This is a genomic window from Psychrobacillus sp. FSL K6-1415, from assembly GCF_038003185.1.
Classification (GTDB): domain Bacteria; phylum Bacillota; class Bacilli; order Bacillales_A; family Planococcaceae; genus Psychrobacillus; species Psychrobacillus psychrodurans.
The window spans coordinates 3,357,843-3,473,185 of the sequence record NZ_JBBOOQ010000001.1 but is presented as its reverse complement, the minus strand read 5'-3'; the positions used below and the strand labels follow the sequence as shown (position 1 = coordinate 3,473,185).

The 115,343-nt window shown below is 37.1% G+C and carries 97 protein-coding genes, 3 rRNA genes, 2 pseudogenes and 4 riboswitches (2 of these 106 cut by a window edge); of the genes and pseudogenes, 82 read left to right on the top strand and 20 right to left on the bottom strand.

Annotated elements, in window-relative coordinates; all coding sequences use genetic code 11:
* The 6 genes from MKY60_RS16830 to guaA all read left to right on the top strand — a co-directional run.
* A protein-coding gene (locus MKY60_RS16830; protein ID WP_093496736.1) for a nicotinate phosphoribosyltransferase crosses the window boundary here: on the top strand, positions 1–1,292 show its 3' portion. It extends 193 nt beyond the left edge of the window; only the last 1,292 of its 1,485 coding nucleotides appear in the window; the start codon falls outside the window, past its left edge; it ends in the stop codon at positions 1,290–1,292.
* Positions 1,292–2,119: an ammonia-dependent NAD(+) synthetase gene (gene nadE, locus MKY60_RS16825; RefSeq protein WP_340930678.1), complete on the top strand. Its 828-nt coding sequence runs from the start codon at positions 1,292–1,294 to the stop codon at positions 2,117–2,119. Before MKY60_RS16830 ends, nadE begins: the two co-directional genes overlap by 1 nt.
* Positions 2,120–2,282: 163 nt before the next feature.
* Positions 2,283–3,233 (top strand): AAA family ATPase, encoded by a 951-nt coding sequence (locus MKY60_RS16820; RefSeq protein WP_093496737.1) that lies wholly within the window; start codon positions 2,283–2,285, stop codon positions 3,231–3,233.
* The gene (locus MKY60_RS16815) at positions 3,230–4,435 is read left to right on the top strand and encodes a DUF58 domain-containing protein (RefSeq protein WP_093496738.1); all 1,206 of its coding nucleotides are present in this window, start codon (positions 3,230–3,232) and stop codon (positions 4,433–4,435) included. Before MKY60_RS16820 ends, MKY60_RS16815 begins: the two co-directional genes overlap by 4 nt.
* Positions 4,432–6,636: a transglutaminase domain-containing protein gene (locus MKY60_RS16810; protein ID WP_340930676.1), complete on the top strand. Its 2,205-nt coding sequence runs from the start codon at positions 4,432–4,434 to the stop codon at positions 6,634–6,636. The genes MKY60_RS16815 and MKY60_RS16810 overlap by 4 nt, the downstream gene beginning before the upstream one ends.
* Positions 6,637–6,670: 34 nt before the next feature.
* A riboswitch (purine riboswitch) is annotated at positions 6,671–6,772 on the top strand.
* Between the two features lie 140 nt (positions 6,773–6,912).
* Positions 6,913–8,466, top strand: a complete 1,554-nt coding sequence (gene guaA, locus MKY60_RS16805; RefSeq protein WP_090569118.1) for a glutamine-hydrolyzing GMP synthase — start codon at positions 6,913–6,915, stop codon at positions 8,464–8,466.
* 496 nt (positions 8,467–8,962) lie between these two features.
* Here the strand turns inward: guaA and MKY60_RS16800 are convergent, their stop codons facing one another.
* The 5 genes from MKY60_RS16800 to MKY60_RS16780 all read right to left on the bottom strand — a co-directional run bounded on the left by MKY60_RS16800 (position 8,963) and on the right by MKY60_RS16780 (position 13,464).
* Positions 8,963–9,835 (bottom strand): CPBP family intramembrane glutamic endopeptidase, encoded by an 873-nt coding sequence (locus tag MKY60_RS16800; protein ID WP_340930674.1) that lies wholly within the window; start codon positions 9,833–9,835, stop codon positions 8,963–8,965.
* Positions 9,836–9,980: 145 nt separating this feature from the next.
* Positions 9,981–10,625 carry a response regulator transcription factor gene (locus MKY60_RS16795; protein WP_340930672.1) on the bottom strand — a complete coding sequence of 215 codons (645 nt, stop codon included), beginning with the start codon at positions 10,623–10,625 and terminating at the stop codon, positions 9,981–9,983.
* On the bottom strand, positions 10,612–11,847 hold the full coding sequence (locus MKY60_RS16790) for a sensor histidine kinase (RefSeq protein ID WP_340930670.1): 1,236 nt from the start codon (positions 11,845–11,847) through the stop codon (positions 10,612–10,614). Before MKY60_RS16790 ends, MKY60_RS16795 begins: the two co-directional genes overlap by 14 nt.
* Before the next feature lie 278 nt (positions 11,848–12,125).
* Positions 12,126–12,509 carry a GyrI-like domain-containing protein gene (locus MKY60_RS16785; RefSeq protein WP_093496742.1) on the bottom strand — a complete coding sequence of 128 codons (384 nt, stop codon included), beginning with the start codon at positions 12,507–12,509 and terminating at the stop codon, positions 12,126–12,128.
* 31 nt (positions 12,510–12,540) lie between these two features.
* Complete coding sequence (locus MKY60_RS16780) at positions 12,541–13,464, bottom strand: helix-turn-helix transcriptional regulator (RefSeq protein ID WP_340930668.1); 924 nt, start codon at positions 13,462–13,464, stop codon at positions 12,541–12,543.
* Between the two features lie 189 nt (positions 13,465–13,653).
* Positions 13,654–13,755, top strand: a riboswitch (purine riboswitch).
* A 91-nt stretch (positions 13,756–13,846) separates the two neighbouring features.
* Here MKY60_RS16780 and MKY60_RS16775 point away from each other — a divergent pair.
* From MKY60_RS16775 to rrf, 4 genes are all read left to right on the top strand, one after another.
* Positions 13,847–15,178, top strand: a complete 1,332-nt coding sequence (locus tag MKY60_RS16775) for an NCS2 family permease (RefSeq protein WP_241600174.1) — start codon at positions 13,847–13,849, stop codon at positions 15,176–15,178.
* A gap of 662 nt (positions 15,179–15,840) precedes the next feature.
* Positions 15,841–17,395: ribosomal RNA gene (locus tag MKY60_RS16770) — 16S ribosomal RNA — on the top strand.
* A gap of 234 nt (positions 17,396–17,629) precedes the next feature.
* Positions 17,630–20,558 (top strand): 23S ribosomal RNA (locus MKY60_RS16765).
* Positions 20,559–20,746: 188 nt separating this feature from the next.
* Positions 20,747–20,862: ribosomal RNA gene (rrf, locus tag MKY60_RS16760) — 5S ribosomal RNA — on the top strand.
* The 16S, 23S and 5S rRNA genes sit together here, the layout of an rRNA operon.
* A gap of 802 nt (positions 20,863–21,664) precedes the next feature.
* On the opposite strand, the gene MKY60_RS16755 is transcribed toward rrf, so the two are convergent.
* Positions 21,665–21,991 carry a transposase gene (locus tag MKY60_RS16755; RefSeq protein WP_090567962.1) on the bottom strand — a complete coding sequence of 109 codons (327 nt, stop codon included), beginning with the start codon at positions 21,989–21,991 and terminating at the stop codon, positions 21,665–21,667.
* A 286-nt stretch (positions 21,992–22,277) separates the two neighbouring features.
* Here MKY60_RS16755 and MKY60_RS16750 point away from each other — a divergent pair, with 286 nt between their 5' ends.
* The 34 genes from MKY60_RS16750 (at position 22,278) to MKY60_RS16590 (ending at position 60,499) form a co-directional block, all read left to right on the top strand.
* Positions 22,278–22,799 carry a DUF2179 domain-containing protein gene (locus tag MKY60_RS16750; protein ID WP_445678011.1) on the top strand — a complete coding sequence of 174 codons (522 nt, stop codon included), beginning with the start codon at positions 22,278–22,280 and terminating at the stop codon, positions 22,797–22,799.
* Positions 22,796–22,981, top strand: coding sequence for an NETI motif-containing protein (locus MKY60_RS16745; protein WP_093495231.1), 186 nt, complete (start codon positions 22,796–22,798; stop codon positions 22,979–22,981). Before MKY60_RS16750 ends, MKY60_RS16745 begins: the two co-directional genes overlap by 4 nt.
* Before the next feature lie 101 nt (positions 22,982–23,082).
* A riboswitch (purine riboswitch) is annotated at positions 23,083–23,182 on the top strand.
* A gap of 221 nt (positions 23,183–23,403) precedes the next feature.
* Positions 23,404–23,892 (top strand): 5-(carboxyamino)imidazole ribonucleotide mutase, encoded by a 489-nt coding sequence (purE, locus tag MKY60_RS16740; RefSeq protein WP_090567971.1) that lies wholly within the window; start codon positions 23,404–23,406, stop codon positions 23,890–23,892.
* Positions 23,889–25,010: a 5-(carboxyamino)imidazole ribonucleotide synthase gene (gene purK, locus MKY60_RS16735; RefSeq protein WP_093495230.1), complete on the top strand. Its 1,122-nt coding sequence runs from the start codon at positions 23,889–23,891 to the stop codon at positions 25,008–25,010. The genes purE and purK overlap by 4 nt, the downstream gene beginning before the upstream one ends.
* A 16-nt stretch (positions 25,011–25,026) precedes the next feature.
* Entirely contained in the window at positions 25,027–26,322 is a 1,296-nt protein-coding gene (gene purB / locus MKY60_RS16730) for an adenylosuccinate lyase (protein WP_241598270.1), read from the top strand.
* Between the two features lie 28 nt (positions 26,323–26,350).
* The gene (gene purC / locus MKY60_RS16725) at positions 26,351–27,067 is read left to right on the top strand and encodes a phosphoribosylaminoimidazolesuccinocarboxamide synthase (RefSeq protein WP_093495228.1); all 717 of its coding nucleotides are present in this window, start codon (positions 26,351–26,353) and stop codon (positions 27,065–27,067) included.
* Positions 27,064–27,318, top strand: a complete 255-nt coding sequence (gene purS, locus MKY60_RS16720) for a phosphoribosylformylglycinamidine synthase subunit PurS (protein WP_090567985.1) — start codon at positions 27,064–27,066, stop codon at positions 27,316–27,318. The genes purC and purS overlap by 4 nt, the downstream gene beginning before the upstream one ends.
* Positions 27,315–28,001 carry a phosphoribosylformylglycinamidine synthase subunit PurQ gene (gene purQ, locus MKY60_RS16715; RefSeq protein ID WP_340930660.1) on the top strand — a complete coding sequence of 229 codons (687 nt, stop codon included), beginning with the start codon at positions 27,315–27,317 and terminating at the stop codon, positions 27,999–28,001. Before purS ends, purQ begins: the two co-directional genes overlap by 4 nt.
* The gene (gene purL, locus MKY60_RS16710) at positions 27,985–30,216 is read left to right on the top strand and encodes a phosphoribosylformylglycinamidine synthase subunit PurL (RefSeq protein ID WP_241598272.1); all 2,232 of its coding nucleotides are present in this window, start codon (positions 27,985–27,987) and stop codon (positions 30,214–30,216) included. Before purQ ends, purL begins: the two co-directional genes overlap by 17 nt.
* Positions 30,192–31,613, top strand: a complete 1,422-nt coding sequence (gene purF / locus MKY60_RS16705; protein WP_093495225.1) for an amidophosphoribosyltransferase — start codon at positions 30,192–30,194, stop codon at positions 31,611–31,613. The genes purL and purF overlap by 25 nt, the downstream gene beginning before the upstream one ends.
* Before the next feature lie 11 nt (positions 31,614–31,624).
* On the top strand, positions 31,625–32,680 hold the full coding sequence (purM, locus tag MKY60_RS16700; protein ID WP_340930657.1) for a phosphoribosylformylglycinamidine cyclo-ligase: 1,056 nt from the start codon (positions 31,625–31,627) through the stop codon (positions 32,678–32,680).
* Positions 32,680–33,255, top strand: a complete 576-nt coding sequence (purN, locus tag MKY60_RS16695; RefSeq protein WP_340930655.1) for a phosphoribosylglycinamide formyltransferase — start codon at positions 32,680–32,682, stop codon at positions 33,253–33,255. The genes purM and purN overlap by 1 nt, the downstream gene beginning before the upstream one ends.
* Positions 33,256–34,065: 810 nt before the next feature.
* The gene (gene purH / locus MKY60_RS16690; protein WP_340931115.1) at positions 34,066–35,601 is read left to right on the top strand and encodes a bifunctional phosphoribosylaminoimidazolecarboxamide formyltransferase/IMP cyclohydrolase; all 1,536 of its coding nucleotides are present in this window, start codon (positions 34,066–34,068) and stop codon (positions 35,599–35,601) included.
* Positions 35,602–35,615: 14 nt separating this feature from the next.
* Positions 35,616–36,875: a phosphoribosylamine--glycine ligase gene (purD, locus tag MKY60_RS16685; RefSeq protein ID WP_340930653.1), complete on the top strand. Its 1,260-nt coding sequence runs from the start codon at positions 35,616–35,618 to the stop codon at positions 36,873–36,875.
* Positions 36,876–37,328: 453 nt separating this feature from the next.
* On the top strand, positions 37,329–39,059 hold the full coding sequence (locus tag MKY60_RS16680; RefSeq protein WP_090568007.1) for an adenine deaminase C-terminal domain-containing protein: 1,731 nt from the start codon (positions 37,329–37,331) through the stop codon (positions 39,057–39,059).
* Positions 39,060–39,072: 13 nt separating this feature from the next.
* The gene (locus MKY60_RS16675) at positions 39,073–40,119 is read left to right on the top strand and encodes a DUF3048 domain-containing protein (protein ID WP_340930649.1); all 1,047 of its coding nucleotides are present in this window, start codon (positions 39,073–39,075) and stop codon (positions 40,117–40,119) included.
* Between the two features lie 81 nt (positions 40,120–40,200).
* Positions 40,201–40,521 carry a YerC/YecD family TrpR-related protein gene (locus MKY60_RS16670; RefSeq protein WP_090568010.1) on the top strand — a complete coding sequence of 107 codons (321 nt, stop codon included), beginning with the start codon at positions 40,201–40,203 and terminating at the stop codon, positions 40,519–40,521.
* A gap of 113 nt (positions 40,522–40,634) precedes the next feature.
* Positions 40,635–41,330, top strand: a complete 696-nt coding sequence (locus MKY60_RS16665) for a heptaprenylglyceryl phosphate synthase (RefSeq protein WP_340930648.1) — start codon at positions 40,635–40,637, stop codon at positions 41,328–41,330.
* A 47-nt stretch (positions 41,331–41,377) separates the two neighbouring features.
* On the top strand, positions 41,378–43,606 hold the full coding sequence (gene pcrA, locus MKY60_RS16660; RefSeq protein WP_241598281.1) for a DNA helicase PcrA: 2,229 nt from the start codon (positions 41,378–41,380) through the stop codon (positions 43,604–43,606).
* A 21-nt stretch (positions 43,607–43,627) separates the two neighbouring features.
* Positions 43,628–45,631, top strand: a complete 2,004-nt coding sequence (gene ligA, locus MKY60_RS16655) for an NAD-dependent DNA ligase LigA (protein WP_241598283.1) — start codon at positions 43,628–43,630, stop codon at positions 45,629–45,631.
* A 14-nt stretch (positions 45,632–45,645) separates the two neighbouring features.
* On the top strand, positions 45,646–46,779 hold the full coding sequence (locus MKY60_RS16650; RefSeq protein WP_340930646.1) for a CamS family sex pheromone protein: 1,134 nt from the start codon (positions 45,646–45,648) through the stop codon (positions 46,777–46,779).
* Between the two features lie 84 nt (positions 46,780–46,863).
* A complete protein-coding gene (gene gatC / locus MKY60_RS16645; RefSeq protein ID WP_090568021.1) occupies positions 46,864–47,154 on the top strand; it encodes an Asp-tRNA(Asn)/Glu-tRNA(Gln) amidotransferase subunit GatC in 291 nt (96 codons plus the stop codon).
* A gap of 21 nt (positions 47,155–47,175) precedes the next feature.
* Complete coding sequence (gatA, locus tag MKY60_RS16640; protein WP_241598286.1) at positions 47,176–48,639, top strand: Asp-tRNA(Asn)/Glu-tRNA(Gln) amidotransferase subunit GatA; 1,464 nt, start codon at positions 47,176–47,178, stop codon at positions 48,637–48,639.
* Position 48,640: 1 nt separating this feature from the next.
* On the top strand, positions 48,641–50,068 hold the full coding sequence (gene gatB / locus MKY60_RS16635; protein WP_090568027.1) for an Asp-tRNA(Asn)/Glu-tRNA(Gln) amidotransferase subunit GatB: 1,428 nt from the start codon (positions 48,641–48,643) through the stop codon (positions 50,066–50,068).
* Between the two features lie 1,477 nt (positions 50,069–51,545).
* Positions 51,546–52,175: a Type 1 glutamine amidotransferase-like domain-containing protein gene (locus tag MKY60_RS16630; protein WP_340930643.1), complete on the top strand. Its 630-nt coding sequence runs from the start codon at positions 51,546–51,548 to the stop codon at positions 52,173–52,175.
* A 78-nt stretch (positions 52,176–52,253) separates the two neighbouring features.
* Positions 52,254–52,817, top strand: coding sequence for a thioredoxin family protein (locus MKY60_RS16625; protein WP_241598292.1), 564 nt, complete (start codon positions 52,254–52,256; stop codon positions 52,815–52,817).
* A 127-nt stretch (positions 52,818–52,944) separates the two neighbouring features.
* Positions 52,945–53,856, top strand: coding sequence for a diacylglycerol kinase (locus MKY60_RS16620; protein ID WP_241598293.1), 912 nt, complete (start codon positions 52,945–52,947; stop codon positions 53,854–53,856).
* A gap of 271 nt (positions 53,857–54,127) precedes the next feature.
* On the top strand, positions 54,128–55,474 hold the full coding sequence (locus tag MKY60_RS16615) for a cytochrome ubiquinol oxidase subunit I (RefSeq protein ID WP_340930638.1): 1,347 nt from the start codon (positions 54,128–54,130) through the stop codon (positions 55,472–55,474).
* Complete coding sequence (locus MKY60_RS16610; protein WP_093495211.1) at positions 55,471–56,499, top strand: cytochrome d ubiquinol oxidase subunit II; 1,029 nt, start codon at positions 55,471–55,473, stop codon at positions 56,497–56,499. The genes MKY60_RS16615 and MKY60_RS16610 overlap by 4 nt, the downstream gene beginning before the upstream one ends.
* A 14-nt stretch (positions 56,500–56,513) precedes the next feature.
* The gene (gene cydS / locus MKY60_RS21205) at positions 56,514–56,618 is read left to right on the top strand and encodes a cytochrome bd oxidase small subunit CydS (RefSeq protein ID WP_416235963.1); all 105 of its coding nucleotides are present in this window, start codon (positions 56,514–56,516) and stop codon (positions 56,616–56,618) included.
* Between the two features lie 298 nt (positions 56,619–56,916).
* Positions 56,917–57,624, top strand: coding sequence for a YjjG family noncanonical pyrimidine nucleotidase (locus MKY60_RS16605; protein ID WP_340930635.1), 708 nt, complete (start codon positions 56,917–56,919; stop codon positions 57,622–57,624).
* A 128-nt stretch (positions 57,625–57,752) separates the two neighbouring features.
* The gene (locus MKY60_RS16600) at positions 57,753–58,079 is read left to right on the top strand and encodes a YckD family protein (RefSeq protein WP_241598297.1); all 327 of its coding nucleotides are present in this window, start codon (positions 57,753–57,755) and stop codon (positions 58,077–58,079) included.
* Positions 58,080–58,345: 266 nt separating this feature from the next.
* Positions 58,346–59,707 carry a 23S rRNA (uracil(1939)-C(5))-methyltransferase RlmD gene (gene rlmD / locus MKY60_RS16595; RefSeq protein WP_340930633.1) on the top strand — a complete coding sequence of 454 codons (1,362 nt, stop codon included), beginning with the start codon at positions 58,346–58,348 and terminating at the stop codon, positions 59,705–59,707.
* A 282-nt stretch (positions 59,708–59,989) separates the two neighbouring features.
* Positions 59,990–60,499, top strand: a complete 510-nt coding sequence (locus tag MKY60_RS16590) for a zinc ribbon domain-containing protein (protein WP_269915747.1) — start codon at positions 59,990–59,992, stop codon at positions 60,497–60,499.
* Between the two features lie 40 nt (positions 60,500–60,539).
* Here the strand turns inward: MKY60_RS16590 and MKY60_RS16585 are convergent, their stop codons facing one another.
* Entirely contained in the window at positions 60,540–60,911 is a 372-nt protein-coding gene (locus MKY60_RS16585) for a hypothetical protein (protein ID WP_340930631.1), read from the bottom strand.
* A gap of 152 nt (positions 60,912–61,063) precedes the next feature.
* Between MKY60_RS16585 and MKY60_RS16580 the strand changes: the two genes are divergently transcribed.
* From MKY60_RS16580 to MKY60_RS16480, 21 genes are all read left to right on the top strand, one after another.
* Entirely contained in the window at positions 61,064–61,468 is a 405-nt protein-coding gene (locus MKY60_RS16580) for a hypothetical protein (protein WP_093495206.1), read from the top strand.
* 3 nt (positions 61,469–61,471) lie between these two features.
* Positions 61,472–61,681 (top strand): hypothetical protein, encoded by a 210-nt coding sequence (locus MKY60_RS16575; protein ID WP_093495205.1) that lies wholly within the window; start codon positions 61,472–61,474, stop codon positions 61,679–61,681.
* 85 nt (positions 61,682–61,766) lie between these two features.
* Entirely contained in the window at positions 61,767–64,316 is a 2,550-nt protein-coding gene (locus tag MKY60_RS16570; protein WP_093495204.1) for a DUF4268 domain-containing protein, read from the top strand.
* A 201-nt stretch (positions 64,317–64,517) separates the two neighbouring features.
* Positions 64,518–65,702: a hypothetical protein gene (locus tag MKY60_RS16565; protein ID WP_093495203.1), complete on the top strand. Its 1,185-nt coding sequence runs from the start codon at positions 64,518–64,520 to the stop codon at positions 65,700–65,702.
* 48 nt (positions 65,703–65,750) lie between these two features.
* A complete protein-coding gene (locus tag MKY60_RS16560; RefSeq protein ID WP_093495202.1) occupies positions 65,751–66,608 on the top strand; it encodes a hypothetical protein in 858 nt (285 codons plus the stop codon).
* 68 nt (positions 66,609–66,676) lie between these two features.
* The gene (locus tag MKY60_RS16555) at positions 66,677–67,192 is read left to right on the top strand and encodes a hypothetical protein (RefSeq protein ID WP_340930630.1); all 516 of its coding nucleotides are present in this window, start codon (positions 66,677–66,679) and stop codon (positions 67,190–67,192) included.
* A 348-nt stretch (positions 67,193–67,540) separates the two neighbouring features.
* Complete coding sequence (locus MKY60_RS16550) at positions 67,541–69,016, top strand: BCCT family transporter (protein ID WP_340930629.1); 1,476 nt, start codon at positions 67,541–67,543, stop codon at positions 69,014–69,016.
* 40 nt (positions 69,017–69,056) lie between these two features.
* Positions 69,057–69,719 carry a hypothetical protein gene (locus tag MKY60_RS16545; RefSeq protein ID WP_241598352.1) on the top strand — a complete coding sequence of 221 codons (663 nt, stop codon included), beginning with the start codon at positions 69,057–69,059 and terminating at the stop codon, positions 69,717–69,719.
* 536 nt (positions 69,720–70,255) lie between these two features.
* Positions 70,256–71,107: a DegV family protein gene (locus MKY60_RS16540; protein ID WP_241598353.1), complete on the top strand. Its 852-nt coding sequence runs from the start codon at positions 70,256–70,258 to the stop codon at positions 71,105–71,107.
* 154 nt (positions 71,108–71,261) lie between these two features.
* Positions 71,262–71,771 (top strand): YfiT family bacillithiol transferase, encoded by a 510-nt coding sequence (locus MKY60_RS16535; RefSeq protein ID WP_241598357.1) that lies wholly within the window; start codon positions 71,262–71,264, stop codon positions 71,769–71,771.
* Positions 71,772–72,223: 452 nt separating this feature from the next.
* Complete coding sequence (locus MKY60_RS16530) at positions 72,224–73,186, top strand: tRNA dihydrouridine synthase (RefSeq protein ID WP_090568563.1); 963 nt, start codon at positions 72,224–72,226, stop codon at positions 73,184–73,186.
* A gap of 385 nt (positions 73,187–73,571) precedes the next feature.
* Positions 73,572–74,261, top strand: coding sequence for a response regulator transcription factor (locus MKY60_RS16525; protein WP_241598359.1), 690 nt, complete (start codon positions 73,572–73,574; stop codon positions 74,259–74,261).
* Positions 74,258–75,523 (top strand): HAMP domain-containing sensor histidine kinase, encoded by a 1,266-nt coding sequence (locus tag MKY60_RS16520; protein ID WP_340880399.1) that lies wholly within the window; start codon positions 74,258–74,260, stop codon positions 75,521–75,523. The genes MKY60_RS16525 and MKY60_RS16520 overlap by 4 nt, the downstream gene beginning before the upstream one ends.
* A gap of 140 nt (positions 75,524–75,663) precedes the next feature.
* Positions 75,664–76,425, top strand: a complete 762-nt coding sequence (locus MKY60_RS16515) for an ABC transporter ATP-binding protein (protein WP_093495194.1) — start codon at positions 75,664–75,666, stop codon at positions 76,423–76,425.
* A gap of 1 nt (position 76,426) precedes the next feature.
* Positions 76,427–78,769 (top strand): ABC transporter permease, encoded by a 2,343-nt coding sequence (locus MKY60_RS16510; RefSeq protein WP_340930628.1) that lies wholly within the window; start codon positions 76,427–76,429, stop codon positions 78,767–78,769.
* A gap of 273 nt (positions 78,770–79,042) precedes the next feature.
* Positions 79,043–79,609, top strand: coding sequence for a DUF4256 domain-containing protein (locus MKY60_RS16505; RefSeq protein WP_093495193.1), 567 nt, complete (start codon positions 79,043–79,045; stop codon positions 79,607–79,609).
* A 305-nt stretch (positions 79,610–79,914) separates the two neighbouring features.
* Entirely contained in the window at positions 79,915–80,568 is a 654-nt protein-coding gene (locus tag MKY60_RS16500; protein ID WP_340930627.1) for a M48 family metallopeptidase, read from the top strand.
* Between the two features lie 271 nt (positions 80,569–80,839).
* Positions 80,840–81,028, top strand: coding sequence for a hypothetical protein (locus MKY60_RS16495; protein WP_269922260.1), 189 nt, complete (start codon positions 80,840–80,842; stop codon positions 81,026–81,028).
* Between the two features lie 372 nt (positions 81,029–81,400).
* The gene (locus MKY60_RS16490; protein ID WP_340931114.1) at positions 81,401–81,820 is read left to right on the top strand and encodes an SRPBCC family protein; all 420 of its coding nucleotides are present in this window, start codon (positions 81,401–81,403) and stop codon (positions 81,818–81,820) included.
* 239 nt (positions 81,821–82,059) lie between these two features.
* Positions 82,060–83,760, top strand: coding sequence for a methyl-accepting chemotaxis protein (locus MKY60_RS16485; RefSeq protein WP_340930626.1), 1,701 nt, complete (start codon positions 82,060–82,062; stop codon positions 83,758–83,760).
* A gap of 168 nt (positions 83,761–83,928) precedes the next feature.
* Entirely contained in the window at positions 83,929–84,444 is a 516-nt protein-coding gene (locus tag MKY60_RS16480) for a YehS family protein (RefSeq protein ID WP_340930625.1), read from the top strand.
* 63 nt (positions 84,445–84,507) lie between these two features.
* Here MKY60_RS16480 and dapA read toward each other — a convergent pair whose 3' ends face one another.
* A complete protein-coding gene (gene dapA, locus MKY60_RS16475) occupies positions 84,508–85,395 on the bottom strand; it encodes a 4-hydroxy-tetrahydrodipicolinate synthase (protein ID WP_340930624.1) in 888 nt (295 codons plus the stop codon).
* A 226-nt stretch (positions 85,396–85,621) separates the two neighbouring features.
* Positions 85,622–85,801: riboswitch (Lysine riboswitch) on the bottom strand.
* 162 nt (positions 85,802–85,963) lie between these two features.
* Here dapA and MKY60_RS16470 point away from each other — a divergent pair.
* The 3 genes from MKY60_RS16470 (at position 85,964) to MKY60_RS16460 (ending at position 91,533) form a co-directional block, all read left to right on the top strand.
* The gene (locus tag MKY60_RS16470; protein WP_340930623.1) at positions 85,964–87,151 is read left to right on the top strand and encodes a DHH family phosphoesterase; all 1,188 of its coding nucleotides are present in this window, start codon (positions 85,964–85,966) and stop codon (positions 87,149–87,151) included.
* Between the two features lie 283 nt (positions 87,152–87,434).
* Positions 87,435–88,493 (top strand): LLM class flavin-dependent oxidoreductase, encoded by a 1,059-nt coding sequence (locus MKY60_RS16465; protein WP_340930622.1) that lies wholly within the window; start codon positions 87,435–87,437, stop codon positions 88,491–88,493.
* Positions 88,494–89,163: 670 nt separating this feature from the next.
* On the top strand, positions 89,164–91,533 hold the full coding sequence (locus tag MKY60_RS16460; RefSeq protein WP_340930621.1) for a polyprenyl synthetase family protein: 2,370 nt from the start codon (positions 89,164–89,166) through the stop codon (positions 91,531–91,533).
* Between the two features lie 218 nt (positions 91,534–91,751).
* On the opposite strand, the gene MKY60_RS16455 is transcribed toward MKY60_RS16460, so the two are convergent.
* On the bottom strand, positions 91,752–92,246 hold the full coding sequence (locus MKY60_RS16455) for a L,D-transpeptidase family protein (protein ID WP_241598370.1): 495 nt from the start codon (positions 92,244–92,246) through the stop codon (positions 91,752–91,754).
* A 180-nt stretch (positions 92,247–92,426) separates the two neighbouring features.
* On the opposite strand from MKY60_RS16455, the gene MKY60_RS16450 reads away from it, so the two are divergent.
* Positions 92,427–93,113, top strand: a complete 687-nt coding sequence (locus MKY60_RS16450) for a hypothetical protein (protein ID WP_340930620.1) — start codon at positions 92,427–92,429, stop codon at positions 93,111–93,113.
* 201 nt (positions 93,114–93,314) lie between these two features.
* On the opposite strand, the pseudogene MKY60_RS16445 reads toward MKY60_RS16450, so the two are convergent.
* A pseudogene (locus MKY60_RS16445) lies at positions 93,315–93,569 on the bottom strand (transposase); the annotation flags it as partial.
* Positions 93,570–93,908: 339 nt separating this feature from the next.
* Between MKY60_RS16445 and MKY60_RS16440 the strand changes: the two are divergent.
* On the top strand, positions 93,909–96,032 hold the full coding sequence (locus tag MKY60_RS16440; RefSeq protein ID WP_340930619.1) for a FapA family protein: 2,124 nt from the start codon (positions 93,909–93,911) through the stop codon (positions 96,030–96,032).
* Positions 96,033–96,060: 28 nt separating this feature from the next.
* On the top strand, positions 96,061–98,055 hold the full coding sequence (locus MKY60_RS16435) for a sensor domain-containing protein (protein WP_340930618.1): 1,995 nt from the start codon (positions 96,061–96,063) through the stop codon (positions 98,053–98,055).
* 78 nt (positions 98,056–98,133) lie between these two features.
* Here MKY60_RS16435 and MKY60_RS16430 read toward each other — a convergent pair whose 3' ends face one another.
* The 5 genes from MKY60_RS16430 to MKY60_RS16410 form a co-directional block, all read right to left on the bottom strand.
* Positions 98,134–98,892, bottom strand: a complete 759-nt coding sequence (locus MKY60_RS16430) for a sigma-70 family RNA polymerase sigma factor (protein WP_340931113.1) — start codon at positions 98,890–98,892, stop codon at positions 98,134–98,136.
* Between the two features lie 27 nt (positions 98,893–98,919).
* Complete coding sequence (locus MKY60_RS16425; protein WP_340930617.1) at positions 98,920–99,033, bottom strand: sigma factor; 114 nt, start codon at positions 99,031–99,033, stop codon at positions 98,920–98,922.
* 4 nt (positions 99,034–99,037) lie between these two features.
* Positions 99,038–100,315, bottom strand: coding sequence for a phytoene desaturase family protein (locus tag MKY60_RS16420; protein WP_340930616.1), 1,278 nt, complete (start codon positions 100,313–100,315; stop codon positions 99,038–99,040).
* 126 nt (positions 100,316–100,441) lie between these two features.
* Positions 100,442–102,250: a sulfatase-like hydrolase/transferase gene (locus tag MKY60_RS16415; RefSeq protein WP_340930615.1), complete on the bottom strand. Its 1,809-nt coding sequence runs from the start codon at positions 102,248–102,250 to the stop codon at positions 100,442–100,444.
* 110 nt (positions 102,251–102,360) lie between these two features.
* Complete coding sequence (locus tag MKY60_RS16410; protein ID WP_241598391.1) at positions 102,361–102,891, bottom strand: TetR/AcrR family transcriptional regulator; 531 nt, start codon at positions 102,889–102,891, stop codon at positions 102,361–102,363.
* Between the two features lie 222 nt (positions 102,892–103,113).
* Here MKY60_RS16410 and MKY60_RS16405 point away from each other — a divergent pair, with 222 nt between their 5' ends.
* A complete protein-coding gene (locus tag MKY60_RS16405; protein WP_340930614.1) occupies positions 103,114–105,291 on the top strand; it encodes an MMPL family transporter in 2,178 nt (725 codons plus the stop codon).
* Between the two features lie 316 nt (positions 105,292–105,607).
* On the opposite strand, the gene MKY60_RS16400 is transcribed toward MKY60_RS16405, so the two are convergent.
* Positions 105,608–106,351 (bottom strand): GTP pyrophosphokinase, encoded by a 744-nt coding sequence (locus tag MKY60_RS16400; RefSeq protein WP_093495173.1) that lies wholly within the window; start codon positions 106,349–106,351, stop codon positions 105,608–105,610.
* A 139-nt stretch (positions 106,352–106,490) separates the two neighbouring features.
* Entirely contained in the window at positions 106,491–106,745 is a 255-nt protein-coding gene (locus tag MKY60_RS16395) for a phospholipase (RefSeq protein ID WP_336285559.1), read from the bottom strand.
* 150 nt (positions 106,746–106,895) lie between these two features.
* Between MKY60_RS16395 and MKY60_RS16390 the strand changes: the two are divergent.
* Positions 106,896–107,573, top strand: a pseudogene (locus MKY60_RS16390) (substrate-binding domain-containing protein); the annotation flags it as partial.
* A 128-nt stretch (positions 107,574–107,701) separates the two neighbouring features.
* Here MKY60_RS16390 and MKY60_RS16385 read toward each other — a convergent pair.
* The 3 genes from MKY60_RS16385 to MKY60_RS16375 form a co-directional block, all read right to left on the bottom strand.
* Entirely contained in the window at positions 107,702–108,148 is a 447-nt protein-coding gene (locus MKY60_RS16385; RefSeq protein ID WP_340930613.1) for a DUF523 domain-containing protein, read from the bottom strand.
* A gap of 98 nt (positions 108,149–108,246) precedes the next feature.
* Positions 108,247–108,645: a GNAT family N-acetyltransferase gene (locus MKY60_RS16380; RefSeq protein WP_340931112.1), complete on the bottom strand. Its 399-nt coding sequence runs from the start codon at positions 108,643–108,645 to the stop codon at positions 108,247–108,249.
* Between the two features lie 147 nt (positions 108,646–108,792).
* The gene (locus MKY60_RS16375) at positions 108,793–109,236 is read right to left on the bottom strand and encodes a hypothetical protein (protein ID WP_340930612.1); all 444 of its coding nucleotides are present in this window, start codon (positions 109,234–109,236) and stop codon (positions 108,793–108,795) included.
* A gap of 370 nt (positions 109,237–109,606) precedes the next feature.
* Here MKY60_RS16375 and MKY60_RS16370 point away from each other — a divergent pair, with 370 nt between their 5' ends.
* From MKY60_RS16370 to MKY60_RS16330, 9 genes are all read left to right on the top strand, one after another.
* Complete coding sequence (locus MKY60_RS16370; protein ID WP_340930611.1) at positions 109,607–109,951, top strand: PadR family transcriptional regulator; 345 nt, start codon at positions 109,607–109,609, stop codon at positions 109,949–109,951.
* The gene (locus tag MKY60_RS16365) at positions 109,920–110,402 is read left to right on the top strand and encodes a DUF2812 domain-containing protein (RefSeq protein WP_340930610.1); all 483 of its coding nucleotides are present in this window, start codon (positions 109,920–109,922) and stop codon (positions 110,400–110,402) included. The genes MKY60_RS16370 and MKY60_RS16365 overlap by 32 nt, the downstream gene beginning before the upstream one ends.
* Positions 110,403–110,509: 107 nt before the next feature.
* A complete protein-coding gene (locus MKY60_RS16360; protein WP_340930607.1) occupies positions 110,510–111,109 on the top strand; it encodes a hypothetical protein in 600 nt (199 codons plus the stop codon).
* Between the two features lie 186 nt (positions 111,110–111,295).
* On the top strand, positions 111,296–111,877 hold the full coding sequence (locus MKY60_RS16355) for a GGDEF domain-containing protein (protein WP_340930605.1): 582 nt from the start codon (positions 111,296–111,298) through the stop codon (positions 111,875–111,877).
* Between the two features lie 209 nt (positions 111,878–112,086).
* Positions 112,087–112,524 (top strand): GNAT family N-acetyltransferase, encoded by a 438-nt coding sequence (locus MKY60_RS16350; RefSeq protein WP_340930603.1) that lies wholly within the window; start codon positions 112,087–112,089, stop codon positions 112,522–112,524.
* A gap of 156 nt (positions 112,525–112,680) precedes the next feature.
* A complete protein-coding gene (locus tag MKY60_RS16345; RefSeq protein WP_340930602.1) occupies positions 112,681–113,391 on the top strand; it encodes a YwaF family protein in 711 nt (236 codons plus the stop codon).
* Positions 113,381–114,157, top strand: coding sequence for a class I SAM-dependent methyltransferase (locus MKY60_RS16340; RefSeq protein ID WP_340930601.1), 777 nt, complete (start codon positions 113,381–113,383; stop codon positions 114,155–114,157). Before MKY60_RS16345 ends, MKY60_RS16340 begins: the two co-directional genes overlap by 11 nt.
* A gap of 71 nt (positions 114,158–114,228) precedes the next feature.
* Positions 114,229–115,014 carry an SDR family oxidoreductase gene (locus MKY60_RS16335; RefSeq protein ID WP_340930600.1) on the top strand — a complete coding sequence of 262 codons (786 nt, stop codon included), beginning with the start codon at positions 114,229–114,231 and terminating at the stop codon, positions 115,012–115,014.
* A 127-nt stretch (positions 115,015–115,141) separates the two neighbouring features.
* On the top strand, positions 115,142–115,343 hold the 5' portion of the coding sequence (locus MKY60_RS16330) for a hypothetical protein (RefSeq protein WP_340930598.1). Its footprint extends 260 nt past the window's final position; 202 of the gene's 462 nt are visible here — the first part of the coding sequence; it begins with the start codon at positions 115,142–115,144; its stop codon lies off the right edge, out of view.

Genomic DNA, 115,343 nt, shown 5'->3' with positions numbered 1-115,343 from the left:
ACTTTCATTTTACCGATAGTGATTTAGCTTACTTACAAGATGAGCTTGGATATAGAGAAGACTTTATAGCTTATTTACGTACTGTTCGTTTCACTGGAAATGTGTATTCAATGGTAGAAGGGGAGCTTGTATTCCCAAATGAACCGATTATTAGAATTGAGTCAACGCTTGCGGAAGCACAACTTGTGGAAACAGCTTTACTTAATATCGTCAATTACCAAACGTTGATAGCGACAAAAGGATCTCGAATTAAACAGGTGATAAAAGATGAAGTTGCAATGGAGTTTGGTTCAAGGCGTGCGCAAGAAATGGATGCGGCTATTTGGGGTACTAGAGCTGCATACATAGGCGGAATAGATGGAACTAGTAATGTTCGTGCTGGGAAAATGTTTGGAATTCCTGTTACTGGCACGCATGCTCATTCGCTAGTACAAGCATATAAAAATGAGTATGAAGCTTTTCATTCCTATGCGAAGCGACATAAAGATTGCGTATTTTTAGTGGATACATATAATACGTTGAAAACGGGAGTGCCAACAGCTATAAAAGTGGCAAAAGAGCTTGGCGATAAGATTAACTTCATCGGTATTCGACTAGATTCAGGTGATATTTCCTTTTTATCGAAGGAAGCAAGAAAAATGTTAGATCAAGCCGGATTCCATGATGCAAAAATTGTTGTTTCCAATGATTTGGATGAATATACAATTCTAAACCTAAAAGCACAGGGAGCTAAGGTTGATAGCTGGGGTATTGGTACGAAGCTAATAACTGGATATGATCAGCCAGCACTTGGAGCTGTTTATAAAATTGTTTCGATAGAAAACGAAGCTGGGGTAATGGAAGATACGATTAAAATTTCTTCTACTACTGAAAAGGTTACAACTCCAGGTCAGAAAAAACTATATCGAATTATAGATAAAGAAAATGGGAAAGCGGAAGGCGACTATATTACGATGCACGACGAGGATCCTACGCATGAGGAACGTTTAAAGATGTTCCATCCAGTGCATACATTTGTCTCTAAATTTGTGACGAATTTTGAAGCAAGGGATTTACATGTAAAAGTGATCGAAAATGGTCAAATAATCTATGATATACCTGAGTTATCCAAGGTTCGAGAATACGCTCATGATAACCTTGATTTATTATGGGAAGAGTATAAACGTTCACTAAATCCCGAGGAGTATCCAGTGGATTTAAGTCAAAAATGTTGGGATAATAAAATGCGTAATATTCAAGAGATCAAGGAGATGGAACACAATTTTATTGATCAAAATGGAGGTAGGTATTAATGTCAGCTAAACAACAAGAGATTATAGCAGCGTTAAAAGTGAACCCGACCATTGATGTACAAAAAGAAATACGTATTAGTATCGATTTTATGAAGGACTATTTAAAAAAACACCCATTTTTAACTAGTATGGTTTTAGGTATTTCTGGTGGTCAGGATTCTACATTAGTTGGTAAACTTGCACAGCTCACGATAGACGAATTAAATAAAGAGCTTGGTGAGGATAAATATTCATTTATAGCAGTAAGCTTGCCATATGGTGTTCAATTTGATGAACCAGATCGTCAGGATGCACTCGATTTTATAAGACCAAGTAAACGAGTGACGATCAATATAAAAGAAGCAGTAGATGCTAGCGATAAAGCTTTAGAAGATGCCGGTATCATCCTATCCGATTTCGCTAAAGGGAACGAAAAAGCTCGCGAGCGTATGAAAGCTCAATACTCTATTGCAGCTATGCATAATGGGGTAGTTCTTGGTACCGATCATGCTGCAGAGGCGGTAACTGGTTTCTATACAAAATACGGGGATGGTGGAGTAGATATCACCCCAATCTTTCGCCTAAACAAGCGTCAAGGTAAGCATTTATTAAAGGAATTAGGTTGTCCTGAGCATCTTTATACGAAAGTCCCAACAGCTGATTTGGAAGAAAACAGGCCTGCTCTACCAGATGAAGTTGCACTTGGAGTAACGTATGAAGTAATTGATGATTATTTAGAAGGTAAAACGGTACCTGAGGAAGCTCAAGAAAAAATTGAAGGTTTCTATAATCGTTCTATGCATAAGCGTCATTTACCAATCACCGTTTTTGATGACTTTTGGAAATAAGATAGAGCAGAAATAATATATAACAAAAAGTCGAACTGTCATTAAAAAGACAGCTCGACTTTTTGCTTTGTATTGTACTTAAGGCAAATTTTGGGTATGCTTATAGCATATTGTATAAATTTTCACGCAAGTCAATATATAGGGGACCTGAGGGGGAGAATGAATGAAAGAACGAGCACAGATAGAAGCAATTATTGAAAATATAGAAAAAGTAATGATTGGTAAAAAAAATATTGCCGAACTTGCTGTAGTAGCATTATTGGCGCAAGGCCATGTGTTATTAGAGGATGTACCAGGTGTAGGGAAAACGATGATGGTGCGTGCACTTGCTAAGTCGATCGGAGCAGATTTTAAAAGAATTCAATTCACACCGGATTTATTACCTTCAGATGTATTAGGTGTATCTATTTACAATCCAAAGGAAATGGAGTTTGAATTTAGACCAGGTCCGATTTTAGGAAATATCGTTCTTGCTGATGAAATCAATCGTACATCTCCGAAAACACAATCTGCGCTGCTAGAAGGAATGGAGGAGGCTTCCGTTACTATTGATGGAGTAACAATGCCAATTCCAAAGCCGTTTTTTGTTATGGCAACGCAAAACCCGATTGAACATGAAGGAACATATCCACTACCGGAGGCACAATTAGACAGGTTCTTATTAAAGTTAAAGATGGGCTACCCACATCCGAGCGAAGAAATTGAAGTATTAAATAGGTTAGAGCATGCATCACCGATTGATACATTAGTACCCGTCATCTCTCTTGAGGAATTAATCGAGCTTCAAAAACAAGTGAAGCAAGTAAAAGTAGATGAAACGATGAAGAACTATATTGTTGACCTGTCTAATCGTACAAGACAGGATACATATATTTATCTAGGCGTTAGTCCACGTGCATCTATTGCACTAATGCGTGCTTCACAAGGCCTTGCTCTACTTAATGGTAGAGAGTATGTTACTCCAGATGATATTCAGTATTTGATGCCTTATGTATTTGGACATCGTGTCATCTTACGCCCGGAAGCACGATATGATGGAATTTCTTCTGAAGAAGTGCTTGCTCGAATTGTGAAGCGAACTCCGGTCCCTATTAAGAGGAAAGTAAGTCAATGAAGCAATTGCTTAATCGGTGGAAGAAGATTCGAGGAGTAATAGGCATACTGTTTCTACTAGTAATCGCATTCATATATGCAATGTTTCAAGGTGGATTTGTGAGTTGGTTTTTGTTTTATTTAATTATCCCTATTTCTTTCTATTCGTTGCTGTTATATATGAAGTCGTTAACCGATATCGTTGTTGAGAGAATTATTGAAACGCGCAAAGTTCAAAGTGGTGGGCGGTTCTCAGCAACAATTCGTGTGACTAGGAAAAGTCGTTTTCCTCTTATGTACGTTCAAATGGAGGAGAAAGTCAGTCCTTCTCTTGCAACAGAAGCTTCTTGGAAGCAACTTACCTTTTGGGGTATGAAAAAAGAATTTACATGGACCTATGAAATAGAACATATTCCTCGTGGTGAGCATGTTTTAGAGGGGACGAGTATTCAAGTAAGCGATCTATTCGGGTGGGTAAAAAAAGAAGTATTTATAACTAATCCTAAAACCATTCTAGTATTTCCTAATTTGACTGAGATGGTCTACATACCAATAGAAACGAGGTACGATCAAGGTGCTGCAGCTTCAAGAATTCAGGCAATGAAAGATACATCGATGGCAACTGGGGTTAGATCTTACCAACCTGGTGATAGGGTATCATGGATTCACTGGAAATCCTTTGCGAGAACACAAACATTAAAAACAAAAGAATTTGAAGATCGTCAATCTCAGGATATGTTTGTAGTAGTTGATCGAACTCCTTCACCTCTGTTTGAGGAAGTGGTCGATTTAACTGCTTCTATTATGCAAGCAATCGTAAGACACCAGGCATCCTCTGCGTTTCTGTCTGTTGGAGAGGATCGAATGTTTTTACCTGAAGTTCAGACGGAACAACATCTACAACGAGTACTATACCATTTAACAAAAGTAAAAGATGATTTAACGAAGCCACTAGAGCAAGTAATTTTACATGATCAGTCGTTATCCAATGCGACAACGCTTTTATATGTTACTAGTAACCTAACTTATGAATGGATGGATAGTGTTCAAAAAAATGCAACGAATCTACGAGCTTGTACTTGTTTTGTCATAAAAACCAAAACTGAAAAAAATACCAGTGAAGAGAATGCAATGTACAAGTATGCAGCTAGCAGAGGTTTTCAGGTACAGCCAATTACGAAGGATCGATTTGCCCAAGCCTTCATGGAGGTGAAACGTTCGTGAGTAAAAAAACACAGCAAACTATAATATCTGTATTTGTTTATTCATTTGTTTTAATCCTCATGATGGAATGGTTAAAGCCAGTAATTGAGCTAACAGATACGGGTCATTTAAACTTATTTGGTTGGTATTTAGTTATTTCATTTGTATTCTATTTATTAAAATTGAAATGGGTATATGTATTTCCGATTAAGTTAGTATATATTTGTTGGGTAATTGTAAATATCTATACAGATTTATCTATCTTATCAGTAGAATCTTTTAAGTTAATTTTGGAAATGTTCAAAGAAAATATTGCATCTCTTATAAGTCAAGACTGGGTACAGGTTACAGATCCCTTTCGAACATTTTTGTTTTTTATTTTATTATGGATGACTACTTATTTACTAAACTACTGGATAAGAGTACGTAAAAATTTAATGTTATTCTTTCTATTTACTGTTCTTTTTATAACAATTCTAGATACGTTTAGTCCATATAGTGGCGAAAAGAGTATCGTTATTGTATTAACTTCTGGATTTATCATTTTAGGTTTGTTATATGCACAAAAAATGATTCATGAGCAAGAAGGGAAACTTCATGGTGCATTTTTAATAGCTGGAATTGGAAGTTTAATAGGTATAGTGGTAATTAGTAGCTCACTTGCCTACGCACTACCAAAAGCTGGTCCAAGCTGGCCGGATCCAGTGCCTTTTCTATTATCAACGAGCCCAAATGCTGCGAACGGTGACGATGGTAAAGGCGTGAGAGGAGCTACACAAAAGGTTGGATATGGGGAAAATGATGAACGCTTAGGCGGAGCTTTCGCAAGCGATGATACTCCAGTATTTTATGCAACTACTCCAACTAAGCAATATTGGAAGATTGAAACGAAGGATACGTATACTTCAAAAGGATGGATAAATTCAGCACCGGAGACTCCAGTTCTTAGGGGGTATGAGTTGGGAGAGACGATTGAATCGGATATAGCACCTGGAACAGAAGATGAATCATTAAAGGCTAGTATTTATATGTCCCAGGCTTATTCTTTTATTATGCAGCCTTATGGAATCGAGCAAGTTGATTCAATGGAGCCAATTTATTTATCGATGAATGAAAGAAATCAAAAACTATATACTTTTAATGGAGGCAATGAAACACCTGTTGGAACCTATGATGTAACTTACAATGAGCCGTTGTATAGCTTAAAAGCACTTAGGGAAACAGTGCCTGCAGATTTAGAAGGATTACCTAGTGAATTAGATCGTTATTTGCAGCTTCCCGAAACATTACCAACAAGAGTAAAAGATTTAGCAACCTCTATTACTTCTGACAGTGATAGTTTATACGATAAAGCAAAAGCAATTGAACGGTATTTCCGTTTGAATGGTTTCAGCTATAATCAGGATAGGGCTGCGGTACCAGAAGGTGATACCGATTATGTGGATCAGTTTTTATTTGATACAAAGATAGGATATTGTGATAACTTCTCGACATCGATGGTTGTTTTGCTACGTTCTAAAGGAATTCCTGCACGTTGGGTAAAGGGTTTTGCATCAGGAGAAGTAGTCGAACGTGAAAATGGTCTTCCAGTATACGAAGTGACAAATAATAATGCTCACTCATGGGTAGAGGCTTACTTCCCAGGTATAGGATGGATGACGTTCGAGCCAACTATTGGATTTACGAATTCTGTCAATTTAAATTATGATATAGATACTGAAAAAGATCAGTTGGAAACACCTGAAAGTACTCCTGAGAAAGCTACTGAAAAACCAAAAGGAGAGAAAGAAGATAAGGAAGTTTCTATAGGATTCAGTGAAATTATGAGCAATATTGCTAAATGGGTAAATAATAATAAAGCGTCTATTTTTTGGACAATACTCGGTTTGGCATTACTATCTATGTTTGCATATCACCATCGAAGAAAGTGGTTAGCGAAAGTATTAATACCAGTTAATCGCATGCGAAAAAATGATTGGGATACGTTTGAAAAGATGTATCATCAATTGTTAAAACAATTAGATGGATATGGAATGGCAAGAGAGCAAGGACAGACGTTATCTGCATATGCAAAATATGTAGATGCAGGCTTTGGAGAAACACATATGCGCAAATTAACAGCTGCATATGAAAAAGGTCTATATGGTAATAATCGAGAGGGTATAGATTATGTATCGATGAGAGAAAGTTGGGAAAATTTAATCAATCAGCTTAGCGGTTGATTTTGAGAGCAACAACCTGTAAACTGAAGTCAAATAAAATGACCGATGTTGCCCTCGTATATGTCCGATGATATGGTTCGGATGTTTCTACCAAGTTGCCATTAACAACTTGACTATGAAGGTGGATGCAGTCATGTCTTTTTCAGACATATGCATTCACCTTTTTGATGTAGAAAACATAAACGCGTAGAAAGAGGTATGCTTTCTAACGCGTTTTTTTATCATTCAATGAGACAGAGGGTATAATTGGATTACTTATAAGAAGAGGTGGAGCTAATGTCTTTAACACCATTGTTAAAAGAACAAGAAAAGATTGTCGTTCTAGATTTCGGAAGTCAATATAACCAACTTATTACACGTCGTATTCGTGAATTTGGCGTATACAGCGAACTACTTCCACATACAGTTACAGCTGAGGAATTGAAGAAAATAAATGCAACGGGAATTATCTTCTCAGGTGGTCCTAATTCAGTTTATGATGAAAATGCATTCCATATCGACTCTGCAATTTATGACTTAGGTGTGCCAATTTTAGGTATTTGCTACGGTATGCAGTTAATGTCTCAGCATTTTGGTGGGAAAGTAGAAAAAGCTTCTCATCGAGAATATGGTAAAGCAGAGATCAATGTGAAAAACGCAACACCTTTATTTGGACAACTTCCGGAAAACCAAGTCGTTTGGATGAGCCATGGAGATCATGTAACAGTTGCTCCTGAAGGCTTTGAAGTTATTGCAACAAGTCCATCTTGTTCAGTAGCTGCAATGGCAAATGAAGCTAAAAATTTCTATGCTGTACAATTCCATCCTGAAGTTAGACATTCTATCTACGGGATTGAGTTAATCCGTCAATTCGTATTTGATGTTTGTCATGCAAAAGGTGACTGGTCGATGGAAAGCTTTGTTGAAATGCAGCTTCATAACATTCGCCAAGAAGTTGGAGATAAAAAAGTTCTTTGTGCATTAAGTGGCGGTGTAGATTCTTCAGTAGTTGCGGTATTAATCCATAAAGCAATTGGTGACCAACTAACTTGTATGTTTGTCGATCATAACTTAAACCGTAAAGGTGAAGTAGAACAAGTTATGAAGACTTTCACAGAAGGCTTTAACATGAACGTCATAAAAATTGATGCTCGTGAACGCTTCATGAATAAATTAGCTGGTGTTTCAGATCCAGAGAAAAAACGTAAAATTATTGGTAACGAATTTATTTATGTATTCGATGAAGAAGCTTCTAAATTAGATGGTATGGACTTCTTAGCACAGGGTACTCTTTACACAGATATTATTGAGTCTGGAACTGCAACTGCTCAAACGATTAAATCTCACCATAATGTTGGTGGACTTCCTGAAGATATGCAGTTTAAACTAATCGAGCCGCTAAAAACTCTGTTTAAAGATGAAGTGCGTGCTTTAGGTTTGGAACTTGGTTTAGATGAAAAAATTGTTTGGCGTCAACCTTTCCCAGGTCCTGGTTTAGGAATTCGTGTGCTAGGTGAAATAACAGAAGAAAAATTAGAAATAGTTCGTGAATCTGATTTCATCCTTCGTGAAGAAATTGCAAAAGCTGGACTTGACCGTGATATTTGGCAGTACTTCACAGTGCTTCCTGATATCCGCAGCGTTGGAGTAATGGGCGATGCACGTACGTACGATTACGCAATCGGTATCCGTGCAGTAACCTCTATCGACGGAATGACTTCTGACTGGGCACGTATCCCATGGGATGTTCTAGAAAAAGTAAGTGTTCGTCTAGTCAATGAAGTACCTCACATTAACCGCGTAGTGTATGACATTACGAGTAAGCCACCAGCAACTATTGAGTGGGAATAGGACTGTATTTTATTAGTAATTAAAGTGTCTTGAAAACCTTATATACCAACGCTTGTTTAGGGTTTCGTATAAGGTAATAATTACTTACCTGCAACTATCGGTTTCATAAATTACTCTCTTTTATTTGTGTTATTTCACAAGTAGAAGAGAGTTTTTTTCATGACTAAAATTAGATGTCTTTCGATTAAAACAGAAAATAGGAGGGAGGAATCAAGGTTAACTGAACCACTTTTAAAAACTAAAAAAAAAATCCAAACTGCTAGATTTGGATAATTGAAACAGTAATAACTTATCGTGGGGGAGTTTGTACAGAACATTAAAATGAAAAAGAAAAACCAGTGTAACACTTTATTTTCGTGTTTATGAATGGTTTTTCTTTTTTGGGTGACATTAGTGAACAATTATTTTGTAAATGAACTAAATGCTGATTTTAAAAAAAGTATATACCCAAGTACTTGGACGATTCTATCCCTCTTTTTTAGCATATTTTTTAGTTTCAAAGCTTCCCTAATGATGCCCGATGCCGTACATAGCCAATCAGCATGGGAGTGGCTATCAGAAGGCTGATCATAACCGGGACAATAGAGCCCTCGAGTCCAAAATCCCCTCCCGTGAGAAGTTCAGCACCGTTTACTTTCACAGTAAACAGACCGACTGAAGAGTGTCCAGAAACCGGAATACCAAGTAAACCCTCACATGCATTCCAGGCAAAATGCAGTCCCATGGCAAACCACAAATTCCGTCGCCACATGAATGCTGCTCCGAGCAGAAGACCTGCTTCTATAGAAATGGCGAACGAGCTCCATAGTGTTGCCCCTGTATTTCCAAGATGCGCAACTCCAAAGAATAGTGAGGTCACAGCAAGTGCGAGCCAGTTTCCTGCTAATTTACTGATGGCTTGGAACATAAGCCCACGAAAGATGAGTTCCTCAATAATGGCTGCGCCTAAAGCTGCTTCAATGGAGGATATAAGAACAGAACCCATATCCGCACTCGCCCATTGAAAGGAGTAACCTCCCATAGCAACTATTATAAAAGTGGATACTATGATAAAGATTGCCCCAGTTAGTAATCCCATGCCAGCTTCAATTCCTATGCGGTGTGTTGATATCTCTGGAATTGACCGACTTGCCAGGTATTTCATCGTAAGCTTATAGACCATAATGGCAACAAAACCCGCTGTTAATGTTAAAAGAAGGGAAAAAATTCCCTCTACTTGTTCTGCTAGAGCACGAAATAGTGAATCCACGAGAATAATACCGATTGACCCTGCAATCATCCAGATGATTGGAAAGCGCCAAAATCGACTCCATGTACTAAATTTTCCACCAATCTGCTGCTTCACTTTGTGTGCAGACGTTTTCTTCATTCTTGCTTCAGCTCCTCTATTGCTTGATAGTTATGAGTATAGGCTGAAAAAGTCATAAAGAGAAAGTGAGCTTTTGTCATTATTTAAACATGACCAAAAAAGCCAGCAACAATAATAAGTTGCTAGCTTCTTAGATATCAGTTTCTTAATGATCCATGATTCCGGAATCTCGGGCTTTACGGGCGGCCTCACGCCTTCCACTCACATTAAGTTTCGAATAAATGGTTGAGATGTAATTTTTAATAGTTCCTTCACTAAGAAATAGTGCCTCAGCAATGTCTTGATTGCGCAAGCCTAAAGCCAGCTTATGCAGCACTTCAATTTCACGGGTACTGAGTCCGTATTCATTACTTTTTGTGGAGGAGTTATTGTTCATACTTTTAATCATTTTACTCGCCATCTCCTGAGTGATTAAAGTCCCTCCCGCATGAACTACCCGTATGCCTGCAGCCAGATCCCTAGGATGAATAGCTTTCAGCAGATAACCTTCTGCTCCATGGCTTAATGTTGCCAATACATACTCTACTTCTCGATAGGAGGTCAGCATAATAACTTTGATTGCAGGTATCCGTTCTTTTATCATGGCAGTTGCGGCAACGCCGTCCATGACCGGCATATTGATATCCATCAGCACAATATCTGGCTGATACTGCTCACAGCCTTTAATTGCTTCTTCGCCATTCTTGGCTAACCCGACAATTTCTAAATCTTCTTCCATGGAGAGTACTATGTGCAGACTCTCCAGAATTAATTCCTGATCATCGGCAAGCAACACTTTAATTTTCGCCATGCAGCATCAATCCTTTCAGCGGAATTTCACAACTGACTTCGGTGATTGCTGCATTTCCCACTTTAGGTGACACAAACAGTCTACCTCCCAATCGCTCAACTCGATGTTTCATAGTAGTCAAGCCAAAGCCATATTCCAAATTGTTTTCAATAGGTTTTCCATTATTTTGAATTAACAATTGCAAATTGGACTTGGAAAATCGAAGCTCCAAATGCAGTTGAGACGCTTTTCCATGTTTTAGTGCGTTTGTAAAAGACTCCTGAATGACTCGAAGGATAGTTTGTCGCACTTCAAAACGCATCGGCTGCTCTGTTCCAAACAGACTCAAAGTGAGGACTGTTCCAGTGTACTCCCGGAAACTGACCGCAAGCGCCTCAACTTGTCGTGTAAGATTCGACTCCTCTTCTTCTCCCATCTCGTGGACAATGTTTCTCATTTCGTCCAGGTTTTGTTCAGCTAATGCTCTTAAACGAATTAACCGACCTTTTACCTCGGTAGGTTTGCGATCCAAAAGGGCAATGGAAGCATCAAGACTCATAATGAGTGAGATAAAGGAGTGCCCCAGTGTATCATGAAGTTCCTTGGACATGCGGTTGCGCTCTTCAAGTAAAGTCATCTTCTCAATCTCATCTGCATAGTGGGTTAACAGCTTATTTTGTTGCTCCACTTCAGCTACCAGTTCATCTTTCTGATAATACGCTTTGGCTATTAAGCTTACCCATAAGCCGATGAAGCAGAATAACAGATTGTCTGCTCCGATACTTAGGGTTTGTTCCCAAGGTAATCTTAAGAAAGACTGAAAGGTAAAAGGAATCAAAGTAACCGCAGGAATGATCCAAAACGTCTGCTTAGTCAATAAGTATCCCATTGTAAGACTCGGTAACAAGTAGTCTGCTTTTGATGTCAAATCCGGATCGAAGACGGAATTCACATAATAAGAACCGCCTAGCAATAGCTCCAGTATGCAGAACCAGACTTTGTTCATCCTTCGTTGAGGAAACCAAAATATCATAGGGATGATAAGTGCCATCATCAACCAGATGAAGTTTAACAATGTTCTGTTCGAAAGCTCACTTTCTGTGAAAAACTGCGACAATAGCAAAATATAATGGTATAAACGCAGGGCAAATATGCCCCAATCCATGAAAGATAATATTTTTTTTATATCGCCATCCCCACTTTTCCAATAAAGTAAATAACACCAATGAATCAAGTGTATCATTAAAGTTTTCTTCCAACAATTTACTTTTTCTTATAATGAGAAATCTTTTTGCAACTATTCCATCCTCGATTGCTTCGTTCATGACTTAGGGAGTACTACGCTCTACCTGCAATATATGTAACCTGAAACTCCGCAAGTATTGTTTCGATTTAATGTAGTATCACCTCACACTAACCTCGTAGTGTATGACATTTAGTGTAAGCCCCAGCTACTATTAATGGGAATAGTTAATTAATAATAGCCTTGTGTCCATATTGCAAAAGGACACAAGGCTTTTTTTAAGACTTAGGTAAAACAGATAAATAAATGGCTATACTTCCGTTAGTTTTATAAATTTCAAAATCCGTTTTATAAGCTCTCGGTATATCACTTTCCCAAATTTCTTTCCATGCCATCCCAACGCCATTAAGATCTTTAGATTCTACTTCCCAAACGTAATATTCTCCATTATCAATAGTGATGCTATCTTCTCCAGCCATTTCTTCCGTTCCAATCATAAAGTCAAAGTCACCGGTAAAATCACTTTCATAGTTACTATAGACTGCATAAATATCGCTATTTACTTTATTCTGTAAAAATTCCTCCCACTTCTTCGAGAATATACTACTATCATTATTGTTTGTTCTAACCTTATTTCCATAGATTACTTTAGTATCCTTCACTTAAAATCTCCACCCTTCTAAAAGGAATATATCATGGTATATATGACAACTGATTGTCATCATTTATTTTTTTGTGGATTTTATTCAATTCATTGTAATATTCTTGTTTCAATGTTTGTGGGTTAATCACATCAACAGTACTACCGAACATTAATAAAAAAGGAATCAGATTTCTATTGCTATCATATTTGAAATTGACCTTTATATAATTATTTTGTATTTCAATTTCTTCATCCAAAAAAAAATCATATAATTTCCCTAATTGATTTCTATGGAAAATTAACTCAACCTGCTCGTAAATAGTTGTTAAGTCAATTTCTTTTCCTTCACTTTGGATAGATTTTTCATCTATTAAGAGGTGCTCTCTAATTCGAGTAAGTTTGAACATTCTTCTATCTTTTCTTTTTTCACAATACGCTTCCAAATACCAACTACCATTTGTTAGAACTATGTTACTAGGAGAAATAACGCGGCTAGTAATATCTCCATTTAAAGAAATGTACTTTATTTTTAACTTTTTTTTCTGTGATATGGCACCTCTTAAAGTAGTTAGCTTTTCTTTGGTCTCTTGTTCTATTTCTGTTCTATGGATGGTAGGAGAGTAGAAGGAAAGGTTACTAAAAGATTCATCACCCTTTAAATTCTCTAGCTTTTCAATGAGAACTTGGTTATCCTCTTGTAATATATTATGTTGCATTCTTAAAGATTCTATAATTTTTAGTTTCTCCTTATCTGAAAACAAATATTTATCCATCTTGTAGGATGGCATCAGTCCAACACCTCCATTTCGACCATGAATGGTTATGACTGGGAGGCCAGATAATCCTAATGATACAATATCTCTATAAATCGTTCTTTTACTTACTTCTAGTTTTTTGGCTAGTTCATCGGCTGAAACTACTTCTTTATTTAACAAGGCAACTAGTATAGACAATAGTCGTTCGATTTTTATCATTATTCACACTCCCTCTATACGAAATTGAGATTATCGGTCAGATTCATTTATTATACTATGGCTGAAATATACGTCAGTGTTTTGTTTTTTGAACTCTTAGAATTAACATATTAACGAACTATTTTGTTGTTTATTTGAATAATGTTCGGATTCTGTATTGATTTTCTAAAATAATGATGTTATATTACTAACATAATTTAATTATGTCGTCGTATAACGTTGGGAATAAGGCCCAAAAGTCTCTACCGAATCACCGTAAATGATTCGACTACGATTAAGTGGAAGAAGAATAATTTTTCCCTTACTAGAGATACTAAAGCAGACGACTGATTCACTAGTCGTCTGCTTTTTTCTGTTATACGGACAATAACTGGAGGAAATTATGAAAAAGTATTTTCAGTTTGAAGAATTAGGAACTAACTATCGCAGTGAAATTATTGGTGGTTTAACAACTTTCCTAGCAATGGCGTATATTCTTGTAGTTAACCCAATGATACTATCACTTGAGTCGGTTGAAGGATTACCTGATTTTATGCATATGGATAAAGGAGCTGTGTTTACAGCTACTGCACTAGCGGCAGGTCTTGGTTCTATATTAATGGGCGTACTAGCAAAATACCCAATCGCACTTGCGCCAGGAATGGGATTAAATGCATTTTTTGCTTTTACAGTTGTTTTGGATTTTGGGATATCGTGGCAAATCGCTTTAACCGGAGTTTTTGTAGCAGGTATTATCTTTATTCTTCTTTCTTTAACCGGTATTCGTGAAACAATTATCAATGCAATTCCAACGGAGCTAAAATTTGCAGTTGGCGCTGGAATTGGTTTATTCATAACCTTCGTAGGTTTGCAAAACTCTAAGATTATCATTAGTGATCCTTCTGTAATCGTAGGTCTAGGAGACTTAACAGATCCTAATATATTATTAACAATTTTTGGTCTTGTAATTACTGTAATTATGATGGTAAAAGGCGTTAAGGGCGGAATTTTTTACGGAATGCTAATTACTGCAATCGTTGGGATGATTTTCAGCCTAGTACCATTACCAACTGGAATCGTTAGTAGTATTCCAGATGTCAGCCCAACATTTGGGGCTGCACTTGATCCAATTTTTAACGATCCAACTTCTTTATTAACAACGCAATTCTTAGTTGTAGTACTCACTTTCTTGTTTGTAAACTTCTTTGATACAGCTGGAACATTAATATCTGTAGCAAACCAAGCTGGATTGATGAAAAATAACAAATTACCGCGTGCGGGTAAAGCGCTACTAGCAGATGCAATCGCTACAACAGCTGGAGCGGTAGCAGGAACTTCTACTACTACTAGTTATGTAGAATCGACTGCGGGTGTAGCAGCTGGTGCTCGTTCAGGATTTGCAGCAGTAGTGACAGGAGTATTAATGTTATTGGCATTATTCTTCTATCCAATATTAAGCGTAGTTACTTCTTATGTTACTGCACCGGCATTAATAATAGTTGGTGTGCTAATGGTATCTTCCTTAGGGAATATAGATTGGAAGAAATTCGAAGTTGCAGTGCCTGCATTCTTCGTAATTATTGCAATGCCATTAACATATTCTATTGCAACAGGTATCGCAATTGGATTCTTATTTTACCCAATTACAATGATCGTTGCTGGACGTATTAAAGAAATACATCCAATTATGTATGGACTATGGGTAATATTCCTTTGTTACTTTATTTTCCTATAAAATGTTTCAACAAAGAGGGGGCATCTTGCCTCTCTTTTTTTGTTTCTTCTATAAAGAGAGTTATTAATTAGGGAATGGTTGTCATGTAAAAGAATTGGGTGGCTTAAACGTATTTAAGTTTATGATGAAATACAAATAAGAAGATATAATATACTGAGTTAAACTAAACTCATAAAGTTTAATACTAAAAAAATAGACTAATTTAAGTTTATAGTAGTGCTATGAAGCTAGTGTTCTAAAGGGTTGTAATCAAATCTAACTTATTGTTGCATTTGTCAGAATAAAGTGTTATCATAATATTTTACACAACTTCTTTACTAAAAGGTGTTGACGAAGTTGTTAAAAGGGTGTTAAGATACAAAGGTCGCTGAAACAAGACGACAACTTACAACAACATGAACATTGAAAACTGAACATGCAAAACGTTAAGACATACAGCTTATCAGCTAACTTTGTTAGTCTGATAGCAAAACAATTTTGACATCATTTAATGATGATGCCAGCAAAACAAAATGAGCTTTTAAACTAGTTCTATTCGCTGGATGACGAGACGTAGTGCAGTGCGAGGAAGCGATCGAGAGAGGGAAGGAACGTACTAGTGTACGTGACTGACCGAACGAGTGAAGCTGACAAAGCAATGTGCTGCGTAACGTCATCCAGATCTTATGGAGAGTTTGATCCTGGCTCAGGACGAACGCTGGCGGCATGCCTAATACATGCAAGTCGAGCGAATGACGAAGAAGCTTGCTTCTTCTGATTTAGCGGCGGACGGGTGAGTAACACGTGGGCAACCTGCCCTGTAGATTGGGATAACTCCGGGAAACCGGGGCTAATACCGAATAATCCATTTCCTCACATGGGGAGATGTTAAAAGACGGCATCTCGCTGTCACTACAGGATGGGCCCGCGGCGCATTAGCTAGTTGGTGAGGTAACGGCTCACCAAGGCGACGATGCGTAGCCGACCTGAGAGGGTGATCGGCCACACTGGGACTGAGACACGGCCCAGACTCCTACGGGAGGCAGCAGTAGGGAATCTTCCACAATGGACGAAAGTCTGATGGAGCAATGCCGCGTGAGTGAAGAAGGTTTTCGGATCGTAAAACTCTGTTGTGAGGGAAGAACAAGTACGAGAGTAACTGCTCGTACCTTGACGGTACCTCATTAGAAAGCCACGGCTAACTACGTGCCAGCAGCCGCGGTAATACGTAGGTGGCAAGCGTTGTCCGGAATTATTGGGCGTAAAGCGCGCGCAGGCGGTCCTTTAAGTCTGATGTGAAATCCCACGGCTCAACCGTGGAAGGTCATTGGAAACTGGGGGACTTGAGTACAGAAGAGGAAAGCGGAATTCCAAGTGTAGCGGTGAAATGCGTAGAGATTTGGAGGAACACCAGTGGCGAAGGCGGCTTTCTGGTCTGTAACTGACGCTGAGGCGCGAAAGCGTGGGGAGCAAACAGGATTAGATACCCTGGTAGTCCACGCCGTAAACGATGAGTGCTAAGTGTTAGGGGGTTTCCGCCCCTTAGTGCTGCAGCTAACGCATTAAGCACTCCGCCTGGGGAGTACGGTCGCAAGACTGAAACTCAAAGGAATTGACGGGGGCCCGCACAAGCGGTGGAGCATGTGGTTTAATTCGAAGCAACGCGAAGAACCTTACCAGGTCTTGACATCCCGCTGACCGGCCTAGAGATAGGCTTTTCCCTTCGGGGACAGCGGTGACAGGTGGTGCATGGTTGTCGTCAGCTCGTGTCGTGAGATGTTGGGTTAAGTCCCGCAACGAGCGCAACCCTTGATCTTAGTTGCCAGCATTCAGTTGGGCACTCTAAGGTGACTGCCGGTGATAAACCGGAGGAAGGTGGGGATGACGTCAAATCATCATGCCCCTTATGACCTGGGCTACACACGTGCTACAATGGACGGTACAGAGGGTCGCAACCCCGCGAGGGTGAGCAAATCCCATAAAACCGTTCTCAGTTCGGATTGTAGGCTGCAACTCGCCTACATGAAGCCGGAATCGCTAGTAATCGTGGATCAGCATGCCACGGTGAATACGTTCCCGGGCCTTGTACACACCGCCCGTCACACCACGAGAGTTTGTAACACCCGAAGTCGGTGGGGTAACCCTTACGGGAGCCAGCCGCCGAAGGTGGGACAGATGATTGGGGTGAAGTCGTAACAAGGTAGCCGTATCGGAAGGTGCGGCTGGATCACCTCCTTTCTAAGGATAATATCGGAATACGAATCTTTATTCGTATCTTAACGTTTTGCAGTTCAGTTTTGAATGTTCATTTTTATATGAAGATTCATCTCTTGCTCCTGCGATTACTCGTCGCAAAGTGAGCAAACCTTTGTTCTTTGAAAACTGGATAAAACGACATTGAAACAATAAACAACAAGAAATTCTGTTGTGATTATTTACGTAATCACAACGTGTAAGACTTTTTAACTTTTAGGTTAAGTTAATAAGGGCGCACGGTGAATGCCTTGGCACTAGGAGTCGACGAAGGACGGCACTAACACCGATATGCTTCGGGGAGCTGTAAGTGAGCTTTGATCCGGAGATTTCCGAATGGGGAAACCCACTGTTCGTAATGGAGCAGTACATTTGCGTGAATACATAGCGCATCTGAGACACACCCAGGGAACTGAAACATCTAAGTACCTGGAGGAAGAGAAAGAAAAATCGATTCCCTGAGTAGCGGCGAGCGAAACGGGAATAGCCCAAACCAAGAGGCTTGCCTCTTGGGGTTGTAGGACACTCTACATAGAGTTACAAAGGAATGAGTTAGACGAAGCGATCTGGAAAGGTCCGCAGGATAGGGTAAAAGCCCCGTAGTCCAAAATTCATTCTCTCTTGAGTGTATCCTGAGTACGGCGGAACACGTGAAATTCCGTCGGAATCCGGGAGGACCATCTCCCAAGGCTAAATACTACCTAGTGACCGATAGTGAACCAGTACCGTGAGGGAAAGGTGAAAAGCACCCCGGAAGGGGAGTGAAATAGATCCTGAAACCGTGTGCCTACAAGTAGTTAGAGCCCGTTAATGGGTGATAGCGTGCCTTTTGTAGAATGAACCGGCGAGTTACGATTACATGCAAGGTTAAGTTGAGAAGACGGAGCCGCAGCGAAAGCGAGTCTGAATAGGGCGAATGAGTATGTGGTCGTAGACCCGAAACCAGGTGATCTACCCATGTCCAGGATGAAGGTAAGGTAACACTTACTGGAGGTCCGAACCCACGCACGTTGAAAAGTGCGGGGATGAGGTGTGGGTAGCGGAGAAATTCCAATCGAACCTGGAGATAGCTGGTTCTCTCCGAAATAGCTTTAGGGCTAGCCTCAAACGTTAGAATCTTGGAGGTAGAGCACTGTTTGGACTAGGGGCCCATCCCGGGTTACCGAATTCAGACAAACTCCGAATGCCAATGATTTATGTTTGGGAGTCAGACTGCGAGTGATAAGATCCGTAGTCAAGAGGGAAACAGCCCAGACCACCAGCTAAGGTCCCAAAGTATTTGTTAAGTGGAAAAGGATGTGGCGTTGCTTAGACAACCAGGATGTTGGCTTAGAAGCAGCCATCATTTAAAGAGTGCGTAATAGCTCACTGGTCGAGTGACGCTGCGCCGAAAATGTATCGGGGCTAAACAAATCACCGAAGCTGTGGATTGATACCTTTGGTATCAGTGGTAGGAGAGCGTTCTAAGGGCGTTGAAGTCAGACCGGAAGGACTGGTGGAGCGCTTAGAAGTGAGAATGCCGGTATGAGTAGCGAAAGACGGGTGAGAATCCCGTCCACCGTATGACTAAGGTTTCCTGAGGAAGGCTCGTCCGCTCAGGGTTAGTCGGGACCTAAGCCGAGGCCGATAGGCGTAGGCGATGGATAACAGGTTGATATTCCTGTACCACCAAACCACCGTTTGAGTAATGGGGGGACGCAGAAGGATAGGGTAAGCATGCTGTTGGTTATGCATGTCCAAGCAGTAAGGTGTGAATGTAGGCAAATCCGCATTCTATAACATTGAGCTGTGATGGCGAGGACGTATGTCCGGAGTTCCTGATTTCACACTGCCAAGAAAAGCCTCTAGCGAGGTGATAGGTGCCCGTACCGCAAACCGACACAGGTAGTCGAGGAGAGAATCCTAAGGTGAGCGAGAGAACTCTCGTTAAGGAACTCGGCAAAATGACCCCGTAACTTCGGGAGAAGGGGTGCTCTTTTGGGTGCATAGCCTAGAAGAGCCGCAGTGAATAGGCCCAGGCGACTGTTTAGCAAAAACACAGGTCTCTGCAAAACCGTAAGGTGAAGTATAGGGGCTGACGCCTGCCCGGTGCTGGAAGGTTAAGAGGAGTGCTTAGCGCAAGCGAAGGTGCGAATTGAAGCCCCAGTAAACGGCGGCCGTAACTATAACGGTCCTAAGGTAGCGAAATTCCTTGTCGGGTAAGTTCCGACCCGCACGAAAGGCGTAACGATCTGGGCACTGTCTCAACGAGAGACTCGGTGAAATTATAGTACCTGTGAAGATGCAGGTTACCCGCGACAGGACGGAAAGACCCCGTGGAGCTTTACTATAGCTTGATATTGAATTTTGGTGCAACTTGTACAGGATAGGCAGGAGCCTTAGAGCCCGGAGCGCCAGCTTCGGAGGAGGCGTCGGTGGGATACTGCCCTGGTTGTATTGAAATTCTAACCCATACCCGTAACCCGGGTAGGAGACAGTGTCAGGCGGGTAGTTTGACTGGGGCGGTCGCCTCCTAAAGTGTAACGGAGGCGCCCAAAGGTTCCCTCAGAATGGTTGGAAATCATTCGAAGAGTGTAAAGGCAGAAGGGAGCTTGACTGCGAGACCTACAAGTCGAGCAGGGTCGAAAGACGGGCTTAGTGATCCGGTGGTTCCGCATGGAAGGGCCATCGCTCAACGGATAAAAGCTACCCCGGGGATAACAGGCTTATCTCCCCCAAGAGTCCACATCGACGGGGAGGTTTGGCACCTCGATGTCGGCTCATCGCATCCTGGGGCTGTAGTCGGTCCCAAGGGTTGGGCTGTTCGCCCATTAAAGCGGTACGCGAGCTGGGTTCAGAACGTCGTGAGACAGTTCGGTCCCTATCCGTCGTGGGCGTAGGAAATTTGAGAGGAGCTGTCCTTAGTACGAGAGGACCGGGATGGACACACCGCTGGTGTACCAGTTGTTCTGCCAAGAGCATCGCTGGGTAGCTATGTGTGGACGGGATAAGTGCTGAAAGCATCTAAGCACGAAGCCCCCCTCAAGATGAGATTTCCCATTACGCAAGTAAGTAAGATCCCTCAAAGACGATGAGGTAGATAGGTTCGGGGTGGAAGCGTGGCGACACGTGCAGCTGACGAATACTAATCGATCGAGGACTTAACCAAATTTGTTTAACGTAACAATGTCGTTTATCCAGTTTTGAGTGAACAAACACTCTATTTATTATGAGGGTTTCAAGACACGAGTAATTCGAGGAAACAATTGAGAGAGGAAAGGAACATACTAAAGTATGTGACTGACCGAACGAATGAAGTTGACGAAGAAGTACGATGTGTATTGAAAGCCGAATCTGTCTAGTGATGATGGCGAAGAGGTCACACCCGTTCCCATACCGAACACGGAAGTTAAGCTCTTCAGCGCCGATGGTAGTTGGGGGTCTCCCCCTGTGAGAGTAGGACGTCGCTGGGCACAAAAGAGAAAGTCGTTACCGAATTATCGGTAACGGCTTTTTTGTATTTAGAAATAAGCCGTATATGCCGTAGGCAGTCTATCTCTATAAGAAAGTATGCGAGAAAGTAGAGGGGCAAAGAGTTCGAGGAAGCAAACGAGAGAGACTCGGAGCGTATAACATACGCGAGAATTGAACGAGTGCGGCTGACGAAGAAATCTGCCGTCCATCTGCTTTCGCAGCCCTGGACACGGAAGTAAAGCTCTTGCGCCGATGGTAGTTGGGGGTCTCCCCCTGTGAGAGTAGGACGTCGCTGGGCACAAAAGAGAAAGTCGTTACCGAATTATCGGTAACGACTTTTTTGTATTTAGAAATAAGCCGTATATGCCGTAGGCACTCTATCTATATAAGAAAGTATGCGAGAAAGTAGAGGGGCAAAGAGTTCAAGGAAGCAAATGAGAGAGACTCGGAGCGTATAACATACGCGAGAATTGAACGAGTGCGGCTGGCGAAGAAATCTGCCGTCCATCTGCTTTCGCAGCCTTGGACACGGAAGTAAAGCTCTTGCGCCGATGGTAGTTGGGGGTCTCCCCCTATGAGAGAGTAAGAGCCGCTGGCACTAAAGAAAAAGTAGGTACCGAGTTATCGGTACCTACTTTTTTGTAAGTTGATATAAGAGAGTAAAAATTTCCGAGCTTAATTTCATTCTAGAGCACTATAGTCACTTTTAAGAAAGAGTTTCTTCAATTTGCTACATGCTCACTCTATTCAGAATAGTAAAAGGTTTTAATATAGTAGTTGCTAAGAATAAGAAAATATCTTTCAAAGCTTCTTTACCATTTTAGGATATGGAAGCTTTTTCAAGTGTATATAAATGGGAAGCTTTTTAAGCAACTCCAGTGCCTTCTGTTCATTGTATTTTTTTTCTATCTCTTTAAGTCGCATTATTTCTTCTTGTGAGTAGGAGGAGAAACCATTCTCTCCAGCTTCTTTAAATTTTCTTATCCATGTAGTGATTGAATTGACGCTTACATTCAATTCTAATGCTAGCTCTTTACGCCCTCGTCCATTTTTTAGAACTTCTAGAACTGCATACATCTTTTGTTCCTGAGTTGTTTGTGTATATCTTTTCCTAAATTGTCCATGCATTGTCTGATCCCCCTATTTTGAAATTGGTGACACTTTTACTAATCTTCATGAAATAAGAGTACAACTATTCTTCATTTTAACACTTCACTCAATTAGTGTATTGTACTATCTATTATATAATTTGTCATCAGAATATTTAAAATTTATTAGAAGTATAGTCAAAATTACTGTGTAAAACACTCGTTATAGCTTGAATTCCTTGAAATTGTGACTCTATATGCGATAATGAAGAACAATATAAAAACAAATAGTAGGAGTTGGTTGGGTGGATTCATCAGCAATTTTGATGGTAGTTATAATTTTTGTTATCAATATTGTCTACGTGACATTCTTTACTTTGCGAATGATTCTTACACTGAAGGGTTACCGCTATATTGCTGCTTTTATAAGTATGGTAGAAGTGGTTATATATATAGTAGGGCTGGGTTTAGTTTTAGATAATTTAAATGAAGTTCAAAACTTGATTGCTTATGCGGTAGGATATGGAACAGGAGTTATCATTGGTACTAAAATTGAAGAGAAAATGGCACTTGGTTATATTATGGTTAATGCGATCTCCACAGAAATGGAATTAAAATTACCAGAAATTTTAAGAGCAGAAGGCTATGGTGTGACAGATTGGCAAGCAAATGGGCGTGAAGGGAATAGACAAGCTCTTCAAATCTTAACTCCTCGTAAATACGAGTTAAAGCTATATATGAGACTTAAAGAACTTGATCCGAAAATATTTATCATCGCATATGAAGCTAAAACGATTCACGGTGGATTTTGGGTAAAATCAGTGAAGAAAGGAAAATTATTTAAATGAAGAAAGAGACAAAATGGTTTGAAGTGGGAGAGAATGAAAGCATTACTGAGTGTATAGAAAGAATGACTAGAGATGGTTTCCAGATCGCTGGACGGAGAGAGGAACCGCTTTTTGCAGAGGTTGATGGTCAACCTATTCCGGTAAGACAATTAATAATGTTAAAAGGAATTAAAGAAATATAAAAGCGATAATTAGACCTAAAACCGAACATTAAAGTTATCTGAAAATTAATCGTTCGTATTTAAGCGTTGACGTCTTCCATTTAACTTGTTAAAATATGAATAGAAATAGACGATTATATCCCCATATATGCTAAAGGATTGGCTTTAGCGTCTCTACCAAGTCACCGTAATGACTGGACTATGAGGGAAAGCGACTTATGGATACTGCAAAAGGATGTGTTTGTTTATGTTTTTTCCGACACAAACTGGGCATTTATGTTCCCTAAGTAAACTGCTTTTCTTTCATAGAGAGAAAGTAGTTTATTTGGGGAATTTTTTATGCTTACAACATTTATGCCTTAGGTTAATCCATTAAGCTCGATGTAATCGCCTGAGTTTTAGTTTCGATGCCGAGGTGAATTTGACAGAAGGGACGATAAATTTTGAATACAAAAATTGGTGTGATAATGGGTAGTTCTAGTGACTGGGAGACAATGAAATATAGCTGCGAGATTCTTGAAGAGCTTCATATACCTTATGAAAAACGAGTAGTATCTGCACATCGAACACCAGATTTAATGTTTGAATATGCAGAGGAAGCAAGATCACGCGGAATACAGGTCATTATTGCAGGAGCTGGAGGCGCAGCGCATTTACCAGGTATGGTTGCGGCTAAGACAACACTTCCGGTTATCGGGGTGCCAGTTCAATCTAAAGCACTAAACGGATTAGATTCATTATTATCGATTGTTCAAATGCCAGGTGGAGTGCCGGTGGCAACCGTTGCAATTGGAAAGGCTGGAGCTACAAATGCAGGATTACTTGCCGCTCAAATCCTTTCTATTCTAGATCATGAGTTAGCAGAACGTCTGGAAAAGCGAAGAGAAGATACGAAAAACAAAGTATTTGAAAGCAATGGTGAGCTCCAATGACAAAAGTTATTTATCCGGGACAGACGATAGGAATAATTGGTGGAGGGCAGCTTGGTAGAATGATGGCATTAGCTGCAAAGGAAGCTGGATTTAAGGTAGCAGTTTTAGATCCTATGATAGATTCACCTTGCGGACAGGTTTCCGATATACAGATTGTTGCGTCATACAATGACGAGGCTGCGTTAGAGGAGTTAGCAGAGGTAAGTGATGTCATAACTTATGAGTTTGAGAATATAGATTATGCTGGATTAAAAAGACTATCAGAGATTGCTTATGTTCCTCAAGGAGCGGAATTAGTGAGAATTACACAAGATCGTATTCTTGAAAAAACAGAAATTCAGGCAGCTGGCGTGCCAGTTGCGAAATTTGTCGAAGCTAGTACGTATGAAGAGCTAGAACAAAGAATCGATAAAGTCGGCTTTCCATGCGTAGTCAAAACCTCTCGTGGAGGATATGACGGCAAAGGGCAGCAAACAATTCAATCGAAGGAACAACTAACCTTAGCTAAAAATTTGTTTGCTCATTCTGCATGTATCGCAGAGGCATTTGTACCATTTACTAAAGAAATTTCGGTCATTGTACAGCGCAATGGAAATGGTGAAACATACTGCTTACCAATTGGTGAAAATATTCATGTAAATCATATTTTGCACGAAACGATTGTTCCAGCGCGTATTGATGAATCACTTGCTTCAATGGCAATAGAGGCTGCTGAAAAAATTGCTAACCATCTAAATTTAATAGGCACACTTGCGGTTGAAATGTTCGTTTTAGAGAATAATAAATTATTAATAAACGAATTGGCACCAAGACCACATAACTCTGGCCATTACTCGATTGAAACATGCAATATTTCTCAATTCCATCAGCATGTAAGAGCAATCTGCGGATGGCCACTAAGAGAACCAAAACTTTGGACAGGAACAGTTATGGTGAACATATTGGGACAGCATGTGATTCCAGTGACGAATAATCTTTCCAAATACCCCAACTGGTCAATTCATTTATATGGCAAAAACGAAGCGAAAGAGAATAGAAAGATGGGACATGTCACCATCCTATCATCAGATATTGAACAGACATTAATGGAGATAGAACAATCTAAAATTTGGTTATAGCCTAGGAGGAAGTTAAATGATAGAACGTTATACACGCCCGGAAATGGGAGCAATTTGGACAGAACAAAATAAATATAATGCATGGTTAGAAGTAGAAATTCTTGCCTGTGAAGCTTGGGCTGAAATTGGAGATATTCCTAAAGAAGACACAGTTCTTCTTCGTAAAAATGCTTCTTTCGACGTAGACCGTATTTTAGAAATTGAAAAAGAAACTAGACATGACGTAGTAGCGTTCACTCGTGCCGTATCAGAAACTTTAGGAGAAGAGCGCAAGTGGGTACATTACGGTCTGACTTCTACTGACGTAGTAGATACAGCTCTTTCTTATATTATTAAACAAGCAAATGTTATTTTACGTAAAGATATTGAAAACTTTATCGAAATCTTAGAAAACAAAGCAAAAGAGCATAAATACACAGTAATGATGGGACGTACGCATGGAGTTCATGCAGAGCCAACTACTTTCGGACTAAAGCTAGCTCTATGGACTGAGGAAATGAAACGTAACCTAGAACGATTTGAAGCTGCTGCAAAAGTAATTGAAACAGGTAAAATGTCCGGTGCTGTTGGAACATATGCAAATATTGATCCGTTTGTAGAGCAATATGTATGTGAAAAATTAGGTTTAGCCGCATCACCAATTTCTACTCAAACATTACAACGTGATCGTCATGCACAATACTTAAGTGTTATCGCATTAGTTGCTACATCAATCGAGAAATTTGCTACAGAAATTCGTGGTCTTCAAAAATCAGAAACACGTGAAGTAGAGGAATTCTTCTCAAAAGGTCAAAAAGGTTCTTCTGCAATGCCACATAAGCGTAATCCTATTGGGTCTGAAAACATGGTTGGGTTATCAAGACTTATCCGAGGCTACATGATGACGGCATATGAAAATGTTGCTTTATGGCATGAAAGAGATATTTCTCATTCGTCTGCAGAACGAGTAATCTTACCTGATGCAACAATTGCACTTAACTATATGTTAAACCGCTTTGGTAATATTGTGAAAAACTTAACTGTGTTCCCAGAAAACATGAAACGCAATATGGATTCAACTTTAGGTCTAATATACTCTCAACGAGTTTTGTTAGCATTAATTGATAAAGGGCTAGCTCGTGAAACGGCATATGATACTGTACAACCACTTGCGATGCAAGCGTGGGAGTCTCAAACTGCTTTCCGTACTTTTGTAGATGCGAATGAGCAAGTTACTTCATTGTTATCAAAAGAAGAGCTAGATGATTGCTTTGACTATAACTATCACATTCAACATGTAGATATGATTTTTGAACGTTTAGGACTTAACTAAGCTTTAAATTGATTAGGGGGAATTGAAAGTGGAAAAAGGTCGCCTATTATACGAAGGTAAAGCAAAACAATTATTCGAAACAGAGGATGAAAATATCCTCTTTGTATCATATAAGGACAGTGCTACAGCATTTAACGGTGAGAAAAAGGAAAACATCGATGGAAAAGGTATTTTAAACAATAAAATCACTACTATCCTTTTTGAGCAGTTAAAAAGTCAAGGAATTGAATCCCACTTTGTAGAACAAATCTCAGACAATGAGCAACTTGTTCGCAAAGTGGATATCATTCCACTTGAAGTAGTAGTCCGTAATATTGCAGCTGGTAGTCTATCAAAGAGATTAGGAATTAAAGAGGGAACACCTTTAAAGCACACTATCGTGGAATTTTATTACAAGGATGATGAACTCGGAGATCCTTTATTAACAAATGCTCATCTAGAATTACTAGCACTTGCTACACCAGAGGAAATAGATACCCTTCAATCAAAAGCATTAGAAATCAATCAAGTGCTGATGCCCATTTTCAAGGAAATAGGAGTTACCCTAATCGATTTTAAACTAGAGTTTGGAAAAACAGCAAACGGAGAAATCCTACTTGCGGATGAAATTTCTCCCGACACTTGTAGATTGTGGGACGACAAAACAAATAACAAACTAGACAAAGATGTGTTTAGACGTAATTTAGGAAGCTTAACAGAAGTTTATGAAATAATACTTTCCCGCCTAGGAGGATTATCAAAATGAAAAAAGTTAAAGTATATGTGACATTACGTGAAAGTGTTTTAGATCCACAAGGTTCTGCAGTTATGGGAGCTCTTCACTCGATGGACTATAAAGAAGTGAAGGACGTTCGTATAGGGAAATTTTTAGAGCTTCAAATTGAAGAGGGAACACGTGACATAGATTCAGTAATAAAGGAAATGTGTGAAAAGCTTTTAGCTAATACAGTAATCGAAGACTATCGTTATGAAGTTGAGGAGGCTGTAAGCAAATGAAGTTTGCGATAATCGTATTTCCTGGATCGAACTGTGATTTAGATATGTATCACGCGATCAAAGACGAGCTTGGGGAAGAAGTAGAATATGTTTGGCATGATGCAAAAGATTTAAGCAGTTTTGATGGTATTTTATTGCCAGGCGGATTCTCATACGGCGATTATTTACGCTGTGGAGCTATGGCTAACCAATCAAATGTTATGTCAGAAGTCGTTAAAGCAGCTGAGGCTGGTAAACCTGTTCTAGGTATTTGTAATGGATTCCAAGTGCTAACAGAAGCCGGATTACTACCTGGAGCCCTTCTACGCAATAAAAACCTAAAATTCATGTGTCGTACAGTTGACTTAAAAGTCGTGAACAATGAAACTCAGTTTACAACTGTATATGAAAAAGACGAAATAATTCAAATTCCAATTGCACATGGTGAAGGAAACTATTATTGCGACGAAGAAACACTTGCTAGATTAAAAGCTAACAATCAAATTGTTTTTAAATACGCATCAGAGGGTCCTAATGGAAGCATCGAAGATATCGCAGGTATTGTCAATGAAAAGGGAAATGTCCTTGGTATGATGCCACATCCAGAACGCGCTGTAAATGAACTAATAGGTGGATCAGATGGATTAGCATTATTCAAATCAATAGTGAAACAGTGGAGGGAAACTCATGTCAGTCATGCTTGAACCAAATCCAACGCAAATTAAAGAACAAAAAATATATGCTCAAATGGGTATGTCAGATTCAGAATTTGAAATGGTTGAGAAAATTCTTGGTCGTCTACCGAACTATACTGAAACTGGGTTATTTTCAGTTATGTGGTCGGAACATTGTTCGTATAAAAACTCTAAACCTGTTTTAAGTAAGTTCCCTACAAAAGGGAAACATGTTTTACAAGGACCGGGTGAAGGTGCTGGAATTGTTGATATTGGCGATGGTCAAGCAGTCGTATTCAAAATGGAGTCTCATAATCATCCATCTGCGATTGAACCTTATCAAGGTGCAGCAACAGGCGTAGGCGGTATTATCCGTGATGTTTTTTCAATGGGAGCACGTCCAATTGCAATGCTTAATTCACTTCGTTTTGGAGAGTTAAAGACTCCGCGTGTGAAATACTTGTTTGAAGAGGTAGTAGCTGGTATCGCTGGCTATGGTAACTGTATCGGAATTCCAACAGTAGGCGGAGAAATTCAATTTGACGACTGTTACGAAGGAAATCCACTTGTTAATGCAATGTGTGTAGGACTGATCAATCATGAGGATATTCAAAAAGGGATTGCAGCTGGTGAAGGTAACACAGTAATGTACGCTGGTGCAAAAACTGGACGTGACGGTATTCATGGAGCGACATTCGCATCGGAAGAGTTAACTGAAGCTTCTGAAGAAAAACGTCCAGCCGTTCAAGTAGGAGATCCTTTCATGGAGAAACTTCTATTAGAGGCTTGTTTAGAAGTGATTAAATCGGATGCATTAATTGGTATTCAAGATATGGGAGCAGCAGGATTAACTTCCTCGTCTGCAGAAATGGCTTCTAAAGCTGGCTTCGGTGTAGAAATGAACTTAGATTTCGTACCACAACGTGAAACTGGGATGACAGCCTATGAAATGATGCTTTCTGAATCACAGGAACGTATGCTAATCGTTGTGAAAAAAGGCCGTGAAGATGAGATTGTTAAAATCTTTGAAAAATATGACCTAGATTGTGTAGCGGTTGGTAAAGTTACAAGTGATAAAATGCTTCGTTTAATTCATAACGGAGAAATAGTAGCAAATGTACCTGCAGATGCACTTGCAGAAGAAGCACCAGTTTACTATAAACCCTCATCAGTACCTGCTTACTATACAGAATTCCAAGCGTTGGAAAATGTAGAGCCAGCAGTGTCAGATTATAAAGAGACTTTACTAAATCTACTTCAACAACCTACAATTGCTTCTAAAGAATGGGTTTACGATCAATACGATTATCAAGTACGCACAAGTACAGTTGTAACACCTGGTTCAGATGCTGCGGTAGTTCGAGTTCGTGGGACTAATAAAGGACTTGCTATGACAACAGATTGTAATTCACGTTATATCTATTTAGACCCAGTTGTTGGCGGTAAGATTGCGGTAGCTGAAGCTGCTCGAAATGTTGTTTGTTCAGGTGCAAAACCGCTTGCTATTACGGACTGTTTAAACTTTGGTAACCCAGAGAATCCAGAAATCTTCTGGCAAATTGAGAAATCAGCAGACGGTATTTCTGAGGCATGTATCGCATTAGAATCACCAGTAATCGGTGGGAATGTATCTTTATATAACGAACGTAGTGGGACTGCGGTTTATCCAACACCAACAATTGGCATGGTTGGACTTGTAGAAGACCTTGCACATGTAACGACCCAATCGGTGAAACAAATTGGAGATATTGTATACGTAATTGGTGAAACAAAAACAGAATTTGGTGGATCAGAGCTTCAAAAATTAGTAGAAAAACGTATTTTTGGACAAGCACCATCAATCGATTTAGAAGTAGAAGTAGCACGTCAAAAAGCTCTTTTAAACGCAATCAAATCTGAGGTTGTACAGTCTGCACATGATATCTCGGAGGGTGGATTTGCAGTAGCTTTAGCTGAAAAAGCTTTCGGTGCTACTGGTCTTGGAGTAGAAGTAACTATTACTGGATCGGCTACAAGTGCGTTATTCAGTGAATCTCAATCACGCTTTATCGTAACGGTAAAACCTGAACATGCTAAGAAGTTTGAAGAAATCGTAGCAGATGCAGTACAAATTGGTACAGTAACTGATTCTAATAATATAGTAATCTCACATGAAGACGGAACTACTTGGATTAGCGGTTCTGTTGATGAATTCCGTTCCGCTTGGAAAGGAGCAATATCATGCTTGCTGAACTCAGAGGCTTAAACGAAGAATGTGGTGTATTCGGGATATGGGGACATCCAAATCCTGCAGCCATGACTTATTATGGATTACACGCACTTCAACACAGGGGGCAAGAAGGTGCTGGAATTATCGTGACGGATGGCAAGTACCTACGTGCAGTAAAAGGGGAAGGTCTAGTAAACGATGTATTTAATAACGGCAAACTAGAGAAATTAGAGGGGCATGCTGCAATAGGCCATGTTCGCTATGCTACCTCTGGTGGCTCTGGCATTGAAAATGTTCAGCCTTTGTTATTTAATTCAACAACTGGAGGCCTTGCGATTGCACACAACGGGAATATCGTAAATGCAACTCGTTTAAAACGTAACTTAGAGCAGCAGGGTAGTATTTTCCAAACAACATCTGATACAGAAGTTCTTGCGCATTTGTTGAAGAAGAGTAATCTTGCTTCATTTGAAGATCGTGCAAAACAAGCATTACGCTTATTAGATGGAGCTTTTGCTGTTATTATCATGACCGAGCATGCGATGTATGTGGCGCAGGATCCACAGGGCATGCGACCTCTTTCTTTAGGAATGTTAGACGGTGCATGGGTAGTTGCATCTGAAACAAGTGCATTCGATTTAATTGGTGCAGAGTTGGTCCGTTCGATTGACCCAGGTGAATTATTAGTAATAAATGAAGAAGGTTGTCGTTCAGAGCGTTATGTAGAAAAAAAAGACCGTGCTATTTGTACGATGGAGTATGTCTACTTTTCTCGTCCTGATTCAGATATTGATGGTATTAATATTCATATGGCTAGAAAACGTCTTGGTAAGCAGCTTGCAAAAGAATTATCTATTGATGCAGACGTAGTAACAGGTGTACCAGATTCAAGTATTTCTGCTGCCATTGGTTTTTCAGAGGCTACAGGTATTCCTTATGAGCTTGGTCTTATTAAAAACCGTTATGTTGGCAGAACATTTATTCAGCCATCACAAGACCTGCGTGAGCGTGGTGTCAAGATGAAGCTGTCACCAGTACGTCAGGTTGTGAATGGCAAACGGGTAGTTATGGTAGATGATTCAATTGTTCGTGGAACTACTTCTCGTCGCATTGTGAAAATGTTGAAGGAAGCTGGAGCAACAGAAGTTCATGTTGTTATTAGCTCTCCTCCTTTGAAGAATCCTTGTTTTTATGGCATTGATATTAGTTCGGATTCTGAACTGATTGCTGCTAATAATACAATTGATGAGATGTGTGAATTGATCGGAGCGGATTCGTTAACATTCTTATCGGTTGAAGGAATGGTAGAGGCAATTGGTAGATCAGATGCTGAAAAAAACTGTGGGCAATGCTTAGCATGCTTCACTGGAGAATATCCGACAAGTATTTACGCGGATACGAAATTACCACATGAAAAAGAGCTTGTTCGATAGGAGGATTTTACATGTCAAAAGCATATGAAAAAGCAGGCGTTAATATTGAAGCTGGATATGAAGCCGTGCAAAGAATGAAATCACATGTCGAGCGTACAGCTAGAAAAGGAATCATGGGCACTTTCGGTGGTTTCGGTGGGATGTTCGATTTATCTTCATTGAATTATAAGGAACCTGTTTTGATCTCTGGAACAGATGGTGTTGGAACAAAATTGAAGCTTGCATTTATGACAGATTCACACGATACAATCGGTGTAGACTGTGTAGCAATGTGTGTTAATGATATCGTAGCACAAGGGGCCGAGCCCTTATTTTTCTTAGATTACGTAGCAGTTGGTAAAGCTGTTCCTGAAAGAATTGAACAAATTGTTAAAGGGGTAGCAGACGGCTGTGTACAATCCGGAGCAGCATTAATCGGTGGAGAAACAGCGGAAATGCCTGGTCTTTACGAGGAAGATGAGTATGATCTTGCTGGATTTGCAGTAGGAGCTTGTGAAAAATCAAAAATCGTAACAGGTGAGAATATTGCAGAAGGCGATGTGTTAGTAGGTATTGCCTCAAGCGGTGTTCATTCAAATGGATATTCACTTGTACGCAAAATTGTATTTGAAGAGCGAGGCTACTCTCCGAGTGATGTTGTGGAAGGATTTGAGGCGTTAGGTGAAATTGGTAAAGCCCTTTTAACCCCTACGAAAATTTATGCAAAGCCTGTAATGGAAATGCATCAAGAGCTTTTTATTCATGGGATGGCACATGTGACTGGCGGAGGGTTTTACGAAAATTTACCACGGATGATGCCTGATGGTCTTGCTGTTGAAGTTGAACTGGGTTCATGGGAAGTGCTGCCTGTATTTGATTTCTTAAAAGAAAAGGGCGAGCTAGCGGACCGTGATTTATATAATGTGTTTAATATGGGGATAGGCTTTGTACTTGCACTTTCTACAGAAGAAGCGGAAAAAGCAATTTCTATTGCTGAAGCTCATGGAGAAAAGGCATTTACAATTGGTCGTGTTGTGAAAGGTGAAGGGGTAATCTTCAACGGAACACATGACGGGAGCTTAGTTTAATGACTGAAGTAGTAACGAAATTTGCTGTATTTGCATCAGGAAGTGGTACAAACTTTCAGGCTATTTATGATGCAGTGCAAGAAGGAAAACTCACTGGTGAAGCAGTGCTAGTAGTGACAGATAAGCCAGATGCTTTTATAGTAGAACGTGCCGAGAAAGCGGGCATAGCTACGTTGGCTATTAAGCCTTCAAGTTTTTCTTCTAAGTCAGCTTATGAACAAGCAATTTTAGAAAAACTAACCGAACTAAACGTGGAATGGATTGTCCTTGCAGGATATATGCGGCTGATTGGAGATGTTTTATTAGAAGCATTTCCAAATCGAATTATCAATATCCATCCTTCCTTACTACCCGCATTTCCGGGAAAAGATGCCATCGGACAAGCTATGGAGCACGGAGTAAAGGTAACTGGAGTCACGGTTCACTATGTGGACGCAGGCATGGATACTGGCACTATCATAGCACAGCAAGCAGTAGAGGTAGTGGAAGGCGATAGAGTACAAACCGAAAAACGAATCCATGAAGTAGAGCATGCATTATATACGAAAGCTTTACAGCAGTTGTTTGGGAAGTAATTACTACTTAGGATGTGCGCCCTACATGCCGCAAGAGCACGAAGAATGAGACTTCAAAAAGGATGTAGGGGCAGAAGCCGACTCATCCTTGAAAGCGAAGTGTGCGGCAGTGCATAGTCGTAAAAATAGTCATTTAAATGCAAGTAGTTGCTTTACTTGCTTTGGCATGTTAGTTACTTGCTTTTAGCATAGCAATACTTGCTTAACTTTATAAGATACTTGCGCTTATGATACGGTTACTTGCTCTCTGGAATGATTTACTTGCGTAGCGGTAAAAATATCCATTTAATCGCTTTACAGCAGCGCATAGCCGTAAAAATAGTCATCAAAAGGCAAATATTTTTTTTACTTGCTTTGGCACGCTAGTTACTTGCGTTTAGCATAGCAATACTTGCTTAACTTTATAAGATACTTGCGCTTATGATACGGTTACTTGCTCTCTGGAATGATTTACTTGCGTAGAGGTAAAAATATCCATTTAATCGGTGTATAGCAGCGCATAGCCGTAAAAAGTCATCAAAAGGCAAATATTTTTTTTACTTGCTTTGGCACGCTAGTTACTTGCGTTTAGCATAATAATACTTGCTTAACTAGATAAGTTACTTGCGCTTATGATACGGTTACTTGCTCTTAGTTATGATTTACTTGCGTAGTGGTAAAAATATCCATTTACTAACTTTATTGCAACTCTTGTTTGCGGATGCGGCAGCGCACATCCAGCTTAGTGGCAATGATTAAGTTCTAATCTCAGCGGTAATATTCCAATAGCAATGAACACAAATAGAACTACCAATTTAAGGAGGAATTATGGTGTCAAAACGTGCGTTAATTAGTCTTTCAGATAAATCAGGAATTCTCGAGTTTGCAAAAGAGTTGGAACTACTTGGCTATGAAATTTTATCAACTGGTGGAACGAAATCATTTTTAGAACAAAATGGTGTGGCAATTACATCAGTAGACCAAGTTACGAACTTTCCAGAAATTTTGGATGGTCGAGTAAAAACATTGAACCCAATGATACATGGTGGTTTATTGGCAAAGCATGACGACCCTTCACACCAAGCACAGCTAGAAGAGCATCAAATAACTCCTATTCAAGTAGTTTGTGTAAATTTATATCCTTTCCGTGAAACGATTTCCAAACAAGATGTGACATTTGAAGATGCTATTGAAAATATTGATATCGGCGGACCATCAATGCTTCGTTCAGCAGCGAAAAATCATCAGTACGTAACAGTTATAACAGATGCATCTGACTATGCTGAAGTACTTGCACAGTTAAAAGAGAGTGGTGAGACGACACTTGAAACAAGACGCAAACTTGCTGCAAAAGTGTTCCGTCACACTGCTGCATACGATGCATTGATTGCTGGCTATATGACCGATTTAGCTGGTGAAGAATTCCCAGAATTGTTGACACTTACATATGAACGAAAGCAATCTTTACGTTATGGTGAAAATCCTCATCAACAAGCAGCATTTTACAAACGACCACTTGGTTCTGATTTTTCGATTGCTTCTGCAACACAACTGCATGGTAAAGAGCTATCCTATAATAATATCCAGGATGCTAATGCAGCTATTCAAATCGTAAAAGAGTTTAAACTTCCAGCTGCAGTAGCGGTGAAACACATGAATCCGTGTGGTGTTGGGACAGGCGAAACAATTTCGGATGCTTTCAATAAAGCCTATGAAGCAGATTCAACGTCTATCTTTGGTGGGATTGTTGCATTAAATCGAGAAGTAGATGCAGCAACTGCAAAAGTATTAGCAGGTATTTTCTTAGAAATTATTATAGCTCCTTCATTTTCAGATGAGGCAATTGCTATGCTTACAGCGAAAAAGAACATTCGCCTTTTGACTATTTCTTATGAGCAAACGAAAAAGGATGCGTGGAATACAGTATCTGTGGAGGGGGGATTACTTGTTCAATCCCCTGATACATTCGGGTTAAAGGATGCAGATGTAAAAGTAGTAACCGATCGGGAGCCAACTGCCGATGAATGGAAAGCATTAGAGCTTGGTTGGAGCGTAGTTAAACACGTTAAATCTAATGCAATCGTAGTAGCAACCGAAGATATGACCATTGGTGTTGGTGCAGGCCAGATGAACCGTGTAGGCTCAGCTAAAATTGCTTTAGAGCAAGCGGGACAACGTGCAATAGGAGCAGGTCTTGCTTCAGATGCATTTTTCCCAATGAACGATACAGTGGAGATTGCTGCTAAAGCAGGTATTACAGCTATTATTCAAACAGGTGGGTCAGTGAAAGACCAAGATTCTATCGACAAAGCGAATGAATATGGTATTGCGATGGTATTCACTGGCGTTCGTCATTTCAAACACTAAGGAGGAATATCTAGATGAATATTCTCGTAATTGGTAGTGGTGGCCGTGAGCATGCAATAGCCAAACAATTCATGGATTCACCTTCAGTTGAAAATGTATTTGTAGCTCCGGGTAATGACGGCATAGCAAGGGATGTTCAGATTGTTCCCATTGATGTGCTGGCTTTTGAAGAACTGGCAACCTTCGCAAAGGATAATAACATTGACTTAACATTTGTAGGACCGGAGCAACCACTGGCAGCTGGCATCGTAGATTATTTTGAAGCAGAAGGTTTACGAATATTTGGTCCCACAAAAGCAGCAGCTCAAATTGAAGGAAGTAAGGCGTTCGCAAAAGAAGTTATGGATAAATACAATATTCCTACAGCTGCGTATGAAACTTTCACAGAGGTAGCTAGTGCGAAGGCATATATTGAAAAGCTAGGAGCTCCAATTGTTGTAAAAGCAGATGGACTTGCAGCTGGTAAAGGTGTCGTAGTTGCCATGACAGTGGAAGAGGCAAACCAAGCTGTGGAAGACATGATTGGTAATCAGTTATACGGAGAGTCCTCATCACGAGTAGTTATTGAAGAGTTTTTAGCCGGAGAAGAATTCTCTTTTATGTCATTCGTCCATAAAGGACAAATTTATCCAATGGTCATCGCACAGGATCATAAGCGTGCTTATGATGGCGATAAAGGACCGAATACAGGGGGAATGGGTGCTTATTCACCAGTTCCACAAATCTCATCGGACATAGTTGACAGAGCGTACGAAACTGTCATAGTTCCAACTGTGAAAGCAATGACAGCAGAAGGAATCACTTTTACAGGTATTCTTTATGCAGGATTGATTTTGACGAATGAAGGACCAAAAGTAATCGAGTTCAACGCGCGTTTCGGAGACCCGGAGACGCAAGTAGTATTGCCCCGAATGACGAGTGATTTTGGAAAGTTCATGTTAGCCTTGATGAATGAAACACCATTTGAATTAACATGGTCCGATGAAGCGGTGCTTGGTGTTGTAATCGCATCTGAGGGTTACCCTGCTGACGTGAAAAAAGGTGCTAAGCTTCCAGATTTAACAGCATTAACTAGCGCAGGATTATATGTTTTCCACGCCGGGACTAAAGTAGAAGACGAAGACTTTATAGCTAATGGAGGACGTGTCATCCTCGTGGCAGCGAGCGAGTCTACTTTAAAGGAAGCACAACAAAAAGTATATGAAGGCTTAGCTGATTTTGAATGGAATGGTCTATTCTATCGTAAAGATATTGGCTGGCGTACATTTCAATAATTGACGATCAGGCAAAGAAAAACGATATGTTTTTCTTTGCTTTTTTAAAGGAAGTATATAAAAGTCTCTCTTGAATATAATCCAGCAATGATTTCCGTGGTATATACACATTTATCCTATAAAATAGTAAACTAATTTGGTGAAAATATCCTTCCAACAGTATATAAAAACATAAAGCAAGTAGCCTACAGAAGGAAACAAGTAATGATAAAATAAAATTGAATCAGTCATAAACGTTCAAGTCTGTCGATGTCTACTGAAAACGCTAGAAATAGCTTTTAACTTAAAGAATTGTGACTCCATTTTGTTAGATTTTACATGTGGATTTCAAGTCTTTATTTCCTAACTTTACCATTTTATTTCCCTGAATTTAAAATTCGCTACTTTGCTTTACTAAAGTACTATGCTAATATTATTTTTATGAGTAAACAAAAAGAAAGGAGAATGGATGGAATGCAATATCCCATTTGGAAGATTGAAGAAATAAGGCATCAGCTCGATGTGGTCAATGGAATGCAGTCACCAGACATTGTTATTACTAATGCAACGTTTCTGCATAGTCATTTAAAGAAATGGATTACAGGAAACATTTGGATTGTAAAAGATCGGATTGTTTATACGGGTTCTGAAATGCCGTTAGTTTCCGACCAAACAGAGGTATATGATGCAACTGGTCAAAAAATTGTACCAGGTTATATTGAGCCTCATGTACATCCATTCCAGCTTTATAATCCACAAACCTTTGCAGATTATGCTGCTCAATTAGGAACGACTACATTTATCGCAGATAACTTAACTTTTTTCTTGATGCTTGAAAATAAGAAAGCGTTTTCATTAATAGATGAACTACAAAAAAGGCCATTTTCTTTTTATTGGTGGGCACGTTTTGATTCTCAAACGGAGTTAGAGAATGAAGAAGAATTGTTTACTTCAAAAACAGTAGGAGAATGGATAAAGCGTCATGATGTCATAATGGGCGGTGAGTTGACAGGGTGGCCACGCTTACTTTCAGGTGATGATCAAATGCTTTATTGGCTGCAGCAAGCTAAGACAAATGGTATGAAAATTGAAGGGCATTTTCCTGGAGCCTCTGAGCGCACGCTTGCAAGGATGCGTTTATTAGGAGCAGATGGAGATCATGAGGCGATGACCATTGAAGAAGTGGAGCGGCGTATTCTTCATGGATATGCGGTAACACTCCGTCATTCGTCGATACGTCCAGATTTACCACAACTATTAAAGGATATTTTAGAAAAAGATCTTCATATTTTTGATCATTTAATGATGACGACAGATGGAGCAACTCCTTCGTTTCATGTGGATGGAGTTATGGATAAATGCATTCAAGTCGCACTAGATGCAGGAGTGAAACCGATTGATGCATATTTGATGGCATCCTTTAATGTGGCGAAATACTATAATTTGTCTAATTTACATGGCGTAATTGCAACGGGACGTTTTGCAAATCTCAATTTCTTAAAGGATGAGCAAAGTCCTGTCCCATTAAGTGTATTATCCAAAGGAGTATGGTTGAAGAAAGAGCAACAAAAGACGAGAACATTAGAGCCAATTGACTGGTCTCCTATGCCAGACTTAAACTTGTCGTTTGATGTATCAGAAGCAGACTTTCAGTTCTCGATACCGTTTGGTATAGAAATGGTAAATGATGTAATTACTAAACCCTATTCCATCTCATTTGATACAACCGACATCGAGCTATCAAAAGATCACGATGAAAGTTTTCTATTGTTATTAGACCGTAAAGGGAAGTGGAAGGTATCCACACTTATTAAAGGTTTCGCAACTTCTCTAATGGGCTTCGCTTCTTCGTACTCTAATACAGGAGATATTATATTAATTGGGAAGAATAAAAAAAGTATGCAACAAGCCTTTAGGGAAGTTAAGAAAATGAATGGTGGAATAGTCATTGTAGAAGATGAGCAAGTTGTTTGTTCTATTGAACTTCCAATAGGCGGAGTACTTTCTAATAAGTCAGTAGAAGAATTAATAGAAGAAGAGCTAGTATTAAAAAAAGAACTAGCTAATAGAGGATTTAAGCATGGGGATGCGATTTATACATTGTTATTTCTACAAGCGACACACTTACCATATGTAAGGATTACGCAAAGAGGAATTTTTGATGTGATGAAAAAACAAGTATTATTTCCAGCATTAATGAGGTAGGGGGACGTTGGTTGTGTTCAAACGATGGGGAATTTTAATAGCTGCTAGTGTACTTCTCGTAGCTTGTTCCAGTAAAGATGAAGCAGATCCAGTAGAAGAGATAATAGAAGATGTAGTGGAAGAAGTAGAAGTACAAGCGGAGGAAGAAGTGCTGCCGTATAGGGCTCCCTTCACTGGTATTGGCTCAGAAAAAGAATTGACACAAAGACCCGTATTAGTCACTATCAACAATCATCCGATCGCACGTCCACAGTCGGGAATAGCAAAAGCAGATATCATTTATGAAATGTTAGCAGAAGGCAATGTGACAAGATTTTTAGCAGTGTACCAAAGTGAGATTCCAGAAAAACTTGGACCTGTTAGAAGTGCTAGAGATTACTTTGTTGACGTTGCCAAAGGGCTAGACGCATTTTATATTGCACATGGATATAGTCCAGATGCTCAAAAAATGCTGAGTTCTAGAGTAGTTGATAATATAAATGGAATGCAATACGATGGCATATTATTTGAGCGATCAAGTGAAAGAAAAGCTCCTCATAATTCGTATATTACAAAAGAAAAGATTTTAGCAGGTGCGGAAAAAGTAGGAGCTTCGATGGAAATGAGTAAAATACCTAGGTTCTCTTTCTATGAATCCTTTGAAGGGATAAAAATTGGTAATCCCGTATCTAATTTTTCTATCCATTACGGATCGGGCTCATCTTTTGAGAATGAATATACGTATATATCGGATGAGGGTATTTATGAGAGAGAGACCGCTGGAGTTCTTACAATAGATAAAGAGACAGACAAAGCTATTAAAATTGCAAATGTAATATGCATGGAAATTCCACATAAAGTTATTGATAGTTCTGGTAGACGTCAGTTATCTTTGAATGATGGAGGAAGAGCTTATATATTCCAAGCAGGTATTATGAAGGAAATCGAATGGGAAAATATTGATGGAATTCTTATGCCGATGGAAAATGGGGTTCCTGCAAAACTAGTACCGGGACAGACTTGGATCAATTTTATACCAACTAGTCCTGGATTAGAGGAAATGGTAACTTATTTACCTTAACTAGCCTAGGTATTGTATGTAATAAGTGAAAATCCAGATACGAAATAATATAGCCAATTAAATAAAGAGGAGATGACCGCAATGCAGATTGAAAAAATTAAAGGCAATCAAACCGAACAACTATTTAAAGCGGTACTAGAATTAAAGGATATGGAAGAGTGCTATCGATTTTTTGATGATCTATGTACGATAAGTGAAATTCAATCCTTGGCACAGCGTTTCGAGGTCGCACATTTATTGCGCTTGAAAAAAACATATGAATCTATAAAAAAAGAAACTGGGGCAAGTACTGCAACAATATCACGTGTAAGACGTGCATATGACTATGGTAATGGTACCTACGATGAGATGTTAGGGCGACTATATCCTGATGAAAATCCAGTACCAACAATAAAAGAGTAGGAAGAAAAATATAAGTTTTCAAAATATGTTAGAACATGTACTGAACAGCGATGTCTGTTCAGTTTTTTTGTTATAATGGATGAATGTTAACTAATTAGATGTAGGTGAAAAAAATGGAATATAAAGATTGGCGACATATATTTAAGTTAGACCCGGCAAAACCTATAGGTGCAGATGCTCTAGAAAAAATCTGCGAATCTGGTACAGATGCAATTATCATCGGTGGATCTGACAATGTAACACTCGACAATGTGATTGATTTGCTCATGCGTATTAGAAGGTATGCAGTTCCTGTGGCATTAGAAGTATCTACGATTGAATCTATTACACCTGGGTTCGATTATTATTTTATACCGAGTGTATTAAATAGCTCTGAAACGAAGTGGGTAAAGGATTTACATCATGCAGCTACCAAGGAGTTCGGAGAAGTTATGAATTGGGATGAGATTATCCCAGAGGGGTATTGCATTTTAAATCCCGATTGTAAAGCGGCAAAATTGACGAATGCAGTGAATCCGAGCAGTGAAGAAGATATAATAGCTTATGCGGAAATGGTGGAGTATTTATTTAAATTTCCAGTCTTCTACATGGAATATAGCGGAATGTATGGAAACGTAGAAACTGTGAAAAAAGTAAAGAATCGTTTAAAAAACACAAAGCTATTTTATGGTGGAGGTATACAAACAGAGGAGCATGCAAGACAAATGGCTACCTATGCGGATACAATCATTGTGGGCAATCAAGTATACGACAACTTGGCAGAGGCATTAAAGACAGTTCAAGCTGTAAAGAAATTGAGTAAACAATAGAATTACGATATGATTAGGGAACAAATGTTCTCGAAAGGAAGTGCACTATGGAAATCATCGCGAAAAACCTATTGAATGGTATGAATAAAGAACAAGAAGAAGCCGTGAAGACAACAGAAGGTCCACTTCTTATTATGGCTGGTGCAGGTTCAGGGAAAACGCGTGTATTAACGCATCGAATCGCATATTTAATCGTGGAAAAAGAAGTATACCCATCGAAAATCTTAGCAATCACCTTTACAAACAAAGCGGCAAGAGAAATGCGTGAACGTATTAACGGCTTATTGGGAGCAGGAACAGGGGAAAGAATGTGGGTGTCAACGTTTCACTCCATGTGCGTACGTATTTTAAGAAGAGATATTGATCGAATTGGATACACAAAAAACTTTTCGATATTAGATACAAGTGATCAATTAACGGTTATTAAAAATGTGCTAAAAGAACAAAATATTGATTCGAAACAATATGACCCTCGCTCGATGCTTAATGCCATCAGTGGTGCCAAAAATATTTGTATCGATTCGGATACGTATCGTGCGCAGATGAATGAGATGAATCCATTTGAAAAGACAGTGGCAAATGTGTATCAAAGCTATCAAAAAAAATTGAGAAAGAACCAATCCCTCGATTTTGATGATTTAATCATGTTGACATTGACATTATTTAAACGAGTTCCTGATGTGCTTGAATTTTACCAAAACAAGTTCCAGTATATCCATGTGGATGAATATCAGGATACGAACAAAGCACAGTATGAACTAGTGCAGATGCTTGCTAAAAAGTTCAAAAATATTTGTGTCGTTGGTGACTCGGACCAATCAATTTATCGTTGGCGTGGAGCTGATATTCAGAATATCTTATCGTTTGAAAAAGATTACCCAAATGCAAAAGCAATTATGCTAGAGCAAAATTATCGTTCATCACAACGAATCTTACAGGCAGCAAATGACGTCATTGGTAATAACACGAGTAGATATCCGAAGGTTTTGCGAACGGAGAATCTAGAAGGGGAAAAAATCGAGTTATTCCGAGCGATGAATGAACAGCAGGAAGCACAATATGTAGTTCAAAAAATTCAAGACTTGATGGAACTAGAAAATCGTACTTTAAATGATTTTGCTATTTTATACCGTACGAATGCTCAATCCCGTGTGATGGAGGAAGTGCTCGTTAAATCGAATATGGCTTACACAATTGTGGGCGGCACAAAATTCTATGATCGTAAAGAGATTAAAGATTTACTTGCCTATCTACGTTTGATAGCCAACAACGATGATGATTTGTCTCTTGCTCGGATTATTAATGAGCCTAAACGAAACATTGGAGCGACATCCTTTGAACGTATGGCGCTCTATGCACTGGACCAGGACCGCTCGATTTTAGACGCGTTAAGTGAAGTGGACTTTATGGGGATACCAGCTCGTGCTGTAAACTCAGTTATTCAATTTCAAGGGTTAATCAATAACCTGACCCAAATGCAGGAGTTTTTGTCTGTGACAGAAATTGTCGAGCAAGTGCTAGATAAGACAGGATATCGCACGATGTTGAAAAATGAAAAGACAATTGAAGCAGAAAGTCGCTTAGAAAATATTGAAGAGTTTCTGTCTGTAACGAAAGAATTTGAGAAACAGAGTGATGACAAGTCGTTAGTTGCATTTTTAACTGATTTGGCACTTATCTCAGATATAGATAAATTGGATGAAGATGAAGATGTATCTAAAGGGAATATTATTTTAATGACAATGCATGCGGCAAAAGGGTTAGAATTCCCTGTAGTATTTATCATTGGGATGGAAGAAAACATCTTCCCACATTCACGATCACTTGGTGACGATGATGAAATGGAAGAGGAACGACGCTTGGCCTACGTGGGAATCACTAGAGCAGAAGAAAGACTTGTAATTACCTGTGCGCAGTCTCGAACTATTTTTGGTCGTGGAAGTTTTAATAGCCCATCTCGTTTTATCAAAGAAATTTCAGATGATATTCTGGAAGTCGTTGGTTGGACAAAAGATATTGGCAAAAATCCAGAAAGACATGCAAAAGCTATTGGTAATACTCGTAAAGCAGTAGTTACTCGTCCAGCATACAACGAGTCTGGTGGAGAAAAAATGGGCTGGCAAGTCGGAGACAAAGCGACTCATAAAAAATGGGGTGAAGGTATGGTTGTCAGTGTTCGTGGAGAAGGTGAGAATACTGAGCTAGATATTGCATTCCCAAGTCCTACGGGTATTAAGCGTCTGCTTGCAAAATTTGCCCCAATCGAAAAAGTATAATCACAACAGGAGGAACCCTGGATGGATCAGTTAGAACAACGAGTACAAGAGCTACACAAATTGTTGAATGATTATGGACATGCCTATTATGTATTAGATGATCCTATTGTTCCGGATGCCGTATACGACCAATACTTGCATGAACTAATAGCTTTGGAGGAACAAAATCCAGATTTAATATTACCAGATTCTCCTACTCAGCGAGTTGGTTCCATCGTAAGTGAAGGCTTTAAAAAAGTAACTCATGCAAATCCAATGCTAAGCCTATCCAATGCATTTGGCGAAGAGGATTTACGTGATTTTGATAAACGCATTCAAGGTATTATCGGTGAGTCACCAACGTATGTATGTGAATTGAAAATTGATGGTCTTGCAATTTCCTTATTATATGAGAACGGACTTTTAAAAAGAGGAGCTACCCGTGGCGATGGTTCCATCGGTGAAGATATTACAAGTAATATTAAAACCATTCGTTCGATTCCAATGCGCTTAAAAGAAAAGGTAACCATAGAGGCAAGAGGGGAAGCGTATATGCCAAAGTCTTCCTTCTCTAAGTTGAATGAAGAACGTACGGCACAAGCAGAAGTCTTATTTGCCAATCCACGTAATGCAGCAGCAGGTTCCTTACGTCAGCTCGACCCTAAAATTACTGCTAGTCGTAATTTAGCCATGTTCGTATATGGTATGGGTGGCGATGGTGAGGATCAGAATATAGACAATCATTTGGATGCACTAGGATTTATGAAGAAACAGGGGTTACCAACTAATAAGGAAACAAAAAAATGTACATCCATTGAAGAAGTACTTAGCTTTATAGAAGAATGGACGAAAAAAAGACATGACATTCCATATGAAATAGATGGGATTGTTATAAAAGTAAATGACTATGCACAGCAAGAAGAGCTAGGGTTTACAGCGAAGAGTCCACGCTTTGCGATAGCGTACAAATTTCCGGCAGAGGAAGTAGTTACTAAAATTATCGATATCGACTTAACGGTTGGTCGTACGGGTGTTGTCACTCCAACTGCTATTTTAGAACCGGCACAAGTAGCTGGATCTACTGTGCAACGTGCAACACTTCATAACGAAGATTTAATCCGTGAAAAGGATATTAGAATTGGTGATCATGTTATTATCAGAAAAGCTGGAGATATTATTCCAGAAGTAGTTTCCGTTATAAAGGAAGAGAGAAAAGGCACGGAAGTACCATACGAAATGCCAAGCCATTGTCCTGTTTGTGAAAGTGAATTAGTAAGAATCGAACAAGAAGTCGCACTTCGTTGTGTAAATCCACAATGTCCCGCTCAAATCCAAGAAGGTATTTACCACTTTGCGTCTCGCAATGCCATGAATATTGATGGACTTGGTGAAAAAGTGGTAGAACAGCTGTTTAGAGAACAATTAATAAAAGATATTTCAGATCTATATAATCTGACAGTGGACGATTTAGTAAAGCTTGAGCGTATGGGACTCAAATCGGCAACTAATTTAGTGGAAGCAATAGAAGCATCTAAAGCAAACTCAATGGAAAAAGTATTATTTGGACTTGGAATTCGCCATATTGGGGAAAAAGCGGCTAAAATATTATCCGAGAGTTTTCATAGCTTTGATGCGCTAATGAAAGCAACAAGAGAAGAGCTTATAGCGATTTTTGAAATTGGAGACAAAATGGCTGATTCATTAGTGACCTATTTTGAGCAAGAAGAAGTCCAATTACTAGTTAATCGCTTAAAAGAAGCAGGATTGACACTAAAGTATACTGGTAGAATTATTGATGCGAATGTAATGGAAAATAGTCCATTTGCAGGGAAAACAGTTGTTTTAACAGGTAAACTAATGCAACTATCTCGTACAGAAGCAAAAGAAAAAATAGAGTCATTAGGTGGTAAAGTTGCTGGAAGTGTCAGTAAGAAAACAGATTTGGTCATTGCTGGAGAAGAAGCAGGATCTAAACTTGAAAAAGCCACAAGCCTCGGTATTGAGGTTTGGGATGAACAAAAATTATTAGACTCCATAGCGGAGTAAAGGGAGTGGCGAACATGACCAAAAAACATATAGGCATGTTGACGCTGGCTTTATTACTAATGGTCTCTGGTTGTGCCCCTTCTTTGGATGACAAAACAGAGGTTATACAAAATACAGAAGAAGCAGAAGAGGCCAAATCAGTAATAATTCCGAGTTTGCAGCTTGACGAAACATATTATCGAACATTATTACCTTACGAGGAAAGTGCGAGTAGAGGATATGTAGTATCCAACTTATCTACTAAATATGATATGAAGGAAGTGGAAAATGGACTTCTTCGTATTTCTCAAAATGAGTTCTCGCCAGTAAAGTATTTGTTCCAGGAAGGGCAATATCTAGATAAAGACACACTAGATAATTGGCTAGCAAGAAGTAATCAAAGAGAAGGTGGATTAAATCCAGACGATAAAGGTTTAACTGGAGAGGAAAAAGCAAAAAAAGCTCCGGTTTATATTACGCATATCGTGGAACAAAACTATTTAGAAAAAGTAGATAATAAAGTAAGTCTCTCAGGAATTTCCATAGGATTGGCGTTAAATTCAACTTATTACTACGAGAAAGAAAAATATGGTGCTATATATGAAGAGAAACTGACCCAGGCTCAGATTGAAGAGAATGGCAAACGAATTGCTGAAGAAGTAGTTACCCGTTTACGTAAAATGGATGGTCTTGCTGATATTCCAATTGTAGTCGGCTTGTTCAAACAAAATAGTCGGAACGCAGTTGTTCCAGGAACATATTTTACGTATAGTACAGCGACAGCAGGAAAAAATGTATCTGACTGGAAAGCAATTGACGAGGAGTATGTTCTATTTCCTACTGCGGACTCTCAAGAAAAATACCGTGATTTAGATACAGTTTTCCGCGGCTTCAAACAAGATGTAGAAACATACTTTTCCAATTATACGAGTATTATTGGGACAGGTTATTTCAAAGATAAGCAACTTCAAAAGTTGACAATCACTATTCCTATACAGTTTTATGGTACTGCAGAGGTTATTGGATTTACACAGCATCTTGCAGGCTTAGTAAAAAATCTCCCTGCGATGAATATTGAAGTACAAGTGAATTCGATAGATGGTGCAGAGGCATTATTAGTGAAAAAAGCTGGTGATGAAGAACCGTATGTGCATATATACACACAATAAGGAGTAAAGAGGTACTCTCTGTTCAAGCAGAGTGAAAAATGATATGATATTTCGTATGGTTACCTGAATTCGGAGGTGTGATAAATGGCGGAGTTAACAAAAGAAGAAGTAAAGCATGTTGCCCATCTTGCGAGACTTGCAATTACAGAGGAAGAAGCAGAAAAGTTTGCACTTCAACTAGGAGCAATCACGGAATTTGCTGAGCAATTAAAAGAGTTGGATACAACAAATGTAGAACCTACTACACATGTCCTTCCATTAGTAAACGTGCTACGTGAAGACGTAGCTACTAAAGGTTTGGAAAGAGATACGATGATGTTAAATGTGAAAGACCAAGAAGCTGGTCAAGTAAAAGTACCATCAATTATGGATTAATAAATGTAAGGAGGGAAAATCATGACGTTATTTAATCGCTCATCGAAAGAATTACAAGGGCTTATACATAATAAAGAAGTTTCTTTAGTGGATTTGACAAACGAAGCTTTTGCACGTGTAGAAAAACTTGATGGCGAAGTAGAAGCCTTCTTAGCTTTGAATAAAGAAAAAGCATTAGAAACAGCTACAGAATTAGAAAAAATACCTTTTGAAGAACGTGGACCATTATTCGGTTTACCGATCGGAGTAAAGGATAATATCGTAACAGAAGGATTAGAAACTACTTGTGCAAGTAAAATTTTACAAAGATTCAATCCTATTTATGATGCAACGGTTGTGAAAAAGTTACGCGAGGCTGGTATGATTACAATCGGTAAATTGAATATGGATGAATTTGCAATGGGATCTTCCAATGAAAATTCAGCCTATAAAACAACTAAAAACCCTTGGTCATTAGATCGTGTTCCTGGTGGTTCTTCAGGTGCATCAGCAGCAGCAGTAGCAGCTGGTGAGGTGCCGTTCTCGCTAGGTTCAGATACTGGTGGATCTATTCGTCAACCAGCATCCTATTGTGGTGTTGTCGGCATGAAACCTACGTATGGACGTGTTTCTCGCTTCGGTCTAGTAGCGTTTGCTTCTTCTTTAGATCAAATTGGTCCGATCACTCGTAACGTAGAAGACAATGCACTACTTCTAGAAGCAATTTCTGGAGTTGATGCAAATGATTCTACTTCAGCAGATGTTGATGTTCCAAACTTTGTAGCAGCTTTAACAGGAGATATTAAAGGTCTTCGTATTGCTGTACCTAAAGAATATTTAGGAGAAGGTGTAAGTGAAGCAGTTCGCCAATCTATTATGGATGCGTTGAAAGTATTAGAAGAACAGGGAGCAACTTGGGAAGAGGTTTCATTGCCACATTCTAAATACGCTTTAGCTACATACTATATTCTTTCATCTTCTGAGGCTTCTTCCAACCTTTCTCGTTTTGATGGAATTCGTTATGGCTTCCGTGCTGAAAACGTTGAAAACTTATTGGATCTTTATAAAGAAACTCGTGCACAAGGATTTGGTGACGAAGTTAAACGTCGTATTATGCTAGGTACTTATTCATTAAGCGCAGGTACTTACGATGCTTACTATAAAAAAGCACAGCAAGTTCGTACACTTATCAAACAAGATTTCGATAAAGTTTTAGCGGATTATGATGTAATTGTCGGACCAACGGCACCAACTCCAGCATTCAAAATTGGAGAAAACGTAGAAGATCCATTGACGATGTATGCAAATGATATTTTAACAATTCCAATTAACCTTGCAGGTGTACCAGCAATTTCTATCCCTTGTGGATTTGAAGATGGATTACCACTAGGTCTACAAATTATCGGGAATTATTTTGACGAGTCAACGATTTATCGCGTAGCACATGCTTATGAGCAATCTACTGATTTCCATAAACAAACTCCTCAGATTTGGGAGGGAAAATAACATGAACTTTGAAACAGTTATTGGATTAGAAGTACACGTAGAGTTAAAAACTAACTCGAAAATCTTCTCATCAGCACCTAATCATTTTGGGGCTGAACCAAACACAAACACAACAGTAATAGACCTAGGATACCCGGGTGTATTACCTGTATTGAATAAAAACGTAGTCGATTTTGCAATGCGTGCAGCACTTGCGTTAAATATGGAAATCGAGCAGAATACGAAGTTTGACCGTAAAAACTATTTCTATCCAGATAATCCGAAAGCATATCAAATTTCACAATTTGATAAACCAATCGGTAAAAATGGTTGGGTTGAAATTGAAGTAAACGGTGAGAAAAAACGTATTGGAATTACTCGTCTTCATATGGAAGAGGATGCTGGGAAACTTTCCCATGCGGATGGATATTCTTTAGTTGACTTTAACCGTCAAGGAACTCCGCTAGTTGAAATCGTTTCAGAACCAGATATCCGTACACCTGAGGAAGCTTATGCTTACTTAGAAAAAGTAAAATCTATTATCCAATATACAGACGTTTCAGATTGTAAAATGGAAGAAGGATCTTTACGCTGTGATGCGAATATTTCTATTCGCCCTTATGGTCAAGAAGAATTTGGTACTAAAACTGAGTTGAAAAACTTAAACTCGTTCAACTTTGTACGTAGAGGACTAGAGCACGAAGAAGTTCGTCAAGCAGAAGTATTATCTGCTGGTGGAATCATTGAACAAGAAACTCGTCGCTATGATGAGAAAACTGGTAAAACGATTCTTATGCGCGTTAAAGAAGGTACGGACGATTATCGTTATTTCCCAGAGCCAGATTTGGTGGATCTTGTAATTGATGATGCATGGTTAGAACGTGTACGCTCAGAAATCCCAGAGCTACCAGATGCTCGCAAACAACGTTATATAGAAGAGTTAGGGTTATCTCCATACGATGCACATGTATTAACATTATCTAAGGATATGGCTAACTTCTTTGAAGCAACTATTGCTGATGGAGCTGACGTAAAACTATCTGCTAACTGGATGATGGGTGAGGTTTCTGCATACTTAAACGCAGACCAAAAAGAATTGAAGGATATAGAACTAACTCCTGCTAATCTTTCTGGAATGATTAAATTGATCTCGGATGGTACTATCTCATCAAAAATCGCGAAAAAAGTTTTCAAAGAGCTTGCTGACAACGGTGGAGACGCTGCAGAAGTCGTAAAAGCTAAAGGCTTAGTACAAATTTCTGACGAAGGCGCCCTACGCGAAATCGTAACAGCAACACTTGATGCTAATCCGCAATCTATCGAAGACTTCAAAAACGGGAAAGACCGTGCAATCGGCTTCCTAGTTGGACAAATCATGAAAGCAACAAAAGGCCAAGCTAATCCGCCTCTTGTTAACAAAATCTTGAACGAAGAAATCGTAAAACGCTAATACTCAGGGATGCCCATTTCATTTGGGCATCCTTTTTTCTATGAAAGTATCCGCTCCCAAGCGCAAGTAAACCCCAATAAGGAAGCTTTTCACAAAGGCGAAAAGCTATTAGCATATAAATCTTCCAGATAATCCCGTTTAGCAAGTAAAAGCATCAACTCCGCAAGTAAACTGGTCCCGAGCGCAAGTATCTAACCAACTTCGCAAGTAACACCACCTCGAGCGCAAGTAAAGCCCATCCCACCGCAAGTAAATGCAAATAAGGAAGCTTTTCACCAAGGCGAAAAGCAAAGAGTATTTAAATCTTCCAGATAATCCCTCTTAGCAAGTAAAAGCATCAACTCCGCAAGTAAACCGGTTTAGAGCGCAAGTATCTGGCTAACTCCGCAAGTAAATCCACCACGAGTGCAAGTAAAGCCCATCTCACCGCAAGTAAATTCAAATAAGGAAGCTTTTCACCAAGGCGAAAAGCAAAGAGCATTTAAATTTTCCAGATAATCCCGTTTAGCAAGTAAAAGCATCAACTCCGCAAGTAAACCGGTCTCGAGCGCAAGTATCTAACTAACTCCCCAAGTAAATCCACCACGAGTGCAAGTAAAGCCCATCCCACCGCAAGTAAATCCAAATAAGGAAGCTTTTCGGCAAGGCGAAAAGCTAAGAGCATTTAAATCTTCCAGATAATCCCTCTTAGCAAGTAAAAGCATCAACTCCGCAAGTAAACCGGTCGCGAGCGCAAGTATCTAGCCAACTCCGCAAGTAAATCCACCTCGAGCGCAAGTAAAGCCCATCCCACCGCAAGTAAATGCAAATAAGGAAGCTTTTCACCAAGGCGAAAAGCAAAGAGTATCTAAATATTCCAGATAATCCCATCTTAGCAAGTAAAAGCATCAACTCCGCAAGTAAACCGGTCTCGAGCGCAAGTAAAGCCCATCCCTCCGCAAGTAAATGCAAATAAGGAAGCTTTTCGCCAAGGCGAAAAGCTAAGAGCATTTAAATATTCCAGATAATCCCTCTTAGCAAGTAAAAGCATCAACTCCGCAAGTAAACCGGTCTCGAGCGCAAGTATCTGGCTAACTCCGCAAGTAAATCCACCACGAGTGCAAGTAAAGCCCATCCCAGCGCAAGTAAATACAAATAAGGAAGCTTTTCACCAAGGCGAAAAGCAAAGAGTATTTAAATCTTCCAGATAATCCCTTTTAGCAAGCAAAAGCATCTACTCCGCAAGTAAACCGATTCCGAGCGCAAGTATCTAACCAACTCCGCAAGTAAATCCACCTCGAGCGCAAGTAAAGCCCATCCCACCGCAAGTAAACCCACTTATAGAAGGTTTTTCTTATATATAATCGGTGCTCTCTCGTATAGCATACAAGCCTCTCATTCACCCATATTTTAGGGATACAAAAACTAAATAGTATTTATTTCGATGTGTGTTGATGCTATGATGAAAGAATATTTTACGTAATGGGGAGTATGCAAAGTGGAGTTATGTTTTATTGGTGGTGGGCACGTTTTAAAAGGTGAGTTGGATGAAGTATTTGAAGAATTGTCGAAGAGGATTAAACCAAATTCGAAAGTTTTAGTTGTTCCTTTTGCAACGGAAATTTCAAAGTATGATAGCTGGATGGAAAGTTTAATACAGGTTTTCTCTAACATTTCAAATGTGAGACTAGATTTATTACATGAGGAACTTTCCACAAAAGAAATGGTTTCGATGATAAATGAGAGTGATGTTCTATATTTAATAGGTGGCAGACCAGAAAAGTTACTCAAGATAATCGAAGAAAAAGAACTTTCTTCAAGCATTAGAAATTATCCTAGGTTACAAATTGGTTATAGTGCAGGTGCTTTGGCATTTTGCCGGGAATGTATTTTAACAAAAGACGATGATTATCCAGAGTCGTTAGTGATAAAAGGTTTAGGTTTAGTAAACTTTAGCGTGGAAGTACATTATAACGAAGCATCTGATGATGAATTATTTGCACTTTCCACTGAACGTACTATTTATGCTCTCCCAGATGGAGGCGCCATTTTTTATAGGGATGGAGAAATACATAAAAAAGTGAATGACGTTATTTTATTTCAAGCGAAGAAGAAATCAATAGTATAAAAAGGTTATGGAATAGTCTAGCTTGTTTGAATAACGATTGAAAACGAAGTATACTTAGAAAAAAAGGAGGCAACTCACTTGTCTACAGAACAACAATATTTTGAAAATGCAAAGCCACTAACTCAATATATGGATGATATGACTACGAAGAAAGAAGAATCTTTCAGCATCTACAATAAATTCGATGTACCCGCAGATGATGAATTTATTGAAGTATTAAAGGAAAAAACACCACATATACTAGTTATTACAGAAGACTGGTGTGGCGATGCGATGATGAATAATGCTATTTTACGTAAAATTGCAGAGGCTGCTAATATTGAAGTACGTGCTGTTTATCGCGATGAAAACTTGGATTTAATAGATCAGCATTTAACAAATGGTGGCCGTTCAATTCCTGTTTATTTGTTGTTAAATAGAGAAGGTGAAGTGGTTTCTAAATGGGGTCCACGCGCAGAGTTAGTTCAACAGTTCGTAATGGATGGTAGAGCAAAGTTTCCTGCAAAAGAAGATCCTTCTTTTGAGGAAGTACAAAAAGAATTTTATGCGCAAATGACTAATGAGTTTGTCAGCAATCAGGAATTTCATCTAGCTGTATATGAAAGCATACGTAATACTTGGATTCAAGCACTACAAAAATAAAATATTACTAACCATATTCCTAAAGGAGTCGGCTAGAGTCGACTCTTTTAATAGTGTCATGGAACTTTTTGTAATGATATATAGTCTTTATGAGAAGTAAGTATTGTGAAGCAGAAAGGAAATAAGTATGAAACGTGCAAGAATTATCTATAATCCAACTTCCGGAAGAGAGTTATTTAAAAAACATTTACCAGAGGTTTTGGAAAGCTTAGAGATCGCTGGATATGAAACATCATGTCATGCGACCACAGCTGAAGGTGATGCCATCGAGGCAGCGAAGAAGGCGGTAGAAAATGGCTTTGATATTATCATTGCATCTGGAGGAGATGGAACGCTTAATGAGGTAGTTGCAGGTGTAAGTGAATTTGAGAAACGTCCTAAAATTGGGCTAATTCCGATGGGAACGACAAATGACTTTGCTAGAGCTGTTCATATTCCAAGAGACATAAAAAAAGCAGTGGATATTATTATTAAAGGTGATTCGATTCCAGTGGATGTAGGCTTAGTTAATGATCGCTATTTTATTAATATTGCTGGTGGCGGTCGAATTACGGAACTTACTTACGAAGTACCGAGCAAACTTAAAACGATGCTTGGGCAGCTTGCCTATTATTTAAAAGGTATAGAGATGCTTCCATCGATCAACGCAACAAAGGTTAGAATTGAATATGATGGGGAAGTATTTGAAGACGAAGTAATGATGTTCTTAGTTGGTTTAACGAATTCAGTAGGTGGATTTGAAAAACTTGCTCCAAATTCGAGTATTAACGATGGGTTATTTTCTTTATTGATTCTAAAAAAAGTGAACATTGCTGAATTTATTCGTGTAGCGTCTTTAGCCTTACGCGGAGATCATTTAGCAGATCCACATGTGATTCATAAAAAAGCAAAACATATTAAAGTTACTTCTGATGATAAAGTTCTTCTTAATCTAGACGGGGAATACGGTGGGAATATTCCTGCAACATTCCAAAATTTATATAGACATATAGAGGTCTTTGTTCCAATCGATGAAATTCGAGAACAGGATAGACCGTAAGCAAAAGCTCAGCATTATATATGTTGAGCTTTTTTGTATGCAATTTTAAAGCCTTAGAAAATCGAAATTCCCTGCCTAGCTATCATAATTTTGTATTACCTTCATAATAATAAAGTTCAATAACTTTTATTTTGGGTATTATGTAGGTAAAGGAGTGAAGCACATGTATAAGAAACAGGAAAAGTATTTAATGTGGCTTGCTTTTATTGTGGCAGGAATCATGATGCTATCGATTGCGGGGAGAATATTTGGTAATTAGAAAGGGGGAAGAATGATGAATGAAGAATCCGTATTTTTTAGTCGCGTACTAACCGAATTGACCTTATCGTTTCATATTATTTACGCAACTATTGGTGTTGGTGTTCCTTTAATGATTATGATAGCCCAATGGGTAGGTATTAAAAAGAATGATGAACATTACATATTACTAGCAAGAAGATGGGCAAGAGGATTCGTAATTACTGTAGCGGTTGGTGTAGTGACTGGAACAGCGATTGGTATGCAACTTTCTTTACTCTGGCCGAACTTTATGGAACTAGCGGGAAATATTATTGCCCTTCCACTATTTATGGAGACATTTGCTTTCTTTTTTGAAGCTATTTTCCTAGGAATTTACTTATACACATGGGATCGATTTGAGAATCAAAAGAAGCATCTTCTGTTACTTATTCCAGTAGCTGTTGGAGCATCATTTTCCGCTGTTTTTATCACAATTGTAAATGCATTTATGAATGCACCCCAAGGGTTTGATGTATTAAATGAAGAGTTAGTGAATATTAGCCCACTGCTAGCTATGTTCAATCCTGCTATGCCCACAAAGGTAGCACATGTAGTAGTGACTGCGTATATGACGTCTGCATTTGTGTTAGCGGCAATTGCAGCTTTCCGTTTATTGAAAGGCTCGAATCATATATATCATAAAAAAGCATTATTCTTAACGATGAAGGTTGGCTTAGTATTCTCAATTGCTACTGCTATTATTGGTGACTTTTCAGGGAAATATTTAGCTGAATATCAGCCAGAAAAGCTAGCAGCTGCGGAATGGCATTTTGAAACGGAAGAAAGTGCACCACTAATTTTATATGGAATCTTAGATGATGGAGAAGTGAAGTATGCGATAGAAATACCTTTTGCTTTAAGTATTCTAGCGCATTTTAATCCGACTGCTGAAGTAATTGGTTTAGATCAGTTCCCTGCAGATGAAACACCACCGTTATATATCCACTATCTTTTCGATATTATGGTGACGATTGGTATGTCGATGGTAGTACTTTCGGGATTATACTGGCTAGGTACGAAGCTAAAATGGGCATTTGTTAACTCCAAGTGGTATCGTTGGCTCATTGTTCTAGGTGGACCGGCATCAATTATAGCGATTGAAGCAGGATGGTGGCTTGCAGAAGTCGGAAGGCAACCTTGGATTCTAAGAGGTATTATGCGAGTCGAAGATGCTGCAACGACCAGTCCCCATGTGGATATTATGCTCATACTATTTGCAGGACTGTACTTGGTACTTGGTATCGGAAGTATTGTAGTTTTAACACGTATGTTTAGGAAAAACCCAGTGGAACAGGAAATAGAGGATAGACATGTAGAAAAAGGCGGTGATATATTATGACATTAGAAATCATCGGAATCTTTGTGTTATGGACGTTTCTTTTTGGCTATTTGGTCGTTGCATCTATAGACTTTGGCGCAGGTTTTTTTAATGCTTACAGTTTACTCACTGGTAAGCAACGAATTCTAACGAATATTATACAGCGCTACTTGTCACCAGTTTGGGAAGTAACGAATGTGTTTCTTGTATTTTTCTTTGTTGGCATTATCGGATTTTTCCCGAAGACTGCTTTTTATTATGGTACGACCTTACTAGTACCTGCGAGTATAGCGTTAATATTACTTGCAATCCGTGGCTCCTACTATGCTTTTGAAACGTATGGTTCTAGAGGGCATAAGGGATATTCATTTATGTATGGTCTTGCTGGTCTATTTATCCCAGCAGCACTTTCCATTGTATTAACTATTTCAGAGGGCGGCTTTGTTCATATGATTAATGAATCACCAACTCTCGATTATGAAGCGCTATTTACAAGTCCTCTCACATGGTCGATTGTAGTGCTAAGCCTTTCTTCTGTTTTGTATATTTCATCAGTGTTTTTGACCTGGTATGCCAATAAAGCAGGTGATTTAGATGCAACAAGGCTGATGAGAAAGTATGCGCTCATTTGGGCACTTCCCACCATTATAACAGCGGGCGGAATTATGGTGGAGCTCCGTTCACATAATCTGGAGCACTATGAAAATATGCTCGATATATGGTGGGCATTTGCATTGTCGTTATTGCTCTTTATCGGAACAGTATGGTTATTATGGTCGAAACGAAGTTACGGACTGGCATTTGTGCTACTAGGAGGGCAATTCTTAATAGCGTTCTTCTCATACGGATTTGCGCATCTTCCATATTTATTGTATCCACACTTAACGATATATGACAGCTTTACAAATGAAGCGATGGCTATTGCCTTAATCGTCGCTTTTATAGCTGGGCTTGCTCTGTTAATCCCATCGTTGTATTTATTACTAAGATTATTTTTATTCAATAAAGACTATGTACGTGGAAAAAAAGAAAATAACCACGCGTAAGGAGGAGAGATTATATGACAGAGTTTATGATATTTTACGCACCATTCATCGTATTAATCGGCTCCATTATCGTAGCCTTTTGGGCTGCTTCTAGGGACGGAGCAGTGAAGGACGAATAAAAGGTAATGACCTCAATCGTATAGATTGAGGTCATTTTTTATATTGAGGATAGCCCTAAAAAGATTAAAATAGCCCATAGACAATTAAATAGATCCCATAAATCTAAAAATCTCCACTAAAACTTGCACTAAAACCCTAAAATTTATTAAAATAGCCCATAACTTATCAAATATAGCTCATAAAATACATTTTTGCCAATAAAATAGTCTCTTAATACTGGATAACAATAAAGGCTATTCCAGTATTATATTCAACTTAATATGCTAAAATTATAGGAGTATGAAAGGTGGAATTTATATGAGATACGATGTACTATTGTTTGACTTGGATGATACATTGCTCGATTTTGGAATGACTGAACAGAATGCACTCAGTCTTTTATTTGAAGAGTATGGACTTCCAAATGGTTTAGAAGATTATTTTACTAGTTATAAATCGATTAGTAAGGTGTTATGGGATGACCTTGAGTATGGTCGCACATCTTTAGCAGAATTAAAGGTCGAACGTTTTAAACGATTATTTATAGAACATTCCTTAGATATAGATCCGATACTATGCGGTCAAAAGTACATAGAAAATTTAGGAAAAGAAGTTCATATGATTGATGGAGTAGAGGAATTGTTTGCAAGCTTAACAGATTTTCGAATTGCACTCCTTACTAATGGATTTAAAGACGCCCAACATGCTAGAGTAAATGGCTCGGCATTAAAAAATCTCTTTGAAATCATAATTACCTCTGAAGAAACAGGATTTCAAAAACCGCAAAAAGAAATTTTTGCATATGCATTAGAACGACTTCAAATTTCCGATCCATCGCGTGTATTAATGATAGGAGATTCACTTTCATCCGACATCCAAGGTGGAAATAATTTTGGAATTGATACATGTTGGTTTAATCCAAAAAGAAAACTAAATCATACTGATATCCAACCGACATTTGAAATTCATACCTGGGATCAGTTATCAAAAATCGTAAACAAGCAAATTACGGAAGTAAAACAATAATTAAGGGACCTCAAAATTGAGGTTTTTTTGTTTATATCCACCTTTAGAAACTATACAGTTTTTCAAAAAAAGGATAAATGATGTCAAATAGCACACGATAAAACAAAACAAGAGAGGAGGAAATGTAAATGAGTATACGTTGGTTAAGTGTAATGACAGCGATTTTAATGACTGTTGGGTTGATGGGTTTGACGTCAATGGAGGCAAAGGCCGACATGCCAACAGATGTAAAATTAACGTCGGAGCAGCAAGAAGAGATGAAGGCCTTACAACAAGAAGCTCTTAAGCAAAAGAAAGAAATTATCAACAAATACGTTGAGTACGGCGTCTTTTCGAAAGAAAAAGGTCAAAAAATAATAACTCATTTAGAGCAACGTTATATAAAAATGGAACAGAATGGGTTTGTTCCAATCTTTCATGACGACTATAAAAGACATCGAAGTAAAGAATCCTAACCAATAAAGTATTAGCAACCAAAGTAATAATTTTGGTTGCTTTTTTTGATTTTTAGCGTAAGTTAAAATGTATGGAATTTCACGAGAAACTTTATGCAGAAAGCTAATCGTATTCCAGGAAAAGCAATAAATCGAGCTAGAAGACCCCAAAAATACATATACAGATAAAATAACGGAAAAATATATGATTATGCGTATGAGTCAGCAGACTTGTACGCATTCTTTTTGGTATAATGAATCAATCATAACTAGAACGGAGTTTAACATTGAATACACCAGTACAAAAAAATGATCAGTTAACAGTCCATATTGAAGATTTAACACATGACGGAGCAGGAGTCGCAAAGGTCGATGGATATCCTCTATTTATAACTGGAGGCTTACCGAACGAAACTGTCGAAGTACATGTGCTAAAAACATTAAAAAACTATGGCTTTGCCAAATTGAAAAATATCGTGGAACCTTCACCATTTCGTGTAGAAGCACCATGCCCAGTGTTTTATGAATGTGGGGGCTGTCAGCTTCAGCATATGACGTATGAAGGGCAGCTTGAGTGGAAAGAAAGTATGGTTCGCAATGTCATGAAACGCATAGGGAAGATAGATGCGCCTGTGCTTCCTGTAAAAGGCATGGACAAGCCGTGGGAATACCGCAACAAATCTCAAATTCCATTCGATTTAGAAGATGGTGAAGTAATCGCAGGATTCTATCAATCGAAATCACATCGAATTGCAGACACGAATACTTGTTTAATACAAACAGATGAAGCAGATAGATTACTAAGAGCAGTAAAAGAAAATGCGTTGAAACTAGATTTAATTCCATACAATGAAGAAACGAAAAAAGGCCAGCTTCGCCACCTAGTCGTACGTAAAGGACGAGCAACTGGAGAAGTGATGGTTGTACTAGTAACGAAGCATGCGAAATTATCGAAGCAAGAGGAAATTATTCAGTTCATTCGTGAAGTAGAGCCGAATGTGAAATCGATTGTTCATAATGTAAATAACCGAAACACAAATGTGATCTTTGGAAATGAAACAAACGTTATCTGGGGCAAAGCTGTTATTGAAGACTTAATCGGAGATGTTCGCTTTGAAATTTCGGCTCGCTCATTTTATCAAGTAAATCCAGAACAAACTGAAGTACTTTATAAACAAGCTTTGGATTATGCTCAGCTTACAGGTGATGAAACAGTTGTTGATGCTTATTGTGGTATTGGTACAATCTCTCTATTCTTAGCACAAAAAGCAAAACAAGTACTTGGTGTAGAAATTGTTCCACAGGCTATTGAAGATGCAAAAAGAAATGCGGAGCTGAACGGTTTTACTAATACTTATTTTGAGGCTGGTCCTGCAGAGGAAGTTATACCTAAATGGTACAAAGAAGGAAAACAAGCGGATGTCTTGGTAGTTGATCCGCCAAGAAAGGGCTGTGACGAAGCACTACTTACGACAATTATTGAGCAACGTCCTAAGCGTGTTGTTTATGTTTCTTGTAACCCTGCCACCCTTGCTCGTGATTTGAGAATTTTAGAAGATGGTGGTTATAAAACGCAGGAAGTGCAGCCGGTGGATATGTTTCCACAATCAACACACGTTGAGACGGTCGCGTGGCTGGAGTTGAAATGAAGAATGAAACCCTTGGAAATGGCTTGTTGATGCCATTTCCAAGGGTTATTTTTATGTAAAGAACCGAAATTGAGTCGGAGTTTTAGGTGTGTTTTTAAGGGATATTGGCTTTGTGAGTGATGGAGAAGTAGAGAAAGGAGGTGCTGTTTTGCGGACTAAGTTTAATTGTTTGGCAAAAGGGAGAACAGTTTAGCAATACATCTTAATTCAACCTTAATGTATTTTTTTACCACATTTAAATCCTTAAAAACAAAAACAGGGAACGCTAAATAGTTCACAAATTTGCGTAAAGTTTTGTTTGCCATTCAATACTATTGTGAAGAGCACGGCTTGAATGCATATTCACGCACTCCAGAATCAAATCCTTTTGCAGGCAAAATAATTTGCGGAACATGCAATCAAGCCTTTACAAGAAGAGGGTGGAAGACACGCGATGTATACCGAAAAGTATGGCAGTGCCAAGAACGCTACCGAGCGAAAGGTGTGCAAGGCTGTACGAATCGACATGCGGATGAAACGATTCTTGAGAAAGTGTTTATGATGGCTTGGAATACTCTTATTGAGAACCGAGATGAGATAAGGGCACGATGGGAGACACATGCTGAATTTGGTAATACGCTTGAGCAATACAGAGCAGTTCAGTTCGAAGACATAACAGAAAACGCAAAACACATTACAGATTTTGAAATAGATTTTATGTTAAAGGCACTAGATCACATCACCGTTTCTGAAAGTGGGAAACTGGTCGTTACCTTCATGGATGGAACGAAGATGGAACTTGGCGGTGAATGAAATTAACTAGCATGGTGGCTGATTTGGATGAGAGTCCAGGTCAGTCATTTTTATCTTCTTTATTTTCCTCATAATTATGAACCACCCAAGCATGACCGTCCTCGCTGATCATGATGCTGTCTTTATCATGATTAATATTCATCATTTTCGGCAAATTCAAATAAACCAAACAGTTTTTGATTATCTCATTATATTGCTGATTAAGATCATTCCAAGTAGCTGTCAGTTGTTCGATTTGCTCACTCTTAATATCTAATTCTCCGACCAAACTCCGTATGATAGTTACATCTTGCTTTATCAGGCAACCAATATAAATGCCGTATTGTTCAGTAAGTTCATCGTTTTTTTGTAAATCCCTCAAAGTAATCTCCTGATATGATTTTCTTGAGAAAAAGTCTATTAGATTATTCATAGTAAACCCTCCATTCTATTTCTAATAACACTATACATTGCTCTATAATAATTTGTTACGGAACTTATTTGTACAAATGTGTGTACAAATATGTGTACAAGTATATTTACATGCAATACATTTTTATATATATTTGAGTAGAGGTGAATGGCATGAAAATTAATATTAATGATCTAGTATCATTTGAAAAAGTCATCAGTGAAACTAAGGATGTTTTTGAAACAGTTGATGAAATTGGGAAAGTGATAATCTTAAAAGATAACAAACCTGCCTATATTCTATTAAAATATGAAGAAAATGCGGAAATCGAAGCTACTTCTCCTGCAGCCAAAGCTGAGTATACGTTACAGGAGGCGATGAAGATAGTATTGTCCGAAGTGGAAAATCGGACACTCCATGCTTCTGAATTAGCAGATATTATTTATGATAGAAAACTTTATGTACAGAAAAATGGTGAAAAAGCGAAGTACAACCAGGTTAGAGCTCGGTGCAGTCATTATCCAGAGATGTTTGAAGCATTGCCGGGAAACTATATAAAACTAAGAGAGGGTGTATAGTAAATGGCTACATATAAAGAGATACAAGATTATATAAAAGAGAATTTTGGTTACACAGCTAAGACATGTTGGATAGCTCATACAAAAGAAATATGCGGTCTGTCACCGAAAGTTGCTAATAATAGAAACAATGTTAATGAGAGGGTATTTCCATGTCCGGAAAAAAAGCAAGAAGATATAAAAAAAGCATTTCGTTACTTCGGAATGATCTAGTTGTATGATCAATTGCATGGTGGAATGATTAAAATGAACTAGTAAACATTTTAAAGTCAAATTCATAAAAATAGGAGATATAGTTATGAGTAATTTACAATCACTTTCTGAGTTGTATCAAAATAAATTGTTTCGCATTCCAGATTATCAAAGAGGATACGCTTGGAAGCAAGGTCAACTTGTGGACTTTTGGGACGATGTAATGAATTTGCAAGAAGGTAGATATCACTATACGGGGTTACTTTCTCTGAAAGCTGTTCCAAAGGCAGAAACGAAAGGCTGGGGAAATGATAAGTGGTTACTTGATTCAGGTTATAAAGCCTATCATGTTGTGGATGGTCAGCAGCGCCTTACTACCTTTTCTATCCTTGTCAACGAGATAGTATCCTTCGTGAAAAATCTAGAATGTAATGTTGATAAAAGTGAAGATGAGATTGTTCTTTGTTATCAAACTTTAAAATCAATACGTTCAAAATATATATCACAGAAACGTCCTCCTCAAAACTTTATTACTACATATTTATTTGGATACGAGACAGACAATCCTAGTGCTGAATACCTTGTGTATAGGGTGTATGAGGAACTCCATAGCGGAGCGGTTAATGAGACTTACTATACGCAAAACTTGAAATACGCAAAGAAATTCTTTATTGATTGTTTGAAAAAACTATATGCATCAGAAGGTATGGATGGAATTGAAGCTTTATTTCGTAAAATCACCCTGCAATTGATGTTTAATATTCATGAAATTGAAGATGATTACGATGTTTTCGTTGCTTTTGAAACAATGAATAACCGTGGTAAAAAACTAACGAACCTTGAATTACTTAAGAATCGACTTATATATTTGACTACGCTATATGATGATTCTCAATTGGATGTGATGGATAAAGCAGAAATGAGAAAACAAATAAACGATGCTTGGAAAGAAGTTTATTATCAGCTTGGCCGAAATCAACATTCTCCACTTTCTGATGATGAATTTTTAAGAGCTCATTGGATTATGTATTTTAATTATTCACGTAAAAAAGGCGATGACTACATAAAATTCTTACTGAATAAATTTTCCGCAAAGAATGTATTTGATAAACAGGTTGAAGCGATTGAGGAAGAAATTCCGGAAAATACAGATATAGAATTTGCCGATGAAGATGATGATCTTCCCAAACCTACTGATGATGCGACTGTAAAGACAATAAGTAAGCTTGAACCGAAGGACATAGCAGATTATGTTAATAGTTTGAAAGATGTAGCAAAATACTGGTTTTATTCTAATTTTCCACAATTCAGTAGTTTAACTCATGAAGAAAAACTTTGGTTAGAGCGTCTTAATCGAATTGGAATTGGCTATTTTAGACCGCTCGTAACGGTATCACTTGCTTTAGATAAAGAAGTTTCATCTAGCGAACGAGTTGATTTATTTTGCGCTATTGAACGTTTTATATTTTTATCTTTCAGAATGGCGGCTTATCAGTCTAGTTATCAAAGTAGTCATTACTATCGGAAAACGCGTGAAGTGTATATGGAGAAACTGGCTATTAATGAAGTTACAATATCTTTAAATGACACAACTGACTGGGATATGGAATACACAATTGATAATTTTATAACTCGAATGGGTAAAAATTTTTCTAATGGTGATGGATTTTATGGTTGGCGTGACCTACGTTACCTTCTATTTGAATATGAATATGGAAAAGCTGAAAAAACAGGAATTGAAAAGCTTGGGTGGACACCTTTTACAAAAGTAGAGAAAGACAAAGTCACGATTGAGCATATACTTCCTCAGACACCAACTAAATGGTATTGGAGGAATCAGTTCCGTCAATATTCGGATGAAGAAATAAAAATACTTTCCGGTTCACTAGGTAATCTACTGCCATTGTCGCAAAGTGTAAATTCTGCATTGCAGAATGATAGTTTTGAAGATAAGAAAATATCAAAGACAAATGGGCGCCGTGGTTATGAAGATGGATCGCACTCTGAAATTGAAGTGTCTCATGAAACCGGTTGGGATTCTGAGAATATCCTTAAACGTGGTTTGAAATTGCTGAAGTTCATCGAGAAACGTTGGGACGTACGTTTTAAAGATGAAGAACAAATGATAGAGCTACTTCACATTTCGTTTGTGAATGATGAGCGTGAGGATGTCCCAGAAATAGATAAGATAGAATTTGATGAAACAACTGGCGCGACTACTGGAACTAAGGAATTATCAGAACGACATTTGCTAAGGATGGATTTTTGGACACATTTCGTTCAGTACTGTCGGGAAAACGGACGTGGTAACGATATTGCTACACGGAAGCCATCGTATGATGATTGGTATGATGTTACAGTTGGTAGTTCAAACTATCATTTGTTTTTTCAGCTTCTCAAAAAGAAAATACTGCGTATAGGGATTTATGTCTACCAACCTGAATATTTTTCAAAGCTTGAATCGAAAAAAGCTGAAATTGAAAATGCATGTGGTTATTCCCTTGAGTGGTATACTAGCCGGAAAAATAGTGTAGCAAAAAGGATTCTATATTCAGTTGAAGCAGACATACACAACACGGATTTATACATTCAACATTTTGAATGGCTTATAGATCATTTTGATAAACTTAAAAATGGACTCGATTTCGTAGACTAATTTGCATGTGTTAGGTACCAGGTGCAGGTGCCCTTCGAATTCTGAATTGTTTGAGTACCTGGTAACTTTTCGTGACTCTTTCTCTTTTTTAAAATGCGTAATAGGAAATATATTTTTCAATTTAAAGAATTTTTAGTCAACCATCTCTATTATACATATGGTAAGATTTTCCCAACAACTAAATTTCAAGGAGATATTCAAATGGAGAAATACGGAGAAAAAGATGGTATTTATGAAGATGAAATAACTGAAATTCTAGAAGAAAATCCTGATAAGCAAGAAGTTAAGAAACAAATTAGTGAGATGAAAGAACTATTTGAAGATGACCCAAAGCATTATTTAGAGGAAGGAACTTGGTTTACAAAAGTATTAAATAAGGTACTTGGTGATAGTAAGAATTTAAATGCAGAATACTTTAGTAAAAAGTATGTTGGACTAGACCGAGACAATATTGCGAAAAAGCTAATTAAAACAGCTTCAAATAAAGCAGCAATTGCTGGCGGGTCTGCGGGTGCAGTTGTTACTGGTCTTGAAATTGCAATTGTTCCAAGCTTGGGTACTTCAGCCATAGCAATCGGGTCAACTATTTTAGGAGAATTTGCAACAATTACATATGTTCAACTAAAGCTAGTTTATGAGTTATCGGTTTTATATAATGCCAAACTAGATGCTGATGACCCTGAAGACTTAATAACCATATTTCTTTATACTTTAGGGATAAATAAATGGGAAGAAGCAAGTAATGCTGTTTTAAAGGTAGGTTCTCGATCATCCGGATACCTCGGAAGAAAAGCATTAAGACAATTTAAAATTACTAAGTTTCTTCAGGCTGCTGGTAAAAAGGTTGGAGGACAGCAACTTGCTAGAAAAATCACCGAAAAAGGTTTACTAAAACTCTTAGTCCCTGGAATAAATATTTTAGTTGCTGCCTCAATGAATAAAGTGTTTACTAATAACCTTGGGAAGCAAGCTATAAAGACATTTAAAAATCGCTCACTTGCGATAGATTCGCTTTCACAATTATTACATTTCGATAGGTCATTCCAATTACTTACTGTTCCACTGATTTATTATGTTGGAATTCATGATGTAAAAAAAGCAGAAAAGGTAATTGAGATGCAAAATATTACCTATAAATACCTCAAAACAACTGAGGAAGAGGATAAAATTATTAATGACCTTGTATTAATCGAAATAGAGGAATTTTGTGAATTATTATTAGAAATAAACAATGAAAAAGTAAGGCATCTGTTAGGTTATATTGCGGTACTTAGCTACGGTCTAAGTCAAAAAAAAGATCAAACTTCACTTAACATTGTATTAGATAGCTTAGGTGTTGATTTTTCGAATGATTACCTCAAAAGAATTAAGAAAAAGATTAGTTAGTTTCTCTCTTTAATAGATAATGTTTCAGTGTAAAGGGGAAGTAGATAAATGAAGAAATACTATGCAGAAAGAAACGGCCATATAAAAACTTCACTTTCGTTATCGTTGGATGAACTTAAAAGCTACTTTATTAAAACATACCAATATTTTTCAAACAAAGACTATTTCGATTGTGCTACAAAGGGGGTATGGAAGTCGATTCCATTTTCAAATGATGAGGAACAGATAATGCCTCCTTCTTTAGCACCTGATCCAGAAGTCTTTTTTGCTACACGGTTACAAGATACAGAAGTCTGGCCGATTTATCAGCATGCTGAGTATTATACAGAAGAAATTCTATTTTCTGTTATTGAAATCTTATATGATCATATAGCTGTATATGATTTTAAAGCTAAAAAACTAATGCAGGAAGAGCTTAGGGGGGAGTTTGCAGAGCATATCAATAATATTTTAAAAATGTATGATGCTGGATATTATATTGAACCTACAAACGGTTTCATAATGAGATTACCGAATGAAACTTTGAAACAACAACTATCTTATGATGGCAAGGGTATGCCTAATCAAGTATTTGAACAATTATCTACCGCTGCTTCTATGTTCTATCGTTTTGATTCAAATATTGAAGCGAAGAAAAAGGCAGTAAATATATTAGCTGACATATTAGAAAATGAACGTGACGATTTAAAAAATATTCTTAATGAAGAGTATGAAATTTCTAAGAATGAACATGACAAATTAATCTTTGGCATTGTCAATGGATATAATATTCGTCATAACAGTGCTGATCAGAAAGGAGAGTATAGTAAAGAAATCTGGTACGATTGGATGATGCAATATTATACGAGTGTTATTATCGCTTTTTACAAACTAAAAACAAAAAAAGAATTGGAAATACTATTCTAAGGTGAGCTTGACTTCCTCGTCTTTTAAGGGCATTACTAAACATCAATAAATTGATGGAGGTAATGCAAATGACCGATGAACATAAAGAAAAGATTATAGAATTGCGTAAAATAGGTATTGGTTATCGAAGTATCGCTGCTGCTTTAGATTTATCCAGAGATAAGGTAAGAAACTTTTGTAAGGCACAAGGGATTGATGGGTATGGTGCTGAGATCAAAAAGAAAAAAGAAGATTATATTTATTCGAAAGAATTCTGTAAGAATTTTGGTACTCGAATAAATGAAAAGCCCACGGGTGGACGCCCAAAGGCTTACTGCTCTCAGAAGTGTAAAAGAAAATGGGAGGAAAACCATCCAACTACGTATCAGAGAGTGTGCTACTACTGTAGGAAGGAATTTGAAAGTAGAGTATCACAAGCAAATTTCTGTTCTACCAAGTGTTATATTCGAGATAGGTTCTGGAGAAAAGAAGATGTAGAAGAAGTCGTACGTTGTTTAGAAGAAGGTACGTCCATGCCAAATGCACCAGGTTGGATAAGAAATTTAATTATGGGTATTGAAGAAAAAGAAACTGATGGAATGTAAATTGGTTTTGCTAAGAGTATAACTCTTTAGCAAAACTTACCCCACGGGGATAAAGCCTTGTCTAAAGGGGTAAATTATCATGCGAAAGGGGTAAAAATTGATAAATTCACCCCCTAGAGAAATTCCTTTAGCGTGGTTGTATAAGACTTAAGTCATTACGCACGTGGAGTGTGTGGCTTTAATAATGTTGAAATAACTTGGTGGCAATAGGTTTAGCGGATTTTAGTTGAATACTGAAGTGTGTTTCATGTTCCCCTGGTCTAATGGTCGGGGGATTTTTTGAATGATACATATGCATAGAGATAGATAAGAATACACATCCTGTTATTAGTAAAGAATGGGGGAGTTTTGTTGCATATTACAAAAGTATTTTGGTATGCCATTACTATATGTATTGCAATTGTGCTTTTGGGAACTCTTGCTCCCGATTATTTAAATGAATTTACCGCATCCGTGACCGATTTTATTTCCAATCAGTTTGGATGGTTTTACACACTTGTTATCGTTGCACTAATCAGTTTTTGTATTTATATGATGTTTTCACGTTTTGGTAATATAAAGCTGGGGAAAGATGATGATGAACCGGATTTCAGCTTGCCTGCCTGGTTTGCAATGTTATTTAGTGCAGGTATGGGAATCGGACTCATGTTTTTTACGACAGCAGAGACCATCTCCCATGCTTTTATAAAATCACCAAACGCGGAGCCGGGTTCGGAGCAGGCGATTTTGGAATCGCTTCAATACACTTCGTTACATTGGGGTTTCCACGGCTGGGGATTATACGCTGTAGTTGCACTAATCTTTGCTTATTTTAAATTCCGTGTAGGCGCTCCTGGTTTGATCAGCGCAACACTTGAACCTTTATTCGGCAAAAAAATGATGCGCGGCACTGTTGGCCGAGTAGTCGATACACTTGCTATTTTTGCTACAGTGGTCGGCGTTGCCTCCACACTTGGATTTGGCTCGGCCCAAATCAACAGTGGATTAACCTTTTTATTTAACGCACCGAAATCTTTTTGGTTTCAACTAATTATTTTAGTTGTAGCCACTGTCATTTTCATCGCATCCGCATGGACAGGTATTGGAAACGGCATTAAATATCTAAGTTCGATCAACTTGTGGCTCGCACTTATACTGCTGCTCGCATTATTTATCGTAGGGCCAACAATGTATATTACAAATATGTTTGTAACGACAATCGGTAATTATATAGGCAACTTTATACAAATGAGTTTCGATTTAAAGCCAGTAAACGAAGCTCAAAGGGACTGGGTTAACGACTGGACCATCTTTTATTGGTCATGGTGGATATCATGGGCACCATTTGTTGGAATGTTTATTGCACGTGTATCAAAGGGACGTACAATTAGACAATTTATAATTGGTGTATTAATCGCCCCTACCCTTGTGACGTTCATTTTTTTCGCTGTATTTGGTGGGTCAGCATTGAACTTAGAACAACATGGCATTGCAAAACTGTCCAAATTGGCTACAGAAACAGTAACATTCGGCATGTATGAACATTACCCAATTGGTATGATACTATCTTTTTTGACGATAGTTGTGATTGCGATATTTTTCATTACATCTGCAGATTCAGCCACATTCGTACTCGGTATGTTTAGTACAGGAGGACAACTTAATCCATCAAACGTCGTGAAAATAGTTTGGGGCCTGCTTCTCTCAGCGATGGCTGCAATTGTTATGTACTCCGGCGGTCTTGACGGTTTTCAAAATATGCTCATAATTGCAGCACTCCCATTTTCTATTATTCTTATTCTAATGGTCATATCGTTTTACAAAACAATCAAACGAACCGAATGATTGGAGATCAACAATATTTTACAGCGAGGTGGGATGATAAATGAAGCTTGTAAACGTTCGTAAAGGCCAATTTGTTTATTATCAAAATAAATTGCATAAAGTGTATTCAGTAAAGGCATTTTTTAAACAGTCAATTCATCTCATTCGCCTGGAGAATTTTAAACAACAGCTTGCTATGGCGAAAGAAATTGATTTCTATAAGCCTAAACACTTAGATAGTTTTGCTTACAATCAAAAACGTTTTACACTCAATAAGGACGTCAAGGCTAAAGTAGGTGATTACATTTTAGTGATCAATCCAAAACCTGATTCGCTGGATCATCACCATCTCAACGCTATTGAAATCGTATCCTCGGTTGAAAGAAATGGCGTGATTAGTAATCTGTCGAATGGAATCAGACATGATGAATACTGGGTGATGGTTCCTGGACTTGAGGATGGTGCGACGATTATCGACTTACAGGACCCGAATGCAGAAATGGCTGAGGAGTCGGAATCACAACCGGCAGAAACCAATTTGTCGGAAACGTATACACCTAGAATTGGCGATGTCTATCAAAAAAATGACAGTAATCCAATCGTGCAAGCAATGGTTGTTTCCATTCAAGGGCAGAATGTTTATCTAGGTGGCAATTTAGAAGTAGAAATGGCCATATTAACCGACGATGAAAAGTGGAGTTATGTGCTAAATGTGATGGACTAATGCGAGCGAGGTAGGAGCGGATGGCTACACACACTTATTAACCTAATTTTCTCCTCCTAACCCTTCTCCTTACTACACTTAGGTGAATAAGGGGAATCACAACTTTATTGTAACTCGAAAAGAATGGGAGAACAGAGTGTGAAAAGAACGTTTGGTCTCAAGACTTTTAGTTAACCGTGGAATGAGGGTTTTGACGGTTTATAGATGTAACATTAATTCAATAAATTAATTAAGCAGATGGTTTAGAAGTGCAATGATGCATATCTAAACCGACTGCTTTTACATTTATACTAGTTTTAAATCATGAATGGTGGTAAGTAAGTATTGTAGATTTAGTTTGAAAAGAATAGATGATTTTACATTATAGAGAAGCTTAATAGACCTTGTTTTATATGTCTACATTAGTGTTGGTAATCCATTACTCGCTAAAATTTTCTGATTATTTAATGAATAATATCCCTTTCTAGTGTATATTTAGGATATATAAATAACTAATTACGCAGCAGGACAGCTGCGTTAGTTGAAAGGAATGTTCAATGAAAAGGATTATTTTTTCGACAGAGAGTGGAGCGGATTTACCGAAGGACCTGGTTGAAAAATTTCAAATTCAAGTCGTACCCATGCACGTCATCATGGATGGGAAGGATTATTTAGATGGTGAGCTATCGGTAGAGGAAGTTTTTGATTATCATAGTCGCACAAAAAAAATACCATCTACTACAGCAACGAATGTACATGAGTATCATGAATTGTTTACAAAAATTAGAATAGATTTTCCAGATAGCATTATTATTCACATTGGATATACCTCTAAAGCATCTGCGTCCTTTCAGAGTGCGTTAATTGCCGCGGAAGGTTTTGAAGATCTTTTTCTCATTGATGCACTAAACGTTACAGGTGGATTGGCTGCAATCGTGATATATGCGGCAACTTTACTCGAGGAAGAACCTTCCATTAGTCATGTTCACTTAATAGAAAAAATAGAATCTGTGGTTCCTAAAACAAGATTGGCTTTCCTTCCCGGTAGTTTAGACTTTCTCAGAGCGGGTGGACGGGTAAGTAATGTAGCTTATATTGGAGGGTTATTATTAAAAATAAAGCCCTGTATAGAGTTAATAGAAGGAAAGCTTGTTTCCACTAGAAAATATCGTGGGAGTATGAACATTGTGGCGGAAAAGCTCATGCGAGATTACTTAAATCAATACGAAATTGATAGAAAACAGCTGTATTTAATCTACTCTATCGGACTAGATGAGAGTATTAAGAGTAGAATGAATGAAATCGCAAATGAAACAGGTTTCGAGAAAGTAACATGGATGCAAGCTGGCGCAATGATTTCTACCCATGCAGGACCTGGTGGTTTTGGAATTGCAGGAATGGAAAGTTAGCAACCTAAGTTAAAGAAGGAGTTCCAAGTGAGGAATCGACTTTTTTAGTTCCAATAATAGGTGATTATTAGTTTAGTAATGTTAACAACATTTAAGCCGCTTGATATAGTAGTGTAAATATCAAAAATAAAGAATAGGAAAAAGGGGGTTGAAAGTGAATGTTAGATACCCAATTGGAGAATTACAAGTTCCTGAAAAAGTAACATTAGAAAATATTCAAGAATGGCTACAGGATATTAGAACGTATACGGTGCGACTTAGAGAAACTGTTGATACATTAAGTGATGAGGATTTAAACAAAACCTATCGTGAAGGTGCATGGACAATTCGTCAGCTTGTTCATCATATTGCAGATTCACAGTTGAACATGTACCAACGTTTGAAGCTAGCTTTAACTGATGAGAATCCAGTAGTACCAGGTTTTAGTGAGGAAAAGTGGGCTGTTCAACCAGATACAGAGCTTCCTGTAGAATGTTCTATTAAAATGTTAGAGGGGATAAATGAGCGTATTGTATACTTAGGACAAAGTTTAACTGAAGATCAATTAGAACGAGCCTTTACTCACAAAACAAACGGTACAATAACAGTGGCAACAAAAGTTGCAAAATTAGCTTGGCACGAAGAGCATCATTTAGCTCATATAAAAATCGCATCATCAAAATAATACACTATGGTTTTATCTAACTAAATATTTGATGGAATAAAAAAGCAGACGGTTTGGAAGGGCGATATGCACCTCTAAATGACCGTCTGCTTTTAATTCTACATTCAAGGAGAAAACAAGTAATAGTGAAATTTTAAACATTGAACTTTTTAGCAAACATGTTTGGAGATAATTTTAAAAAGCTAGGTTATACTATAATAATGACTTGTAGAAGTCGATTTCATAATTACTTATTTAAATTAAATATACGAGTGTTACATTGGAGGGGAAGGAAGCAACTCCAGCGGGACCAACACGAGTGATAGACTACAGGCTCGAGCCGCCCATGGAAACCGCCCGCCTAAAGTCGAAATCAATGCTATAGGGATTTCATAAATTAGTATGATTGAATGAAATTATTTTATATATTTACTCGCCGATTACACCATGATGAGAGGATTTGAACTTTGAATATGAAAGAGAATTTTTGGCTTGATTTACCACGACCATTTTTTGTACTTGCACCAATGGAAGATGTGACGGATGTTGTTTTTCGTCATGTCGTAAGTAAAGCAGGTAGACCGGATGTATTTTTTACAGAGTTTACAAATACGGAGAGCTATTGTCATCCGGAAGGACAGAAAAGTGTTCGTGGACGTTTGATATTTACAGAAGATGAACAGCCAATGGTTGCACATATATGGGGAGACAAGCCCGACCATTTCCGTGAAATGAGTATTGGCATGGCAGAACTTGGCTTTAAAGGAATAGATATTAATATGGGTTGTCCTGTACCTAATGTAGCAACGAGAGGGAAAGGAAGCGGCCTAATTTTACGTCCAGATGTTGCAGCTGAAATTATACAAGCAGCAAAAGCGGGAGGTTTACCTGTCAGTGTTAAGACGAGGCTTGGTTACTCGGAGTTAGAGGAGTGGCAGGACTGGCTAACACATATTTTGGAACAAGATATTGCTAATCTATCAATTCATCTACGTACAAGAAAAGAATTGAGCCAAGTAGATGCACATTGGGAGCTAATCCCGGAAATTAAAAAATTACGTGATCGTATCGCACCGAATACGCTATTAACGATTAACGGCGATATTCCTGACCGGGAAACTGGGTTGAAGCTCGTCCACCAATATGGCGTTGATGGGGTTATGATTGGACGTGGTATTTTTAAAAATCCTTTTGCATTTGAAAAGGAACCGAAAGAGCATAGTACTTCAGAATATCTAGATCTTCTAAGATTACAACTGGATCTTCAAGATCAATATTCAGCAGAATTGCCACGTTCCATCACAGCACTACACCGCTTCTTCAAAATATATGTCAAAGGATTCCGTGGAGCTGGCGAACTAAGAAATCAATTGATGAACACAAAATCGACGGATGAAGTGCGTGCATTGCTTGATAACTTTGGAGAAGAGGGTTGATGTAACTCTCAACTCATGTGATTTATTTTATTCACTATCTTTTGTTTTAAAGATGTATTAAACCACCAACCCCCTTATTCCCACCTACAGTCTGTACACTCTGAAGCAGTCTGGGGTTAAAATCATTATCGAAACCCTTGGATGTGTCTGATTTTAGGCATTTCAAGGGTTGTTTTTATGTTAGGGATTTGTATGAGAATTATGGAGATTAAGATAGGGCGAAAGGCAATGCAGTATTCAATGGAGAAGATAATTTTATATTGCTACTTAATTCCTTCTTTATTAAATAAGTATATCCATAAATTTACACCCTTAAATTCAATTTAATGTATACTATAAATATCCTGTTAAACAAGTAGGAAAGTCTTTTTCTAGGAGATTTACGATGAAATTAGATTGTTTAATTGTAGATGACGAAATTGCTTTAGCAGAAACAACTTGTGAATATTTTAATATGTTTGAAGTCAAAACAGCATTTGTGACAAATGCGGAAGAGTGCGAACGTTTTTTGGAAGAACATAAACCGTCTTTGATTCTTCTAGACATCAATCTCGGTAATGAATCGGGGTTTGATTTGTGTAAAAAATTGCGTGAAACAACGCAGATTCCTATCTTATTTATAAGTGCTCGTTCTAGTGATGATGATGTTTTAATTGCGCTTAATATAGGTGGAGACGATTATATTCATAAGCCATATACATTAAGTATTTTATTAGCTAAAGTAAAAGCGGTACTTAAAAGATATGGAAATAGTTCTAGCATTCAACAAGGTGTATTAGAGTTCGGACAGATCCAAATTGATACGAGACTTCATCGTGTTCGAGTAGATGGTATTGATATTCAACTAAAAACAATGGAATATAAGCTTTTGTATTATTTAGCGAAAAATAAAAACCGTATCATCACAAAAGATGAACTGTTTCAAAATGTATGGAAAGATACCTTTGTAGGGGATGGGACCCTAAATGTACATATTCGGCATTTACGTGAGAAAATTGAACGTAATCCAAAGGACCCGCAATTTATAAAAACTGTATGGGGAACAGGGTATGTATTAGAGGATACTAACAGATGAAAATAAAGCTGCTAATCTGTATGATTTTGGTTGTTTTTGCTATAGGAATTACTTTCTCCATAATTATTATTAACAATAAAGATATTCCAAAAGTGGATCTTGTAGCCATAAATGATGTAGTTAAAACGGTAGAAAAAAATTGGGGACAAGTTAGTGAAGAAACTTTTTATAATAGCGACATAAAACAACCATTTTCTATTATAGATCACTTAGAAAACGTGATTTATCAAACACCAGGAAATCATTTTAACAATATATACGAAGCCATAGAAAATAGAGATACATTTATAGATTTGAAGCAAAATAACGAAATTGTAGGGAAGATAATTATCCGTAATAATGAGCAAGAATTAATGGATCAAATGAAAAGGGAACTCGTCATTTCCGTAAGTTTCATTTTCGGTTTATTAGCGATATTTAGTATATTTTATCTTTACTATATTAACAGAACGTTATTGAAACCTTTTCAGCAGCTTCAATATTTCGCAGTGAATGTGGCTAGAGGTAATTTGGAGATGCCTTTAAAAATGAACGAGAACAATTACTTTGGTGCGTTCACGGAAAGCTTTGATTTGTTGCGTGATGAACTCGATGCTTCACGTCAAAGAGAGTATGAATCCAACCGTAGTAAAAAAGAGCTTGTTGCCACATTAAGTCATGATATTAAAACACCGGTTGCTTCAATAAAGGCGGTTAGTGAATTAATGCTTATGCAGGTAAAAGACGATAAGGTGATCAAGCAAGTAAATACTATTTATTCAAAAGCTGATCAAATCGACTTACTTGTTACGGATATGTTTCATGCCACATTAGAAGAGCTGCAACAATTAAAATTAACGGTATCCGAAGAATCGAGCGAAGTGCTTGTTGATATGATTGAAAATGTCAATTATGATCACCAAATTGTATATGATTCAATTCCACACTGTATTATTTTAACGGATCCACTACGTATGCAGCAGGTATTAGACAATATTATAAGTAATTCATATAAATATGCAGGAACAAAGGTCACTATTAAGTCCGAGATCAAACATGGCTACCTTGAGCTCTACATTATAGACTTTGGGTCGGGAATTGAAGAAGAAGAATTACCTCTACTGTTCAATAAATATTATCGTGGGAAAAATGTCGGTGGCAAGAATGGTTCAGGTCTTGGTCTATATATATCTAAGTACTTCATGGAGAATATGTATGGTCAAATTAGCTGTTACAACGGAAAAGATGGTTTTACGGTTGTCCTGAAAATCATGCTAGCATAAGAATTAAGAATTAGTTAAGAATTGCACAAAGATTTAATAAGAATTCATTTTGTATGATAAGACTGTAATCTACATTACGGTCTTTTTTCTTTGAGTTGAAAATACAAACATGAGCTTAATAAAGGGAGAGTGCTAAAAGCATGACAAATGTAATTATTAAAACGGAGAAGCTATGTAAAACCTTTTCGAACGGTGGAAATCAACAGCATGTATTAAAAAATCTAGATATTAGTCTAATAGAAGGGGATTTTACAATCATAATGGGTAGTTCAGGATCTGGAAAATCCACTCTACTGTATGCAATTAGTGGCATAGATAAACCAACATTAGGTGAAATCGATTTTGGTGGTAAAAATTTAGCTAAATTGAACAACGATCAACTGGCGATATTTCGAAGAAACAATTGCGGCTTTGTCTTTCAGCAGATTTATTTACTAGATAATATGAGTGTCCTCGATAATGTACTGGCTAGTGGTCTTTTAGTAAATAAGAATAAGCGTGAAGTCGTGCAAAAAGCGAAAGAATTATTAATACAAGTAGGGATTAGTGAAAACGCATGGTCTAAATTTCCGACACAACTTTCTGGTGGGGAGGCACAGCGAGTTGGAATTGTTCGTGCATTGATTAACAGTCCAAGAATACTTTTTGCTGATGAGCCAACCGGTGCATTAAACTCAGCATCAAGTGAAAGTGTGTTAGATATTTTTACAAAGGCAAATCAAAACGGGCAAAGTATTGTCATGGTCACTCATGATATGAAAACAGCATTACGTGGAAATCGAATTTTATATTTGCGAGACGGTGTCATTTGTGGTGATTTAAAATTGGGTGAATACAGTGAACAAAAAAATCTAGAACGGCATGAAAAGATTAAACATTTTCTAGCAGAAATGGGGTGGTAAGATGAAAATCTTGAACCTATCTATGGCGAATATTAGAAAAAGTAAGTCTGCTACCGTTTCTTTATGTATATTCATTTTGGTTGCTACGCTACTTCTTAATGTTGGTCTAATGGTTGTTACTCAACTAAATGCATTTTTTGATCAAAAAGCAGAGCAATTAAAAGATCCTCACGTAACGATTGTGATGGATCAAACAAGTTATCATTTAACTCATGAAGATTTTTTAAAGAACTATTCTGGGATAAAAAAGACCGAAACAGAAGAGATTATCCATATGAACCTTGCTAATTATAAATTTGGTAACGGTGAATTAACGAACAGTGCAGTAATTTTTAATGCAGATACTAATCGAAATATTGGACCGTTAAAGTTAATCGAAAAAGTGAATACTTCAAGTTCCAAAGATATATTTGTACCTTATAGTTTTAAAACGGATGGTGGTTATGAGTTAGGTGATGACTTTAGAATCACATATCAAGACAAGGACTTTGAGTATCGAGTTGCTGGATTTTTTGAAACAACGATAATGGGTACAAATAACATCGGCGTTATGAAATTTATGTTACCTAAGACTTCCTATCAAACACTAGCAGACGAACTTGACTATCAATCAGATGAGTTAATCATATCGGCAGTGATGGAAGATAGAACAAAATCCTCACAGTTAAAAAATGAATTTATTCAGAATGTAAAGAAGTCACAACATAAGGACACTACTTACATTTTTGGTTTAGATATCGAATTAGTTAAAAATGTAAATACATTAACTATCAATATCATAGCTACAATATTAGTAGCTTTTTCTGCGATTATCGTACTGGTCTCACTAATTGTCATTAAGTTCCGTGTTTCTAATAGTATTGAAGATGGAATGGTAAATATAGGAGTACTTAAATCAATTGGCTATACAAGTCGGCAAATTTTCACATCAATTCTACTTCAATATATCATGATAGCTCTTAGTGCGAGCGTGGTAGGAATTGCATTATCATATGCTTTAATGCCTTTGTTTGGAGGTATTATTTCGACTATTTCTGGTTTAATATGGATTCAAAGTTTTGATATGATTGTTAACATAATCAGTATTTTCTTTGTAACCATTTGTGTTGTGGTCGTAACTTTGTTATCTGCTTTTCGTATAAGAAAAATTCTACCTGTTGCGGCACTTCGTGGAGGTGTTCATACACACAGTTTTAGAAAAAATCACATTCCTTTGGCAAAAGCTAAAGGTGGTCTTCATTTTCTACTTGCTATAAAGTCAATGTTGGTAAACTCAAAACAAAATATAATGATTAGTTTAATAGTTATGGCGCTAACTTTTGCGACAGTTTTTTCAGTAGTGATGTATTACAACATTGCTTCAGACAAATCGGCATTCGTTAACTTATTTGGATCAGAACCTGCAAATGTATATATAGCTGTTAAGTCAGATGCAGACATAAGAAATCTTTTAAGCGACATTGAGCAAATCGATCATGTAAGGAAAGTGAATATATTAGACACAATTGAAACAAATATTGATGGTCAAACAGTTTATACAAACGTTACTGATCATTATTCCCAGCTAGAGAATAATGTCGTTTATAAAGGGCGTCAGCCAAAGTATGAAAACGAAATAGCTATCTCCTGGGTAGTTTCAAATCAAATCAATAAAGGAATTGGCGATACGGTTGACGTAGAATATGGGGCTGAAACAGTAAGTTATTTAGTAACAGGTCTTAGTCAATCGATTGGTAATTTAGGACAGATATCTTCATTAACAATGGAAGGTATTCAACAATTACAATCAGAATTTAAAGGTACCACACTCTATGTCTATTTAGACGGAGTATCGAATAAAGACTTTATGAAGAATGTCCAGGAACAGTACGGGAATTATATAGGTGAAACATTAGATATCGATGAAAATATAGAAAGCCAAACCGGAATGTATACAGCTGCAGTGTTTGCAGTTATGCTACTGGTTTTGACAATTACCGTTCTAGTTGTTGTGATGATTCTGTATTTGGTTATAAAAACAATGATTATTAAGCGAAAGAAAGAATTTGGAGTAATGAAAACAATAGGCTATTCAACAATTCAACTGATGAACCAAATATCCATCAGTTTTCTACCCGTGATTTTTATAGGTGTTACAATTGGTGGTGTGCTTGGCTATTTTTTCACTAATCCTATGCTTTCCGTATTACTTTCAAGCGCTGGAGTTAAACGTATGGAGTTTACTATTAATTTACCCATTATTCTAATGCTTTGTGCAAGCATCCTTATACTAGCCTATTGTATTTCAATGTTAGTATCCTTAAAAATAAAGAAAATTTCCGCTTATAGTTTAATTACAGAATAGATCAATTGATTCCATGATTAAAACAGATGAAAAGAATTAGAATATATTTAGATTTGTAAGCTGAATATTTCTAAAAACATTGCTATACTAACTTTTGAGTAACAATATAAAAAAATTGCTAATTCCCCTTTTTTGAAAGAATAAGATGGTGCTGAATGGATTAGATAAAATTGGTTGTATAGTCCAGAAATAACCTAAAATATTTTTAATAAACCTGTGCCATCAAGTTGGGTAATAGTACGAAACCTAGTAAAAAGATAAGGAGGAATTAATATGAAAAAGAGTAATACGGAGTTGACACTAGAACAACGAGAGGAATTACTCACAGTATTAAAAAGCCGTTTTGAGAAAAATATGAACCGTCATGATGAGATTGAATGGATTAGTGTCCAGACAAAACTAGAAACAAATACTGACAAATTGTGGTCGCTTAATGAAATGGAAAAAACAGAAGGGGAACCGGATGTTGTTGGTTATGATAAAGAGAATGACGAATATATTTTTATAGACTGTTCAGCAGAAAGTCCTAAAGGCCGTAGAAGTGTTTGTTACGACCGTGAAGCGTTGGAGTCAAGAAAAAAACATAAACCAGAAAATAGCGCTATTGATATGGCAAATGAGATGGGCATTGAACTGTTAACGGAAGAACAATATCGGGAGTTGCAAAAACTTGGAAATTTCGATTTGAAAACGTCGAGTTGGGTTCAAACACCTGATGATATAAGAAAACTCGGTGGGGCTCTATTTTGTGATAGTCGCTACGAGACTGTTTTTGTGTACCACAATGGAGCAGACTCGTACTATGCTGCAAGGGGATTCAGAGGCACTCTAAGAGTTTAGATTTATCCCGCATTAACTGGCAGTAATACACCCATTTCAAGGCTTGGTTTAAGCAACAAAGCATAAGTGGGAGACAACTGCCCGTAAACGCCCGAATGGTTCAACCTACAATCAGTGGGGGATGATGGAAACCCCCACTGATTGAAGTTTCACTTTATACAAAGCACTATTTGTATTTTAGAGTTAAGGTGTCAGCTCCTCATACAATTTTGAATTGTATGGGGAGCTGACACCTTTTAATACGTTGATAACATTAATAAAGTCGAAAATAACAGCAAAATTTATTATTAAAAATGAGGGTAGTTATGAAAGTTGAATTTGAAAATAATATCATTGAATATAATGTTCAGTATGGAAATGGGAAGAAGCTGTCTATTCATATAGATACGTTGGGTTTCATTACTGCTAAAGTTCCAAAAGGCACAAGTAAAGAAATGATTGATAGGGCAATAGCAAGCAAAGGAAAATGGATACTAGAAAAAATCCATGAAATTAGAACAGCTCGAGAATTACCTAAGGCAAGAGAGTATCACGCTAACGGAAAGTTTTTGTACATTGGTAAAGAAAGATTTCTCCACGAATTAATAGATTGTAGTGATTTAAATGAAGAGGTTCTTAAGAAAAATCTCAAGAAGTTCTATAAGGATAGATGCAAGACTATTGTAGAGGAACGTATAAAAATATATCAAAAACTGCTGAAAGTTAAACCTAAAATCATTGAAATAGTTGAGTCTAAAGTCAAGTGGGGTAGCTGTAGTTCGGATAAAAAGATTACCTTTAACTTTCGTCTTGCTATGGCTCCAGTAGAAGTAATCGATTATGTGATAATCCATGAATTATGTCATATAACTCATATGAATCATGATCGATCCTTTTGGCGGCGCGTTGGAAGTATTATGCCAGATTATAAAGACAAGGAAGAGTACTTAGCGAGGCACAGTAATTCGATGTCTCTTTAAGAAACGACCACATTTCCGAAAAATGTGATCGTTTTTTTGCACTTAACAACTTTATCTGGTAGATACATTCGTGTGAATTCAAGCAAACGTGAGTGTTGTGATTTCCATGTTTGTTTCTGACACAGGAGACGTTACAATTTTCATCTTCAATGCATATCTAATTAAATCTTTTAACTGTGCTTATACCCTCCGTGTATCTTAGTTGTTTGCATATTTTATAAAGAGGGGAAAAGTTGTATTGTCCTCTTTGATTAATTTATAGGAGGGAGGAATGGACATGCTATTTTTTGTAAAGGAAATACAGAAAGTAAGTAAAAAAGTGGGGCCGGAGGGACGGAATGCAATGAGATTACAAGATCCTCGCATAAATGGTCAATTGCTGAGGGACCAGAAAGCCCGGGAGACAGAAGCTAAGGAATTAGAGAATCGTAGAAATCGCTTATTGAACGGAGATAACTGATAAGGATATAAGGCGTTGCTTCACCGAGTAAGGTGTGGCTACGTCTTTTATTTTATCAATATGAATCTCTAATATTTGATGATATAAAGTGCAATCTGGAACTATAAAACTAAATGTAAGGAAGAATCTATATGTTTAGGTCAGTATCAATTAAATCTCGATTTATTAAAATCGCTCATAGTTGTTCAACAAGGGCAAGTAAAAGTTATTTATAGTTCTCACATTGTGTTGAATATTTAGTTATAGATTAAAGTGCCTTCAACTTCCACCAATTTGTTTTTATTCGATTAATTTCCGAAAAATTAGAAGGATTAATTGATAGAAACAGCGAATCTAAAGGAGATAACATAGTAAAAGGAGACGATAAAATGCATACGAAATCATTCGATAATAACGATTGAAGCAACTGTACATGCACCGATTGAAAAAGTGTGGGAATATTGGACAGTGCCTGCCCATATAACGAAGTGGAATAATGCTTCTGATGAATGGCATACACCAAACGCAGAAAATGATTTAAGAGCCGGTGGGAAATTTGTTTCTAGAATGGAAGCGAAAGATGGAAGCTTTGGTTTTGATTTTGGAGGCATTTATGATGAAGTACGTAACCACGAGTTCATTTCTTATAAATTAGAGGATGGAAGAAAAGTTCAAATCACTTTTATCGCCGAAGAAAACGACACGAAAGTGGTAGAAGTATTTGAAGCTGAAGCAGCTAATCCGATTGAAATGCAGCAAGAAGGATGGCAGGCGATATTAGACAATTTCAAAAGACATGCGGAGCAACAGTAATTTTACGTGTATAGAAAAGGTGCTTGGTTCTATTAGTGAACCAAGCACCTTTTCTATACTTTTTTATTGCTGAAAAAAATAGATTTTTGATCACTTCACAGCCTTTAAAATAATCCGATAAACTAGTATAAGGTTATAGAGAGTCAGTTTTCTTATTGTGAGAATGTGTTGATAATCGTAAATTTATAAAGGGTCTTATAAGAAAAGAGAGTTTGAGTAATTAAGAACAGGGGGGTTCTATGTTGAAATTAAAAGGAAAGCTGATTAGTACTTATTTGATAATTACTGTATTCATTTTTGTAGTGGCAGGTGTGTCATTGTTAGCACTTGGTGCTACTAACCAACACTCGAAAGAAATGTATCATAATCGTGTTATACCTTTAACGGTTGTTGTAGAAATGGCAAGTTTAACAGAAAATACGAGGGTACAAATGCTGTCTGCTGTGTTAAATGAAAATCCTGAAAAGACGCAAACAGCAAAATCGAATATGGAAGAAGTGTCGTTACTCATCGAACAGTACCGGGGGCTTGTACTTGATGAGAATGGAGAAAAAGCCATTACGAAATTTGAAACAGATTGGAATGCATTTACAACTATAGTACAATCGAATATCGGATTAGTTAATGCTGGTAACTATAATGATGCCCTTGTTGGTCTAAGAGCGGGTGAGGAAGCATTTGCGGTTTCTAGAGATAGTTTACTAGTATTAAAAGATAGAAATATCTCCCTTGCGGAGGAACTGAATAATATCAACAAGTCAGCATTTGAAACAAATCGATTCATCGTATTTGTTATTACATTTGTTGCATTGATAGTAGCCATTGTTATTGGTGTTGTTATGGGCAACAAAATTGGAAATCCAACACGTAAAGTAGCAGAAAGACTGGTGGAAATTGCATCTGGTGATTTAACTAAGTCACCATTAATTACGAAGCGAAAAGATGAAATTGGAATATTGGTCAATGCCACAAATGAGATGCAACAAGATTTACAAAATGTTATTTCTGAAATACATTTGGCTTCCAATACATTATCAAGTCAATCTGAGCAATTATCTCAATCAGCAGAACAAGTTAAAGTTGGTAGTGAGCAAATCGCAACCACAATGCATGAGCTTGCAAATGGGGCCGAGACACAGGCGTCCAGTGCATCGGATATTTCTGAAATGATGGATGGTTTTGCACAAGCTATTCAAAGTTCAGACGAGTCGAGCAAAGGTATTGTTGAAGATTCTCACCTTGTGACACTAGGTGCCGAGGATGGACAGCAGTTAATGGAACTATCCGTTAATAAAATGAAAGATATCGATGGAATTGTCAAAGTCTCTGTGGACCGAGTAAAAGGATTAGACGACAAGACGAATGAAATATCAACTCTAGTTGAGGTTATTCAATCTATCGCCGATCAAACAAACTTACTGGCTTTGAATGCAGCAATTGAAGCAGCAAGAGCAGGCGAGCATGGAAAAGGATTTGCAGTTGTAGCGGATGAGGTGAGAAAGCTTGCGGAGCAAGTATCCCATTCAGTTGGAGAAATTACCGATATTGTCGCAACCATACAAAATGAATCTCAATCAGTAGTTACCACTTTAGAAAACGGTTATAAAGAAGTAACAGATGGAACAGAACAGATTCAACGTACTGGTGAAAAATTTAAAGAAATTACAAGTGGTATTCATGCAATGACAGAAAAAGTTGAGCAGATTTCAAAGAATTTAGCACAAGTTAGCGCAAATAGCCAACAGATTAATGCATCTGTTCAAGAAATTGCTTCAGTTTCAGAGGAATCTGCTGCAGGTGTAGAAGAAACAGCTGCGTCTGCTGAGGAATCCGTTGGTTCAATGGAAGAAGTAGTAGCAAGTTCCCAACACTTGGCGACAATTGCTATGAATCTTGCTGATGCAGTTTCTAAATTTAAAACAACTAAAACAGCAGAATAAAAAGTGCCTGGTTCTAATGCAATTCTGAATTGTGTTAAACCAGGCATATTTACTTCTTATGAAAATAATTTAAAAGTTAAATTTGTAAGGCAGTAACATAGTGGAATTGAAATCGTGTAAAATGGAGAAGATATTGGTTATATTGAGAGTTTTATAGGAGGTTAATAAATGGAAAATAATGATATATTAATCAGATTAAGATATGCCCTAGATATTAAAAACAAAGACATGGTAGAGATTTTTAAGCTAGGTGGCATTGAACTTACAAAAGAAGATGTACTTAAAATTCTTACTAAATCAAAAGAAGTTAATGATGATGAAGAAGTAGTGGAAGATGAAAATCATATGAAGTGTAACAACAAGATGTTGGAATCATTTTTGAATGGTTTAATCACACTTAAAAGAGGTAAACAGGATCCAAAACAAACACAACCTACTAATAATCCAGAGCCTGCAGAGCAGCAGAAGGATCATGTGAATAATATACTCTTAAAGAAACTAAAAGTAGCTTTACAGTTAACAACGGAAGATATGCTGGAAGTATTAGATGATGGTGGGATTATTGTATCTAAAGGTGAACTAGGTGCTATTTTAAGAAAACCAGGGCATCGTAATTATAAGGAATGCGGGGATAATTTTGCGCGCAAATTCCTTAAAGGTTTAGCGGTAAAATATAGAAATTAATAAAGAAGGGCGAATTCATAATTGAGTTCGCTCTTCCTCTTTATCTATAGACAATTGAAAATGCTATATTTTCACGGTTTGTTGCAATGTGGATAATACTTCTTGTAAAGAATTCAGCTCTTCTTTATTCAAAGGAATCATAGGTAAGCGAACACCACCTACAGGAATTCCTTTTAAATTTAATGCCGATTTTACAGGAGTTGGATTTGGTGCTGCAAATAGTGCTTTCATGATAGGTAAAAGACTGCGATGATCCTTAGCAGCTTCTTTTACATCGCCACTATTAAACTTTTCAATCATTGTTTGCATTTCGTTCCCAATAACATGTGATGCTACTGAAATAACTCCTGCTCCACCAATCGATAGTACTGGGATTGTTAACCCGTCATCACCGCTATATAGTGAAAAATTTTCAGGTGTATTTTGAATAATTTCAGTCATTGTATCTAAATTCCCGCCAGCTTCTTTAATAGCTACGATGTTGGGAATATCGGAAAGTCTTACAACGGTTTCTACTGACATATTGACAGCACTCCGACCGGGAATATTATATAACATAATCGGTAATGATGTAACTGCAGCAATTGCTTGGAAGTGTTGGTACAATCCTTCTTGTGATGGTTTACTATAATAGGGAACAACAAGCATAATACCATCGACACCTGCATCAGCTGCTTGTCTTGTTAAATCGATGGATGCTTTTGTGTTATAAGAGCCGGTGCCAGCAATTACCGGAACTCTACCATTCACAACTTCTACTGTAAATTTAAACAGTTTAACTTTTTCTACCTCTGTTAATGTCGGAGATTCTCCGGTCGTACCAGATATGACTAAACCATCTGTTCCATTGGCTATTAAATAATTTATTAAGTTCCGTGTAGCTGGAAAATCGATTTCCTCATTATGATCAAAAGGAGTCACCATAGCCGTTAATATTTGTCCAAAATTCATAACTTCTCCACATCCTCTAGTTTTATTATTAAAAATTCAGGGAGAAGGGCGGTATCAATTATGCCTCGACGTAATTACGTACAGATAATGAATTACACTAGTGAAATTCAATATCTATGACATCCGCCGGAGGTATAACTTGACGGTTGTTTAGTCAAGTTATGTAGACGCAAAAAAGCAACAACGAGGGCTCGTTGTTGCAATAGAAATAAAGTAATATTTCCGTGCGTAAGATAGCCCTCCATATAGTCTCCTATATGACAATTCAGTGTTTATTCAACAGCAGAACCAGCTTCAAGAAAAATGAGATTCTTTCAACTTCGGCAAATTCCCCTTTCCACAAATGTCAAAGGATCTCATTATCCTCTAAATGTGTACTGATGGTCTTCGCGCCTCTATCCTTACTTCAAATGTATTTGAAATAAGAGAATATTTAATTATTAAAATAATACATGTTTTTTAATACTAATGCAACAGTTTACCTGTAAAATAAATATAAAGCTATTTAAGGTCAGTATAATTAATAAGTTTCATACGTTAAAACCATACTATTCAAGAGGTGAAAAGGATGTATAAATTATTGTCTCATAATGATTTAGATGGTGTCGGATGTGGCATTTTAGCAAAGCTTGCTTTTGGTGAGCAAGTGAAGGTGCGTTATAATTCGATTTCCTCCCTTAATCGAGAGATTGAATACTTTTTAGAAAATGATGAGCCAGATACATTTTTATTTGTAACTGATTTGACTCCAAATGAAGACAATGAAAAAAGGCTTAATGATTTTTATAATGCAAAAGGGAAGGTCCAACTAATTGATCATCACAAATCTGCCTTACACTTTAATGATTATGAGTGGGGATATATTCTAGTAGAAGATCATGAAGGCAAATTAACTTCAGCTACTTCATTGTTATATGAATATCTTGTAACAAACAAATTGTTGGAACCAACTGCAGCACTCACAGAATTTGTAGAATTAGTTAGACAGTATGATACATGGGAATGGGAGAAGAATGAAAACCACCAAGCTCACTCGCTTAACTCACTATTCTATTTAATATCGATGGAAGAATTCGAAGAAAAAATATTAGAGAGACTTCGTACAAATGATCATTTTGATTTTGATGAATTTGAAAAGAAAATATTGAAAATGGAAGCAGACAAGATTGACCGTTATATTCGTCGAAAGAAAAGAGAGATTGTCCAAGCAACCATAGGGGAACATTTGGCAGGAATTGTGTATGCAGAAACTTACCATTCAGAGCTAGGCAATGAACTAGGAAAAGAATATCCACATCTCGACTATATAGCGATAGTAATTATGGGGGGGAAAAGAATTTCCCTTCGTACTATATATGATCATATTGATGTATCTGAAGTTGCTGGTCAGTTCGGCGGCGGAGGACATCAAAAAGCATCTGGATGTACCTTAACAGAAGAAGCTTATAAGTTATTTGTTTTGGACACATTCCATCTGCTACCGATACTAGAAGATGCAAAAAGAAATCAATATAATTTGAAACAATCATCATTTGGTTCATTTTATATGAATAGAAAAAATGATACGTTCATTTTGTATTCTAAAAATAATCAGGATTGGATACTTGAAAAAAATAAAGCCGAAATAGGACAAACCTTTACTAGTTTTGAAGAAGGAGAGCGATTCCTAAAAAGAAACTATGAGGCAGCTTTGGTAAGGGATGACTTGTTCGTTGATTACTTAATGAGCGAAGTGAAAAAAAGAGACAATTCATGATGACTTTTCAACTCTAAGGATTCTAATCTATTTACTTGCGCTCGTCTGCTAAATACTTGCTTTCAAGAAGCAGGTACTTGCGGAGTGCCCTTACTTACTTGCTTTTAATCTGGATTTACTTGCTCTCGAATTACTTATACTTGCGGAGTGGTAATTTAAACCAAAAATAGCTACCTCTAATAAAACCGGAAAATTGAATATAAATAGAATGATAAGGTATCATTAATGCCGACAGACTAATTATAAAAAACATGAAACCGCAGAAATTTAGGGGGCAAATTAAATGGAAATTGGAATAACAACGTTTGTAGAAACAACACCAGATGTAAAAACAGGCAAAGTAATTAACCATGCTGAGCGTATACGTGAGGTTGTTGAAGAAATTATATTAGCGGATCAAGTTGGGTTAGATGTATTTGGTGTAGGGGAACATCACCGAAAGGATTATGCGGCTTCTGCCCCAGCTGTTCTTCTAGCTGCAGCTGCTTCACGGACGAAGCAAATAAGACTCACAAGTGCTGTAACAGTACTTTCTTCTGATGACCCAGTGCGAGTGTTTGAGGAATTTTCTACATTAGACGCTATTTCTAATGGTCGTGCTGAAATCATGGCTGGACGTGGTTCCTTTATCGAATCTTTCCCCCTTTTTGGCTATGACTTAAAAGACTATGATGAACTGTATGAAGAAAAGTTAGATTTGCTATTAAAAATACGGGAGTCTGAAATGGTTACATGGGATGGTAAGCATCGAGCTGCTATTCAGAATCGCGGGGTATATCCGCGTCCCGTTCAAAACCCTCTACCGGTTTGGATTGCAAGTGGTGGAACTCCACAATCTGTTGCACGAGCTGGTTTCCTTGGATTGCCACTAGTGCTGGCGATTATCGGAGGAAGTCCATTACAGTTTGAACCACTAGTGAGGCTATATAAGAAAGCTGCTAGTGAAGCAGGTCATGATGTGTCCAAGCTGACAGTTGCATCCCACTCGCACGGTTTTGTTGCCGAAAGTACCGAAATGGCAGTAGATAAATTTTTTCCGCCGACACAGCAAGCGATGAACGTTTTAGGCAGAGAACGCGGATGGGGTCCGTATACGCGTTCAACCTTTGATGCTGCACGTAGCTTGGAAGGTGCCTTATACGTAGGAGATGTGAAGACCGTAGCTGATAAGATTATATTTCTCCGTAAAAACGTTGGTATCACACGTTTTATGCTTCATGTACCAGTTGGTTCAATGCCTCATGAAGACGTGATGAAAGCAATAGAATTACTAGGTAAAGAAGTGGCACCGATAGTTCGTGCGGAAATAGCTAGATGGGAAGCAGAAGGTAAAAGTAATTAATAAAGTTCTTTCGTAAAAAAATATATATGAGTAGCTCTAAGGGAACGATTTTCGTTCTCTTTTTTTAAAAGATATTATATAAAATTTACCTGTGAACACTGGGTTCAAGGCATTTTCATGAATAATTAATCTCGCTGACTTCCGTTTCAGGTATGGTACAAAGGTTAAGAGTGCCACCTCGTATGGCAACGCCTTCGTGCCCCACATCCTGTGGGCCTTCGCGGGGGAAGTTCATCGCCCATTGGGATACGTTGTGATGGTTCATCTGACTCCCTCATCCCGCAGGAGTCGCGACCTTGCACTACAATCAAAGTAATGAGTAATGCTCGAGAAGATTTCCCTTATTACTAGCGTTAATTTCTGCTGGAAATTTTATCATATAATTCACGTTTATTTAGTTGTTCCTGCTTCCAATTATCAGTTTTTGTACATGGTTGATTGGAGCGCAGTTCGGAGCGGAAATCAACGGCATATCTAGGAAAGAGGACCGGGAATCATTTTGCCTGGTTTTTTTTATTTTTTTTATTATGAAGCAATGATTTCACTCATAGAAATAGAAAGAGTAGTAAATTCAGATGTTTAAAACAAGTTATAAATAGGTTGAATGTTATAATAAGAATAATATTTAGTATGAAAAACGTATAAAAGAGAAGTGAAGGTGAGTAATGATATGAAAGAGAAAATAATTATCAATGCCGATGAGTGCTACCAGCAAGCAGAGGAGAAGGCCAATCATTATTTCCAATCACTTTATGCGCAGGCCCAAAAAAAGACATATGTGAAAGTTCTAACGGAAGATATACATTTGTGGAAACATAAACATATCCGTCATCCCATATTTTCCTTGTTTTCAAGAGGGAAAGGAAAAACTAATACTAGCGAGTATCACAATTATATAAAGTGGCTCAATTATACAGGGAAATTAGATAGTTATTTGAATCGAAGCATTTACTATATTTTTATGCGAGATTTAGGTAAAGCATTGAACTCTCCAGACACTGAAAATCGAATCCGCAGTATAGTGGATAGTTTAAAAACTCAGCTTACATCTACGACGGCAGACCGTAAGAATGATGGGGAGCTATTCAGTATGACTGCTTTGTATCGCCTTGCACAGAAGGAAGGAGTAGAATCGACTTTCATATGGTTGATCAACAAACTAAAAAATGTATCCACAAATATTCCAACAGGAATGAATGCAGAGCATGCACAGCGAAAACTTATTAAAATCATTGCTGGAGTAATTATGCAAGAGAATGAAGAGATGGACGAAGAAGTTACTGTAGAAGACAGGAAACAGAGGCTTGATAAAGCAATTAGGCTCGGTTATTCCTACGGGCTTACCTATCCGTTTATTGACGATCTCCTAGATGCAGAAATTTTATCGGACGAAGAAGAAAAACAATACGCTTATCTGATACGTAGCACACTTACTACAGGAGTAGTGCCAGAACTAGGTGATTGGGTTGGAAATAATGCAGAGTTAATCCGATATATTCACACAGAACTTCGAGAAGCTTTTGAATATATTAAGGCGCATCAACGACCAGAGACAAGAAATAGTTTTTTTGAGCAATCTTATGTGTTTTTTAATTCTCAAGAAGTGGATCGAGAAAAGGATTTAACTAATGCAAAATATACAAACGAAGAGCTGTATATACCAGTTATTCTAAAATCTGCTTCTTCTCGATTGATTGTTCGTTCCGTAATTGGAGCTCCTGAAGATGAGGGATTTGACAGCCGAACATTTTTTTATGGCATTTACAATCAACTGGCAGACGATTTTGCAGATATGTTTGATGACCTGAAGGATGGTGCGGTAACTCCTTATACTTACTACTTGAAGTATCACGATACACGGCCAGACCTAATAAATCCATTTGAAATGTACTGGACAGTAATCTCTAATTTGATTCATCAAGTTTATCATTCAGATAAAATGACGCGTGAAGTTATTTTAGATCGGGCTATAAACGGGTTAAAACGATTCAAGGAGCGAGCAGGTACGGAAAAATACAAAGAGGTAATGGACCTTTTTGCCTCGGGGAGTCCTAAATTCAATAAACTAATTCAAGAGATGGTACGAAAAGCGGATGATGTAGATTTCTTCGACAAGCTGCTGCGTGATCATATGATTACAAGCTTGAAAAGTGACAGACAAGGGCAGGAAGACTTTATAGAAACTGCTAAAGCTATACGTAGTCAGCTTAATAGTGTACTAGATATCCCGAAAACTAATGAGATGGCTGATTCTATAATAGATGCTGCAAACTACAGCTTACAAGGAGAAGGAAAGCGATTAAGACCAATAGTTACGTGGTTTATGGGAGTCAACGCATATGGCTTAAATAGCTCAATACTTGAACCACTCTTAAAATCTTTAGAATATATGCATACAGCTTCTCTGATTTTTGACGATCTTCCGTCCCAAGATAATGCTGCGCTTCGCAGAGGTCGTCCAACACTTCATGAGGTTTATACTATTTCTATTGCCGAGTTAACTGGCCTTTTCCTGACCCAGAAGGCAATCTTAGAGCAAACCACTTTGGACCAGTTCGATTCAAAAGCTGTGCTGCGACTTATTCAATATTCCGCACAAGTAACTGCGGATATGTGTAGGGGGCAGGCAATGGACTTAGATTCAAAAGGCCAACAATTGTCTTTAGAACAACTAAATAGAATGTGCTTTTACAAAACTGGGCTAGGATTTGAGGCATCTATTCTAATGCCAGCAATTCTTGCAAACACTAGTAAATTAGAAATAGACGCATTGAAAAAATTTGCCCGTCATGCAGGTATTGCGTTTCAGATTAAGGATGATCTTCTTGATGTGGAAGGTGATACAGCTTTACTTGGGAAATCGACTGGTAAGGATACAGAAAATAACAGCTCCACTTTCGTATCTATATTAGGTGTGAATGATGCAAAAAAAGAAATGTGGGAAAATTATTGTATTGCGATGGAATCATTACATGATGTACCGCGAGATACAGCTTTTTTAAAGCATTTCTTGGATTATATTATAAATCGCGACAAGTAGGACTGGGTTATATTAACCTCTCCTTTAACGCTAAATCAAAGTGATAAGCTAGACTAAATCCTTTAGTGGAGTACTTCACACTAATTGAATGAAGTGGAAGGTGACGGCTAAGCCCTTCGAAAACGATAGAACCAGGTTTTGACCTTAAAGGACCGGGCATGTTTGCCTGGTTTTTTTTAATTCTTCCAGAATTTGAATGGTTATTTCTCTATTTTTAATTATGGTCGTATTGAAACCGGAGTTCCGATCGGGATAATACGTGCTAATTCTTCAACGTCTTTATTGTGCATGCGGATACAGCCGCGTGATACTGCATTACCTATGGAGCTAGGGTCATTGGTACCGTGAATCCCGTAATGTTCTTTAGATAAACTCATCCACATGGTACCGAATGGTCCACCAGGATTAGGCGCTTTGTTTATAATGATAAAATCTCCAACAGGTGTATTATATAATATTCTTCCTACAGCTATAGGATACTCTTTTTGTATAACACCGTCTTTTCGTAATCGTAGCAGGCGATTATTTATAGAAACCTCAATTTGGTATGGAAGCGTATTTGGGTCAGGGTAACCTGGTATAACAATGGATTGACCAATATAAAGTACATTTGGATTTATGGATTGGTTAGCGTTAATGATTTCGGTTATAGGGGTTCGGTAGTCTCTAGCTATTTGACTTAGTGTTTCCCCTTGTTGAACAGTATGAATCATTGTAAACACCTCCGTTATTCATTGTTAAAATAGTACATTATATGCAACTTTAAAAAAATGCTTCATCATATCGTGTTTTTCAATATATTATCTGCACTCGGAAAGTCTGTTAATTTTAGTATAAGGACATAGTTTCGCGAATAGAATCTCTTATAACAGAATTCTAAAGGTGGAATGAGATTGAAAATACTATTTATATTTCTATTATTTGTTGTTTATTTCGCATTATCACTGTCATTAGAAAGTACAAACGCAATTGGGCTATATCTAATCATTTCATTGGGATTCTTCTTTTGGGGAGTCATAGAGTGGAGACGTTCTATTAATAGGAGAAACGCTGAAGATAGAGCGCGATGTGAAGAGTTGCTAGCGGAGATTCCGCATACTCAATCACTGATTTCGGACAATTTGTTAAATGTAATGCTAATCGATGATGTAAATAATATTTTATATATACTCCAAAGAGATTCTTTGGTAGAAGATTTTAGTATTGAAAATGTTCCGTTTTCTCAGGTGCTAGAGGTTGCAATAGTAAAGGAAGAGCGTGTTTTAAACTTATACCCTAAGGAGGGTCTATTGGGAAGTACGCTAGTGAATAATGAAGAAATAATAGAAGAAGATTCAGATGAGGACGAAGAAGAGGAAGAAGTAGAAGAATCTATAGAAGCATTGTGTTTAAAAATAGTAGTTGATGATATAACCAATCCCATTTTAGAATATCCATTTATAGTATTTGGTGAACCCCTTGCAACAGACTCTGAGAAATATATAGAAGTAAATTCACTTTGTGACGAATGGTATCAAAAAATATGTATAATTATTAAACGCTATGAACATGACAAAGTAGTTGTGAGACTCTGGCAATAGCATAGCTTGTAGCTGTGATGCAACTTAGTATTCGCTATTATTCTGCATTCGCAAAAGGGCCCAATCAAAAGTAGAGAATAAATATGTTAGATGGCTGGGACAAAACTAGTCTATGAACTTGAAAAACGTGAAATCAGTAACTCAATTTCACGTTTTTCACTTTATTTTGGAAATATGGAGGCAAGGGTATACCTTCTGACCAATAAAGATGGAATGATGCCTTTGAACGGACTTCTTCCATACAAACGTGAATTTATTGGCATTCGCTTCTATTTTTGTACCATCGATAAAAATCGCCTCTCGAGCAATTAGCATCTCTTCTACTAACTGGCAACGGAACTGAACGAAGCACTGACGAATAAGTTCTTTCATATCGGGCTGGATACGGAAACGATTGATGGTACGGTAGCTTGGCTCAAATCCCTAAGCGAGCCACGTCATGCGGATATTATCTTTACTTGATATAGAAGAGATATTAGTTGTTTGGAGTGAAGGGCGGCGACTCCTAGGGGACAAGCGCGTGGGAGAGACTACAGGCTCGACCCGTGCCCCCAGGAAGGCGTCTGCCGTAACGGAAAACAACGGCTACGAAGTATATTTAAAAATAAAGCAGTTCAATTTTACTCCATAGTAAAATTTGAACTGCTTTTAATTTTAAGTTGTTTTTTTACAATTCAAATTAGTAAATAAAATGATTATATAGACCTGTTATTTTGTTTGGAGATAGTGTTATTATATCTTTAAATCACAAAACGAAAATAGGTATTTATATATAAAGTGGAAGGAGGTTAAAAAATGTTGCAAAACTCTATTAATATAAAAGCAGAAACTATTGAGGAAGCAGTTCAAACTGCTTTAAATATACTAAAGTGTTCAATCGAGGATATTAATGTGGAAGTAATACAGTCTCCTTCCAAAAGTCTATTTGGACTAAGAAAGCTTCCAGCTGAAGTGAAGATTACTAGAATTTCATCTGACAGCATAGCAAAGAAAACAACTAGTTTGGAAGATATACCATCTTTTGAGGGAGTAGATGAAAATTTAGAGGAGTTCATTGAAGATTTTTTAGACTCCCAACTAGTAGAAGATGACGGAGAAAAACAAATAAACTTCAAGTTAGATCAAAAACCGAAGTTTGGTAATTCAGTGCATACTGATAAACGTCTTTTTGGTGTATGGATTCAAAATAATAAAGTAATAGTTCAAGAAAGTGCTCAACGGCTTCCAATAATAGAAGCAGATAAAAATTTGAAGGTGTTAGTGAATGGTCAAAAACTAACGAAACCTCAATTGGTTACTAGCAAAGACAAAATAATAGTTGAACTAGAAGGTGAAGTAATTCCATCGAGTTTTTGGATTGAAGTAAAGGATAATAATATGATGGCGACGCTATCGATTAATCCTGGAAAGAATATCATAAGAAATTTAGAAGAGACAGAACCTCAAGAACATCTTTTTATTAGAGCTCAAGAAAATATAACTTATTTTACTGATATTTCAATAGAAGATGTTCTAACCCAGCTAAAATCATTAAAAATAGAAAATGGAATAATTCATTCGGCAATTCATGAAGCATTAAATAACGGAGAAGGCGAAGCTATAATTGCAAAAGGTACATATCCCGTTGAAGGATTAAATGGGGATATTGAAATTCTAGTTGAGGGTTGGCTAGAGGATAAGGGCGAAGATGATAATAGTGATAAATTAGAAAAAGTGGACTATAGAGAAGGCCAAACTATTTTGTCAGTTGAAGTTGGAGAAGTGATTGCGAAGAAAATACCTTCAATATTAGGAAAGCCTGGAAAAGATTTGTTTGATAAACCTGTACCTCCTAAACCTGTATCTGATGTGATTATAAAAGTGGGAAAAGGAGCAGTACAAAAGGATGATCAAATAGTTGCAATCGCTACTGGAAGACCATTTATAGAATCCAGAGGAAAGTTAGTGAAAATGGATGTTATAAAAGAGTATGTCCATAATGGCGATGTAGGTTTGGAAAGTGGTAATATTCGATTTCCTGGTGATGTGAGAATAACGGGTAATGTATTAGACTCTATGGCTGTTGATGCGGAAGGTAGAATTTATATAAACGGTACAGTTAATAGATCAATCGTCCAGTCTAATTACTCAATGAAAATAGAGCAAAACGTATTTTCATGTGAACTATCTGCCGGGAAGATAAATCATGTGATTGCCTCGCTTATCCCAATACTTTCTGAGATATTAACATATTCAAACCATATTTTAGCTGCGATCAATCAAATCCTAATGGTAAGACGTGAAAGTAATCCGAAAGAAGAAACGATTAAACTGTCGTACCTTATCAGATTGTTATTAGAAAAAAAATATATGGACTTTAGCGAGCTAACTAAAAAGTTAATTACTATAATAAATAATAATGAAAATAGCTTAGATGAGGATTGGAAATCTCTTTCAAATACTTTAAATAAGCATTTTATCAATGTCTCCAAAGATCAAAATATTCAGTTGCAGACATTAGAACAGTTCATAAACTGGATGCAGGAAATGTATGAAACATACTATTTGGCGCCTGAACCAAGAGTAGCTATAGAAGTGCCCTACGCCATTAATTCTACTCTATATTCAAGTGGGAATGTTCATATAATAGGACAAGGTGTATACCATTGTAATATTCAAGCAGATTATAACATCATTGTTAAAGGGGTTTGTCGCGGAGGAAATTTAAGTGCTGGAAATGAGATATTTCTAGATGATGTTGGTTCTGAAAATGGTGGTAAAACGACTATTCAAGTTCCTTCTAATGGAAAGATACACATCAACTATGCTCACGCTGATACCGTTATTCAAGTAGGAAGAAGAATTCATACCTTTAAAGTAGGAACTCCAAATATATTAGCCTCTTTAGATATAAATGGGAATTTAAGCTTATATAGGTAGAAAGCAGTAACGAGAGGAGCTATGCCAGATGGACATTGAAATAACAAACTCGCATATTGTTCAGGTAGCAGTTATTAATATAGATGGAGAAATCATTCAGGTAAATCGGTTATGGGAAGAGAATGTTAACAACCCTTTTGCTCTTCAAACAGGCAACGATTATTTGAAATTGTTAAATGAGTTGGATGAATTAGCTGCATACAATGGAATTACAGATGTGTTAAATGGAAAAATGACATACTTTCATACCTCCTATGCTAGTTCCTTGTCTACAGAAATAAAATCTTTTTCGATGCTAGTCACCCCGTTACTTGAAGATAAAATTATAATAGGGGCAACTATTATCCTTAGAGATGTTAGTGAAAATGAAAATGAGCAAATGGAAGTTTATGATGTTTTAGAGAGTATGACAGATGCTTTTATTTCTTTGGATAAGAACTGGAAGTTTACCTATATAAATAAGGAAGCAGAAAAGTTGTTGTTTGCTTCAAAAAAGGAGTTATTAGGGCAGGATATTTGGGGGAGATTTCCAGAGGCAATTAATACAGTATTTGATGAAAACTATACTAAAACAATGAAAAAAAGAGAACAAACCCGCTTTGAAGCATACTATGAACCATTCGATGCTTGGTTCGAGGTCAATTCCTATCCAAAGGAAAATGGAGGTATATCCGTATACTTTAATAATATCAACGATAAAAAAGTAAGAGAAAGAATACTATGGGATACTGCACATCATGATTACTTAACAGAAATTCCTAATCGTTTGCTGTTGTATAAAAATCTAGAAAATAAAATAGCTGACAGTATTCCTTTTGTAATATTCTTTTTGGATTTAAATAATTTTAAACTTATTAACGATGCGTATGGACATGACATTGGAGATGAGTTTTTAGTAGAAGTTACAAACCGGCTGAAAGATGAACTAACAAGTAAATACTTTCTTTCTCGATTTGGAGGAGATAAATTTATTCTTTACACGGAATATATCGATGAATTTCAAGTGCAAAGTGATGCTTATCAAATTTTAGTGGTCATCGAGAAGCCCTTTAAGAACACAGCATTACCACCAATGAATATGTCCGCAAGCCTAGGGGTTAGTATATTCCCAGAGGATGGTAATAATGTAGATTCTTTGATCACTGCTGCTGACACTGCTATGTATGAAGCAAAGAAAATTAAAGGTGATCAATGGATTAGATATAATCGTGAAATGTCAAAGTCATTAAACAGAAGACTTATTATCGAAAAAAGTATAGAACAAGCAGTTATTAACAAAGAAATATACCCTGTTTTTCTACCTCAGGTAGATATTCTAAACAATAAGATTAGGGGAATTGAAGTGCTAACTAGATGGAATCATCCTGAATTAGGTGTTATACATCCTAAAGAGTTTATTCCTGTAGCAGAAGAAACCGGTCAAATAAGGATGTTAACGGAATATATAATTGATACATCATTATTCATATATACTAAATGGGGAAAAATATATAATTTTTCAGAGGAAGTCTCTTTTAATATTTCCTCCACTTTATTAAACGAACCTTCATTTGTGTCGTTTTTATTGTACCAAGTAAATAAGCATTCCATTTCAAGAGATAAGATTGCAATTGAGATTACGGAAAATTCACAGATTTATTCTTCCTCTGTTATTTTAAATCATTTACATGATATCCATGAAGCAGGTATTCGCATAGTTATCGATAATTTTGGTACTGGTTATTCGAACCTAGCTTATATAGTTAATCTTCCATTATCCAAAGTTAAAATTGACAAGTTTTTTATAAATAGCATTGGAAACAACCAAAAGGCAGAAGCAATTCTCCAATCAATAATAGGTTTAGCAAATAATATGAAAATCGATATACTTGTTGATGGCATTAAAACAAAAGAACAGATAGAATTCTTGCATGTTCATAAATGTACATTAGTTCAAGGTCCCTTTTACGATGATCCACTTACCGAAGAACAATTTAACTATCGGTTACAACAGTTTGATATTCAATATTCTGATAGATTATAGAACTATTGATGATTAGCTGGCTTTGGTATGGTTCCGAAGCCAGCTGTTTTTGAGTTTTATAACAAATATCGTCTGGGTTCAATTTTCCGTAATGGGAGAGAAGAAATCATCCACTAATTGAAGTCTCAATTTATCTGGGTTCATTACAATATAAAATTCATTAATTTTGTTACTCTCAATGTAAAAGGTGATGACACTGTATAAATTACTATTCATATAATTTATCATTGCAGGCTGACCATTGACATTTTTTATCTCAAAATAATAATCTGTAGAGGTCTTCTTCGCAATACCATATAAAAACGCCAATACACTCGGTAAAGAATGAATAGGACGTATAGCTGCTTTTACTTTTCCACCACCATCAGAATAGAGGGTAACATTTTCGGATAAAAGCTCTAGTAATATATTCATATGTTGTTGTTCAAAAGCATGGATAAATCGGTTAATAATAGATTTGTTATTTTCAAAGTTTAGACTTTCACTTTCTATACCAGAGATTTTTTGCTTCGCTCGACTTAATATTTTTCGGCAGTTATCCTCTTTCTTCTCTAAGACATTTGCAATTTCTGAATAGGAGAATTCAAAGACTTCTCTTAATAGTAAAGCTGCTCTTTCATCTGGTGCCAAATGCTCCATCATCCTTAAGTAAGCAATACTTAAACCTTCTTTTTGTAGAACATTATCAAATGGATCAAGAGCATGTGCTTCCTCAAACAATATGGGTTCAGGGTTCCATGGGCCCACATATTTTTCCCTTTTGTACCGTGAAGACTTTAAGCTATCTATACAACGGTTTGTCATCATCTTACAAAGATAGGCTTTTACGTTTTCAATTTTGTCTTCTTCAACTTGATAGGCTTTTTAAAAAACTTCATGTAGAAGATCTTCGGCTTCTACTACAGATCCTAGCATACGATAACCTATAGAAAACAATAAACGTTTATACTGTTGGTAAAGTTCATTGGTAATTTGCACAATATCACCTCTGCTCTTTTTCTATTATTTCTTCCGCAGCTTGTTTCGCGCTACTTACTGCTCCTTCAGCCAAAATGGAATGAGATGAGACCCAGTCCCCTGCTAAATATAATCCGGAAATCTCCAATTTAGAACGCTGTAACTTTTTTTCATCTCCTATTTGAGGTAAGCGTTGGTTCACCGTAATATTAGGCATAAAACGGCTTGAAATTTTGTTTTCTTGCCAGCCAGGCTGTATTTTTTCTAAAAATTGCTCTAGCTCGTATTTAAGTACTTTTCCATCTATATTATCATTTGGGTGAAGATATTTGAAAACGTGAAGCACGATAGTATTTTTGTTTTCGGAAAGAATAGCTGCATTTGAATGAACAGAATAGTAAAAAGGCTCCGTTATTTCCATAGCAAAAAATCGATTTGGTTTAGGAAGCTGTCTTAGTGCGACATCTAAAGCAGCCCCCTTTATAGGTAATAGCTTAGTAAAGAAATCCATTTGCATTTGCGTGATATTTTCACCTAACATTTTCATAAGCTCTTGAGGACTGGTTGTACTCAGTAAATACTTACATGTTAACTCCTCTTTAGTAGAAAGAGACAACCTAAAAATATTGTCTACTCTTTTAATTTCATTAACTATTATGCCTGTTTGTATTTGTACTCCAGAGCAAACCGCCTTGTTGTGTAGCTGGTCAATAATTGTTTGCCATCCTTTGTCTATATAAAGTACACCCTTCATTACCATCTGTAGATGGGCAACTATAACACTTGCACTTACTTTCTCTGGGGCATGACAGTAGGTTGCTAGCCTACCGAGAATAAGGAGTAGAGCTTGAATATTTTTCGAATTGGTTAATTGTTGAATCCATAGTTGAAAAGTTTGCTCTGAAAGCTTTTCGATATCCGTACTTTTAAGTTTCAATAAAACCTTCAACCACTCCATACGCTCTTTCCAGCTCAAAAAGTCAGTTGTAAATACTCCTAGTGGGTTAAAAGGAGCAGCATATTCAACCTGGTCATTTATTAATAATCCCTGTAATTTTGGTGACTTACCATATAGTTTTATGCCGAGTTCTTGAAGAATTGGTACAGCGTTTCCTTTTGCATAAAGTGCATGTGGGCCCAGATTAAAAAACTCCTGATTAATCTTATCCGTTCTAGCTCTACCACCAACTTTTTTATCTTTTTCAATGATTAGTGTAGATATCCCTGTTTTAGCCAAATAATTAGCTGCAACATAACCTGCCAAACCACCACCAACTATTACAACATCCCATGTTCCTTCCATAAGATGAATCCCTCCTCTGTTAGTTCATAACTTAAGACGGAGCTGGAGAATGATTTGTGACACTTTAAAAAAGTTTTTTACAAAAGGCAAAAAAGGAATACAAGATTAAAATTAGACGAGAGCGAATTAGTGATCACAGCTCGGCATACCTGGAACAATTCCGCTCGTTGGAGTTAATCTTTTTTGAGTGGATTGTTCATGGAGAATATTTACTATTATTTTCTGAATAACCTTTGACTCAGGTGTTTCATTTAAATGAAATGCAAGATTGCATTCTTCCATTGGGTCCCTTGTAACATTATATAATTCATACTGATCTTCGACTGGGGATTGCTTAGTTGTTGTTATACAAATAGCAACTTCCTTCGTATCTGAAACTGGTTGGGAATCTTTCTGATTTATCTCTTTATCATCTATTCCAGGATTACTCCAAAATTGAGGGTTATCAAAATAACGAGTAAGCTTCCATATCTCTTCTGTTTTTTCTTTTCCAGTAGGCAATTTCAAGATCACCGTTTCTAAATGATTCGGTTGAATAACTGATTCATATGGTTTTCCAGTTACAGAAAATTGGTTCAATCCTTTCGTTACTTCATCATCCGTCATAAAATATATAGGTTCGTTTGCTCGAGTGAATTTGTTATTCCCATTTAGCAATTCTGAGAGATCTCGTCCTACCAATGGATGCACTTCAGTATGGCTTTTTTTGAGCTCATTTTGAGCATCGGTAACATCGATATTTGCGAGACCTAGGAGTGTTGGGATAATGTCTAAATGGCTTGTGATCATGTCAGTTTCCATTGTAGTAGAAAACTTCGAGCTATTGATAATTAGTGGGACGTGCAGGGATTCTTCATAAGCATTATGCCATTTTTGAAATAAACCACCGTGAGCTCCAGTTAGGCTTCCATGATCTGCTGTAAAAACGATAATTGTATCCTCATAAAAAACAGAAGAATGAAGAGCCTGAAATACTTTATACATCTCATCGTCTACCTTTTTTTGAAGAGAATAGTAAAGTTGTCGATAAAGTAGTGAATCGAAGGTAGGTTGTAGTGCTTGTTGATATACATCTCGATAACTCAACTGAGCAGATGGTTTAGTGAGTAGGTTTTCATTAGCTGTAGGAGCAGGTGGAACAAAAGGGAGAGTCGGATCAATTTCAAAATTAAATGAGGGATTAAATCGAGTGAAAAGTCCAAGGAGAGTAATATCATGTGGATTTACAAAGGAGGACACAATGAGCCAGGGCTGATTGTCATCTGAATGTGCATTTTTCTCAAGCGAATGAATTAAATCGACGACCTCGGCTGCATAAACCTCATCCCGACCACTTATCCCGACGCCAGCAGAAGATCCCGAGTTTCGAGGATTTGACCCATGAGGTTCAGGACCAATCCAACCATCGAAACCATAATTGTTCAATCGATTGGCGTGTTCATAAAGCTGTTCTTGTGCACGATTAGATACACCAGTTTTAGTGTTGTAGCTAGGTAGGGCATTATGTGTACCAGGGATTAGAATATCCTCATCGGAAAGATGCCATTTGCCTTTCCAATAGGTTTGATACCCTGCAGTACGAAAGTATTCTCCTAAAGTAGGAACCGTATTATGATCTAACCAAAATACATCAGGGTCGAATGCGCCTTTAGCAACACCAGTTGTTTGTGTCACACCGTGCAGTGATGGATATTGTCCAGTAAAAAGAGTTGCCCTGCTTGGTGAACAAGCAGTACTTCCAATATAATGATTTAAAAATGTCATCCCATTATTTCTCAAAAGCTCTTGTGTTTTTAAATTTTTCATTCGCCATTCTTTTATTGCCTCTGTTTCGTAAACAGTCGGAAATCTCTCTTCATCTACAATCATAAAAAGAATATTTGGTCGCTTTTTATGTTGATGAGAACTTGAAAAGACTTTATTTGATTTGTTCAATTTAAAAACTCCTCCATTTATTTTGTCTATCTATTTAGCTTATGAAAAATGAAGGAGGTGTAATGGATATTTAGTCTAGAGAGATGTCCAATTATTAATAGAGGAAATAGTTACGAAACGTACATACTTTCTAATATTTGTACAACTTTTTCAACGGGAATTTTCATATCATCATTTAACCATTTTCGTATTACTTCGATAGTTCCTCCTGTTGAAAATGAGAAATAATATTCTAAATATGTATCATTTGCATTTGGTAACTTTTTCTTTTCTGCGATTGAATTTTCATAAGTAAAGTTCAAAATTGTATTAAATACTCGAGAGCTACTTTTTTCATTTAAAATAATTTTGCAGAACTCTTTGTTTTCAATTATTAAATTCAAAACTCCATAAAGGGAGTCGTCTCCTGAATTATTTATTTTACTCATCATATTCTCTATCATTTCATCTTCAATACTTCTCATTAAATCAAACGGATCATTGTAATAAGAATAAAAAGTTCCGCGATTAATATCAGCTTCTTTACAAATCTCAGTTACTGTAATTTTATTTAAGTTTTTTTCCTGAAGTAACAGTAAAAAAGCATCTATAATTACTTTTTTACTATATAGGGTTCTTCGGTTTCCTTTTATACCTACCATGTATTTCTCCTCCTACTTATTATTCAAATTAATTTATTATGTCTTTAATTGGACGGTTGTTTTAAAAAATGTTCTTTTAATAACAGGCAGTTCAACATTGTTTATTGTTATCTTTCAATAGCTTTAATATACTATTTCTGTGCCATTAAAACAACAGAATGTATAAATAATAACTCGTTGTTTTAATAGGGAGGGTAATATTAGGATGAGAGGAAGCTTTAAATGGCAAAATATCTTTACAAGTTAGGTAAATGGGCAGCAAACAATAACAAAAAAGTAATCGGCAGTACATTAGCGATTCTGATTGTTATAGCAATCTTTGCACTAAATTTGGGACCAAATTTTTCGGAAGAAATGACTATACCAGGAACAGAATCAGAAAAAGCGCTTCAACTCATGAAAAAAGAATTTCCATCTAATACAGGTGGTCAAGTACAGTTAGTATTAAAAGCACCGGAAAATAAAACCTTAGATTCCGAAGAGGTTAACAAAGTAATTACAGATACATTGATAGCGATAAAAGACAATGATAAACATGTTGTTTCTGTAGTTACTCCGGTTGAATTAGGTAATTTAAGTAAAGATAAAAAAATCGGTTATGCTGTTGTTGCTTACGATGTGGCAGCCGATAAAGTATCGGAAAAATCAAAGGACAATATTATTGAAAATATAAAAGAGACTCGTGATGCTGGAATTCAAACGGAGTTAGCTGGTGATGTTGTATTTTCTGAACTGGAAATTGGAGGAATCACAGAAGCTATTGGAGTAGTTGTAGCCTATGTTATATTGGCAATTACTTTTGTCTCCTTCTTAGCGGCAGGAATGCCAATCTTAATGGCAGTTATAGGATTAGCTATTGGTCTATTATTGATAGTGATTGGAACAAATTATTTAGATATCACTTCTGTTTCGATAACCTTAGCTGCAATGTTAGGACTGGCAGTAGGTATCGATTATGCTCTCTTTATAATGACTCGGTTTAGACAACAAAGGAAAGAAGGATACTCCGTTTCAGAGTCTGTAGCAATTGCAACTGGAACAGCTGGTAGTGCCGTAGTGTTTGCTGGGATAACTGTAATTATTGCACTGTTAGGTTTATCTGTTGCACAAATACCATTTTTAACTATGATGGGTCTTTCTGCAGCACTTTGTGTTCTATTGGCAATATTGATAGCAGTTATTGTGGTTCCTGCCTTTTTAGGAATGATGGGCGAAAAAGTAGGACCAGATAGAAAAAATACTTTATTAAGCAAAATCAAAAGTGATAAAAAACAAACTACTTCCGATAGATGGGGGAATTTTGTAGCAAAACACCCGTGGAAGGTTGCGATTGTTGGAATTGTAGTTCTTGCTATAATTGCGACTCCTATGCTCCATATGGAACTTGGTCTCCCAGATAACGGTTCGAAAAATGAACAGACAACGGAAAGAAAAGCATATGATTTACTAACTGAAGCTTATGGACCTGGCCATCATGCAACGTTACTTGTAGTTGCTAAAACCTCAAGTGAAACTACCAATTTACAATTGGCGTTAAATGATACTATAGAAGAGTTAAGTGGTTTATCAAATGTAAAAAGTGTTAGTCCTGCAATTCCTGGACCTTCAGGTGAGCTATATCTTATTTCTATTACTCCAGTGACAGGGGCAAACGATTCAGCAACAAAAGATCTTGTAAATGATATTAGAAAAAGGTCCGATTTGTTGGAAAAATCCGATCATATAACATTAATGGTTACAGGTTCTACAGCAGTAAATATTGATATATCACAAAAATTGAGTGATGCATTGCCAGTATTTGCCCTATTAATTATTGGATTTTCATTCGTTTTATTGGTACTAGTATTTAGATCTATTCTAGTTCCATTAAAAGCAGTTCTGGGCTTTATACTTTCATTAGGTGCAACCCTAGGATTTACGGTATTTATTGTACAGGATGGAAACTTGATTGATTTATTTGGATTTCCTATTGCAGATCCAGTATTAAGTTTCTTACCAGTAATTGTGATAGGAATTTTGTTTGGATTAGCAATGGACTATGAGGTCTTTTTAGTTAGTAGAATGCGTGAAGTTTATACACATACAGGAAATGCACGAGAGGCTGTTTTAGCTGGGATGAGAGATAGTGGCGGAGTAGTTACAGCTGCTGGTTTAATCATGATTTCAGTATTTACTGGATTTATGTTAGCACCAGATCCAATGATTAAATCAATGGGCTTAGCACTCACATTTGGTGTTCTATTCGATGCATTTGTAGTAAGAATGGCTATTGTACCTGCAGTAATGATTATAATGGGGAACTCAGCTTGGTACTTACCAAAGTGGTTAGATAAAATACTTCCGAATTTAGATATAGAGGGAGAAGCATTTATGAAAGAAGTGGAAAAAAACAAAAAATAATATTTCGGTCGGTGAATAATCCAAAAAACTCTTAAACTACACACGTTTTTATGAACAAAAACAGGACCTATTCTATTGCCCGTTAATGCGGGACAAACGCCATAAGATTACCAAAAAAAAGGGGATGCTGGTTGTGACGTAGGTCACAACCAGCATCCCTAAAAATTTACTTGGTAATAATATAGCAACAAGTCTGTCCAAAGCACTTCGGAAAGCTTAGAAACAGGTTTTGAATGTAAAGGACTGGGTGTCTTTTTACCCAATTTTTTTATTGAAATTAATAATATTTTAAACTAGCCATTTTAAACTAGCCATTTTATTTAACTTTTTCTAGCATTTCTAAAAAAGCGGGAGGAATGGTTATTTGTTGGTTTGAATTGCTTAGTAACTTGGTTAACTCATCTACTTCGCTAATTTTATTTTCACCTTTAATTATTTTAACTTCATTATGCAATCTTTCCATTTTCTCATCTAGTGCAAATGCGGAATCTGCTGCTTCTTTCAACTCGATTAATAGTTGTTCTGGTACAAATTGGTCGTATTTATAAAAGATTTTATGTTCAAGGCTTGCCCAAAAGTCCATCGCAATAGTTCGTATTTGCACTTCTACTGTCACAATTTCCTTCCCGTCCGACATAAAAACAGGAGTTTCCAATAAAACATGTAAACTCTTATAGCCATTGCTTTTTGGGTTTTTGATATAGTCTTTTACTTTCAATACTTTTATATCACTTTGTTTTTCTAACATGTCAAACACCCGATAAATATCAGAAATAAAAGAACAAGTAATCCGCATGCCAGCAATGTCTTTCACATTTTCTCTGATGCTTTCTACTGAGATACCCTTACCTTTTCTATTAAGTTTTTTCAATATACTTTCTGGGGATTTCAATCTAGAATTTGTATGTTCAATTGGATTATACTCATGGATCATTAGAAATTCTTCGCGTAAAATTTCAATTTTTGTTTCAAGCTCATTTAATGCAAATTTATACAACAGCATCATTCGTGTCATTTTCTTTTTCATCTGCTGAAACTGTTCTACTTGCTCTTGATTCATCTATAAGGACTCCTTCAATAATATGCCTGTGAAAATAATAACAAATTTGTCCTAGCTAAACAAACTTATTGCTAAGTAAAACCAGCAAAAGGAATTATAATTGGGCTTGCTATCTTTATAGATTACGAATTAAATTTCTCTAGTATCTAGAGTTTTTACAAGTAAAAGTTGTTTGCAATTTCATATAATTATAGAGCGTTCGAGCATGTCTACCCTTTTGAGTATTATTGTTTATTTTAGGATGTAGCCGACGGAGAAATTCGCGATCACATTCACAACGATTATTTCCTCTTCTATAACAATCATCATGTGCTTTACAAGCTGTATCTACGTCATTTATCGGCGCACCAGGACCGCTACAACCGGGTCCACACCAATTATACCCGGGGAACACGCAAAAACGGGGCTTTCCATTTCCTCTACGTGCCAAATTAAAAACCTCCTTAGAATGTTTTATTACTTATAGTCTATTCTGTAGCTTTAATAATGTATAAACTCTTACCCACTTAAAGAATGTCCGATAGTTGGTGATAAGTGCCAACTAACAAAACAAGCAAGTGATGTAGAAGATCTAATTCAACAAGGGGTAGATTTAATCCTTATTAATCCAACAGATTCAGAAGCTGTAGTTGCAACAGTTGAAGCTGCAAATGCTGCTGATATTCCAGTTATTACAGTTGACCGCAGTTCTGAAGGTGGGGATGTAGTAGCTCATATTGCTTCTGATAATATTGCTGGTGGCGAACTAGCTGGAGAATATTTACTTGGGTTAGTTGGAGAAGGTGCACAAGTCGTTGAACTTGAGGGTATTGCAGGTTCTTCTGCTGCTCGTGATCGTGGTGAAGGATTTAACAATATTGCAAATGGTAAATTAGAAGTTGTTGCTAAACAAACAGCGAACTTTAATCGTGCAGAAGGTTTAACAGTTATGGAGAATATTTTGCAAGGTAACCCAGATGTAAAAGCAGTTTTTGCACATAATGATGAAATGGCTCTAGGTGCACTGGAAGCAATTGAAGCAGCTGGAAAAGATATTCTAGTAGTTGGTTTTGATGCTACAGGGGATGCAGTAAAATCAGTAGAAGACGGTAAACTTGCTGGTACAGTAGCTCAAAAACCAGATTTAATCGGTCAAAAAGCTGTAGAAGCAGCAATGAAATCACTAAAAGGTGAAAAAGTAGAAGCTTCTATTCCAGTCGAATTAGAATTAATCAAAAAATAATAAGCATTTTGGTTCCACATACAATAAAAACTAAACAAATAACTAGTATAAGAAATAGCGTCCATGACCGAAATATCGGTTATGGACGCTGTTTTAATAAGATGTGAGTAGAATAACTAAAGGGAATTTTAAACAAATTGTTCTTCTGATATTACTTGTAATCCATTTCTTTTAAGTAAGGCAGAAGTAACTCCATTTCCAATAATTTTCTTCCCCTTAAATTCACCATTGTAAATCATTAAACTACCACAGGATGGGCTATTCTCTTTAAGAACAACTATCGTTGCATTTATCTTTTTAGCCTTTTCTAGAGTAGCATATGCTCCTTTTATGTAAATTTCAGTAACATCTCTACCAGACTTCTCAATAACCTTAGCTTTTCCATCAAGTACGTCTTCGCCGTCTCCTCCTATTATTTCAGCAGGTTCTCTGGGAGTTGAAAATCCTCCCAGTAATTCTGGACATATTGTAATAGCTTTATTTTCTTCCACTAATTTACGTAACTTACTATTTAGAATGTGAGTTCCATTATATCTTACCTCTAACCCTGCTAAACAGGAGCTTACTAATATCATTAACTAACATCCCTTCAATATAATCTCATCCCTTCAATATAATCTCATTCCTTAATAAAGGTATTTCATACATGGCAGTTGAATAAGCATAATACTTACTAACTTTCTAAAATACATTGGAAACGTTCCACACCTGGATACTTTTCTCCTAAACTCTTTATTTTAAATCCACAATTCTTATAAAAATTCACAGCCTCTTTATCGGTCTCAGCAAAAATATTAGTTAATGAATGTTTAACTTTTATAAAACTAATCATTTTACTTCCTATACCTTGTCCTCTATGGTTTGGAGAGACTGCAATATGCCTTATTTCACAACGTTTTAGACCTAAAAGCTCTATTCCTATACAACCGACAACTTCATCTTCAAAGTCATATCCATACAACGCTAGAACTGGAGATTGGATATATAATCCATATTCTCTCTCGATATTCCTTTCCGAGGTTGCGAAGGATAATAGTTTTCTCAAGTTAGGTTGAATAGGTGGTGATTTCATTTCTTTCACAATGACGTCCCTCCTGGCATTAACCTGCAGCTTATTTCAATAAGATAAAAGAACTCGTTAGTTTGAATATGATTATGAAAATATTGAAGTTACTATTCAAATCAATAAGAGAAGATGGAACCTCATAATAAACCGCAATTATTCTTCTAAAACTTCTAAATGTAATAAATCATTCTGGTCACGTTGTAATTCAGATGTATACCATCCTGATTGGATAATATCACTTTTATTACGAGCGAAATATTTATATTCCACTTGTGGTTCACTACCAAATATTACGCCTATATAATACGGATTCGAGGATTCATAGCCGTCCTCACGGTGAGGCACTGTCCTATATTCCCACGTTTCCGCAGGGTACTGTTCTTCCAAATGGATCTGTATATAACCTAATTTTTTTTCGATTTGAATATCAATCCAATATGGACGTACAAAATAAAAGAGAACAAAGGACACCCAAAATAGAAGAGCGAATCCCTGAATAATTTTTCTCCATGTTCCTTTGAATATAAAAGAAACTAATAGAACAACTAGTAAAATTCCGCCGACTATCATCAATTCAATTAATTCTACTGGATGCAATGAATCCCCCCCTTTTTAATCAGTTTGTTCTTCAACTAAACTCCTCCGTTAATTTAAGTGTAATCTTTCATAAATTTTTTAATATTCTAACATAAATATCCAGTTGAGGAAGATGTAATGTGGTTGTCAGCATGTCATTCTACAATATATCAGCCTTTAGCTTTAACGTTGCCTTAAGAAAAAAAATCTCATTATGTCAAATAGGATCTTTTTTATCAGCCCAGAACCTGGTTCTAAAACAACATTGTATTTTCTGGAAATGGACTTTTTAAACGGATTGAATAGTCAAATTTTTTTGACATCTATACTGGGAAATAATACTATTGCGTTAAACGACATATCGTTTTGCATGGTATAAGGAGGCTTTGCAGTGGCATATAACAGTGGTCCTATGACGGAAGCAATGTACTATGTGTTATTAGCACTAATGAATCCAAGTGACAGATATAGACTGATGAATGTAATAACAGATGTTTCACATGGAAGAGTGAATATGGGACCTGGAACACTTTATGGAGTTCTTGTCCGTATACAAAAATCTGGTCTAATTACTCTATCGGAGGATGATGGTAGAAGAAAAAAATACATAATTACAAATGAAGGGAAAGAAGCTCTGCAGAGTGAATATAATCGGTTAGCAGCGTTAGTTAATGATGGAATAATTCTGAAAGAAGATGATGTGGATGAAAGTAGTTCTAAAACTGAGACCGAGTAATTATTGGCGTATTGGTGAGCATGAGAGTTGGTTTACCGATATGGCCAAGGAAGGGTTGCATCTAAGAAAGGTCGGCTCAATATTTGTGCATTTTATTAAAGAGAAGCCTAAAGAGACGAGGTACAGGATAGATGCAATACATAATAAAGAGATTACATTTGAGCAACAGCAAATGTATGCTGAAAGTGACTGGTCTTATGTTACAAGGTATGGAATGTTTAGTGTGTTTTCATCTCCAGTTGAGTTAAATGCCCCTGAATTACATACCGATCCTGAGGAACAAGCCTATACTCTCAAAGCTCTTGAAAAAACGATTGTTAATAGTGCTTTACTGGCAACAATTATTACTTTAATACTAATTGGATTAATCTATTTTTTTTATTTGTTAACTCCACACCTACTTTATCCTTCGTTGAAGGTGAAATTATTCAACCTCTGCCTTTATTTATAATTATTTATTTTACTTATAGCTTAATAAGTGCCGCAGTTGGAATACGTTCTTTAAGAAATAAACTAAAAGAAGGTAATGCAATTGATCATGCTGCTCCTTGGAAGAGGATGCGCAAGGTTAATTTATTGATATCAAATGTATTTATTGTTTTAGCTATTGTTACTGCAGCTATTCCATATATTCAGCTTGGCATGAAAGAGACTCTAGAACTGCCTACAAATGATATTGATGTACCTATCGTGAGGCTTTCGGATATTGAACAGAGTACCGAAATGGTAAGAGAAAAAGCTTCTACGCGAGGGGATATTGATAGAGGCAATAGTTATACCTATAAATGGAGTATAATGGCTCCAACTCAATACGAAGCACGAGAGCATGGTATCGTCTATGGGGAAGAATGGAATGATGCTAGTGGTGTCTATTCGCCAAGTACTTATTCGAAGGTCTATAAAATCATTTTTCCATCTATGAGTGAAAACCTTGTAGATGATTTGATAGAGTGGCATGGTATGTTCGAAGGAAAAGAAAAGTTATTAAAGGTGGAACATAGTAGCTTTAATCATTTGATAATTAAAGAGGACGATGAAACGAAAGAAATCTTTGCAGCTAAAGGAAAAGGCGTTATGTATGTTAGATATCATGGCTATGCAGAGATGGATATTCTTTTAAAAAATGTCGAGCAGCAAATAAGATTAATAGGAGAGTAATACTTTTATAAATTACGATTCAAACTTGGAGGTATTTAGATTAATAATCGTCATAAATAAAAGCTCAAAACAAAAAACTATTGTATTTTCTGTTAGAATTTTTTATCTAATTTTACTATTAAAATAAACAGAATTTAAAATTAACTGTAGGTTATAAACTGCAAAGAGGTGGTGAAAATAAAAACAATGAATAAACAAACAGAAGATGAGATTACTATTCAAAAAAAAATGTTGGATGACCTTTCAAAGTATGAGAGTGGAGAAGTTGTTAATGATGAATTGCCACAGCTGCCAAACCCCAAACATTTGACAGAGTATATGAAAGAAGTGATAGGTGATGGTAGGGAAGATTTGCAAGTCGCACTTTGTATAATCGATCTCGACCATTTCAAACGCTATAATGATTTTCACGGTTGTATAGAAGGAAATCGTTGCTTACAACAAGTCACAAATTGTATTAAAACAATTTCAAGCGACAGACAAGGGTTACTTCTTCATGCTGATGGAGATGAATTTATTTGTTTTTTAACCGATATTAGTGCAGAAGAGTTTGTTCAAATGGGAGAGACTTTAAGAAACGCCATTGAACACTTAAGCTTACTATTTTGTTGGGAGCAGCATTCTTTTCAAGTGACTATTAGTGTGGGTGGCGTTCATGGTTTAAGGGATAGCTTTAAGGACGAAGCTGAAATGTTTTCTATAGCATATGAAGAGTTATATAAAGCCAAATCAAATGGACGTAATAATGTGAAAATTAAATTCAAATGATGAAAGTTACTAGATTAGATAAGAATCTAGTAACTTTTTTTGAGTGCTTCCCCAATATTGATGTCCGTAACTCGTCAATTGAAGAAAAGGGATATTGAACTGCTTGCAACAAGAGTGATTCAACTGGAAACTTTCGAAATTTAATTTTTAACAAAATCTAGTTAATAAATGGTAAAATACAATAAAAATTAAATAAAGGAAGATAAAATATGTGCATTCAAAGAGCTACATTAAATGAGCTTGATTCACTGACGGAACTTTTTGATTTATATAGATTGTTCTATAAACAAGAATCGAATCTTGAAGGTGCGAGAGCTTTTTTAAAAGAAAGATTAGTAAAAGAAGAATCAGTAGTTTTCATAGCCTATGATGAGAATAGTCCAGTTGGTTTTGTACAGTTATATCCATCATTTTCTTCCGTAAGTATGAAACAATCATGGATCTTAAATGATTTATATGTGAAAAAGAGTGCACGCAATAATGGATTTGCAGAAAAATTAATAAAAATGGTCATTAATTTTGCAGAGGAAACAGATGCAAAAGGAATTTTACTTGAGACCGGTGAGGAAAACATTCCAGCACAAAGACTTTACGAAAAAATTGGTTTTATAAGAGATTCAAATTACTATTACTATTTCTCAGTTTAGCAAATTACTTAATGGGCCAAAAATGTGAAAAATATATTCAAATGATGAAAGCTACTTGGGGGTGAAACCAGTAGCTTTTTTATATTTTTTTCAAAGGAAATTCAAAAGCTTGTGCCGAATATAATAGAGTAGATTAAGAGTGGGGGGAGACAGAAAATGGATTCTGCATTTGAAATGTTTTCAGCTGTTCATATAACTTCAATGATTACCTTGTGTTTTCTAATCCTTCTTTTATTTTATAATAGGAATAGATGGACTATTCAACAACAGAAAGTCCAATTTATGGAACGATTTGTCGCTCTTACTTTATTCATAATGGATGGTTGTTATTATATATGGCTTGTTCAAACAGGAAGATGGGATTGGGGTAACTCATTACCATTAGAACTATGCAGTATTAGTTTGATCATAACAATTGTTTTGCTTTGGACTGGAAAAAAGAAGCTTTATTCATTTGTTTTTTTCGCTGGTATTGGAGGAGCAATCCAGGCAGTTGCTACACCTGTTTTGGATTTAAACTTTCCACATTTCAGGTTTTTCCATTTTTTCTATACGCATTTTGGAATCATTTTAACCGCGCTTTATTTTACTTGGGTGAGAGGTTACAAGCCAACCTTTAAAGGCGTTATCCAGACAATGATTACGTTAAATGTATTGCTACCATTCCTATTTTTTATAAACTTTTTAGTAGAAGGCAATTATATGTTTTTACAGGAAAAGCCAAGAGGTGGAAGTTTGATGGACTTTTTAGGGCCCTATCCATGGTATATTTTATCACTAGAATTAGTGGCGTTTATTGTATTTAGCTGTTTATGGCTTTTGTTTAAGGAGCGTAACAAGCAAGGGGAGGGTGTAAATGTTAAATAATCCAACGACCTTTTCTGAATGGTTAACACCACATTCCATAGAATGGTATCAACAGCTCTCAGAGTTACAGCGTATTTATAAATATACTTGGAATTCCACCATTACTAAGCCCAGTGGAGAGTCTATTTTTGATGAAGAAGTGTCAAAAATGATAAAAAACAAAAAAGTTCTAGATGTTGGTTGTGGACATGGTGATTTTACTAAATTTTGTAGCTCGATTGCTAAACAGATTGTAGGGTTTGATGTAACTGAAAATTTCTTAGAAGTTGCTAAGGTGAATGAAAAGTCGAACCTTACATTCATTGTTGGAAATAGCAAACAAGGATTACCTTTTGAGAAAAATGATTTTGAATGTTCATACACTCGAAAGGGACCTACATCTGCTTATCCAGCCCTTACAGAAGTAGTGATTAAGGGAGGATCAATTCTTGGACTTCATCCAGGTGATGGAGCAGCAAAAGAACTACCTCTAATTTTTCCAAATCTATTTGACTACTCTTTTGGTACACCAATACTAAATAAAATAAATAAACAATTGGAGATTAGTAGCTTCACTTCCATTGAACTGGAGCATGTAACAAGTATAGAATATTTGCATTCTCCTATCGATGTATTAAAGTTACGTTGCTTTGGTCAAAAGACATCTATTTACGAAAGGCTAAAGGAAGAGGATTTATCGAAAGTAACTAAAATATTTGATGAAAATAGTACAGAGCAAGGCCTAGCTGTAACCAACTCTTCCTATATCATTCGTTTAATTGTTTAGACGAATCGAGTGTTTTATATATTTCTGGTAGGGAACAGAAAATAGAAGACACTTAAGTAGGAGGAATAATTATGAGCAAAACTATTTTTATTACTGGTGCTGGAAGCGGACTTGGAAGAGGTGCAGCAATTGGACTTGCTAAGAAGGGTCATCGTTTAATCGCTACAACAGAAAACACTTCTCAAAAAACAGACCTATTACGAGAGGCCAATGAATTAGGGTTAAAGATGGAAATATTCAAGATGGATATTACGAACGAACGTGACCGTGCACAAATGGAAGATTATGATTTTGATATATTTGTTGCAAATGCAGCTATCAATGAAGGTGGACCGTTAGGAGAAGTACCGATGGATCGATTTCGTGCATTGTTTGAGGTGAACGTTTTTGCTACGTTAGAAACTGTACAAATTGCTGCCAAAAAATTCGTAAGGCAGGGCAGTGGGAAGATTGTATTTATGAGTTCCATTGCAGGTGTATCAGCAACACCATATGTAGGTCCATACACTGCTACAAAGCATGCAATCGAAGGAATCGCCAAGACCCTACAAAAAGAGTTGAAAGAGTTTGGAGTGCAAGTGGCAACGATTAACCCAGGACCATATAATACAGGGTTCAATGATAGAAGTGCAGAAGAAAAATATAAATGGTACAATGAAGACAGTAATTTTACTAACAAGGAAGATATGCAAAAACAAGAAGCGCAATTAGAAGACCAATTTGATCCTGAAGATATGATTGAAAAAATGATAGATATCATACCAGCAGAACATCATAAATTTCGCACTATGCATCCAGAAGAAACTGAACAGCAAGCCAAGAAAGCTCAACAAGAATGCTGGGATATGGAAATTTAGTATCTTTCATATAGGAGGTAGAGCTAACCAATACATCGGTGCTCTACTTTTTTTATGTAAATAGGTTAAGACGTTTAGGTAATTGGGTTTAAAAAGAGTTTAATACATAAAGAAGAGAGGTTACGATATGAACTTATTTAAAAAATCGGGTTGGAGCAAAGTTATTCTAGTAACGTTAAGTATTATTATGCTTGGAGCCTGTTCGGATGAGGAAACACCAAAAGAAACAGATACGCCAGGTAAACAATTAGCGATCATAAAGAATTATGAACTTTCTACCAGAAATCTTGTTTTGGATGAGGTTGAATGGATAGAGGAATCGGACAAAG

Bases quoted from the DNA above. Each gene is read 5' to 3' on its own strand.
- nadE (WP_340930678.1), top strand. From the start codon at position 1,292: ATGTCAGCTAAACAACAAGAGATTATAGCAGCGTTAAAAGTGAACCCG.
- MKY60_RS16820 (WP_093496737.1), top strand. From the start codon at position 2,283: ATGAAAGAACGAGCACAGATAGAAGCAATTATTGAAAATATAGAAAAA.
- MKY60_RS16815 (WP_093496738.1), top strand. From the start codon at position 3,230: ATGAAGCAATTGCTTAATCGGTGGAAGAAGATTCGAGGAGTAATAGGC.
- guaA (WP_090569118.1), top strand. From the start codon at position 6,913: ATGTCTTTAACACCATTGTTAAAAGAACAAGAAAAGATTGTCGTTCTA.
- MKY60_RS16800 (WP_340930674.1), bottom strand. From the start codon at position 9,835: ATGAAGAAAACGTCTGCACACAAAGTGAAGCAGCAGATTGGTGGAAAA.
- MKY60_RS16795 (WP_340930672.1), bottom strand. From the start codon at position 10,625: ATGGCGAAAATTAAAGTGTTGCTTGCCGATGATCAGGAATTAATTCTG.
- MKY60_RS16790 (WP_340930670.1), bottom strand. From the start codon at position 11,847: ATGATACACTTGATTCATTGGTGTTATTTACTTTATTGGAAAAGTGGG.
- MKY60_RS16780 (WP_340930668.1), bottom strand. From the start codon at position 13,464: ATGATAAAAATCGAACGACTATTGTCTATACTAGTTGCCTTGTTAAAT.
- MKY60_RS16775 (WP_241600174.1), top strand. From the start codon at position 13,847: ATGAAAAAGTATTTTCAGTTTGAAGAATTAGGAACTAACTATCGCAGT.
- MKY60_RS16755 (WP_090567962.1), bottom strand. From the start codon at position 21,991: ATGCATGGACAATTTAGGAAAAGATATACACAAACAACTCAGGAACAA.
- MKY60_RS16750 (WP_445678011.1), top strand. From the start codon at position 22,278: ATGGTAGTTATAATTTTTGTTATCAATATTGTCTACGTGACATTCTTT.
- MKY60_RS16745 (WP_093495231.1), top strand. From the start codon at position 22,796: ATGAAGAAAGAGACAAAATGGTTTGAAGTGGGAGAGAATGAAAGCATT.
- purK (WP_093495230.1), top strand. From the start codon at position 23,889: ATGACAAAAGTTATTTATCCGGGACAGACGATAGGAATAATTGGTGGA.
- purB (WP_241598270.1), top strand. From the start codon at position 25,027: ATGATAGAACGTTATACACGCCCGGAAATGGGAGCAATTTGGACAGAA.
- purS (WP_090567985.1), top strand. From the start codon at position 27,064: ATGAAAAAAGTTAAAGTATATGTGACATTACGTGAAAGTGTTTTAGAT.
- purQ (WP_340930660.1), top strand. From the start codon at position 27,315: ATGAAGTTTGCGATAATCGTATTTCCTGGATCGAACTGTGATTTAGAT.
- purL (WP_241598272.1), top strand. From the start codon at position 27,985: ATGTCAGTCATGCTTGAACCAAATCCAACGCAAATTAAAGAACAAAAA.
- purF (WP_093495225.1), top strand. From the start codon at position 30,192: ATGCTTGCTGAACTCAGAGGCTTAAACGAAGAATGTGGTGTATTCGGG.
- purM (WP_340930657.1), top strand. From the start codon at position 31,625: ATGTCAAAAGCATATGAAAAAGCAGGCGTTAATATTGAAGCTGGATAT.
- purN (WP_340930655.1), top strand. From the start codon at position 32,680: ATGACTGAAGTAGTAACGAAATTTGCTGTATTTGCATCAGGAAGTGGT.
- purD (WP_340930653.1), top strand. From the start codon at position 35,616: ATGAATATTCTCGTAATTGGTAGTGGTGGCCGTGAGCATGCAATAGCC.
- MKY60_RS16680 (WP_090568007.1), top strand. From the start codon at position 37,329: ATGCAATATCCCATTTGGAAGATTGAAGAAATAAGGCATCAGCTCGAT.
- MKY60_RS16670 (WP_090568010.1), top strand. From the start codon at position 40,201: ATGCAGATTGAAAAAATTAAAGGCAATCAAACCGAACAACTATTTAAA.
- MKY60_RS16665 (WP_340930648.1), top strand. From the start codon at position 40,635: ATGGAATATAAAGATTGGCGACATATATTTAAGTTAGACCCGGCAAAA.
- pcrA (WP_241598281.1), top strand. From the start codon at position 41,378: ATGGAAATCATCGCGAAAAACCTATTGAATGGTATGAATAAAGAACAA.
- ligA (WP_241598283.1), top strand. From the start codon at position 43,628: ATGGATCAGTTAGAACAACGAGTACAAGAGCTACACAAATTGTTGAAT.
- MKY60_RS16650 (WP_340930646.1), top strand. From the start codon at position 45,646: ATGACCAAAAAACATATAGGCATGTTGACGCTGGCTTTATTACTAATG.
- gatC (WP_090568021.1), top strand. From the start codon at position 46,864: ATGGCGGAGTTAACAAAAGAAGAAGTAAAGCATGTTGCCCATCTTGCG.
- gatA (WP_241598286.1), top strand. From the start codon at position 47,176: ATGACGTTATTTAATCGCTCATCGAAAGAATTACAAGGGCTTATACAT.
- gatB (WP_090568027.1), top strand. From the start codon at position 48,641: ATGAACTTTGAAACAGTTATTGGATTAGAAGTACACGTAGAGTTAAAA.
- MKY60_RS16620 (WP_241598293.1), top strand. From the start codon at position 52,945: ATGAAACGTGCAAGAATTATCTATAATCCAACTTCCGGAAGAGAGTTA.
- MKY60_RS16615 (WP_340930638.1), top strand. From the start codon at position 54,128: ATGATGAATGAAGAATCCGTATTTTTTAGTCGCGTACTAACCGAATTG.
- MKY60_RS16610 (WP_093495211.1), top strand. From the start codon at position 55,471: ATGACATTAGAAATCATCGGAATCTTTGTGTTATGGACGTTTCTTTTT.
- cydS (WP_416235963.1), top strand. From the start codon at position 56,514: ATGACAGAGTTTATGATATTTTACGCACCATTCATCGTATTAATCGGC.
- MKY60_RS16605 (WP_340930635.1), top strand. From the start codon at position 56,917: ATGAGATACGATGTACTATTGTTTGACTTGGATGATACATTGCTCGAT.
- MKY60_RS16600 (WP_241598297.1), top strand. From the start codon at position 57,753: ATGAGTATACGTTGGTTAAGTGTAATGACAGCGATTTTAATGACTGTT.
- MKY60_RS16585 (WP_340930631.1), bottom strand. From the start codon at position 60,911: ATGAATAATCTAATAGACTTTTTCTCAAGAAAATCATATCAGGAGATT.
- MKY60_RS16580 (WP_093495206.1), top strand. From the start codon at position 61,064: ATGAAAATTAATATTAATGATCTAGTATCATTTGAAAAAGTCATCAGT.
- MKY60_RS16575 (WP_093495205.1), top strand. From the start codon at position 61,472: ATGGCTACATATAAAGAGATACAAGATTATATAAAAGAGAATTTTGGT.
- MKY60_RS16570 (WP_093495204.1), top strand. From the start codon at position 61,767: ATGAGTAATTTACAATCACTTTCTGAGTTGTATCAAAATAAATTGTTT.
- MKY60_RS16565 (WP_093495203.1), top strand. From the start codon at position 64,518: ATGGAGAAATACGGAGAAAAAGATGGTATTTATGAAGATGAAATAACT.
- MKY60_RS16560 (WP_093495202.1), top strand. From the start codon at position 65,751: ATGAAGAAATACTATGCAGAAAGAAACGGCCATATAAAAACTTCACTT.
- MKY60_RS16555 (WP_340930630.1), top strand. From the start codon at position 66,677: ATGACCGATGAACATAAAGAAAAGATTATAGAATTGCGTAAAATAGGT.
- MKY60_RS16545 (WP_241598352.1), top strand. From the start codon at position 69,057: ATGAAGCTTGTAAACGTTCGTAAAGGCCAATTTGTTTATTATCAAAAT.
- MKY60_RS16540 (WP_241598353.1), top strand. From the start codon at position 70,256: ATGAAAAGGATTATTTTTTCGACAGAGAGTGGAGCGGATTTACCGAAG.
- MKY60_RS16530 (WP_090568563.1), top strand. From the start codon at position 72,224: ATGAAAGAGAATTTTTGGCTTGATTTACCACGACCATTTTTTGTACTT.
- MKY60_RS16525 (WP_241598359.1), top strand. From the start codon at position 73,572: ATGAAATTAGATTGTTTAATTGTAGATGACGAAATTGCTTTAGCAGAA.
- MKY60_RS16520 (WP_340880399.1), top strand. From the start codon at position 74,258: ATGAAAATAAAGCTGCTAATCTGTATGATTTTGGTTGTTTTTGCTATA.
- MKY60_RS16515 (WP_093495194.1), top strand. From the start codon at position 75,664: ATGACAAATGTAATTATTAAAACGGAGAAGCTATGTAAAACCTTTTCG.
- MKY60_RS16510 (WP_340930628.1), top strand. From the start codon at position 76,427: ATGAAAATCTTGAACCTATCTATGGCGAATATTAGAAAAAGTAAGTCT.
- MKY60_RS16505 (WP_093495193.1), top strand. From the start codon at position 79,043: ATGAAAAAGAGTAATACGGAGTTGACACTAGAACAACGAGAGGAATTA.
- MKY60_RS16500 (WP_340930627.1), top strand. From the start codon at position 79,915: ATGAAAGTTGAATTTGAAAATAATATCATTGAATATAATGTTCAGTAT.
- MKY60_RS16495 (WP_269922260.1), top strand. From the start codon at position 80,840: ATGGACATGCTATTTTTTGTAAAGGAAATACAGAAAGTAAGTAAAAAA.
- MKY60_RS16485 (WP_340930626.1), top strand. From the start codon at position 82,060: ATGTTGAAATTAAAAGGAAAGCTGATTAGTACTTATTTGATAATTACT.
- MKY60_RS16480 (WP_340930625.1), top strand. From the start codon at position 83,929: ATGGAAAATAATGATATATTAATCAGATTAAGATATGCCCTAGATATT.
- dapA (WP_340930624.1), bottom strand. From the start codon at position 85,395: ATGAATTTTGGACAAATATTAACGGCTATGGTGACTCCTTTTGATCAT.
- MKY60_RS16470 (WP_340930623.1), top strand. From the start codon at position 85,964: ATGTATAAATTATTGTCTCATAATGATTTAGATGGTGTCGGATGTGGC.
- MKY60_RS16465 (WP_340930622.1), top strand. From the start codon at position 87,435: ATGGAAATTGGAATAACAACGTTTGTAGAAACAACACCAGATGTAAAA.
- MKY60_RS16460 (WP_340930621.1), top strand. From the start codon at position 89,164: ATGAAAGAGAAAATAATTATCAATGCCGATGAGTGCTACCAGCAAGCA.
- MKY60_RS16455 (WP_241598370.1), bottom strand. From the start codon at position 92,246: ATGATTCATACTGTTCAACAAGGGGAAACACTAAGTCAAATAGCTAGA.
- MKY60_RS16440 (WP_340930619.1), top strand. From the start codon at position 93,909: ATGTTGCAAAACTCTATTAATATAAAAGCAGAAACTATTGAGGAAGCA.
- MKY60_RS16435 (WP_340930618.1), top strand. From the start codon at position 96,061: ATGGACATTGAAATAACAAACTCGCATATTGTTCAGGTAGCAGTTATT.
- MKY60_RS16420 (WP_340930616.1), bottom strand. From the start codon at position 100,315: ATGGAAGGAACATGGGATGTTGTAATAGTTGGTGGTGGTTTGGCAGGT.
- MKY60_RS16410 (WP_241598391.1), bottom strand. From the start codon at position 102,891: ATGGTAGGTATAAAAGGAAACCGAAGAACCCTATATAGTAAAAAAGTA.
- MKY60_RS16405 (WP_340930614.1), top strand. From the start codon at position 103,114: ATGGCAAAATATCTTTACAAGTTAGGTAAATGGGCAGCAAACAATAAC.
- MKY60_RS16400 (WP_093495173.1), bottom strand. From the start codon at position 106,351: ATGAATCAAGAGCAAGTAGAACAGTTTCAGCAGATGAAAAAGAAAATG.
- MKY60_RS16385 (WP_340930613.1), bottom strand. From the start codon at position 108,148: ATGATATTAGTAAGCTCCTGTTTAGCAGGGTTAGAGGTAAGATATAAT.
- MKY60_RS16380 (WP_340931112.1), bottom strand. From the start codon at position 108,645: ATGAAATCACCACCTATTCAACCTAACTTGAGAAAACTATTATCCTTC.
- MKY60_RS16365 (WP_340930610.1), top strand. From the start codon at position 109,920: ATGAAAGTAGTTCTAAAACTGAGACCGAGTAATTATTGGCGTATTGGT.
- MKY60_RS16360 (WP_340930607.1), top strand. From the start codon at position 110,510: ATGCGCAAGGTTAATTTATTGATATCAAATGTATTTATTGTTTTAGCT.
- MKY60_RS16355 (WP_340930605.1), top strand. From the start codon at position 111,296: ATGAATAAACAAACAGAAGATGAGATTACTATTCAAAAAAAAATGTTG.
- MKY60_RS16350 (WP_340930603.1), top strand. From the start codon at position 112,087: ATGTGCATTCAAAGAGCTACATTAAATGAGCTTGATTCACTGACGGAA.
- MKY60_RS16345 (WP_340930602.1), top strand. From the start codon at position 112,681: ATGGATTCTGCATTTGAAATGTTTTCAGCTGTTCATATAACTTCAATG.
- MKY60_RS16340 (WP_340930601.1), top strand. From the start codon at position 113,381: ATGTTAAATAATCCAACGACCTTTTCTGAATGGTTAACACCACATTCC.
- MKY60_RS16335 (WP_340930600.1), top strand. From the start codon at position 114,229: ATGAGCAAAACTATTTTTATTACTGGTGCTGGAAGCGGACTTGGAAGA.